General features: G+C 64.1%; 111 protein-coding genes, 1 tRNA gene and 1 rRNA gene (1 of these 113 cut by a window edge). 43 read left to right on the top strand and 70 right to left on the bottom strand.

Annotated elements, in window-relative coordinates:
- Positions 1-679: the 5' end (the start) of a phosphoglycerate dehydrogenase gene (gene serA / locus EKH81_RS00550; protein WP_132059291.1), read on the bottom strand. It extends 908 nt beyond the left edge of the window; 679 of the gene's 1587 nt are visible here — the first part of the coding sequence; it begins with the start codon at positions 677-679; its stop codon lies beyond the left edge, outside the window.
- Positions 680-852: 173 nt separating this feature from the next.
- On the opposite strand from serA, the gene EKH81_RS00545 reads away from it, so the two are divergent.
- The 5 genes from EKH81_RS00545 (at position 853) to EKH81_RS00525 (ending at position 4653) form a co-directional block, all read left to right on the top strand.
- Positions 853-1230 (top strand): hypothetical protein, encoded by a 378-nt coding sequence (locus EKH81_RS00545; protein WP_132059290.1) that lies wholly within the window; start codon positions 853-855, stop codon positions 1228-1230.
- A gap of 140 nt (positions 1231-1370) precedes the next feature.
- Entirely contained in the window at positions 1371-1748 is a 378-nt protein-coding gene (locus EKH81_RS00540) for an HVO_A0114 family putative DNA-binding protein (RefSeq protein ID WP_202935025.1), read from the top strand.
- 75 nt (positions 1749-1823) lie between these two features.
- Positions 1824-2960: an inorganic phosphate transporter gene (locus EKH81_RS00535; RefSeq protein WP_132059289.1), complete on the top strand. Its 1137-nt coding sequence runs from the start codon at positions 1824-1826 to the stop codon at positions 2958-2960.
- A 138-nt stretch (positions 2961-3098) separates the two neighbouring features.
- Positions 3099-3488 carry a ferredoxin Fer gene (gene fer / locus EKH81_RS00530; RefSeq protein ID WP_132059288.1) on the top strand — a complete coding sequence of 130 codons (390 nt, stop codon included), beginning with the start codon at positions 3099-3101 and terminating at the stop codon, positions 3486-3488.
- A 124-nt stretch (positions 3489-3612) separates the two neighbouring features.
- Entirely contained in the window at positions 3613-4653 is a 1041-nt protein-coding gene (locus tag EKH81_RS00525; RefSeq protein WP_132059287.1) for an A24 family peptidase, read from the top strand.
- Here the strand turns inward: EKH81_RS00525 and EKH81_RS00520 are convergent, their stop codons facing one another.
- The 3 genes from EKH81_RS00520 to EKH81_RS00510 are packed head-to-tail and all read right to left on the bottom strand — an operon-like array spanning position 4654 to position 8999.
- Positions 4654-7374, bottom strand: coding sequence for a TRAP transporter permease (locus tag EKH81_RS00520; RefSeq protein ID WP_132059286.1), 2721 nt, complete (start codon positions 7372-7374; stop codon positions 4654-4656).
- A gap of 1 nt (position 7375) precedes the next feature.
- Positions 7376-7891, bottom strand: coding sequence for a DUF1850 domain-containing protein (locus tag EKH81_RS00515; protein ID WP_202935050.1), 516 nt, complete (start codon positions 7889-7891; stop codon positions 7376-7378).
- A 34-nt stretch (positions 7892-7925) separates the two neighbouring features.
- Positions 7926-8999: a TAXI family TRAP transporter solute-binding subunit gene (locus tag EKH81_RS00510; RefSeq protein WP_132059285.1), complete on the bottom strand. Its 1074-nt coding sequence runs from the start codon at positions 8997-8999 to the stop codon at positions 7926-7928.
- A 278-nt stretch (positions 9000-9277) separates the two neighbouring features.
- Here EKH81_RS00510 and EKH81_RS00505 point away from each other — a divergent pair, with 278 nt between their 5' ends.
- A complete protein-coding gene (locus EKH81_RS00505; RefSeq protein WP_132059284.1) occupies positions 9278-11365 on the top strand; it encodes a S9 family peptidase in 2088 nt (695 codons plus the stop codon).
- A gap of 515 nt (positions 11366-11880) precedes the next feature.
- On the opposite strand, the gene EKH81_RS00500 is transcribed toward EKH81_RS00505, so the two are convergent.
- Positions 11881-12102, bottom strand: a complete 222-nt coding sequence (locus EKH81_RS00500; protein WP_132059283.1) for a DUF7569 family protein — start codon at positions 12100-12102, stop codon at positions 11881-11883.
- Between the two features lie 240 nt (positions 12103-12342).
- Between EKH81_RS00500 and EKH81_RS00495 the strand changes: the two genes are divergently transcribed.
- The 4 genes from EKH81_RS00495 to EKH81_RS00480 all read left to right on the top strand — a co-directional run bounded on the left by EKH81_RS00495 (position 12343) and on the right by EKH81_RS00480 (position 16564).
- Positions 12343-13779, top strand: a complete 1437-nt coding sequence (locus tag EKH81_RS00495; protein WP_132059282.1) for a RecJ family nuclease — start codon at positions 12343-12345, stop codon at positions 13777-13779.
- Between the two features lie 227 nt (positions 13780-14006).
- Entirely contained in the window at positions 14007-14327 is a 321-nt protein-coding gene (locus tag EKH81_RS00490) for a DUF5783 family protein (RefSeq protein ID WP_132059281.1), read from the top strand.
- Positions 14328-14609: 282 nt separating this feature from the next.
- Positions 14610-14969 (top strand): NifU family protein, encoded by a 360-nt coding sequence (locus tag EKH81_RS00485; RefSeq protein WP_132059280.1) that lies wholly within the window; start codon positions 14610-14612, stop codon positions 14967-14969.
- 107 nt (positions 14970-15076) lie between these two features.
- Positions 15077-16564 carry a sulfatase gene (locus tag EKH81_RS00480; protein ID WP_132059279.1) on the top strand — a complete coding sequence of 496 codons (1488 nt, stop codon included), beginning with the start codon at positions 15077-15079 and terminating at the stop codon, positions 16562-16564.
- A gap of 31 nt (positions 16565-16595) precedes the next feature.
- Here EKH81_RS00480 and EKH81_RS00475 read toward each other — a convergent pair whose 3' ends face one another.
- The 6 genes from EKH81_RS00475 to hemB all read right to left on the bottom strand — a co-directional run bounded on the left by EKH81_RS00475 (position 16596) and on the right by hemB (position 22935).
- On the bottom strand, positions 16596-17621 hold the full coding sequence (locus EKH81_RS00475; RefSeq protein WP_132059278.1) for a lysylphosphatidylglycerol synthase transmembrane domain-containing protein: 1026 nt from the start codon (positions 17619-17621) through the stop codon (positions 16596-16598).
- A gap of 109 nt (positions 17622-17730) precedes the next feature.
- Entirely contained in the window at positions 17731-18633 is a 903-nt protein-coding gene (locus EKH81_RS00470) for a ketopantoate reductase family protein (RefSeq protein ID WP_132059277.1), read from the bottom strand.
- A gap of 381 nt (positions 18634-19014) precedes the next feature.
- The gene (locus EKH81_RS00465) at positions 19015-19353 is read right to left on the bottom strand and encodes a DUF7130 family rubredoxin-like protein (RefSeq protein WP_132059276.1); all 339 of its coding nucleotides are present in this window, start codon (positions 19351-19353) and stop codon (positions 19015-19017) included.
- A 585-nt stretch (positions 19354-19938) separates the two neighbouring features.
- The gene (locus EKH81_RS00460) at positions 19939-21585 is read right to left on the bottom strand and encodes an ammonium transporter (RefSeq protein WP_132059275.1); all 1647 of its coding nucleotides are present in this window, start codon (positions 21583-21585) and stop codon (positions 19939-19941) included.
- On the bottom strand, positions 21585-21728 hold the full coding sequence (locus EKH81_RS00455) for a hypothetical protein (protein WP_162224332.1): 144 nt from the start codon (positions 21726-21728) through the stop codon (positions 21585-21587). Before EKH81_RS00455 ends, EKH81_RS00460 begins: the two co-directional genes overlap by 1 nt.
- A gap of 226 nt (positions 21729-21954) precedes the next feature.
- Positions 21955-22935: a porphobilinogen synthase gene (gene hemB, locus EKH81_RS00450; RefSeq protein ID WP_132059274.1), complete on the bottom strand. Its 981-nt coding sequence runs from the start codon at positions 22933-22935 to the stop codon at positions 21955-21957.
- Positions 22936-23219: 284 nt separating this feature from the next.
- Here hemB and EKH81_RS00445 point away from each other — a divergent pair, with 284 nt between their 5' ends.
- From EKH81_RS00445 to EKH81_RS19945, 3 genes are all read left to right on the top strand, one after another.
- Positions 23220-23750 (top strand): DedA family protein, encoded by a 531-nt coding sequence (locus EKH81_RS00445; protein WP_238392110.1) that lies wholly within the window; start codon positions 23220-23222, stop codon positions 23748-23750.
- 197 nt (positions 23751-23947) lie between these two features.
- Positions 23948-24247 (top strand): hypothetical protein, encoded by a 300-nt coding sequence (locus EKH81_RS00440; RefSeq protein ID WP_132059272.1) that lies wholly within the window; start codon positions 23948-23950, stop codon positions 24245-24247.
- Positions 24244-24684 (top strand): type II toxin-antitoxin system VapC family toxin, encoded by a 441-nt coding sequence (locus EKH81_RS19945; protein WP_132059271.1) that lies wholly within the window; start codon positions 24244-24246, stop codon positions 24682-24684. Before EKH81_RS00440 ends, EKH81_RS19945 begins: the two co-directional genes overlap by 4 nt.
- Here EKH81_RS19945 and EKH81_RS00430 read toward each other — a convergent pair.
- The 4 genes from EKH81_RS00430 to EKH81_RS00415 all read right to left on the bottom strand — a co-directional run bounded on the left by EKH81_RS00430 (position 24681) and on the right by EKH81_RS00415 (position 28903).
- Positions 24681-26807: a (Fe-S)-binding protein gene (locus tag EKH81_RS00430; protein WP_132059270.1), complete on the bottom strand. Its 2127-nt coding sequence runs from the start codon at positions 26805-26807 to the stop codon at positions 24681-24683. The two genes, EKH81_RS19945 and EKH81_RS00430, sit on opposite strands and share 4 nt — an antisense overlap.
- A gap of 83 nt (positions 26808-26890) precedes the next feature.
- Entirely contained in the window at positions 26891-27598 is a 708-nt protein-coding gene (locus EKH81_RS00425; RefSeq protein WP_132059269.1) for an energy-coupling factor transporter transmembrane component T family protein, read from the bottom strand.
- Positions 27595-28293, bottom strand: a complete 699-nt coding sequence (locus EKH81_RS00420; protein ID WP_132059268.1) for an energy-coupling factor ABC transporter ATP-binding protein — start codon at positions 28291-28293, stop codon at positions 27595-27597. Before EKH81_RS00420 ends, EKH81_RS00425 begins: the two co-directional genes overlap by 4 nt.
- A 28-nt stretch (positions 28294-28321) precedes the next feature.
- Positions 28322-28903 carry a biotin transporter BioY gene (locus tag EKH81_RS00415; RefSeq protein WP_132059267.1) on the bottom strand — a complete coding sequence of 194 codons (582 nt, stop codon included), beginning with the start codon at positions 28901-28903 and terminating at the stop codon, positions 28322-28324.
- 117 nt (positions 28904-29020) lie between these two features.
- Between EKH81_RS00415 and EKH81_RS00410 the strand changes: the two genes are divergently transcribed.
- Both EKH81_RS00410 and EKH81_RS00405 read left to right on the top strand, forming a co-directional pair.
- Positions 29021-29623, top strand: coding sequence for a helix-turn-helix domain-containing protein (locus EKH81_RS00410; protein ID WP_132059266.1), 603 nt, complete (start codon positions 29021-29023; stop codon positions 29621-29623).
- A 288-nt stretch (positions 29624-29911) separates the two neighbouring features.
- A complete protein-coding gene (locus EKH81_RS00405) occupies positions 29912-30577 on the top strand; it encodes a CRISPR-associated protein Cas4 (protein WP_132059265.1) in 666 nt (221 codons plus the stop codon).
- On the opposite strand, the gene EKH81_RS00400 is transcribed toward EKH81_RS00405, so the two are convergent.
- The 4 genes from EKH81_RS00400 to EKH81_RS00385 form a co-directional block, all read right to left on the bottom strand.
- Positions 30578-31168 (bottom strand): L-threonylcarbamoyladenylate synthase, encoded by a 591-nt coding sequence (locus EKH81_RS00400; RefSeq protein WP_132059264.1) that lies wholly within the window; start codon positions 31166-31168, stop codon positions 30578-30580.
- Positions 31169-31216: 48 nt separating this feature from the next.
- The gene (locus tag EKH81_RS00395) at positions 31217-31966 is read right to left on the bottom strand and encodes a M23 family metallopeptidase (protein WP_132059263.1); all 750 of its coding nucleotides are present in this window, start codon (positions 31964-31966) and stop codon (positions 31217-31219) included.
- Between the two features lie 237 nt (positions 31967-32203).
- The gene (locus tag EKH81_RS00390) at positions 32204-32716 is read right to left on the bottom strand and encodes a redoxin domain-containing protein (RefSeq protein WP_132059262.1); all 513 of its coding nucleotides are present in this window, start codon (positions 32714-32716) and stop codon (positions 32204-32206) included.
- On the bottom strand, positions 32716-33003 hold the full coding sequence (locus EKH81_RS00385) for a glutathione S-transferase N-terminal domain-containing protein (protein ID WP_132059261.1): 288 nt from the start codon (positions 33001-33003) through the stop codon (positions 32716-32718). Before EKH81_RS00385 ends, EKH81_RS00390 begins: the two co-directional genes overlap by 1 nt.
- Positions 33004-33139: 136 nt before the next feature.
- On the opposite strand from EKH81_RS00385, the gene EKH81_RS00380 reads away from it, so the two are divergent.
- A complete protein-coding gene (locus EKH81_RS00380) occupies positions 33140-34543 on the top strand; it encodes a hemolysin family protein (RefSeq protein ID WP_202935024.1) in 1404 nt (467 codons plus the stop codon).
- A 156-nt stretch (positions 34544-34699) separates the two neighbouring features.
- On the opposite strand, the gene EKH81_RS19515 is transcribed toward EKH81_RS00380, so the two are convergent.
- From EKH81_RS19515 to EKH81_RS00365, 4 genes are all read right to left on the bottom strand, one after another.
- Positions 34700-35077, bottom strand: a complete 378-nt coding sequence (locus EKH81_RS19515; RefSeq protein ID WP_238392084.1) for a hypothetical protein — start codon at positions 35075-35077, stop codon at positions 34700-34702.
- Positions 35078-35271: 194 nt separating this feature from the next.
- Positions 35272-36459 carry an inorganic phosphate transporter gene (locus EKH81_RS00375; protein ID WP_132059260.1) on the bottom strand — a complete coding sequence of 396 codons (1188 nt, stop codon included), beginning with the start codon at positions 36457-36459 and terminating at the stop codon, positions 35272-35274.
- 62 nt (positions 36460-36521) lie between these two features.
- Positions 36522-37208 carry a DUF5828 family protein gene (locus EKH81_RS00370; RefSeq protein WP_132059259.1) on the bottom strand — a complete coding sequence of 229 codons (687 nt, stop codon included), beginning with the start codon at positions 37206-37208 and terminating at the stop codon, positions 36522-36524.
- A gap of 58 nt (positions 37209-37266) precedes the next feature.
- Complete coding sequence (locus tag EKH81_RS00365; RefSeq protein ID WP_132059258.1) at positions 37267-37497, bottom strand: DUF8007 family protein; 231 nt, start codon at positions 37495-37497, stop codon at positions 37267-37269.
- A gap of 168 nt (positions 37498-37665) precedes the next feature.
- On the opposite strand from EKH81_RS00365, the gene EKH81_RS00360 reads away from it, so the two are divergent.
- Both EKH81_RS00360 and EKH81_RS00355 read left to right on the top strand, forming a co-directional pair.
- A complete protein-coding gene (locus tag EKH81_RS00360) occupies positions 37666-38040 on the top strand; it encodes a cupin domain-containing protein (RefSeq protein ID WP_132059257.1) in 375 nt (124 codons plus the stop codon).
- Positions 38037-38720 carry a DUF8052 family protein gene (locus EKH81_RS00355; protein ID WP_238392083.1) on the top strand — a complete coding sequence of 228 codons (684 nt, stop codon included), beginning with the start codon at positions 38037-38039 and terminating at the stop codon, positions 38718-38720. The genes EKH81_RS00360 and EKH81_RS00355 overlap by 4 nt, the downstream gene beginning before the upstream one ends.
- Before the next feature lie 20 nt (positions 38721-38740).
- Here EKH81_RS00355 and EKH81_RS00350 read toward each other — a convergent pair whose 3' ends face one another.
- The 5 genes from EKH81_RS00350 to EKH81_RS00330 all read right to left on the bottom strand — a co-directional run bounded on the left by EKH81_RS00350 (position 38741) and on the right by EKH81_RS00330 (position 42860).
- Positions 38741-40483, bottom strand: coding sequence for a carbon starvation CstA family protein (locus EKH81_RS00350; protein ID WP_132059255.1), 1743 nt, complete (start codon positions 40481-40483; stop codon positions 38741-38743).
- A 198-nt stretch (positions 40484-40681) separates the two neighbouring features.
- The gene (locus tag EKH81_RS00345; protein ID WP_132059254.1) at positions 40682-41653 is read right to left on the bottom strand and encodes an ArsA family ATPase; all 972 of its coding nucleotides are present in this window, start codon (positions 41651-41653) and stop codon (positions 40682-40684) included.
- A gap of 1 nt (position 41654) precedes the next feature.
- On the bottom strand, positions 41655-41951 hold the full coding sequence (locus EKH81_RS00340; protein ID WP_132059253.1) for a DUF7990 family protein: 297 nt from the start codon (positions 41949-41951) through the stop codon (positions 41655-41657).
- A gap of 120 nt (positions 41952-42071) precedes the next feature.
- The gene (locus EKH81_RS00335; protein WP_132059252.1) at positions 42072-42479 is read right to left on the bottom strand and encodes an SRPBCC family protein; all 408 of its coding nucleotides are present in this window, start codon (positions 42477-42479) and stop codon (positions 42072-42074) included.
- A 60-nt stretch (positions 42480-42539) separates the two neighbouring features.
- Entirely contained in the window at positions 42540-42860 is a 321-nt protein-coding gene (locus EKH81_RS00330; protein ID WP_132059251.1) for a hypothetical protein, read from the bottom strand.
- Between the two features lie 82 nt (positions 42861-42942).
- On the opposite strand from EKH81_RS00330, the gene EKH81_RS00325 reads away from it, so the two are divergent.
- The 3 genes from EKH81_RS00325 (at position 42943) to upp (ending at position 44437) form a co-directional block, all read left to right on the top strand.
- Positions 42943-43122, top strand: coding sequence for a DUF8107 family protein (locus tag EKH81_RS00325; protein ID WP_132059250.1), 180 nt, complete (start codon positions 42943-42945; stop codon positions 43120-43122).
- A gap of 65 nt (positions 43123-43187) precedes the next feature.
- Positions 43188-43730 (top strand): hypothetical protein, encoded by a 543-nt coding sequence (locus EKH81_RS00320; protein WP_132059249.1) that lies wholly within the window; start codon positions 43188-43190, stop codon positions 43728-43730.
- Between the two features lie 29 nt (positions 43731-43759).
- Positions 43760-44437 carry a uracil phosphoribosyltransferase gene (upp, locus tag EKH81_RS00315; protein WP_132059248.1) on the top strand — a complete coding sequence of 226 codons (678 nt, stop codon included), beginning with the start codon at positions 43760-43762 and terminating at the stop codon, positions 44435-44437.
- A gap of 104 nt (positions 44438-44541) precedes the next feature.
- Here upp and EKH81_RS00310 read toward each other — a convergent pair whose 3' ends face one another.
- Entirely contained in the window at positions 44542-44739 is a 198-nt protein-coding gene (locus EKH81_RS00310; protein WP_132059247.1) for a hypothetical protein, read from the bottom strand.
- Positions 44740-44899: 160 nt separating this feature from the next.
- On the opposite strand from EKH81_RS00310, the gene EKH81_RS00305 reads away from it, so the two are divergent.
- Positions 44900-45541: a hypothetical protein gene (locus EKH81_RS00305; protein ID WP_132059246.1), complete on the top strand. Its 642-nt coding sequence runs from the start codon at positions 44900-44902 to the stop codon at positions 45539-45541.
- 46 nt (positions 45542-45587) lie between these two features.
- Here EKH81_RS00305 and EKH81_RS00300 read toward each other — a convergent pair whose 3' ends face one another.
- From EKH81_RS00300 to EKH81_RS00285, 4 genes are all read right to left on the bottom strand, one after another.
- A complete protein-coding gene (locus EKH81_RS00300) occupies positions 45588-46454 on the bottom strand; it encodes a universal stress protein (RefSeq protein ID WP_132059245.1) in 867 nt (288 codons plus the stop codon).
- A gap of 110 nt (positions 46455-46564) precedes the next feature.
- Entirely contained in the window at positions 46565-47308 is a 744-nt protein-coding gene (locus EKH81_RS00295; RefSeq protein ID WP_132059244.1) for a uroporphyrinogen-III synthase, read from the bottom strand.
- Positions 47305-48441: a hydroxymethylbilane synthase gene (gene hemC, locus EKH81_RS00290; RefSeq protein ID WP_132059243.1), complete on the bottom strand. Its 1137-nt coding sequence runs from the start codon at positions 48439-48441 to the stop codon at positions 47305-47307. The genes EKH81_RS00295 and hemC overlap by 4 nt, the downstream gene beginning before the upstream one ends.
- Positions 48442-48524: 83 nt before the next feature.
- On the bottom strand, positions 48525-49091 hold the full coding sequence (locus EKH81_RS00285) for a hypothetical protein (RefSeq protein ID WP_132059242.1): 567 nt from the start codon (positions 49089-49091) through the stop codon (positions 48525-48527).
- A gap of 141 nt (positions 49092-49232) precedes the next feature.
- Between EKH81_RS00285 and EKH81_RS00280 the strand changes: the two genes are divergently transcribed.
- Positions 49233-50405, top strand: coding sequence for an MFS transporter (locus EKH81_RS00280; protein ID WP_132059241.1), 1173 nt, complete (start codon positions 49233-49235; stop codon positions 50403-50405).
- A gap of 22 nt (positions 50406-50427) precedes the next feature.
- Here EKH81_RS00280 and EKH81_RS00275 read toward each other — a convergent pair whose 3' ends face one another.
- Entirely contained in the window at positions 50428-50898 is a 471-nt protein-coding gene (locus EKH81_RS00275; RefSeq protein WP_132059240.1) for a hypothetical protein, read from the bottom strand.
- A 201-nt stretch (positions 50899-51099) separates the two neighbouring features.
- Here EKH81_RS00275 and EKH81_RS00270 point away from each other — a divergent pair, with 201 nt between their 5' ends.
- Positions 51100-51831 carry a competence/damage-inducible protein A gene (locus EKH81_RS00270; protein ID WP_132059239.1) on the top strand — a complete coding sequence of 244 codons (732 nt, stop codon included), beginning with the start codon at positions 51100-51102 and terminating at the stop codon, positions 51829-51831.
- Positions 51832-51849: 18 nt separating this feature from the next.
- On the opposite strand, the gene EKH81_RS00265 is transcribed toward EKH81_RS00270, so the two are convergent.
- Both EKH81_RS00265 and hemL read right to left on the bottom strand, forming a co-directional pair.
- Positions 51850-52485 carry a hypothetical protein gene (locus EKH81_RS00265; RefSeq protein WP_132059238.1) on the bottom strand — a complete coding sequence of 212 codons (636 nt, stop codon included), beginning with the start codon at positions 52483-52485 and terminating at the stop codon, positions 51850-51852.
- A 126-nt stretch (positions 52486-52611) separates the two neighbouring features.
- Positions 52612-53952 (bottom strand): glutamate-1-semialdehyde 2,1-aminomutase, encoded by a 1341-nt coding sequence (hemL, locus tag EKH81_RS00260; protein WP_132059237.1) that lies wholly within the window; start codon positions 53950-53952, stop codon positions 52612-52614.
- A gap of 106 nt (positions 53953-54058) precedes the next feature.
- Between hemL and EKH81_RS00255 the strand changes: the two genes are divergently transcribed.
- Positions 54059-54499, top strand: a complete 441-nt coding sequence (locus EKH81_RS00255) for a DUF7522 family protein (RefSeq protein WP_132059236.1) — start codon at positions 54059-54061, stop codon at positions 54497-54499.
- 46 nt (positions 54500-54545) lie between these two features.
- Here the strand turns inward: EKH81_RS00255 and EKH81_RS00250 are convergent, their stop codons facing one another.
- The 3 genes from EKH81_RS00250 to mdh form a co-directional block, all read right to left on the bottom strand.
- Positions 54546-55193, bottom strand: a complete 648-nt coding sequence (locus EKH81_RS00250; RefSeq protein ID WP_132059235.1) for a DUF7504 family protein — start codon at positions 55191-55193, stop codon at positions 54546-54548.
- 69 nt (positions 55194-55262) lie between these two features.
- Positions 55263-55667: a DUF5518 domain-containing protein gene (locus tag EKH81_RS00245; protein WP_132059234.1), complete on the bottom strand. Its 405-nt coding sequence runs from the start codon at positions 55665-55667 to the stop codon at positions 55263-55265.
- A gap of 81 nt (positions 55668-55748) precedes the next feature.
- A complete protein-coding gene (gene mdh, locus EKH81_RS00240) occupies positions 55749-56663 on the bottom strand; it encodes a malate dehydrogenase (protein ID WP_132059233.1) in 915 nt (304 codons plus the stop codon).
- Between the two features lie 141 nt (positions 56664-56804).
- Between mdh and EKH81_RS00235 the strand changes: the two genes are divergently transcribed.
- The gene (locus EKH81_RS00235; protein ID WP_132059232.1) at positions 56805-57461 is read left to right on the top strand and encodes an Sjogren's syndrome/scleroderma autoantigen 1 family protein; all 657 of its coding nucleotides are present in this window, start codon (positions 56805-56807) and stop codon (positions 57459-57461) included.
- Between the two features lie 46 nt (positions 57462-57507).
- Here EKH81_RS00235 and EKH81_RS00230 read toward each other — a convergent pair whose 3' ends face one another.
- The 12 genes from EKH81_RS00230 to EKH81_RS00175 form a co-directional block, all read right to left on the bottom strand.
- Entirely contained in the window at positions 57508-57807 is a 300-nt protein-coding gene (locus tag EKH81_RS00230; protein ID WP_132059231.1) for a hypothetical protein, read from the bottom strand.
- Positions 57808-58009: 202 nt separating this feature from the next.
- Positions 58010-60436 (bottom strand): DEAD/DEAH box helicase, encoded by a 2427-nt coding sequence (locus EKH81_RS00225; protein WP_162224331.1) that lies wholly within the window; start codon positions 60434-60436, stop codon positions 58010-58012.
- 109 nt (positions 60437-60545) lie between these two features.
- Positions 60546-61124 carry a dolichol kinase gene (locus tag EKH81_RS00220; RefSeq protein WP_132059229.1) on the bottom strand — a complete coding sequence of 193 codons (579 nt, stop codon included), beginning with the start codon at positions 61122-61124 and terminating at the stop codon, positions 60546-60548.
- A gap of 2 nt (positions 61125-61126) precedes the next feature.
- Positions 61127-62875 carry a glycine--tRNA ligase gene (gene glyS, locus EKH81_RS00215; protein WP_132059228.1) on the bottom strand — a complete coding sequence of 583 codons (1749 nt, stop codon included), beginning with the start codon at positions 62873-62875 and terminating at the stop codon, positions 61127-61129.
- Positions 62872-63720, bottom strand: a complete 849-nt coding sequence (locus EKH81_RS00210) for a CBS domain-containing protein (RefSeq protein WP_132059227.1) — start codon at positions 63718-63720, stop codon at positions 62872-62874. Before EKH81_RS00210 ends, glyS begins: the two co-directional genes overlap by 4 nt.
- 867 nt (positions 63721-64587) lie before the next feature.
- Positions 64588-65166, bottom strand: coding sequence for a DUF7529 family protein (locus EKH81_RS00205; protein ID WP_132059226.1), 579 nt, complete (start codon positions 65164-65166; stop codon positions 64588-64590).
- A 63-nt stretch (positions 65167-65229) separates the two neighbouring features.
- Positions 65230-65676, bottom strand: a complete 447-nt coding sequence (locus tag EKH81_RS00200; RefSeq protein WP_132059225.1) for a DUF7555 family protein — start codon at positions 65674-65676, stop codon at positions 65230-65232.
- Positions 65676-67004 carry an ABC transporter ATP-binding protein gene (locus EKH81_RS00195; RefSeq protein ID WP_132059224.1) on the bottom strand — a complete coding sequence of 443 codons (1329 nt, stop codon included), beginning with the start codon at positions 67002-67004 and terminating at the stop codon, positions 65676-65678. The genes EKH81_RS00200 and EKH81_RS00195 overlap by 1 nt, the downstream gene beginning before the upstream one ends.
- On the bottom strand, positions 67001-68083 hold the full coding sequence (locus EKH81_RS00190; protein ID WP_132059223.1) for an ABC transporter ATP-binding protein: 1083 nt from the start codon (positions 68081-68083) through the stop codon (positions 67001-67003). The genes EKH81_RS00195 and EKH81_RS00190 overlap by 4 nt, the downstream gene beginning before the upstream one ends.
- Positions 68083-69474, bottom strand: coding sequence for an ABC transporter permease (locus EKH81_RS00185; RefSeq protein ID WP_132059222.1), 1392 nt, complete (start codon positions 69472-69474; stop codon positions 68083-68085). Before EKH81_RS00185 ends, EKH81_RS00190 begins: the two co-directional genes overlap by 1 nt.
- A 1-nt stretch (position 69475) precedes the next feature.
- Positions 69476-70507: an ABC transporter permease gene (locus EKH81_RS00180; RefSeq protein ID WP_132059221.1), complete on the bottom strand. Its 1032-nt coding sequence runs from the start codon at positions 70505-70507 to the stop codon at positions 69476-69478.
- Between the two features lie 227 nt (positions 70508-70734).
- Complete coding sequence (locus tag EKH81_RS00175; RefSeq protein WP_132059220.1) at positions 70735-72576, bottom strand: ABC transporter substrate-binding protein; 1842 nt, start codon at positions 72574-72576, stop codon at positions 70735-70737.
- Between the two features lie 300 nt (positions 72577-72876).
- Between EKH81_RS00175 and EKH81_RS19220 the strand changes: the two genes are divergently transcribed.
- The 3 genes from EKH81_RS19220 to EKH81_RS00165 all read left to right on the top strand — a co-directional run bounded on the left by EKH81_RS19220 (position 72877) and on the right by EKH81_RS00165 (position 78610).
- Positions 72877-73047, top strand: coding sequence for a DUF7556 family protein (locus tag EKH81_RS19220; protein ID WP_202935023.1), 171 nt, complete (start codon positions 72877-72879; stop codon positions 73045-73047).
- 97 nt (positions 73048-73144) lie between these two features.
- Complete coding sequence (locus EKH81_RS00170; protein WP_132059219.1) at positions 73145-73564, top strand: PPC domain-containing DNA-binding protein; 420 nt, start codon at positions 73145-73147, stop codon at positions 73562-73564.
- On the top strand, positions 73565-78610 hold the full coding sequence (locus EKH81_RS00165) for a DNA polymerase II large subunit (RefSeq protein ID WP_132059218.1): 5046 nt from the start codon (positions 73565-73567) through the stop codon (positions 78608-78610).
- A 278-nt stretch (positions 78611-78888) separates the two neighbouring features.
- Here EKH81_RS00165 and EKH81_RS00160 read toward each other — a convergent pair whose 3' ends face one another.
- Together EKH81_RS00160 and EKH81_RS00155 are read right to left on the bottom strand one after the other, a co-directional pair.
- Complete coding sequence (locus tag EKH81_RS00160) at positions 78889-79548, bottom strand: metallophosphoesterase family protein (RefSeq protein ID WP_132059217.1); 660 nt, start codon at positions 79546-79548, stop codon at positions 78889-78891.
- Positions 79549-79573: 25 nt separating this feature from the next.
- Complete coding sequence (locus EKH81_RS00155; RefSeq protein WP_132059216.1) at positions 79574-80149, bottom strand: IMP cyclohydrolase; 576 nt, start codon at positions 80147-80149, stop codon at positions 79574-79576.
- Between the two features lie 142 nt (positions 80150-80291).
- On the opposite strand from EKH81_RS00155, the gene EKH81_RS00150 reads away from it, so the two are divergent.
- Positions 80292-80364 (top strand) — tRNA-Gln (locus EKH81_RS00150).
- Between the two features lie 18 nt (positions 80365-80382).
- On the opposite strand, the gene EKH81_RS00145 is transcribed toward EKH81_RS00150, so the two are convergent.
- The 3 genes from EKH81_RS00145 to EKH81_RS00135 form a co-directional block, all read right to left on the bottom strand.
- The gene (locus EKH81_RS00145; RefSeq protein ID WP_132059215.1) at positions 80383-81027 is read right to left on the bottom strand and encodes a helix-turn-helix domain-containing protein; all 645 of its coding nucleotides are present in this window, start codon (positions 81025-81027) and stop codon (positions 80383-80385) included.
- 69 nt (positions 81028-81096) lie between these two features.
- Positions 81097-82290: an FAD-dependent oxidoreductase gene (locus tag EKH81_RS00140; RefSeq protein WP_202935022.1), complete on the bottom strand. Its 1194-nt coding sequence runs from the start codon at positions 82288-82290 to the stop codon at positions 81097-81099.
- A complete protein-coding gene (locus tag EKH81_RS00135) occupies positions 82287-82694 on the bottom strand; it encodes a hypothetical protein (RefSeq protein WP_132059214.1) in 408 nt (135 codons plus the stop codon). Before EKH81_RS00135 ends, EKH81_RS00140 begins: the two co-directional genes overlap by 4 nt.
- Positions 82695-82841: 147 nt before the next feature.
- Between EKH81_RS00135 and EKH81_RS00130 the strand changes: the two genes are divergently transcribed.
- Together EKH81_RS00130 and EKH81_RS00125 are read left to right on the top strand one after the other, a co-directional pair.
- Positions 82842-83294 (top strand): DUF6220 domain-containing protein, encoded by a 453-nt coding sequence (locus EKH81_RS00130; protein WP_132059213.1) that lies wholly within the window; start codon positions 82842-82844, stop codon positions 83292-83294.
- Positions 83291-83782 carry a halocyanin domain-containing protein gene (locus EKH81_RS00125; protein ID WP_132059212.1) on the top strand — a complete coding sequence of 164 codons (492 nt, stop codon included), beginning with the start codon at positions 83291-83293 and terminating at the stop codon, positions 83780-83782. Before EKH81_RS00130 ends, EKH81_RS00125 begins: the two co-directional genes overlap by 4 nt.
- A gap of 35 nt (positions 83783-83817) precedes the next feature.
- Here the strand turns inward: EKH81_RS00125 and EKH81_RS00120 are convergent, their stop codons facing one another.
- The 4 genes from EKH81_RS00120 to EKH81_RS00105 all read right to left on the bottom strand — a co-directional run bounded on the left by EKH81_RS00120 (position 83818) and on the right by EKH81_RS00105 (position 87889).
- Complete coding sequence (locus tag EKH81_RS00120) at positions 83818-84318, bottom strand: MOSC domain-containing protein (RefSeq protein ID WP_132059211.1); 501 nt, start codon at positions 84316-84318, stop codon at positions 83818-83820.
- 246 nt (positions 84319-84564) lie between these two features.
- Entirely contained in the window at positions 84565-84945 is a 381-nt protein-coding gene (locus tag EKH81_RS00115) for a DUF5789 family protein (RefSeq protein ID WP_132059210.1), read from the bottom strand.
- A gap of 57 nt (positions 84946-85002) precedes the next feature.
- On the bottom strand, positions 85003-85545 hold the full coding sequence (cgi121, locus tag EKH81_RS00110) for a KEOPS complex subunit Cgi121 (RefSeq protein WP_132059209.1): 543 nt from the start codon (positions 85543-85545) through the stop codon (positions 85003-85005).
- Between the two features lie 22 nt (positions 85546-85567).
- Positions 85568-87889 carry an ATP-dependent DNA helicase gene (locus EKH81_RS00105; protein ID WP_132059208.1) on the bottom strand — a complete coding sequence of 774 codons (2322 nt, stop codon included), beginning with the start codon at positions 87887-87889 and terminating at the stop codon, positions 85568-85570.
- A 628-nt stretch (positions 87890-88517) separates the two neighbouring features.
- Between EKH81_RS00105 and EKH81_RS00100 the strand changes: the two genes are divergently transcribed.
- From EKH81_RS00100 to EKH81_RS00090, 3 genes are all read left to right on the top strand, one after another.
- Positions 88518-89456, top strand: a complete 939-nt coding sequence (locus EKH81_RS00100; RefSeq protein WP_162224330.1) for an ATP-grasp domain-containing protein — start codon at positions 88518-88520, stop codon at positions 89454-89456.
- Entirely contained in the window at positions 89453-90340 is an 888-nt protein-coding gene (locus tag EKH81_RS00095) for a zinc metalloprotease (protein WP_132059206.1), read from the top strand. The genes EKH81_RS00100 and EKH81_RS00095 overlap by 4 nt, the downstream gene beginning before the upstream one ends.
- Positions 90341-90425: 85 nt before the next feature.
- On the top strand, positions 90426-90671 hold the full coding sequence (locus EKH81_RS00090) for a ferredoxin (RefSeq protein ID WP_132059205.1): 246 nt from the start codon (positions 90426-90428) through the stop codon (positions 90669-90671).
- A gap of 407 nt (positions 90672-91078) precedes the next feature.
- Here the strand turns inward: EKH81_RS00090 and EKH81_RS00085 are convergent, their stop codons facing one another.
- The 5 genes from EKH81_RS00085 to EKH81_RS00070 form a co-directional block, all read right to left on the bottom strand.
- On the bottom strand, positions 91079-91849 hold the full coding sequence (locus EKH81_RS00085) for a DUF7089 family protein (RefSeq protein WP_132059204.1): 771 nt from the start codon (positions 91847-91849) through the stop codon (positions 91079-91081).
- Positions 91849-91941, bottom strand: a complete 93-nt coding sequence (locus EKH81_RS19980) for a hypothetical protein (RefSeq protein WP_449405098.1) — start codon at positions 91939-91941, stop codon at positions 91849-91851. Before EKH81_RS19980 ends, EKH81_RS00085 begins: the two co-directional genes overlap by 1 nt.
- A gap of 151 nt (positions 91942-92092) precedes the next feature.
- Entirely contained in the window at positions 92093-92959 is an 867-nt protein-coding gene (locus EKH81_RS00080; RefSeq protein WP_132059203.1) for a Zn-ribbon domain-containing protein, read from the bottom strand.
- A gap of 12 nt (positions 92960-92971) precedes the next feature.
- Positions 92972-93370 (bottom strand): DUF2073 domain-containing protein, encoded by a 399-nt coding sequence (locus tag EKH81_RS00075; protein ID WP_132059202.1) that lies wholly within the window; start codon positions 93368-93370, stop codon positions 92972-92974.
- A gap of 4 nt (positions 93371-93374) precedes the next feature.
- Complete coding sequence (locus tag EKH81_RS00070; RefSeq protein WP_132059201.1) at positions 93375-94016, bottom strand: Era-like GTP-binding protein; 642 nt, start codon at positions 94014-94016, stop codon at positions 93375-93377.
- A gap of 1322 nt (positions 94017-95338) precedes the next feature.
- Between EKH81_RS00070 and EKH81_RS00065 the strand changes: the two genes are divergently transcribed.
- Entirely contained in the window at positions 95339-96859 is a 1521-nt protein-coding gene (locus EKH81_RS00065) for a Cdc6/Cdc18 family protein (protein WP_132059200.1), read from the top strand.
- A gap of 109 nt (positions 96860-96968) precedes the next feature.
- On the opposite strand, the gene EKH81_RS00060 is transcribed toward EKH81_RS00065, so the two are convergent.
- The gene (locus tag EKH81_RS00060; protein WP_368407688.1) at positions 96969-97757 is read right to left on the bottom strand and encodes a S24/S26 family peptidase; all 789 of its coding nucleotides are present in this window, start codon (positions 97755-97757) and stop codon (positions 96969-96971) included.
- Between the two features lie 209 nt (positions 97758-97966).
- On the opposite strand from EKH81_RS00060, the gene EKH81_RS00055 reads away from it, so the two are divergent.
- Positions 97967-99568, top strand: a complete 1602-nt coding sequence (locus EKH81_RS00055; protein ID WP_132059199.1) for a DNA-directed DNA polymerase II small subunit — start codon at positions 97967-97969, stop codon at positions 99566-99568.
- 18 nt (positions 99569-99586) lie between these two features.
- Here the strand turns inward: EKH81_RS00055 and EKH81_RS00050 are convergent, their stop codons facing one another.
- Together EKH81_RS00050 and EKH81_RS00045 are read right to left on the bottom strand one after the other, a co-directional pair.
- Positions 99587-100570, bottom strand: coding sequence for an asparaginase (locus tag EKH81_RS00050; RefSeq protein ID WP_132059198.1), 984 nt, complete (start codon positions 100568-100570; stop codon positions 99587-99589).
- A gap of 170 nt (positions 100571-100740) precedes the next feature.
- Entirely contained in the window at positions 100741-101142 is a 402-nt protein-coding gene (locus EKH81_RS00045) for a hypothetical protein (RefSeq protein ID WP_132059197.1), read from the bottom strand.
- Between the two features lie 194 nt (positions 101143-101336).
- Here EKH81_RS00045 and EKH81_RS00040 point away from each other — a divergent pair, with 194 nt between their 5' ends.
- From EKH81_RS00040 to pheT, 4 genes are all read left to right on the top strand, one after another.
- Positions 101337-102491 (top strand): RAD55 family ATPase, encoded by a 1155-nt coding sequence (locus EKH81_RS00040; protein WP_132059196.1) that lies wholly within the window; start codon positions 101337-101339, stop codon positions 102489-102491.
- A 169-nt stretch (positions 102492-102660) separates the two neighbouring features.
- Positions 102661-103839, top strand: a complete 1179-nt coding sequence (locus EKH81_RS00035; RefSeq protein ID WP_132059195.1) for an aspartate kinase — start codon at positions 102661-102663, stop codon at positions 103837-103839.
- A 526-nt stretch (positions 103840-104365) separates the two neighbouring features.
- A complete protein-coding gene (gene pheS, locus EKH81_RS00030; protein WP_132059194.1) occupies positions 104366-105874 on the top strand; it encodes a phenylalanine--tRNA ligase subunit alpha in 1509 nt (502 codons plus the stop codon).
- Positions 105874-107604 carry a phenylalanine--tRNA ligase subunit beta gene (gene pheT / locus EKH81_RS00025; RefSeq protein ID WP_132059193.1) on the top strand — a complete coding sequence of 577 codons (1731 nt, stop codon included), beginning with the start codon at positions 105874-105876 and terminating at the stop codon, positions 107602-107604. The genes pheS and pheT overlap by 1 nt, the downstream gene beginning before the upstream one ends.
- A gap of 228 nt (positions 107605-107832) precedes the next feature.
- Here the strand turns inward: pheT and EKH81_RS00020 are convergent, their stop codons facing one another.
- Together EKH81_RS00020 and EKH81_RS00015 are read right to left on the bottom strand one after the other, a co-directional pair.
- Positions 107833-108888, bottom strand: a complete 1056-nt coding sequence (locus EKH81_RS00020) for a quinone-dependent dihydroorotate dehydrogenase (RefSeq protein ID WP_132059192.1) — start codon at positions 108886-108888, stop codon at positions 107833-107835.
- Between the two features lie 45 nt (positions 108889-108933).
- The gene (locus EKH81_RS00015; protein WP_115798291.1) at positions 108934-109131 is read right to left on the bottom strand and encodes a hypothetical protein; all 198 of its coding nucleotides are present in this window, start codon (positions 109129-109131) and stop codon (positions 108934-108936) included.
- A 252-nt stretch (positions 109132-109383) separates the two neighbouring features.
- On the opposite strand from EKH81_RS00015, the gene EKH81_RS00010 reads away from it, so the two are divergent.
- Positions 109384-109692, top strand: a complete 309-nt coding sequence (locus tag EKH81_RS00010; protein ID WP_132059349.1) for a non-histone chromosomal MC1 family protein — start codon at positions 109384-109386, stop codon at positions 109690-109692.
- A 938-nt stretch (positions 109693-110630) separates the two neighbouring features.
- Positions 110631-110956: ribosomal RNA gene (locus EKH81_RS00005) — 16S ribosomal RNA — on the top strand; the annotation flags it as partial.

Genomic DNA, 110956 nt, shown 5'->3' with positions numbered 1-110956 from the left:
AGTTGACGAGGTAGCCGCCCTCTAGCTGGGCGAGTTCCTCCCCGCTGATGAGGTTCTCCGTCTCGGGCGTGAGCGGGGTGTGAACCGTGAGGAAGTCCGCGCGGTCGAGACACTCGTCTAAGTCCACCAGTTCCGCGCCGAGTTGGGCGGCGCGGTCCTCGCTGATGTACGGGTCGTACGCCACGAGGTCCATCCCGAGCGAGTCGAGCTTTTTCGCGACCTCTTGGCCGACGCGGCCGAGGCCGACGACGCCGAGCGTCTTGCCGTTGACCTCGGTGCCGAGGTAGTCGCCCTTCGCCCACTCGCCGTTCCGGAGGCGGGCGTGAGCCTGCGGAATCGAGCGCGCGGAGGCGAACGCCATCGCGACCGTGTGCTCGGCCGCGGCCCGGACGTTGCCCTCGGGCGCGTTGGCGACGATGACGCCGTGGTCGGTCGCGGCGTCGATGTCGATGTTATCGACGCCGATGCCCGCGCGCCCGACGATGACGAGGTTCGGCGCAGCTTCGAACACCTCCTCGGTGACTTCGGTTCCCGAGCGGACGACCAGTCCGTTGGCGTCCGAGACGGCCGAGAGGAGCGCATCGCCCTCTACGTCGTAGGCGGTTTCGACTTCGTGACCCGCTTCTCGAAAGCGGTCCAACCCTGCGTCTGCGATGGGGTCCGTGACGAGGACTTTCATAAATATCAGCACTGTGGCTGTCCGGATAACCCTTTCCACGCCTGTACGTTTTGCCGGGCTTTCGGTTCGAAATTCGACAGTAGTGGCGAATGTGTCTGTTTCGAAATGTGCTACTTCGTTTTGGGTAGTCCGTGATTGCTTTTATATATCTCCGTCCAGTGTTCCGCGTTTCGTTGGGCGATAATTTCGGCCTCTCGAAGCGAAATAGTTCCGTCGAACCAGACGAGTTTGTTTCCCCGAGGAATCGAATCGCGGGGGAGAAATTGGTAATCAATGTGGCCGCCTTGGCCCTCGGTATTATCTATCGTCACGATTTCGGCGTTCTCTTCGTTGATACGGTTTCCGGGAACTTGGAGAACGACTACCCAACGGTCGGCATCGTCGTGGCGATTGAAAGTCTCGCTCCCCTCGGGAACGGGGTCAGCAAACACGAGACGTTTGATGGGCCGCCTCCCGTCTCGAATATCGACGTGACCGACGACAGTCGTCTGTACCCTCTCCATCTCGAAACACCGATTCACTTGAAGAGTCATTCGAGACGATATAAATAAAATACGTTTTTTAGTCGCGATAGTCGGGCGACCGGCCACTATTTCGAGAATCCGGTCGAAGTAACCGGCTTACGCGAGGTAGCAGTCCAGCACATCACAAGACACTTATCTTTGTGAATAGTAACAAAGGTAAGGGAGCGATGTCCGAGAGCAAAGACCATCCGGAGTGGACCGTTGCCGAGCGTCCGAGCGAACGCGACGTTCCCCCCGAAATCCAGCGCCGAGAATCGTTAGCTGAGGCCCTCACCGAAGCCGGACACCGAGATGTCTACGTTCTCGCTCGCGAGGACGCTCGCGAAGTACTCGATGAACACCGGGAAACGATTCTCGACTATCTTCGGGACCACGATGTCGATTCAGTGACCGAACTCGCGGACGCGGTCGGGCGCGACACGGGAAACGTTTCGCGCGATTTGGGCCTCTTGGCAGACTACGGTCTCGTCAACATGACTACGGATGGGCGGACGAAAGTTCCCGAACTCGTCCACGACCTCGTCGTCGTCGAACCGCTCTACTAGCTTCGAGCCGAGAGCAAAACCGATTTCGCGCAGCCAATCAACACCGTTTAATCCGTCTCCTTCGATGTACGAACCGTGATTAGCGGAGTCCTCCTCGTCGGTATCGCTGTCGCCATCTTCGTGGGCTTCAACATCGGCGGGTCGAACACGGGCGTCGCGTTCGGCCCCGCAGTCGGGAGCGGAGCGGTCTCGAAACTCGCGGCGGCCGGACTGATGAGCGTCTTCTTCCTCCTCGGCGGGTGGACGCTCGGACGCCGCGTGGTGGACACCCTCGGGAGCGGCCTCGTCACGGGCGACCCGTTCACGATGCAGGTCAGCATCGTCGTCCTCCTGTTCATCGGTCTCGCGCTGTTCGCCGGAAACGTCTTCGGCGTGCCCGCCTCAACGTCGATGACCGCGGTCGGGGCTATCGTCGGACTCGGACTCGCTATCGGCCAACTCAGAGTGGACGCCGTCCTCGAAATCGTCGGCTGGTGGCTTGTCGCGCCCGTCATCGGCTTCTGGGTCAGCGCGGTCGTCGGCCGGTACTGGTACGATAGACTCGTCGAGCGAATGGCGATAAACCGAACCGAGGGGGCGCTGGTGACGTTCGACACCTCCGGCGGGATTCCGAAGCCCGAACTCGGGCCGAACACCACCCCGCGCGAACTCGGCGGCACGCTCCTCGTCGTCGCTATCGGGTGTTACATGGCGTTCTCGGCGGGCGCGAGCAACGTCGCCAACGCGGTCGCGCCGCTCGTCGGCAACGGCGCGATTACGATGAATCAGGGCATCTTTCTCGCGGCCGGAGCGACCGCGCTCGGCGCGTTCACCATCGCGCGGCGCACGCTCGACACCGTGGGCAACGACCTCACCGACCTCCCGCTGGTCGCCGCGCTCGTCGTGGCGACCGTGAGCGCGTCCATCGTGACGGTCCTCTCGGCGCTCGGCGTGCCCGCGAGTTTCGTCGTCATCGCCACGATGAGCGTCGTGGGTCTCGGATGGGGCCGGGCGACCGTCGCCGACGCGGTGCCGGACACGCCGCGCGTGCCCGCGTCGAGCATGGGCGTGCCGGTCGAGAGCGCAGACGCGCCCGCGACCGACGACTCGCCTTCGGCCGCCGAACTGTATCAGCCAGCGACGACCGCGCGGGTCGTCGTGCTTCAGAACGTCGTGCCCGCAATCGCGACGGTCGTGGCGTACGTCGTGTTTCGGTACGTCCCCATCGTGTAGACGGAGAGGCGGAACGAAGTGAGAATTGTCCGAGTCTCTGCGACGACCTGTTTCTCGCGTCCGAATCCATCCCGATTTATCGGGAGCGTCACGGCCAAACAATAAGTACTAACCATGTCGCCGCCGAAACTTCGGGTGATGCCAACCGTAGAATACCTCAATTACGAAGTGCTGGACGACCAGGGCTGGGACATGGACGACGACGACCTCTTCGATGAGGCCGCCGACGCGGGCCTCGACGGCGAGGATTACGGCTCGCTCGAAGTCGCCGAAGGCGAGTACATCCTCGAAGCCGCGGAAGCGCAGGGCTACGACTGGCCCTTCTCGTGCCGCGCCGGTGCGTGTGCGAACTGCGCCGCCATCGTCAAAGAGGGCGAAATCGACATGGACATGCAGCAGATTCTCTCCGACGAGGAGGTCGAGGAGAAGAACGTCCGCCTGACCTGCATCGGCAGCGCGGCGACCGACGAGGTCAAAATCGTCTACAACGCGAAGCACCTCGACTACCTCCAGAACCGCGTCATATAGACGACTTCGGGCTTCGATTTTTCCGCCAGCAGTTCCGAGTAGTCATAGCAATTCCGCTCGTCTCCTCCTCGTACATTTATATACCAAGCCGGAACTAACCTCGCACACGGAGAACCAAACCCCGATGGCCACCCCAATCGACGCCTCGATTCCCGACCTCCTCAGACTGCTCGTGGTCCCCGTCTTCGGGTGGGCCGCGTTCCGCGACGTGAAGACTCGCCGGATTCCGAACTGGACGTGGTACCCGCTCGCGGCGCTCGCGGTCGTCCTGCTCGCGTGGGACACCTGGCAGGCGTGGACCGGCGCGCCCGGTGCCCCCGAGTTCTTCTGGATTCGGGCCGCCGTCAGCCTCGGCTTCGTCGCGCCCCTCGTCGTCGCATTCTGGTGGTTTCGGGCGTTCGGCGGTGCGGACGCGAAGGCGTTTCTGGTCGTCGCCGCGCTGTTCCCGACGTTCCCGACGTACGAGGTTCTGAGCTGGCATCTGCCACACCAGCAGACCGCGCTCGGCGTGTTCTCGCTCACCATCCTGACGAACACGGTACTCCTCGGCGCGCTCTACCCGCTCTCAGTCCTCGTCCGAAACGCCGCGACGGGACGGTTCTCGTCGGTAATGTTCGTGGGCAAGCCGGTCCGGTGGGACGCGATTCCGACCGAACACGGCCGCCTGCTGGAGACGCCCGACGGCACGACTCGAAACGGCGTGGACTTAGACGCGATTCGGATGTACCTCCGGTGGCGCGGAGTCGCGCTCGCGGACCTGCGCGAGCGCACCGACCGCCTGCGCGACCCCGCGACCCTGCCCGCGGAACCGAACCCTCCGACCGACGGCGCGGTCGAGGTTCGCGCCGACGGTGGGGAGGTCGCGGCGGACGCGGCGACTTCCTCTGAAGTCGCCGCGTCCGAAGCCGACTCTCGGGGAACGTCCGAGAGCGCCCCCGAAGACGACCCGTGGGGCGCGGCGGCGTTCCTCGAAGACATCGACCACGGAGCCTACGGGACGACGCCCGAGAAACTCCGCGACGGTCTCGACGTGCTCGCGACCGAAGACGAGGTGTGGGTCTCGCCCGGCATCCCGTTCGTCGTCCCGCTGTTCGTGGGCACCGCGGTGGCGCTGACCTACGGCGACCTGCTGTTCGGCGCGATGGAACTCGCAGGGTTAGTGTAATCAGGCCGCCTCGGTCGTCTCTCCCCGCTCGGCCGCCCGCTCGGTGTTCGCCCGGCGTCGGTTTCGGAACACGAGCGCGCCGAACAGCACCGCGCCGACCGCCCGGAGTACGAGGTCGAACGCGCCGGGTTCGAGACCGGGGGCGACCCCGAGCACCGAGAGCAGTCCCGTGGTGGCACCGAACAGCAGGAGCGGAGCCATTAGCAAGAGCGCGGCCACCGCGAACAGCACGCGACCGACTCGATTTACATCGGTGTAGAGGTACGCGATGATGGTCGCGCCGAGCGCGACGACGCCGACGAACACGCCGATGACCGGAATCAGCACCTCGGGGACGAAGTAGCCGAGGTCCGCCACGTCCGAGAAGCCGATGACGCTGACCTCCTGTCCGGTGCCCACACCCCGGAGCAGGAGGATTCCGGGGGTCAGCACGAACGCGAACGGGACGATGGCCTTGTTGAGCGAGAGAGAGAATGCCTTCACTCCGGTCTCGAACTGGTCGGATTGGGCGATGCCCGACGCGGCGTAGGCCGCGACCGCGACCGGCGGCGTGATGTCGGCGATGACGCCGAAGTAGAGGATGAACAGGTGAGCCGCGAGAATCGGGATGCCGAACTCGCTGATGGCCGGGCCGAGCATCGAGACGAGGATGATGTAGGTCACGGTGGTCGGCATCCCCATCCCGAGGATGATAGAGGAGACGGCGGTCAGTACGAGCAGGATGACGATGGAGCCACCGGCGATGGTCCGGATGAGCGAGGTCAGATTCGGGCCGAGACCGCTCACGCTGATGACGCCCGGAATCACGCCTGCGGCCGCGACAGCGATGACGACCGCGGTCGCGGTCCGCGCGCCCGAATCCATCGACTTGAGGATGAAATTGCCGAACTGGAACGGTCGATTTTCGGCGAGACTCGGCCGTCGAAGCGCGTTCGCCGCGGCCGACACCGCGGTATCGACCTGCGGGTCGAAGTCCAACAGCGGTGCGTCGCCGTGGGGTCGAACGAGCATCGTGACGAGGCTGACCGCGAGCGTCAGCCAACCGAGCTTTCCGGCCGCGGCCGCGAGCGCCGCGGCCGGAGCGAGTCCGGTACCGGGTGCCGCGCCCGTGACCGTCGCCACGAGTCCCGCGCCGGTCGCCGTGAACGCCGCGGTTTCCAGCAGAAAGATACCGACGATGGTTCCGAGCAGCGGCGCACGCGTCTCGTCGCTGTACGCCGCGACGAGCGCGATGAGCGCCGCGATAGCGACCAGCGTGAACCACGCCGACCGCGCCACCGACAGGCGCTCGACGATGAGGTAGTAGAGCAGGAGGACGAGCGGAACGAGGTAGAACCACCCGCGGGCGAGGTGGGGTCGCCACGAGACTATGTCTTCGGTCGTGAGACCGCCGATGTTTCGCTTCGAGGCTTCGAGGTGGACCATCACCCAGACGCCGAAGAAGAACACGATTGCCGGAATCGCGGCCGCCATAATCACGTCGGCGAACGGCGTGAGCGTGTATTCCACGATGAGGAACGCGGCCGCGCCCATCACGGGCGGGAGAATCTGGCCGCCCGACGACGCCGACGCTTCGACCGCGCCGGAGAACTCCGGTGAGTAGCCCGACCGCTTCATCAGCGGAATCGTGAACGCGCCCGTGGTCACGGTGTTCGCGATGGACGACCCGCTGATGGTGCCCATAAAGCCGCTGGCGATAATGCTCGCCTTCGCGGGACCGCCCTTTCGTTGGCCGGTCACCGAGTACGCGAGGTCGATGAACCACTTGCCCGCGCCGCTCATTTCGAGGAACGCGCCGAACAGGATGAAGATGTAGATGAATCTGACGCTCACCGTGACCGGAATCCCGAACACGCCGTTTTCCGTGTTGTACCAGAGATTTTGGATGATGCTGTCCCACCCGAGCGGCGGAATCGAGAGCACGCCGACGTACGGCGCGCCGAACGGGATGAGGTAGCCCCACCGCGCGTAGACGATGAACGACGCGACGATGACCATGAGGTAGACGCCGAGCGCGCGCCGGGTCGCTTCCAGCACGAGCAGGACGCCGATAGCCCCGAGGGCGAACGCGTAGGAGGTGTCGCCGATGCCGATTCCGACTGCCGCCAGTACGTCGAACACCGGCGAGAGGAACGGAACCACCTCGCGGACGCTCCGACCGACGCCGAGGCCGAGCGCCCGCATCTGTCGGATTTCGTCGAACCCGGTTATCATGTACGACGCCGACAGGAGCACGAACACCACGAACAGCCAGTCTATCGGCGTCACGCGCCGACGGTTCGGGTCCATGAACAGCCACCGGACTGCGCTGCGGCCGCGCTCGCCGACTCGCGCGGCCGCGCTGTCGTCGCCGAATCGGTCGCGGAGCGCGGGCACCACGCGAGCGAGTCGGCGCGAGACGAAGCCGTCTCCGGTCGAGGGCGGAAAGAGCAGGAACGACAGCACGAGCGCGAACGAGACGTGGATGGCGTTCACTTGGAGGAGTTGGAGCGATACGAGTTCGACCGCCCCCACGACCGGCAGGGTCGCTGCGAACTCGAAACCGCGAGCGGCCAGCCACATCTGGAACGCCGAAAACGAGATTGCGACTATCGAGACCGCGACCGCGAGGAGGCCCCGCGGCGACCGCCTGCGCTCTAACTGCTCGATGAGTTCCTGCTGGTCGGCGTCGGATACTGCGCCGTCCGTCGTTCCCCCGTCGGTGGCTGGCTTCTCGCTCATGTCACTGAAGTCGCGTGGTCGTCGGATGGACAGTCGTCGCGGACGACCGGTTCGCGACGTGGATATCGACCGAGTGCCCGTCGGACAGCGCGACGAGGTCGTACCGCCGGTCGGCCACGACGAGTTCGTGGCCCGCGACGTCCCCCGGCGCGACGTAGAGGTGGTCGTAGCTCCCCTCGGGGTCGAATACGAACGTTCCGTTCTCGGTGACGTTCACGTCGGCCCGCGAGGGAAGGCCCGCGCCGAACGACTCGAACTCCATTCGAACCATCTCCAGTTCGGTGTCGTTGACCTCGTACACGTCGCGTACCGGCGTCTTCTCGACGCTGTGAGTGTAATCGAGCGCGACCGTGGTTCCCCCCGAGACGGGGACCGCGAGGAGGCGGTCTCCGGTCTCGGCGTCCGCGACGACGAGGAGGCGGTCGCGCTCGCTATCCGAGTCCACGTCGCCGACGCCCTCGATAGCGCCGACCCCCGTATCGACGGCGCTAGCGCCCGCTACCGACACGACCAGCAGGCACGCGCCGAGCGCGAGGGGGAGTCGAATCACGTCAGCTTTCGGTCGTCGTCTCGGCCATCTCGGTGTCCGTTTCGTCGCCCGTCTCGGTTTCCGGCACTCCCGTGGTCGTGCCCGCGTCGGTCTCGTTGCCCTCGCCTTCCGCGGTCGTCGCGGGGCCGAAGACGGCTCTCGCACCCGGATGGAGCGGGATGGACATGCCGTCGAGCGCCGAGTCTTCGCTGATGAAGTCGGTCTTGATGGTGAGTTGGTCCGCGTTGTCGAAGATGGCGCGCGTGACCGTCTCGACCGTTTCGGCGTCGAGGTCCTCGCGGGTCGCTATCATCGCCTGAACCGCGACGGTCGGCACGTCGTCTTCGACGCCGTTGTACGTCCCGCCCGGAATCGTGTCCTCGGCGAACCACTCGGACGCGCTGAGGATTTGCTCGCGGGAGTCGCCCGAAATCTCCACGATGGAGATGTCGGAAGTGGTCGCCAGTTCCTCGATAGCGCCGAGCGGCCACCCGCCGACGACGAACGCGGCGTCGATGTCGCCGTCCCGGAGCTGGTCGGCCGCCTGCGAGAACCCGGTGTTCTGCTCGTTGAAGTCGCCGCTCTCGATGCCCACGGATTCGAGAATCTGGAGCGCGTTGACCTGGGTCCCGCTCCCGAGGTCGCCGGTGTTGATGGTCGCACCTTCCAGGTCAGAAATCGATTCGATGTCCGAATCGGGCTGTGTCACGACGTGAATCGTCTCCGGATACAGCGTGGCGACCCCGCGAAGGCCCTCGATTGCGTTCCCCTCGAAGTCCTCGATACCGGTGCCGTTGTACGCGAAGAAGGCCACGTCGTTCTGGATGAGCGCGAAGTCGGCGTCCCCCTGCGCGAGGCTCCCGACGTTCTCGACGCTCGCGCCGGTCGATTGGACCTGTATCGTGAAGTCCGTGTTCTCTTCGATGACCGTCTTGAACTCGTTCGACAGCGGGAAGTACGTCCCGCCGGTCCCGCCGGCGTGCCACGAGAGGCGCTGGTCCTGCCCGAGACTCGTGCCGGAGAATCCGATGAGTCCGGCGAGGCCGACGGCTCCTGTCGTCTTCAGTACGTCTCGTCTGTTGGTGTCCCCCACCATGACAGATTACGTACTCGCCACGCGGCATATACCTATTGACGCTTCGAGACCGAAATCGGACGTTTCCACTGTCGAAACCCCGGAATTCCTCGGAATCCGTCGTGGGAATCGCGTGCTTTCGACGCGAATCGAGGGAAATCTCGCATTTCTCGACGGCGTCGTCCTGCCTCTGTGCCCGAAACGGGAGGTACATCCGAAATTTCGTCGAGTACGCGCGAATACCGACCGAGAGGGTCCGAATCGAAATCCTGTTATCGGCTCGCTGGCATTTGAAGGGTATGAGAACGATTCGTGCGAACGAGTATCACGAAATCGCACAGGTGAGCGACCCGCGAATCTCGCCCGACGGCGAGCGGGTCGCGTTCGTTCGGAAGGTCCCGAAAGCCGACGACGAGTACGAGGCGACGGTGTACGCCGTTCCGGTCGGTGGCGACGAACCCCGACAGTTCACCGTCTCGGAGGGCGTCGATAGCCAACCGCGATGGAGTCCGAGCGGCGACCGCCTCGCGTTCGTCAGCACTCGCGGCGCGGACGACGACAGGCCCCAACTGTGGGTACTCCCGACCGACGGCGGTGAGGCCCGACAGGTCACCGACGTAGTGGGCGGGGTCTCCCAAATCGCGTGGTCGCCCGACGGACGCCGAATCGCGTTCGTCCAGCAGACCACCGAAGAGGACCGCGAAGAGGGTCGGGATACGAGTCTCGACGGCGAGGAGTACGAACCCGAGGAACCGGACCCGCGCGTCATCGACCGGATGGTGTACCGGGCGGGCGAGCGGTACTTCGACGGGCGGCGCGCGCACGTGTACGTAGTGGACTTGAGCGACGACTCCGTGAGCCGACTCACCGACGGCGACTACGACTACTCCGGTCCGGAGTGGGCCGACGAGACGACGCTCTACTACGGCGTCAAGCGAACCGGCGACCCCGACGACAACATCGAGGTGGACATCGCGGAGTACGACCTCGACGCCGGCGAGGAGACCGAAACTGTCGTCGAGACGACCGGGTGGGGCGCGAGCCTCGCGGCCACGAGCGATGGCAGACTCGCGTACGCCTACACACCCGCGGAGAACGCGACGCTCCGCCAATCCGAAATTGAGGTGCTGGACCGCGAGACGGGCGACGTGACGAGACCGACCGAGACGCTCGACCGCACGGTCTCGGCGGACATGGCGTTCCAGTGGGGTCCCGACGAGGAGGACCTCTACTTCACGACGCCCGACGAGGGCGACGTGACCGTCTGGCGCGCGCCGGGGGACGGGAGCGCCGACCCCGAGAAAGTGGTCGGCGACGGCCACGTCTCGGGCGCGACAGTCGGCGAGAGCGCGGTGGCGTTCGTCGAGTCCGAGTGGGACCACCCCGGCGACGTGTTCGTCTCGACGCTCGGCGGCGCGGAGACCCGACGGCTGACGCGGGTCAACAGCGAGTATCTGGACGACCGCGCCGTCTGCCAGCCCGAAGAAATTCGATTCGAGGGCGGGGACGGCGACGAGATTCAAGGATGGGTGCTGACGCCGCCCGACTTTGAAAGCGCGGAACCCCGTTCCGCGGACAGTCGAGCGGCAACGCCGCGAGATTCGGACGAGCAGTACCCTCTCGCGGTCGAAATCCACGGCGGCCCCCACTCGATGTGGTCCACCAGCGGGACGATGTGGCAGGAGTTCCAACTCCTCGCGGCGCGGGGGTACGTCGTTTTCTGGTGCAACCCTCGTGGTTCGACGGGGTACGGCGAGGAGTTCATGGCCGCGGTCGGCGAGGGTGGTTGGGGGCCGGTCGCCGCCGACGATATTCTGGCGGGCGTGGACGAGGTGGCGAGTCGGGAGTACGTGGACGAGGACAATCTGTTCGTCACGGGCGGAAGCTACGGCGGCTACATGACGACGTGGCTGGTCGGCCACACCGACCGCTTCGCTGGCGCGGTCAGCCAGCGCGGCGTCTACGAGCTCAACAGTTTCTACGGTTCGACTGACGCTTTCAAGCTCGTGGAGTGGGACTTCGACACGACGCCACTGGACGACCCGGAGTTCCTTTGGGAGTTCTCGCCCGCGGCCCACGCCAGCGAAGTCGAGACGCCGACCCTGCTCGTCCACAGCGACAACGACTTTCGCGTGCCGGTGAACAACGCCGAGATGCTCTACCTGCTCTACAAGAAACAGGGCGTCGAGACCCGACTCGTGCGCTACCCGCGCGAGGGCCACGAACTCTCCCGGAGCGGCGAACCCGGCCACGTCGTGGACCGCCTCGAACGCATCGTCCGGTGGTTCGACGGCTACTCCGACCACCACGACGTGCCCAAGGCGCTGGAGCGCGGCGACGAAGGACTGTCGGCGGGCGAGGACGAGGATGGGGAGAACGACGAATAGGGAATTTCTGTAATTCCAACACGAGAGGTCGGCCCTTTCATCTCGGCGCGCGCTGGCGCAACGCCGCCGTTTGGCGTTGCGCCCAAAACGCGCGAGGGATGAGGACCGCAGGGAAGAAGCGACCGAAGGGAGCGGCTGACCGAGGACCGCAGTCGGTTGGGGAGGCGTGTGGTCTGCGGTGGCGGTGCGGAACTCATTGGCTCAAGTGATAGCTAGCTTCGTTCGTTGAATTAGTAATCCGCGAATCTCCAGAGCTCTCAAGTCCAGTGTAGATCAAACTCCCTTGAAAATGATTCCCACACAGGGGTCGGTTTCGTAAGAGACGCAACTCCGGTCGAACCCATCGCAGTCTTGCGGTCGTACACCCGAAACCAAGGGGTTCGACGACCGTCGATACGGAGGAGTACGGACTTCTACACAGACATATTTTACACTATATTTATAGTCCTATTAAGGCAGTTTTGCTCAAAAATTCCACGCAGAACCACGGTTTCCACCTGAAATGGAGGGGTTCGTTAATCCACGATGATGTCGGTGTCGCCGTCCTCGATGACCGCGTGGTCGGGGTCGGGTTGCATCTCGTCTTCGTAGCGGTCTATCCAGTCGGCGAAGCACTCGGGACAGAGTCGCTGGCTGTCTATCTGCGAGCGGTCCACGGTGAGCCGAACGGTGCGCGCCAGCGCGTCGGATACGGGGTCGCCACAGTCGTTGCACGGGTCGGCGTCCTCGTCGCTCATGCCGAGGGATGGGGAGGGACGCCATATAGTTGTTAGCGTCCGTGCGTCTCGTGGTCGGGTGGTCAGTTCAGGAATTCAGACGATGGAGTCCGCGCGAAACGCCGATTCGGAGCGACACGACCGACAGGAACGCAAACGGCCCGATGGTAGCTACTCCGGACGCGTACGAGAATCACGAGCCACACACCTCCCCGACCGATAGCCGAACTTTATAAGTGATACCGACTTACCCACTCCCGAATGGCTTCCGCTGGTCCAGTTCCCGCCCTCGCGGAGCGCGCCACGGCGTGCGCCGACCGCCTCCGCGAGGCCGACGACGTGTTGCTCGCGTCCCACATCGACGCCGACGGCCTGACGAGCGCCGCGGTCGCGGCCTCGGCGCTCGAACGTGCGGGTATCCCGTTCGAGACCGTCTTCAGCAAGCAGTTGGACGCCGAGGAGGTCGCGGCCATCGCGGCGACCGACTACGACACCGTGCTGTTCACCGACTTCGGGAGCGGCCAGTTGGACATCATCGCAGACCACGAGGTGGCGGGCGACTTCACGCCGGTCATCGCCGACCATCACCAGCCAGCCGACGCGGACACCGAATTTCATCTGAATCCCTTGCTGTTCGACATCGACGGCTCCTCGGAGCTGTCGGGCGCGGGCGCGAGCTACGTGCTCGCACGCGCGCTCGAACCTCCGGACGGCGACTCCCGCGACCTCGCGGCGCTCGCGGTAGTCGGGGCAGTCGGTGACATGCAGACCACCGGCGGCGAACTCGTCGGCGCGAATCAAAACATCGTCGCGGAGGGCGTCGAGGCGGGCGTCCTCGACACCGGCACCGACCTCGCGCTCTACGGCAAGCAGACCCGGCCGCTCCCGAAACTGCTGGAGTACGCGAGCGACGTGTACATCCCCGGCATCTCGAACAATCAGAACGGCGCGATTCGGTTCCTCGACGGTCTCGACATCGACCTCCAAGCCGACGGGGGCGACTGGCGACGATGGGTGGACCTGACCGCCGACGAGCGCCAAACGGTCGCCAGCGCGCTCGTCCAGCGCGCGGTCTCGAAGGGCGTCAGCGCGAACCGAATCGACGGTCTCATCGGGACGACCTACACCCTGACCGCCGAACCCGAGGGAACCGAACTCCGGGACGTAAGCGAGTTCTCGACCCTGCTGAACGCGACCGCCCGGTACGAACGCGCCGACGTGGGGCTGGCGGTCTGTCTCGGCGACCGCGGGGAGGCGCTCGACCGCGCGCGAAAACTCCTCACGAATCACCGGCGAAATCTCTCGGAGGGACTCCGATGGGTCAAGTCCGAGGGCGTCACGAAGGAGGACCACCTCCAATGGTTCCACGCCGAGGACCGCATCCGCGAGACCATCGTCGGCATCATCGCCGGAATGGCGGTCGGTGCGGACGGCGTCGAGCGCGGAACGCCGATACTCGCATTCGCCCACAAGCCCAACGACGACAGCGACGTGTCGGAGGTGAAGGTCTCCTCGCGCGGAACGCCCTCGCTGACCCGCCGTGGTCTCGACCTCTCGGTCGTAATGCGCGAAGCATCGCAGGCGGTCGGGGGCGACGGCGGCGGTCATAACGTCGCGGCGGGCGCGACGATTCCCAAGGGAGCGGAGTCGGAGTTCGTCGAGCGCGCCGACGAACTCGTGGGCGAACAGCTCGGATAGCGGTCGGTTTTCGGCAACGTCGCGAGAACTGTGAGTTGAAGCTGTTGACCGGTATTCTGTATCGTATTATAGGGTTTATTCTTGCATCTCGGTTGGTCTCCGTGACTCTGTTCCGTCAGGAGCGACCGTGAGGCCAAATAACGTAACAGTACTCCGGGCTGTCGAGAATGGAGACGGTCGTGGTTCGCATCGCCCGACTTTTATTCGCGCTCGACCAACTCCGGGGTATGACCGACATCGACCCCGAGAAGTTCGAGGACAAGTACGTCCACTACTTCAACGAACTCCAGAAGGCGTACAAGAACGCGTTCAACCGACTCAACGACCAGTACGATTCGGAGCTCATCCACGCTATCGACCAGCAGGTGCTCAACGAGAGCGAGCCGTTCTACGAAGGCGACGGGGAGTTTCGGGTCGAGCTGCCCGAGAATCCGACTGACCGCGTGCAGGGAATTCTCGTCGACGACGAGAAGCTGTCGGAGACCCTCGACATCTACGTCGAGGAAATCGAGACGGAACTGCGCCGGGTTTTCGGGTTCGAGGAGTAGATTTTTCGCGCCGCGGTGCGCGCGCTTCGGTTTCGGCCCGGTCTTTCGGGCCGAGAGCGGTGTTTCGCGGGGTGAGTTCGGTTCGTACCTGGTCGCGAGCGTGCTCGCTGCCGGAGGCAAGATAAATTATATATCGCGATATCAAAACGGTTTCGACGCCGACCACGTCCGCAGAACGGGACGGAGTCGTTCCCTCGGTCGAAGCGGCTGATTTCACACAATTCGAAGTCTCGGAACCGATTGAACCAAAAGCCTAAGGCCGCAGACCACCAACTCGGATTCATGAGCACCGACACTCAAAGCGACGGGGACGACCTCGAAGAGCGGGTCACGAACTTCCTGCGTCGGAACTTCCCGCAGATTCAGATGCACGGCGGCAGCGCGGCCATCCAGAACATCGACCGCGAGACCGGCGAAGTCAGCATCCAACTCGGCGGGGCGTGCAGCGGCTGTGGCATCTCGCCGATGACGATTCAGGCCATCAAGAGCCGGATGGTCAAAGAGATTCCCGAAATCAACAAGGTCCACGCGGACACCGGAATGGGCGGCGGTCACGGTGGCGGCGGAATGAGCCCCTCGTTCCCCGGCGAAACCAGCGACGACGACTCGGACAGCGACGAAGGCCCGCAGGCTCCCTTCTGAGCCAGCCTCGGATTTCCGACCGCGGGTGACGCAAGCGATTCGAATTCTCGGCTCACACACCGGCTAACATCAGGATATTTATCCCGTCGGGGATTGGACGGATGGGTATGACCAACGACGCTACCGCGGGGAACGTCGTGTTCGTGGTCATGGACACGGTTCGAAAGAGTCATCTTTCGGTCTATGGTTACGACCGCCCGACGACGCCGAATCTCGAACGGTTCGCCGACGAGGCGACCGTCTTCGAGCACGCCGTCGCCCCCGCACCGTGGACGCTTCCGGTCCACGCCTCGCTGTTTACTGGGATGTACCCGAGCCAACACGGCGCGAGCCAAGAGAACCCCTACCTCGAAGGCGCGACCACGCTCGCCGAATCGCTCTCCGCAGCAGGCTACGACACCGCGTGCTACTCCTCGAACGCGTGGATAACGCCGTACACCCACCTGACCGACGGTTTCGACGACCAGGACAACTTCTTCGAGGTGATGCCCGGCGACTTCCTCTCGGGGCCGCTGGCGAAGGTGTGGAAGGCGATGAACGACAACGACTCGCTCCGGAAAGTCGCCGACTACCTCGTGAGCGTCGGCAACAAGATTCACGAGTACACCGCTTCGGGCGAGGGTGCCGACTCGAAGACCCCGCAAGTCATCGACCGGACCATCGAGTTCATCGACGACGCGGACGACGACTACTTCGCGTTCATCAATCTGATGGACGCCCACCTTCCGTACCACCCGCCCAAGGAGTACAGAGACGAGTTCGCGCCGGGCGTCGATTCTACCGAAGTCTGCCAGAACTCCAAGGAGTACAACTGCGGCGCGCGCGACATCGACGACGACGAGTGGGAAGCAATCGAAGGCCTGTACGACGCCGAAATTCGACACATCGACGCCCAACTCCAGCGCCTGTTCTCGTGGCTGCAGGACAACGACGAGTGGGACGACACGATGGTCGTCGTCTGCGCCGACCACGGCGAACTCCACGGCGAACACGACCTCTACGGCCACGAGTTCTGCATCTACGACCCGCTCGTCAACGTCCCGCTAATGGTCAAGCATCCCGAGATGGAGGGTGGCGTGCGCGAGGACCAGCAGGTCGAACTGCTCGACCTCTATCACACCGTCCTCGACCACACGGGCGTCGAAGCCAGCGACTCGACCGTGCCGCGCGATTCGACGCGGTCGCTCCTCTCGGCGGACTACCGCGACTTCGCCGACGGCGACTTCGCGTTCGTGGAGTACTACCGGCCCGTGGTCGAACTCAAACAGTTGGAACAGAAGGCCAGCGACGCGGGCATCACGCTCGACGAGGACTCGCGGTTCTACTCGCGGATGCGGTCGGCCCGGCGTCCCGACGCCAAGTACATCCGCAACGAGCGCATCACCGACGAGTTCTACCACCTCGGTTCGGACCCCGGCGAGCGCGACGACGCGTGGGGCGAGGGGAGCGACGAGGAGGTCGAACTCGAAGCCGCGCTCTCAAAGTTCGAGGAAAGCGTCGGCGGCGAGTGGAACGAGGTCGAGGACGACGACGTGCTCGGCGAGATGAGCGACGACGCGAAAGACCGGCTACAGGACCTCGGCTACATCGACTGAGCCGACTCGCGGCGTGCGGAACCGCCTGTTTTTACACCGAATCGACGCCGACGATGCTGACGACGCCGCCGCCGATGACGACCGGAACCCAGTAGATTGCGGCCCGGAAGAGGACGACGGCGGTAAACGCGGTCTGCCACTCCACGCCCGCCGCCGGGAGACTCGACAGCAGGCCGACGAGGACCGCCTCGATGCCGCCCGCACCGCCCGGAAGCGGCGTCACGCCCGCGATAGCGCCTACCGGGACCACGAACAGGAGCACCGAGAACGGCACCGCCGACCCGATTGCGGCGAACGCGAGCCACAGCGCCACCATCTGGAACACCCACCCCGCAGTCGAGGCGCCGAGCGTGAGCGCGAGTCCCTTCCGGTTCGTCGCCACGCGCTCTATCGAGTCGAAGAACTCGCGGATGCGCGCGTCGATTTTCTGGCGACTCAGTGCGATGTCCGCGGGGACGAATCGCGTGACGCGCTTGAGTATCGGCGCGAGTATCTTCGCGACGGTTCGCCGAACCCTGGCGCGATTTCGCCACCCGAAGAATCCGAGAATCGGAACCGCGATGGAGAGCGCGACGATGGCTCCGGTCGCGATTCGAAGCTGGCGGCTGAACGGGGTCTGAGTCGCGTAGAACCCCGCGCCCGCGAGCGACAGCACGATGGAGGGCACGAAGTTGAGCGAATCGACGCTCGCGATGGCCGCCAGTCCGCGCTCGTACTCGGTGTCGGCCACCTTCGAGATGAGCAGCGCCGTGACCGGCTCGCCGCCCGCCTGTCCGAACGGGGTGACGTTGTTCGAGAACATCGCGCCGTTCAACACGAGAAACGACTTGGCGAACGAGAGTTCCGCGCCGAGGACGTGAAGGACGGTTCGGAGGCCGAACCCCCACGCCGCGAGCCACCCGAGCGCGGCGACCACGATGAAGACCGCGATTCGAGGGTCGGCCTTCCGGAGTTCCCGGACGACCTCCTCGACGCCGACGAAGTATAGCAGTAGCCCGAGAATTGCGAACGTCCCGAGAAATCCGAGGGCGGTCGTTCGCAACTGCGCGCCGTTCATGACTCAAGCTTGCCGCCTGCACTAATCAGTATGTCGAAGTCTCAGAATTGTGGCGGGAAGCCGAACGGTCGCGATTCTCCGGGGTTCGGCCACACGCGACCGGTCGTTATCACCGGTCACCGTCGCGACCGTCTTCCCACGCCCGAACGAGGTTCGCGAGCGTTCGATTCGTCGGGACCGCCACGCCGTGCCGGTCGGCGCGGGCCGCGACGTGGCCGTTGATGGCCTCGATTTCGGTTCGCCCGCCTGCAAGCACGTCCTGATGCATCGATGAGACGTTCTCGGCGGTGTCGCTAGCGACTCGCTCGACGGCTTCGACGGCCGCCTCCGCACCGAGTTCGACGCCTTCGGCGCGAGCGACCCGGGCCGTCTCGCGGGCCGCCGCCATCGCAATCTCTCTCGCGGCCCCGTCGAGGACTGCGCCGTTCTCGACGCGTGCCAACGCCGTGGTGGCGTTGATGCCCGCGTTGACTGCGAGCTTTCGCCAGAGTCTGCGGGGCATGTCGTCGGCCACGGTCGTCTCGATTCCGGCCGCGCGGAAGGCCCGGCCCACGTCGTCGGCGACCGCCGAAGTGCCTCCCTCGCGCGGGCCGACGACGACCTCGCCCTCGCCCGTGCAGTCCACGACGCCCGGTTCGCGCAGGACCGCACCGTAGGACGCGGTTCCGGCGAGAACAGGCCAATCGAGGCGCTCGGCGAGAATCGCCTCGTTGCCCATCCCGTTCTGGAGCGAGAGGACGGCGCGGTAGTCGCCCGTCGAGAGGGCGTCGGCGGCGGTCTCGGTGTCGAAGGCCTTGACGGTCACGACCGCGAGGTCGGCGGTGAGTCCGGTCGCGTCGGTGGTCGCGTCGGGCGACACCTCGAAGTCGAATCGCCCGCCGACCCGGAGGCCCGATTCGCGGACCGCCGCGACGTGTGGGTCGCGCCCGACGAGCGTGACCGCGTGCTCGCGGGCGAGCAGGCCGCCGACGAGGCTTCCGAGGCTTCCCGCGCCGAACACGACGACGTTCATGCCGAGGGGTTGGGACGCAGGGTAGAAAAGTCGTGTACTGTTGGTCGTGCTATAGTCGTCGCTCGGTGAACGTTCCACCCCGGCGCGCGCTGGCGCGGCGCGGCCGTGTTGCGCCGCGCTATCATTCGCGCGAGGTCTCCGGGAGCGAAGCGACCGGAGGATCGGAAGACGCGGTTTGTCTTCCGGTGGATGACCGAACGAGCGACTGAAAGGAGCGAGTGAGGGAATCGGCTGGGGAGGCGCGTGGCCCGCGGTCGCGGTGCTGTGCGGTCTTCTAGGTACCGGGAGTAGCTAGCTTCGCGCCGGACGCCACTCTACTAACTCGAAGCAGAACGCGGAACCGAACGACACCACCTGTGTCCCGATTAAAGAGAGAAACACCTAGTCCTCGGTCCAGTACATCAGCGCCTCTTTGGGTTCGCCGCAGTTCGGGCACTCGTCCGGAAGTCCCTCGTCTATCTCGCCCATCTCGCCGCACTCGGTGCACCGCCACATGAGTTCGGCCTCGCCGAAGTCGTGGCCCGCGCGGGCGTGTTCGACGCTCAGACGCTCGACGCCCTCGCGGGTCGTGACGAAGAAGCCGCCCTCCTCGAACCCCCGAATCGTGCCGATTTCGGTGCCGTCATCGTCGTAGACGGTCTGCCCGAGGTCGAGTTGCATGAGTCGCTCCTCGGCCTGCTCGTCGCCCTCCGCCGCGGGCGTCTCGCCGTTTCCGGTCATGCGACGGGATACGTCGGCATTCGTGATAAACTTCCTCGCCCGTCTGAGTCAGCTTCGAGCTGCGATATCCGTCGTAGAATGGTCCTCTCCAGTTCATTCCAAATTGCCGTCCGAACTCAGACGAAGGAGACGCAGAAAGCCCCCGCCCGGTCGCCACCGGAAGACGTTCCTGCTCGCTTCGCTGTCTCCGAAAATCTCTGATTTCGGGATGACGAGAGAGCAGAGCTCTCTCGAACCACGCGGGCTGCGACTTCCGAGGTGTTGCGAATCGGAGATTCGCCACAGCCCACAAATCTTCGATTTGTGAGGATCTCGTTCGCTTCGCTCACGAGACGGTCGCTCAGGCGACATATTCGGCGCTCTCCGCGCCGGAAGACAAACCGCGTCTTCCGAGGTCACCCTCGCGTGACCACCGCCCGCGCCGAATAGGGGTCGCTGAGGCGACTGAACTGCACGCGACCGGGCGGCCCCTTTCAGTCCACCCGGACGGGGTTTCTGTCACCGGCAGTTTCCGGTGGAATGTGTCACCGAGCGTTTTCCGCCGTTCGTCGCGCTCGCCGCGGTTAAAAGAGGGACGCGAGTCGATTACACCGCTTCCGTACCGCGAACGCCGGTCCGGACCTGACAGGCGTCCTCGACCGGGATCACGAAGATTTTGCCGTCGCCCGGCTCTCCGGTGTCGGCGGCCTCGCGGATGGCCTCCACGACCTCGTCGGCCGGAACGTCGGCGACCGCGCACTCGATTTTCACCTTCTGGTGGAGGTCCACGGTGTACTCCTCGCCGCGCCACTGGCCCGTCTTCGCGGGCTGGCTTCCGCGACCCGAGACGTTCGTGACCGTTATCGAGGGTGCACCCACCTGCGCGAGCGAGGTCTTGACCTCCCGGAGGCGGTCGGGCCGGATGATGGCGGTCACGAGCTTGATTTTGCCGTCATTCGGCAGGCCCCCGCCGTCGGTCCGGAGCGCACCGCTTTCGATTTCGGGACCACCGAACTCGGGGTAGGTGTCCACGCCGTGTTCGGAGCTGTCGAGACCGTCGCGCTCGTGGTCGGCGCTCACGCGCGCCTGGCCGATTGCCTTGAGCGCGCCGAACACCGCGCCGGTCGCCGCGACGGTCCAGAGCGTGATGACGCCGACGCCGATGAACTGCGTAATCAGTTGATTGACTGTGAACCCCTCGACCGCGAAGAACGGCAGGACGAGTGCGCCGAGAATCCCGGCCGACCCGTGGACGGGGAACACCGCGCACACGTCGTCGATTTTGAGCCGCTTCTCCACGAACTCGAAGACGATTGGGAGCTGTGCGCCAGCCAGCAGCCCCGAGACGATGCCGCCGTACCACGTGACGAGGTCGGCGCTCGTGGTCACGCCGACGAGGCCGGCGAGCAGGCCGTTGGCGACGTAGAGCGTATCGACCTTCTTGGTCTTGTACAGCGACACCGCGGCCGCGCCGATGGCACCGGCGGCCATGCCGAGCGTGGTGTTGAGCGCGACCCGGCCGACGTACGCGAAGTCGCCGAGCGCGAGCGACCCGTCATCGACCGAGAACACGGTCGCGGCGGTGCCGACGTTGAAGCCGTACCAGCCGAACGCGAGGACGAGTGTGCCGAGCACCGCGAACGTCAGCGAGTGGCCGGGGATGACGTTCGGCGAGCCGTCGTCGTCGTACCGGTCGAGGCGCGGCCCGATGACGTACGCCGCGGTGAGTCCTGCGATGCCGCCCATGCCGTGAACTATCATCCCGCCCGCGAAGTCCGCGAAACCGAGGTCGAAGAGGAAGCCTTCGCCCCACGTGAACCCGGTCACGACCGGGTAGATGACCGCGGCGAGCAGTATCGTGTACGCGACGTACGCCCGGAGCTTCGCCCGACCAGCGACCGCACCCGAGACGATTGTCGCAGCGGTCATCGCGAACACCGCGCCGAACAGCCAGCCGACCCACGCGTTCGGGTCGGAGCCGTCGAGGGTAGCGAACATCGCGGCTTCGCCCGACCCGGTGACTGCACCGACGACCGACGAGAGTCCGGCACCCACGAAGAAGAACGCCACGACGCCGACGCTCCACGTCAGGAGGTTCTTCGTGAGCTGATTCGCGACGTTCTTCGAGCGCACCTGCCCGGCTTCGAGCATGGCGAACCCGGCGTGCATGAAGAAGATGAGGAACGTCACGAGCAGTACCCACATCAGATTGATTCCCTGCACGAGCACCGCGAGGTCTTCGGGCGACTGCATCACTCCGCGTCACCTCCGGACATCTCGATTTCTTCGGACATCTCGACGCCTTCGGAAGTTCCGCTCGTCGGGACTTCGACCAGATCATCTGGACGACTGTTCAGGAAAACCGCGAACTCCTGTTGCTTCGTGTTCTGAGTCACGGTTCGTCGTGACGGCGACGCACCATATAAGGATAACCGTTGAAAATATCCAAAATAGCCGGTGTACGGTAGACGGTCGTCGAGTTTAAAATCGGATAATACGGATATAAGGTTGTATTCCGTCCAGAAAGCGGGCGTTCGGTCGGTCGAGTTCGGACGTTCGTCCAGAGCGTCTGAGTGGGGTTCGTGACGTTCGTCGTCCGCGATGCGCGCGCGAACGCCCTCGTTAGAACCGCTCCGCCACGTCCTCCGCGAAGTACGTCAGAATCAAATCGGCTCCCGCCCGCTTAATAGACACCAGCGACTCCATCGCGGTCTCCTCCAAATCGAGCCATCCCTTCTCCGCGGCGGCGTGGAGCATCGCGTACTCCCCCGAGACGTTGTACGCCGCGACGGGGTGGTCGAACGCCTCGCGGATGTCGCGGACAATGTCGAGGTACGGGAGCGCGGGCTTGACCATCAGCACGTCCGCGCCCTGTTCCACGTCGAGTCGGACCTCACGCACGGCCTCGCGCGCGTTCGCGGGGTCCATCTGGTAGTGTCGCCGGTCGCCGAACGCGGGCGCGCCGTCGGCGGCGTCCCGGAACGGGCCGTAGAACGCCGACTCGTACTTCGCGGCGTAGCTCATGATGGGCACGTCGGCGAATCCCTCGGCGTCGAGCGCCTCCCGAATCGCACCGACCATCCCGTCCATCATCCCGGACGGAGCCACCATGTCGGCCCCTGCTTCGGCGTGGGAGGTGGCGATTTTCCCGAGCAGGTCGAGCGTCTCGTCGTTTCGGACGGTAAGACGGGCGTCCTCGCTCGCGCGCTCCTCCAGAATCCCGCAGTGCCCGTGGTCGGTGTACTCACAGAGACACACGTCGGTAATCACGTAGGCGTCGGTCTCGTTCTTGATTCGCCGGGTCGCCCCCTGCACCACGCCGTCGTCGGCCCACGCGCGGGTCCCGCGTTCGTCCTTCGACGCCGGGATTCCGAACACCATCACGGACTCGACGCCGGTTTCGAGCACCTCCTCGACGCGGGCGACCGACTCTTCGACCGGCACGCGCTCGTGGCCGGGCATCGATTCGATGGGAACGCGCTCGTCGGTCGTCGCGTCCACGAAGACGGGCGCGATGAGGTCTTCGGGCCGCACGACGGTCTCGCTGACCATCTCGCGGATGCCGTCGCGTCGGAGTCGTCGGGGGCGGTCGATGGGGTTCATGTCCGATTCTTACCGGTCGGGTCCCAAAACCGCGTCGTTCCCGGTCGTCGCGTCGTTTCGGGTCAAAACGCATTTATCGGCCCGTGCTGATTGGCTATTCGATGGACGTGTCTCCGCTCACCTCGCTCCCGGACGTGACGCTCGCTCTCGGAACCGCGCTGTTTTTCGCGGGGGTGTTGCTCTCGAACGCGACCGGGACGAGTCGGGTTCGGGAGTTCCTCGCGGACAAGGGCGTCCTCCTGCTCACGGTCGGTATCGTCGCGCTCGCGGTCGTCGGCGTCGGTCTGTTCTTCGTCGGCAACGAGCAACTCGCTCGGCAGTGGCTCGACCAGTACGGCCTGCTCGCGCTGTTCTGCATCCTGATTCTGGAGGGCGCGATGCTGCTGTACTTCGCGCCGAGCGAAAGTCTCGTCCCGATTGGCGTGGCCGTCCTCGCCGAGTCCGCGACCGACTACGCCACCATCGCGGCGGTCATCCTCGTCGCGGTCGTCGGCGCGACCATCGGCCAGTACGCGCTCTTCCTGCTCGCCAAGCGCGGCGGCCGGGAGTACCTCCTCGAAAAGCAGTGGTTCCGGGTCAAAGAGAGCCAACTCGACCGCTTCGACGGGTGGTTCCAGCGGTGGGGTCGCATCGTGGTTCCGGTCAGCAACGCGCTCCTCTTCACGCGGGGGATGCTCACGGTTCCGGCCGGGTTCGCGGAGATGCGCGACTGGGAGTTCGTCGTCCTCTCGGCGCTCGGTACTCTCATCTTCCAGTCGTGGCTCGCGGCCGCCGCGCTGTACGCGGTCGAGCTCGGCTTCCTCGGATTTCTCTAATTTCACTCCGGATTTTCTAGGCCCAAGGCGTCAGACATAACATCGCTCGTATCGTACCACCGAACGCGCTCGCGTGCCGACTTCATCGCGTGCCATGCAATGAACTTCACGCGAGCGCACTTTCGTACTGAATCGACCGCAGAGCGACGCATTTCGACCGAAGCATCAAATACGAAAACGGACAATCGACTGATAGCATGAGTTCCTCAGTGGACATCTCCGACCGGACGAAGTCTCGTCTGGAGGCGCTGCAGGCCGATATTCGGTCCGAAACGGGCCGCGAAGTGAGTCAGGACGAACTCCTCGACCGAATCGTCGAGCACGGGTACGACTCGAAAGAGGCGTTAGTCGAGTCGTTCCGAGACGATGCCAATGTGAACTCGGACGACTGGGACGGCCTCTCGGAAGACGAAATCGATGCGTTCCTCTCGGGGACGAGCGATTGGGGCTTTGAAACCTCGGAAGAAGATATTGACGAGGTTCTCTACGGGAAATGAGTGTGGTCATCGATACGGGGCTGTTCTATGCGGTTCAGAACGAACGAGCTACGAACCACGACACTGCGAAGAGGGCACTTTCGCACGTCTTTTCGGGTGAATTCGGTCAACCGTACGCGACGGACTTCGTTTACGACGAGACGGTCACTCTTGTCCGGAGTCGGACGAACAGTTTTCGAGAAGCGACTCACGCTGGAAATCGGATTCTCGGGCGAGCCGACTATCCAGATGTGGTTGAGTTCGTCACAGTCTCCAAAACGCTGTTCAAAGAATCAATCGAGATTTTCGAACGCTACCGCGACCACGCGCTCAGTTTCACCGACGCCTCCACCATCGCGCTCGTGAAGAATCGAGACATCGACTTCGTCCTCGCGTTCGACGACGACGACTTCGACGGGGTCGTCTCGCGTCTCGCTCCGGCGGAAATTGCGGCTTAGTCGGCCGCGACTTCGACGCGCTCTTTCGCACCGATGGCCTCGACCAGCAGTTCGGACACGTCCACGACTTCGATGTCGTCCTCGTAGCCGCCGGTCTTCCGGCCGTCCTCGTACATCGTCATGCACATCGGGCACGCGACGACGAACTTCTCGATGGCCTCGCCCGCGTCGGTGTCCTGCAAGGCCTCGCGCAGGCGCTCCTCGCTCGGCTTGGGGTCCTCCTCGAAGTCCATCCAGAGGCCGCCACCGCCGCCGCCACAGCAGAACGAGTCTTCACGGTTTCGGGGCATCTCGGCGAGTTCGCACCCGGTTCCCGCCACGATTTCGCGCGGGGCCTCGAACTCGCCGTTGTACCGGCCGAGGTGACACGGGTCGTGGTAGGTCACGGTGTAGTCGAGTTCGGTTCCCGAGAGTCCGAGCGCGCCATCTCGGAACAGGTCCTCCACGATTTGGGTGTAGTGGAACACGTCGTCCTCGCCCCACTCGCACGCCTCGAACTCGGGGTACTCGTTCTGGAAGGTGTTGTAGCTGTGGGGGTCGGTGCAGACGATTTTGTCGTACTCGCAGTCCCCAATCGCCTCGGCGTTGTCCTCCACGAGCATCTCGTAGAGACCTTCCTCGCCGACTCGGCGCACGTCGTTGCCCGCGGTCTGCTCGTCGTCGTAGAGGATGCCGTAGCTGACGCCCGATTCCTCGAAGATGGTCGCCAGCGACCGGGCGACTTTCCGGTTGCGCTCGTCGAAACTCGGGTAGTCGCCGACGTACCAGAGGTACTCGACGGGTTCGTCGCGGGCGTCGGGAATCTCGAAGTCCAAGTCGTCGGCCCAGTCGGGGCGCTTGCGGTCGGGTTCGCCGAACGTGTTGCCGTTCTGGAACACGTTCATCATCGCGTCCTGCACGTTGGGGTCCATCTGGCCCGATTCGGTGAGTCGGCGGTTCATCTCGGTGAACTGCGGGACGTGTTCGATTTCGACCGGGCAGGCGTCCATGCACGCCATGCAGGACATACACGACTCCATCGTCTCCGCGGCGATGACCGAATCGCCGCCGTCGGCGATGATGGGCTTTTCCTCGGTTCGCCCTGCTTCGAGGTCCTCGCGGTACTGTTTCAGGTCGAGAATCACGTCGCGGGGGTCGAGCGGCCGGTCGGACGCCTTTGCGGGGCAGGCCGACGAACACCGGCCGCACTTAGTGCAAGCGTCGTGGTCGAGCAGTTCCTTCCACGAGAAGTCCTCGATGGAGCCGTGACCGATTTCGTCGGGGCTGGCGTCGTCGGGGACGCCCGGCAGTCGCTTGCCCGCCTTCTCGTCGCGGGTCACGACGTTCGCGAAGGACGAAATCATGTGGAACGGCTTGGCGTACGGAACCGCGGCGACGAACGCGAGCGCGAGCAGGGCGTGGGACCACCAGATTGCGGGGTACGCCGCGCCAGCCATCTCGGGCGTGACGCCAGCGACTTGGAGCACGTCGTAGACGAACCACCCGACGAAACTCACCGTCTCGAACGACACGTCGCGGGTCGCGCTCGTGCCGAGGATGCGGACGCCCTCGGTGAGGTAGCCCCCGACCCCGAGCAGGAACAGCGACCAGATGAACAGGTCGTCCTCGGTGGAGGTGTGCTTGCCCCAGAGGCGCGCGTTTCGGACCCAGTAGCGCCGGTAGATTGCCATTCCGACGCCGACCACGAACAGGAGACCCATCGCGTCCATCACGAACGAGTACGAGAGGTAGAAGTCGCCGACGAAAAAGGAGTCCTGACCGAGCCCCTTCGTCCAGATGTCCATGTCGATGGCGAGGATGGTCGTCCCGATGAGGAGGGTCAGAAAGCCCCAGAGGATGAACGCGTGCATCACGCCCGCGTAGCGGTCGCGGTCGAACTGCTTCTCGTTCGTGAACACGATTTTCGCGGCCGAGAGCACTCGACTCGGCAGGTCGTCGAGTCGTTCGAACCACGACTCGGTGCCCCGAGAGTAGGTCGAGAATCGGTCGTAGACCCCGAACAGGAAGATGGCTATCGCCACCGCCGAGAGGTAGTAGAAGATGGCCTCGCCGAGGTAGCCAATCTTCCAGAACGTCGGGCGGGTCACGTCGCTTCCCGCCTGCGCCAACACGAAGGTGTCCATGTCTTACACCGTGAAGACGATTCGCTTAAGTTTTACCGACTCGCGCGCCTCCATCTCTGGAAAACGAACTAAAAGTTTATAGTTTAGAGAGTCGCCCATATCACGAGTCCGACACTCCCCGCCAGTACCGGAACGTCCACCCGCGAGAACGAGAGGTGGGGAAGCGTCGGATTCCACGCGAAACATCGCGCCCGGAGCGCAACTGCGAATCGGTCAGCGCGCGAGAGCGCCCGCGCGATGCCCGCGACTCCGACCAACTGCATCCGGGCGACGAGCGGTCGCTCGTCGCCCAACCGCGCCGCCGAAGCGTCCCGAATCCGGCGCAGGTCCGCGCGCAGGACGGGCAGAAATCGGAAGACGAAGCCGACGCCAGCGCCCAGCATCCGTCCGGTGCGACCCGGCACGAGACGCTGTATCGCGGCCCGCGACTCCCGGACGGGGGTCGTCCGGAGGTACGCCGCGCTCACGAGCAGGACTAGCACCACCCGATAGCTCGCGAGCAGGGTGTCGAACCCCTTCGCGGGCCGAACCCACGGCGGGCCGATGGTCGCCGCGGCGACCACCGGACCGGCGAGTAGAAACGGCGCGACGAACCGGTACTCCCACAGCGTTCGTCGGGCCGACACCCCCGACGCGTGGAGCGCGCCGAGTGCCACGAGCGTCAGCGCCGCCAGTCCGCGCGGCGTGGTGTGAGCGAACGCCGCGAACGCGAACGCGACCTGAAACCCGAGTTTGGTTCGCGGGTCGAGCCGGTGAGCGAACGAGTCACCCGGCCGGTACGTGAGGGTCACGGCGCGCGAACCCCGAGGTCGGCGAGTCGGTCGCGCGCGCTCACGGGCGGCGAATCGACCGCAATTTGGCCCTCCCGAAGCGCCACCACGCGGTCGGCGAGGTCCCACACGTCCCGGAGGTCGTGGGTCACGACGACGACGCCCGTTCCCGCCTCGCGGAGCGCACGGAGTCGCTCGACCACCGACTCGCGCGCCGGGGCGTCCAGACCCGTGAAGGGTTCGTCCAGCACGAGGTGGGTCGGTTCCATCGCCAGCGCCCCCGCGATGGCCACGCGCTCGCGCTCGCCGCCCGAGAGCGAGTCGATGCGGTCGTCTCCCCGACTCGCCATGTTGACCGCCGCGAGCGCGTCGGCGACTCGGCGGTCGATTTCTTCGTGGGGCAACCCCAAATTCTCGGGGCCGAACGCCACGTCCGCGCCGACCGTCGCCGCGACGAAGCCGTCGCGCGGGTTCTGGAACACCATCCCCACGCGCGTCCGTGCGGCCACGAGGTCGTCGGCGACCGGCGTTCCATCCACCAGCACCTCGCCCGAATCAGGGTCGAGCAGGCCGTTGAAGTGGCGGACTAAGGTGGTTTTCCCCGAGCCATTCGCGCCAGCCACCACGACGAACTCGCCGTCGGAAATCGACAGCGAAACGCCGTCTACCGCGGCGACCTCCCCGTACCGGTGGACCAGTTCGCGCGTCTCTATCATTTACTGTAGGTCTCTGATTCGGTCGGGGTCACTCCGCGGCTATCTGGTCGCTCCGGACGATGCCGACCGCGGCCGCGATTTTGAGCGCCTCGGCCGGGATGAACGCGAGCGCGCCGGTCACGAACGCCTCTTGGAGGCTCAGTCCGAGGACGACCGAGAGACCGACGACCCCGGAGGCGTAGATGACGACCGTTCCGACCGCCATCGCGCCGACGAGTCGAGCGACGTGCCGTTCGGCGTGGTCTCGAATCTGGACTCCGCCGTGGACGACTGCGCCAACAGCGAACGCGGCGACCGGGTACGACCAGAGGTAGCCCGCGGTCTCGCGGAACAGTTCGGCGACTCCGGCCCCGCCCCCGGCGAACACGGGCGCGCCGATCGCGCCCGCCACGAGGTACAGGCCCATCGAGACGCCGCCCCAGACCGGGCCGAGCAGAATGCCCGCGAGGAAGACGCCCAGCACCTGCAGCGTGACCGGTGCGGGCGAGACGGGGTTCGGAAACGACACGTACGCGAACGCGCCCGTCAGCGCGGCGAACAGCGCCGCACGCGCGACGTTCTGGACCGTCTCCTCGCCGACCAACTCGACCGATGCGGTGTCCGTGCTCATACGCTCGGTGTCTCGTCAACCGATTTGAAACCTACGGTTGACGGTTTTCGCGCCGAGCGCCTCCCTCCCGCCGACAGTTTTTTAAGTAGGGGGCGCGTCCCCGAAAAACCATAGGACATGGACGAGAAGACTGAGGAACTCCGGGACATCTTCATCGATGTCACCGACGAATCCACCGTCACCGAACAACAGGAAGAGACCCACGGGTCGCTGAGTTCGGAGGCGGAGGTCGAAGAGCGTCTCGTAGCCGTCGTCGGCGAGATGCGCGAGCGATACGACTTCGGGACCACCCTCTCGGACGACGAACTCGTCTTCGTGGTCCGGGGCTACTACGCTGGCGACTCCGACGCCGAAATCGCCCGCGAACTCGGCGACACCTCGCTCGGAAAGACGGTCTCGCGCGCGCGAATCGACCTCCACCTCCTCCGAGACAGCGACACGGACGCCCCTTTCGACCTCGACGCCCTGCGCGAACGCCTCGACTCCGGGGCGTCGGCCGCCGAGTGCGCCGACCACCTCGACGTGAGCGCCTCCACGGTCCGCCGCTATCGCCGCGTCATCGAGACCCAGCGCGAGAAGCGAACGGTCAACGACCGCTTCACCGACGAGTTCGAGAACGTGCTCCGGGACCGCGAACTCTCCGACCGGATGACCGAGGACATCCAGAACGACGGTCTCGACGACGCGACCGAGGGGATGGAGACGAACGTTTCCTTCTAAACCACGGCTTCCACCTTTTTTCTCGTCGGGTGCGCGCAGACCGGGCCGCGGGGCGGCCCGGTCTGCTGACGCACCACTCCTCAAAAAATGTGGATCAAAAAAAGGATGCTCATCGGGCGCAGGCCGCGGTGCGGCCTGCGCCTCGTTCGCATCTACGTTCTCTCGTGCGCGGGCCTACGGCGCGCTGTCGTGGATGACTGGTCGGACTGGTGGTTTTTGTTTGGTCGGACGTCGCTGTGTCTCCTTTCGCGCGTAGATTCAAGTAGGAAGCCGGGACCAACTCTCCGCGTGTCCAAACTCGCGTTCAGCGAACTCTCGACCGCGGCGTACTGTCCGCGAAAGCTCTACTACCAGCGCCGCGACGAGTTCGATATTCCCGACGAGGTCGCCGAACGTCGAAGTCTCGCGTTCGAGTACGACGACCTGCTCGCGTGTTCGGACGCCGGCCTGCGCGACCGACCGATTTCGATTGGGCCGACCGAATTTCGCGCGAATCTCGAACGCGCGCGCTCCCGGTTTCCCGATGCGTGGCCCGAGATTTGCGCTCCGACCGACCGCGAGCGACTCACCGAAGGGCGGGAGTGTCGCGGCATCGTCCACAAGGTTCTCGACCTCGACGTTCTCACGCCGTCGATGGTCTTCACCGGAACACCGCCCGAACAGGGCGTCTGGAAGCCACAGACCGTCAGGGCCGTCGCGGCCGCGAAGGCGCTCTCGTGGGAACACGAGCGGCCGGTCGAGCGCGCCTTCGTGGAGTACGCCGCTCACGGCGTCGTCCGCGAAATCGACCTCACGACTCGCCGGAAAGCCGCCTACCGAACCGCAGTCGGGGCCGTTCGGTCACTCGACGGTCCGCCGCCGCGTCTCAGCAACGACGCCAAGTGCAAGTCCTGCGAGTACCGCGAGGAGTGTGGCGTGAAAACGCGGTCGCTCCGGTCGCTACTCGGACTGTGACTACTCCGGATTCGCGGCCAGCCACGCCTCCACCTCCTCAGCGTTCGCGCCCCGTCGAAGAATCTCACCGGTCTCGACGTTCACGACCGTACTCCCCGTCCCGCCGGTCTCACCTCCGTCGAGGACGACCGCCGCGGCGTCCCGAATCTCGGGGTCGAGGTCGTCCGTACGGGTCGCGCTCGGCCGACCGCTCACGTTCGCGCTCGTGGCCGTAATCGGCGCGACTTCGCGGAGGAGCGCCAGCGCCACCTCGTGGTCGGGCACGCGCACTCCCACGCGCTCACGCCCGCCAGTCAGCGCGTCGGGGACGACCGGGCGCTTCTCGCAGACCACCGTCACCGGACCGGGGAGGAACTCGCGCATGAATCTGACTTCGCGGTCGGTCGCTCGGACGTAGTCGAGCGCGGCGTCCACATTGGGCACCGCCAGCGAAATCGGTTTGTCGCGGTCGCGGCGTTTCGCCGCGAACGCGCGCTCGATTGCGGGCTCGCTCAGAGCGTCCGCGCCGAGACCGTACACCGTCTCGGTCGGATAGACAACGAGGTCGCCGTCGCGGACGGCGGCCGCTGCGCGCGCTACGTCGTCGGTCATGGCGACCACTCGGCGGTCCGAGGAAAAAAGCGTGGCGTCTGTCGGCGGTCAGTAGAAGGTGTTCGGGACGCCGGTGCCCTGCACGGCTTGGTCGTTCACGTCGTAGTAGCACCGCTTTTTCTCCCAGTTCGGGTCCCAAACCTGGAAGTCGAGGTGGGGACCGGTTCCGGCCCCGGTGTCGCCCTCGTAGGCGATAACGTCGCCGCGCTCGACCGTCGCGCCGTCCGCGGCCTCGAACGACTGCAGGTGGCCGTAGCCGGTCTTCCACCCGTTGCCGTGGTAGATGACGAGCCAGTTCCCGTACCCGCCCTCGTCGTACCGGTGTTCGACGGTTCCGCTCTCGGCCGCGTGGATGGGCGTGCCGCCGCCGTCGGCGAAGTCCACCGCGCGGTGGTAGCGACTCCCGCCGTCGCGAGTGTCCCAGTACGTCGATGTGACCGGCCCGGTCATGGGACACGCGAACGTCGCGGCGCTCAGGTAGTCCTCGGCGACCCAGCCCGTGACCGGGCCGTTGTCGTTGTCGCCGGAGAACTGGACTTTCCACCAGTTGTAGCCGTCGCTCGCCTCGGGACCTTCGAACACGCGCCCGCCGGTTCGCTCGGCGGCGGTCGCTTTGATGCCAGCACTCGTGGTGTGGTCGTCTCGAACGTTGAGGTCCGAGGTGGTGTACACCGGCGTCTCGTACTCGAAGTCTTTCGCGGCGCTCGCCGACCCAGAAGCCGCGGTGACTCCGACGCCGCCGACGACTGCCGCGCTCGATGCTTTGAGGAACGTCCGCCTCCCTATTTCTTTCGACATTTTTTGAGCCTCAAAGATAACACATGCCCCATGGAAATTAAAATCAACGCCTAGTATACTAGAGTTTATGTTGGAATTTGAGAAATCATGCTACGGTTCGTAGGTGGTGTCTCCGTCTCCCACTGGTGAGAACTGCTGGGATTCCGCCGTATCGAGAACGACGACGGCATTTGCCGTCGTCGCTCTCGATACGGCATTTATTCCGTCATATAGTCATTTTTGGCAACGCAGTCGCGTCTACAGCGATTCGATGGCCGCCCGAATCTCGTCGTAGTCGGGGAAGTCGGGCCACTCCGAGGCGACCCACGCGTACTCGACCGTCCGGTCGTCGTCGAGCAGGAACACCGCGGGTCGGGGTTCGCTCACGCCAGCCATGCCGTCGAGGTCGTGGACGATTCCGTACTCCTCGGCGACCCCGTTCTGCGGGTCCGAAAACAGTCGGTAGTCCATCTCGCGCTCCTCGATGAGTCGCTTGTGGGCGTAGGGGTCCGAGATGGAGAGGCCGACGATACGCACGTCGTAGTCGTCGTCCCACGCCCTGTCGCGGAGTTCGTTCCAGACGTACGTCGCGGGAAAGGCTCCGTCCATCGGGAAGAACACGAGCAGGACGGGCCCCTCGTCGGTGAGGTCCGAGAGCGAAGCGTCCTCCCAGTACTCGTCGTTGACCAGCGGCCGGGTGAAGTCGGGCGCGGTGTCGCCCGCCGCGAGGTGGTCGGTCTCGGGGAGTTCCACCACATCGAACTCCACCATCAGTTCGCACCCCCTCGCGCGCGCTCGTTCCCGTACGTCCGGTCGAGGTACTCCACGATGTTCCCGCTCTCGCTCATCGTGACGCCCGTGTTCTCGTCCACGATGGCGGGTACGCTCCGCTTGCCGCTGATGCGCTTGACGACGTTTCTATCGCTGTGCATCGGTTCCACGAACCGCGACTGATAGTCGAGGTCGTACTCGTGAAGTTTGCGCACGACGCGCTCGCAGAACGGGCACGCCTGTAGTCGGTAGAATGTGATTGTCGAGTCGTCGGCTCGCTGGCTCATGTCTTGGTGTTGGGGCGAAACAAGTGTAAGGTCTTCGCTCTCGGCAGTTCCACGTCAGTTCGGGAAAACAGTTCCACGTCAGTTCGAGGAAAAGAATAAAGAGTTAATCCCGCCGACTCTCAAGATGAGTTGTTGAATGGTGTCACTCTCGATGTTCGCGGTCGCACTCGCGCAGGCAACGCCTGTAGCTGAAGTGCTCGGTGTCGAACTCACGAAAGGCGTCATCACGTGGCTCGGAGTCCTGGCTATCATCGTTCTTATCGGTCTCTCGGCGTTCTTCTCGTCGTCGGAGATAGCGATGTTCTCGCTCGCGAAACACCGTGTGGACGCACTCGTCGAGGACGGCTTACCGGGCGCGGAGGCGGTTGCCGCGCTCAAATCCGACCCGCACCGGCTTCTCGTCACGATTCTCGTCGGCAACAACATCGTGAACATCGCGATGTCGTCCATCGCCACGGGCGTCCTCGCACTTCACCTCACGCAGGGACAGGCCGTGGCGGTCGCCACTTTCGGCATCACCGCGCTCGTTCTGCTGTTCGGCGAGAGCGCACCCAAGTCCTACGCCGTCGAGAACACCGAGTCGTGGGCGCTCCGAATCGCCAAGCCGCTGAAGTTCTCGGAATACGCCCTCCTCCCACTCGTCGTCACGTTCGACTACCTGACCCGCGTGGTCAACAAAGTCACGGGCGGCCGGTCGGCCATCGAGTCGTCGTACGTCACCCGCGACGAGATTCAGAACATGATAGAGACCGGCGAGCGCGAGGGCGTCCTCGAAGAAGAGGAGCGCGAGATGCTCCAGCGCATCTTCCGGTTCAACAACACCATCGCCAAGGAGGTCATGACCCCGCGCCTCGACATGACCGCGGTGGCGAGTACCGCCGACATCGAGGAGGCAATCGAGACGCTGGTCCAGAGCGGCCACGAGCGCGTCCCCATCTACGAGGGAAGCCTCGACAACATCATCGGCATCGTCCACATCCGCGACCTCGTCCGCGAGAACAGTTACGGCGAGAGCGACGACCTCGACCTGGACGACGTGATTCAGCCGACCCTTCACGTCCCCGAGAGCAAGAACGTGGACGAACTCCTGACCGAGATGCGCGAAAACCGGATGCAGATGGTCATCGTCATCGACGAGTTCGGCACCACCGAGGGACTGGTGACGATGGAGGACATGGTCGAGGAAATCGTCGGCGATATCCTCGAAGGCGAGGAAGAAGAGCCGATAGAGTACGTGGACGACGACACCGCCATCGTGCAGGGCGAACTCAACATCGACGAGGTCAACGAGGCTCTCGACATCGACCTCCCCGAGGGCGAGGAGTTCGAGACCATCGCGGGGTTCATCTTCAACCGCGCGGGCCGCCTCGTCGAGGAGGGCGAGGACATCACCTACGACGGAATCAGCCTCCACGTCGAACAGGTCGAGAACACCCGAATCATGGCGGTCCGCGTGACGAAGTTGGACGAGACCGAACGCGCCGAAATCGAGGGCGACGAGGAGAGCGAGATGCAGGAAGGCGTCGAGACCGAGGGTTAAGAGTCGTTCTCGTCGGGTTTCTTTGCGACGTATTTTCGAACGAACCGAGCGAGCCACTGTGGACCCGTGTATCCTTTTTGACTTTCTAGTTCGCGTCCGGTTTTCGGCGATTCGACCATGCTCAGTGTTTGCTCGACAACACATAAAAACTCTAGCTTAGAGTACTTCAACGAGTACCCCAAATGCGGTCAGTGTGATACCGCCACCGAGGAAACTCTGTGTGTACGTCAACAGACGGGCGTTCCCGTCGTTCAGTTCCTCCATCTCCCGAATCCAATTTTCGTATCCGTGGACCAATACTGCGAACCACTCGGCTTCGTCGTAGCTTCCTCTTCGTACGTCGAGTAGATAGTTCGGTCCTGCTCCGAAATCGGGGTCCGATGCGCTGTAGGTGAGTAGACCCAGCAAAATTGTAAGTAGAAGTGCAACGACACCCGCGATAGTGAACACATTGATAAATTGTCGTGCCCGCGGGAGCGTCGAAGACGAGACGAGTAGCCCGAAGACGAGAAACGTGATACGCATCGTCTGCATCGCTTTGGTGTCATATCACCGAGCATCTGAAGCTGATGGTCGAGGACGATCCGTGCTTCCTCCCGTCCCGACCGAAGCGCCGCTACGTCTGATATCTCTCCCTCTTGGCTTAGTTCGTCGTGTTCGCCCTTCTCTCGACCTTCCATCACGAAGGAGTCGCCCCGCCTTCGTACAAAAATCTACGCGACCGACGGTTACACCATCTCGATACCGGCAAACACGCCGTACGAGACGACGATAGCCAGTACGAGCGACCCGAGCCACGCCAGCACGGTGTAGCCCATCTTCCGGCCGCTGACGCCGCCGCCCTCGGCGGCGTAGCCGCTTCCGACGATGGCGCTCACGATGATTTCGTTGAACGACACCGGAATCCCGTAGAGGACCGCGACCTGCGCGATGGCGAACGAGGGAATGAGCGCGGCGATTGACCGCCGGGGGCCGAGCGCGGAGTAGTCCTGCGCGATGGCCTTTATCATTCGGGGCGCGCCGGTCCACGACCCCACGAGCAGGCCGAGACCGCCGCCCACGAGGACCGGAACGAGCGGGATGCCGAACGGGTCGAGCAGGGGAACGAGCGGACCGATGGCGAGACCGACCTGCGACCCACCGGCCGAGAACGCGACGAGACTCCCGAGCGCGAGGAGGAAGTGACGCTGGCCCGCGGCCTTGTCGCGCCCGATGTCCCAGAAGAGGAGCGCCGCGACCGCCGTCGAGAACGCGAGCGACACCGCGATTCGCCCGGCATCGATGCCCGCCACGTTCGGGAGCGAAAGGCCGCTCGCGGCGGTCGCCGCGAGCGACTGGCTCGACCCGGACGGACCGAGGACCGCGAACTCGATGTTCGCGACGATGAGACCGACCACGCCAGCGAGCAGCGAAATCGTGAGCCTGTCGCGGGTCCGCTTGGACCGAAGCAGTCTGGCAGTGCCGTACGCGATGGAGCTACCGATGAAGGGCGTGAGTATCCAGAGCGCGGCAATCTGGCGGTACTTCGCCCACGCCGGGTCGCCGCCCATCGCCAGGCCGACGCCGACGATGGCTCCCGTGACGGTGAACGCCGTCGCTATCGGATACCCGGTGAACACGCCGATGGCGACGAGCGCCGCCGCCACGAGCAGTCCGGTCGTGGCGGCGATTGCGGTCAGTTGCACGCCGCCGATGAGTTCGGTGCCGACCGCCTCCGAGACGTTCGCTCCCTGTAAAACCGCCCCGGCGAATCCGAGCAGACCGACCAGAAACCCCGCGCGCATCACCGAGATTGCGTTCGCACCGACCGCCGGGGCGAACGGCGTCGACCCCGACGACCCCGCGCCGATGGCCCACGCCATGAAGAGGCTCGCAATGGCAGCGATTACCAACGTCACGACGCCAGTCCCAACCATATCCGAACGTGTTGCCGACGGTAGAATAGTGTACCGGCCTGCCTCCGGTGTGTCGGCCCGTCTCAGGTGGTCTTCGACGTGGGCTCCTCGGGTTCTTTCGGCGGTTCGACACCTTCGGCGGCCTCGACCGTGTCGGTCCGCTTTTCGGTATCGACGTGCCACCGGTCGATTTCGCTCTCGTACGTCGCCAACTTCTCGCTGACCTTCGATTTGAGGTCGTCGTCGTTGACGTTGACCTCCAACACGAACTCGGGGTCGCCGTTGCCCCGGCCGACTCGCTGGACGTTGGCGCTCACGAGGTCGTTGTCGAAGTAGTAGGGCGCGAGCTGGGTCATCACCTTCTGGTAGACGGTGTCCTCGACCTTTCGAATCGCCTTTCGACTCGCGGAGTCGGCCGCACGGGCGACGTAGCTCACCGAATCCTGCCACTTACCCACGGCCTCGTCGGTCTTTTCCTCTTCGAGTTTCTCGTAGGATTCGGTTATCTTCTCGCCCGCCGTCTTGAGGTCGTCGTCGGGCGCTTTCCCCGCCTTCTCACCTTTCCCCTCGTTGACCGACGCCTGCTCTGCGGTCTTCTCGGAGACGTCCTCGCCGAGTCGCTCGTGGGACTTGGGCCGCCACTCATCCCACTCCTCGTAGGCGGTACCCGATACGTCTGCCTCACGGAGTGCTTCGGTGATGCGCTCACCGTGCTCGACGATGTCGCCCCAATCGCCGCGGAGTTTGAATCCCGAAACGCTCTCTTCCATTGGTACGCCTCCTAGCTTCGGTCTGTTAAACAGTTGTCGCCCGATGCGCGGTGTGTGATTAGCGACCGTACGTCAGTCGAGTCGCGGCGTCGTCGAGTCGGCGCTTGACCCGGCCGAGCCACACGACCGGCGCGTTGACCTTGCGGAGTTCCGAGTCGGACACCTCGATTCGCGGGCCGTCGAAGGGGTTGCGCCCGCCGCCCTCCTCGTCGCGGTCGCCGTCGGTCGTCATCGAGACGACGCTGGTCATCGAGCACCGGCCGCACGCTTCGGTTCGTTTGTCGTCCATGCTACCTTCCTGCGCGGAAATTAGGTGTCTTCGTTATTAAGGTTTCGGCGCTCGGAAACCGAGGTCCGAACGGAGCGACCCGCCCGCCACGCTGTTCCCGAGTCCAGACCCGACCGCCCTCTCGCGTCTGACCGAGAGTATTTACAGTCCCGTGTTCTGTGGTCCCACATGGGATACCACGTCATCGACCCGGCGTCGGTCGAACCGACGCCCGACCGGCCGTGCGTCCAGCGTGCGGTCGGCGAGGAGGCGGGGCTGGGGAACGTCGCGCTCAATCTCTACGAGGTCGAACCCGGCGAGCAGATTCCGCTCGCGTATCACTACCACGACGACCAAGAGGAGGTGTTCTACGTTCTCGACGGCGAGCTTCGAGTCGAGACCCCTGACGAGGAGTATGCGGTCCCCGAAAACCACCTGCTCGTCGTGGACCCCGACAGTCCGCAGCGAGCGTTCAATCCCGAGGATGCGAGCGCGAGCGTCCGGACGCTCGCGCTCGGCGCACCGCCCGTTGACGACGTTCACGCCTACGACCCCGATTCATGAGCGATTCGTCGTTCGACGCCGGTTCCGACGAGTCCGCGTCCAGCTCTACCCGCGCCGAATCAGCCGATTCGTCCGAGAGCGCCGACTCGCCCGCGTCCGCGGGCGAGTCGGCGCTCTCGGACGTGCCCGACTGGGACGACGAGTATCTCGACAGAGTGAGCGACCGCCTGATGTACCACTTCGACTTGGAGAAGGATTACCGGGTCCGAGGCGAGCGCTTCGACCTGTACGGCGAGGTACGCATCGAGAACCGAAAGCAGCTGTTTCATCCCGCGATTAACTACGCGAATCACGAGGCGCACGAACACCTGTTCGCCCGCCGGACCGGCCGCGCGACGGTCGAGAGCCTCGAACGCCTCGCGGAGTTAGGTCACGACCTCGCCGACGAGTGGATTGTCGCCGACGAGGAACACTTCGGGACGGAGTTCACGTTCGTTCTCGTCACCGATTCGATTTCCGAACCGGTCCGGGAGTTCGTCGAGGGATTCCGCGACCGCACGCTCCTTAAACTCGGCTTCTACGGCAAGTACGAAGTGAACCTCGTGGTCGTGGCTCCCGAAGCAGAACGGCTCGTGGCGAGCCGAAACGCCGACGCGGCGACCGCGTTCCGTCTCTGGGACGACGTTCCCCAAGCGGAGCCGGGTCTCCTCGAACGGTTCGTTCGCGCGCTCTGGAAATAGAAAGTCCGCGGTCGATTCGCTCAGTCGTCCTGTGGGGGCTGTCCGCCGTCGGCCGCCGGAGCGCCCTTGGGACCGCTTCTCGCCTTCTGAATGTTGCCGTAGCCCAGCCGGAGCAACGACAGCGCCAGCAGGATGAGCACCGTTCCGATGACAATCTGTAGGCCGAGCGACCATACCGCCTCGGACGACTCACCGAGGATGATGCCCTGATACAGATTCTGATAGTACTGGAGATACACCAGCGCGAGGATGGTGATTGTGGACATAATCGCCATCGGCACGCCGGTGCTGATGAGTTGTTTGTTCGCACTCCAGTTGGCGAGCCAGACCGTCGCGGCGAGGAGCGCCAGCGCCGCGAGTAGCTGATTCGCGCTCCCGAACAGTTGCCAGAGCGGCGTCCACGTCCCGGAGGCGATGAGACCGTACGCGATGACCGACTGGAAGCCAGCGTTCGCGTAGCGGTTGGTGGCGACCTCTTGGACCTGCGATTCGGGCGTCCCGATAATCTCTTCGAGCATGTACCGGCCCAGTCGGAGCGCGGTGTCGGTGGACGTGAGCAGGAAGCTCACCATCACGAGCGCCATGAACGGCGCGCCGTAGTCGACCGGGATGCCGAAGCTTGTCAGGATGATGCCGCCGCCGTCGGCGAAGTTCGGTAGCGCGAGACCGACGCCGCCGGTCGCGCCTTCCGGAGTGATGCCGACGATAGCGACTGCCGAGAGCGCGACCACGGCGAGCAGTCCCTCGCCGAGCATTCCGCCGTAGCCGATGAGTCGGGCGTCGGTCTCCTTGTTGAGTTGCTTCGCGGTCGTGCCCGACGAGACCAGCGAGTGGAATCCGCTTATCGTCCCGCACGCGATGGTGACGAACAGCATCGGGAACAGCGGACTCACGACGCCGAACGAGTCGCTCCCCCAGAAGCCGTTGTACGCGGGGATGTTGGTCTGGAGCGGTTCGGCGGGCGTCGTGATGAGCGTCCCGACGACGATGGCGATGAGTGCACCCCCGACGCCAGCGTACAGCAGGAACGACGAGAGATAGTCACGGGGTTGTAGCAGCACCCACACCGGTAGGACGCTCGCGATGAACGCGTATCCCAGGATGATGGGAATCCACATCTCCTGAGTGAGCGCGAAGGGGTACTGAATCCCGACCCAGACGCTCGCGAACACGCCGATGACGAACAGTATCGTGCCGGGGATGAACGGCCCGTTGAGTTGGTAGAGGTACACCCCGAACAGGAGCGCGAGCGTGATGTACAGGAAGCTCGCGGTCGCCGCGCTGGGGTACACCTCGAAGACCAGCGCGGTGACGTACGCGAACACGGCCACGACGAGGATGATGGTCAGGAACGCGAACCACAGCAGCATGTTCTTGCCCTCGTCGCCGACGTACTCGCCGATGATGTACCCGATTGACTTCCCTTCGTGTCGGAGACTGCTCGACAGCGACACGAAGTCGTGGACCGCGCCCATCAACGGATTGCCGATGGCAATCCACAGTATCGCCGGAACCCATCCCCAGATGAGTCCCGCCGTTATCGGGCCGACGATGGGTGCGCCGCCCGCGATACTCGAATAGTGATGCCCGAGTAGCACCGGCTTTTTCGCCGGAACGTACTCTTGACCGTCTTCGTATTTGTGCGCTGGCGTGGTCTCGGTTTCGTCGAGTTCGACGAACCGAGCGAGGTATCGCGAGTAACCGAGATACCCCACACTGAACAGTATCAGTACCAGCGCGACGAGTGTTATAATTTGAACCATGTCACGGTTCCTCAAAGCCTATGTGTGTGAGAGGCCCCTTAAAGGTTCATCATTATTTTTATGTCTTTCCGACACGTCATGCCCTTCTTCCCTAATTTAGGTTGTTAAAATATTCAATACGTCGGGACTGCATTACTCAGATAAAACGATACGCTTCGCGAACTTTCGCCCAATTGTCTCCCCGCCTGCGCCGGTCGGCTACGCGCGCTCGGGTTCGACGACCGTCTCGATGTCGAGTTCTTCCGCAACGTCGCTCAGTAACGACCCCTTGACCTCCTCGACGCGGTTCTCGATGGTCGCCACGATAGGCTGGTCGAACTCCTCGCGCACGGTGGCGATGCGCTCGCGCTCGGTCTCACACCGGTCGCGGAGGAACTGTGCGCCCCGGCCGGTCTCGTCGTCGTCGGGTTCGGGCGTGACCTTGTTGAGTACCAGACCTCGAACCCCCAGTCCGGACTCGGTGAGTTCGCCGACCGAGCGCTCGGTCTCCCGAATAGATAGCTCGTCTGGGTTGAGGACGAGGTAAAAGTCGGCGTCGTTCTGCAGGGTCTCTCCGGCGAACTCGAACATCTCCTTGCGCTCGGTGAGTCTGGCGATAATCGGGTCCTCCTGGGCCTTTCGCCGCGCCTCCCGGTCGCCGATGGCGGCCATCTCGTACAGGTCGATGCTCTGGGTGCGCTTCTCGACGAGTCGGTCTATCCACCCCTCCAGGAAGTCGGGAAGCGCGAGCAGGCGCAGGGTTCCGCCGGTCGGCGCGGTGTCGAACACCACGCGGTCGTACGCCTCGGAGTTCTCCATCACGTCGATGAAGCGGTCGAACAGCGCGGCCTCGTACGCGCCGGGCGTCCGGTGAGCCAACTCGACTTGGCGGTCGATTTCGTTGACGATGCCCGGACTCACCTGGTCAGTCATCGTCCGCTTGATGTCCATCATGTGGCGTTCGACCTCCTCCTCGGGGTCGATTTCCATCGCCCAGAGGTTCTCGTACCCCGAGACAGCCTCGGGGTCGTCGCCGAACTGCTGGTCGAACACGTCGGAGGTGCTGTGTGCCGGGTCGGTCGAGACGACCAGCGTCTTCAGTCCCGCCTCCGCGCACTTCAGGCCGTAGGCGCACGAGACAGTCGTCTTGCCGACGCCGCCTTTTCCGCCGAAGAAAACGAATTTGTGCATGTTAGAAGTGGTACTGCTGTCCCTTGCGTTCGACGAGCGATTCGCGGTCCCACATCCGGCGCTCCCACTGCTCGAACTCGTCGCCGAGGTACGGGAGGAGTTCGGCGGTGTAGTACGAGACCGGACTCGGGATGCCGAAGGCGTCGGCGAAGCACGCGAACATGAAGGCGTCGTCGCTGTCCTCGGCCTCCTTCTCGATGAGTTCGTAGGCCGGGTGTTCTATCATCCCGTGGTAGAGACCGTGGAGCCACTCAGTCACGGTTTCGCGATACGCCGCGATTCGCTCGGCGAGTGTCATCACGTCTCATACAGTTCCGCGGCGATAAAAGGGTGCCGCCACTCGCTCGGGGTCGCCGGTCGCGACCGGCGACCCCGAGCGAGGACTGTCGACGAACCGAACCGTGAACCGGCCGCCGACCTACACGTCCTCGGCCAGCGCGTCGAGCGCGCGCCGGAGTTCCCCGCGGCGCTTCCACGCCGCCACGCGGTCGGTCAGCCCCGAAATCGGGAGGCCGAGGCTCACCGACGACCGCCCGGTGACGCGACACCCCTCGTCTCTCGGCGCGACCGTAATCTCGGTCTCCATCGCGTCGAACGGTCCCGATTCGCCTCGCTGGCGGTAAAATAATCCGTCCTCGCGCTCCTCGAAGTCGAGTCGGATAGTGAGTCCGCGTGCGCCCGCGGTCACGGTGTGACCCACCTCGGTTTCCTCGACGTCGCGCACCTCGAAGCTTCCCTCGTACTCGACCACGGACGCGGGCGTGAGCGCGCGCTCGACGACTGCAGGCGGCGCGGACACGAATCGCGTGACTTCGACTTCGCGCATCGCTCTACTCTACGAAGGCCGTCTCGAAAGTGTTGGGGTGCCGGCGTCGCTCTCGGGCGACTACCCTCGAAACAGCGGGAGCAACAGCAGCGCGAACACGCCGACGACCGCGAGGCCCCCGAGCATCAGTCGCCGGAGGCGAACGTCCGCGGGAATCTCGCACCGGAGGTCGGGGCGGGCGGTCCAGACGAACCGATGGTAGGCCACGGCCGTCGTGAGGACGAACGCGGCCGTCGTGACCGCGAGCGCGCTCGACAGCGCGACGCCGAACTCCAAGAGGTACGGCGGGCCGAAGCTGTAGCACCCGAGAAATCCGCCGGATGCGACCACCAGAAACGGAACCGGGTCCACCGACTCCCCGAGGCTGTTCTCAGGGCGCATACGACTGCTTGGGCGTCCGTCGCCTTCGGTCTGCTGGCCCGACGCGGAAAGAGATAAGTCGGTGTGTCGGCGATACGTCGGCATGGCGAACTCGAAGGGCGACCCCCGCGTACTCTTCGCGATGAACCTCGTACTCTCGGCCGTGTTCGCGTCCACGGTCGTCTGGGGACTCGCGTTCATCGACGTGCTGGAGTACGAGTGGCGAACCGTCGCGGTCGCCACGGGGATTCTGATGGTCCTGACGCACGTCGTGGTTCGATAAGCGTCGAGACTTCGCGACCGAATCGGTACCGAAAGTTTATATTTGTTGGTGGAAAGAGGGCTTCAATGGCGAAATCGACGGTCAGCGCCGCGACCTGCCCGCACTGCGATGCGCGTCTCGACTACCTTCGGCGCGGGTGCGAAAGTTGCGAACAGCGCGTGTCGTGGACGTGGACCGAACCCTGCCTCGCCTGCGGCGCGGACGCCGACTACACTCGCTCGGCGTGTCCCGATTGCGAGGCGGACCTCTCGGCGTGGGACGGCATCGCCGAGCGCGTGCGCCGACTCCCGGCCCACGTAGACCTCCGAATCGCGAAAGACGCGGTCTCTCACCCGCGAACCGAGGGGTTCGTTGGGCACACGGGCGACCCGCGGGGCCAGTACGCCGACCTCCGGCGACCGCTCCCCGACGGCGCGGGTCTCCACGTCAAGGAGTACGCCGACCGCTTCGACGTTCACTGGGACAAGGTGGACCCCACGCGGAACTTCCTCGGCCACCTCGCCGCCGACGCGCCCCACTGGTTCCTGTTCGGGGGCTTCGCGGCGTTCAAGTTCGGGCGAATCCCGGCGAGTCTCGCGCTCGGTCTCGCCGGCTATATCAAGAGATAAGCCCCTACGCACCCCGCGTACGCACAGGCATGACCATCGAAGACCGCGGAGACGCCAAACTCATCACGCACGCGCTGGCACAGGACACGCTCTCGAAGATTCGAGACGTGGAGACCGAGCAGGTCGGCTTCCGGAAGGGCCTCGTGAAACTCGGCCGCATCTCGGGCTACGAAATCATCGACGGCGCGATGGAGACCGAGTACGTCGAACTCGAAACCCCGCTGACTACCACGACCGGCGAGCGCGTCAAGGGACTCGACGACGTGGTCATCATCAACGTCCTCCGCGCCGCGACTCCGTTCGTGGAAGGCCTGCTCAAGGCGTTCCCGCGAGCCAAGCAGGGAGTCATCTCCGCCGGGAGAAACGAGGAGGCGGGCATGAACGACGAGGGCGAGTTCCCCATCACCATCGACTACGTCAAACTGCCCGAAATCACCGAAGACGACACCGTCATCGTCGCCGACCCGATGCTCGCCACCGGTTCGACGATGTGCGCCGTGATGGACCGCATCACCGACGAACAGTCGGACCCCGAACACCTGTTCGTCCTCTCGGCGGTCAGCGCGCCCGACGGCCTGCTCCGAGTCGGCGAGGAGTTCCCCGAGGCCGACCTGCTCACGGTCTCCATCGACGACCACCTCGACGACGACGGCTTCATCGTTCCCGGATTGGGCGACGCTGGCGACCGCGCGTTCCGGACGACGTAAGGCGATTCAATCGAGCAGGTCCGTGGGGTCGGTCGCACCTGCGTCGAGTCCTTGTTTCGTGACCGCGGCAACCGAGACGTTAGTGTCGAGAAAAACCCGCTTACTCATGTGTCTTGGCGTAGCTCTCGAACTGCTTCGACTGAGTCGGCGTCTACTTCGTCGAACGCACCCGTGAGCATGTCACCGAGTTTCGGTTCTCTGTCTATGCCGTCGAGTGCGTCCCCAAGCTTTTCTCGTTCGTCTTCTTCGTCACAGGGGTCGCCGATTCTAAGAGACGAGACCCTTCTCCCAGTGTTTCCCATTGAGATTTAACACGAACGGGTAACTAAAATGATTTTCTCCGGACAAAGTATCGTGCGTAACGACCAAACACTAATCGAAGCGAATGACCGCCGCCACGACGCGTGATTCCGCCTCCCATCGACACAAGAAATACTTCGCTGGCGAACGGATTGTCGTCCGATGCCCTCCACGCGCCGAACGTTCGTCGTCGCAGGAGTCGCGGTTCTGGCCGGATGCACGACGAGCGAATCGCAGAGTCCGCAGACGACCGACAGCACCACGACGGAATCGAGCACTACGACCGAATCGACTGCGGAAACCGAGGAAACGACCGACCGCCCGAATCCGGACCGGACGCTCCAGTTCGGCGAGTCGCACGTGGACACCGGTCTCGAAATCACTGTCGAGACACCCTCAGTCGAGACGAACTTTCGCCACGACGGAGAGACGTACGTGATGCCCGACGACGAGGCGCTCGCGCTCGTACCGGTCGAATTTTACAACGCCGAGTCGGACGGACCACTGCCCATCGACGGCCCGCTGTTCACCCTTCTCGGCGACGGCACAGAAACGCTGGAAACCCACAGCGTCGAACACCCGGCGTTCGACCCGTCGGTTCGGGTCGAGGAGTTCGAGAACGTCTCGACTACGTCCCGCTGGTCCGCACAGGGTGGGTCCGTCAAATCCGGCGAGCGACGCTCGGGAATCGCCGTCTTTCGAGTTCCGGCGTCGGCCGACTCGTCCTCGCTCGCCGTCGTCTACGACTCCGACCGAATCAGAGACGACCGATTCGGCGGCGAAGTCGCCGCGTGGAAGTCATGACGCTCGGTCGGCGACGGCGAAGCTACGTCCGCCGAGCGTCCTCGCGCTACCATCTCGACAGCCGACCCACCAACGACCCTCGCCCCTTCTTCGCGATGATGACCGTCCCCTTCGCGCGCCGTCCGACCTCTTGGGGCGTCGAACCGACGATTTGCCGCCGGAGTCGCCCGGTTCGGGTCGCGCCCAGCACGGTCACGTCGCGCTCTTTCGACTCGGCGACGATGGCGTCGGCGACGCCATCGTCGCTGACCCGAACCGCGGTTTCGACTCGAACGTCCGCCAGTCGCTCGGTCCACGATGCGAGCAGTTCGCTGGCCGCGTCCTCCTCCTCGCGCCCGGACTCGACGACTCGCAGGAGGTCTATCCGGGCGTCGTTCGCGACCGCGATGGCCCGTGCGACCGACGCCGCGAAGTCGGCGTTCGGACTCTCGGCGACCGGCAGGAGGACCGCATCGACGCCGTTCGCGACCGCGCCGATTTTCTCGACCAGCACGTCGGCGTCGGACCGGCGCACGATTCTATCGACGTTGGTGCCGAGAATCGCGTTCTCCCGCGTTCGGTCCTGCCAGCCGACGACGAGGCAGTCGCAGTCGAGTTCAGAGACGGCGTGGAGGACGCCCCTCGCGACTGACGTCGCGACGAACAACTGTCCCGTGACGGGGACACCCGTGTCGGAGGCGACCGCGACCGCGCGGTCGAGGACCGCCCGGCGCTCGCCGCCGAACTCGCGGGTGATGACCTCGTCGGTGAACAGGCCGAACGGTGATTCCTGCGGCGTGACTACGACGCCGACGACCACGACCTCGCCGCCCTTCTCGCGGGCCACGTCCACCGCGGTCCGGGTCAACTGCTCGGCGTGGTCGGGATGGCCGACCGCGACGGCTATCCGGTAGTCGCTACTCTCTCCGCCCATCGTGACGTACTCACCGGCCGCGAACAAAAGCGTTCGCGTGATTCGGGCCGGTCAACGAGCGATTGCGCCGCGAGACGGACCGCTCGACGCTCACGAATCGAGCGAGCGTCTCACTCGCGATACGTCGGCGCGGCCGCCTCGACCGCTTCGCACGCCAGTCTCTCGAAGTCCGCGACCTCCGGAACCACATCGACCTCGATACCCTCGGATTCGGCAGTCTCGCGCGTCGGCGGACCAATCGCGCCCACCACGGCGTCGTTCAGGCCCGCGATTGCTTCCTCCCGAACCCCGCGTTCGTCGGCGGCGTCGAGGAAGTGCGCGACGGTGAGCGACGACGTGAACAGTACCGCGTCGAGGTCGCCGTCGGCCGCGAGCGCGGCCGACTCGCCCGACCCCTCGGGACGCACGAGTCGATACAGAATCGTCTCGTGTACGTCCGCGCCCGCGTCCGCGAGGCCGTCGGTCAGGACCGGACTTCCGTGGTCGCTTCGGGCGACTTCGACTCGCACGCCTTCGACTTCTGCTTCGAGCGCCTCGACCAGTCCTGCCGAGGTGTACTCCTCGGGCACCATATCGACCTCGTAGCCGTGTTCGCGGAGGGCGTCGGCCGTGCTCGAACCGATAGCGCAGACGGTCGCGTCGCCGGGGTCCCACCCGGCTTCTGCGGCCAACTCCACGCCGGTCTTGCTCGTCAGAATCACGTACTCGCCGTCCTTCGGCGCGTTTCCGGTCGGTCGGACTTCGAGCATCGGGTCCGGGACGGGGTCGGCACCGAGCGAGTCGAGGAGTTCGACCCCCTCGGCGAGTCGCTCGTCGTCCGGGCGGAACAGCGCGACCCGAACATCCCTGTTCATTCTCGCTTGCCCTCCGTCTCGGGGTCGTCGCGCTGGGCGGCCTCGATGAGTTCGGCCGCACCCTTCTCGCGGAGTTCCGCGGCGACTTCCTTGGCGGCCGCGACGTGGTTCTCGACGGGCACGTCACGGGTCGCTTCTATCTTCTCGGTGCCGTCCTGGGAGAACACCTGCACGTCCACGTGGACGTGTTCGCCCTGAATCAGGCCGTGGACGCCCATTGGCGCGACACACCCACCGCCGAGTTCCGCGAGGATGGTGCGCTCGGTGGTCGTCTCGACCCGCGTCCGGGGGTGGTCGAGGACGGTGTGGAGGTCCCGTGCGAGTTCGCTGTCGAGCGACGTGACCGCGAGCGCGCCCTGTCCGGGCGCGGGAACGAACTTCCCCGCCGGGAGTTCGACGTATTCGAGGTGGTGGGCCAGCCCGCTCCGTTCGAGTCCGGCCTGCGCGAGCACGATTGCGTCGTACTCGGTTTCGACCTCTCGCTCCATCGCTCGACGCTCGACCTCCGCGAGGTCGTTGAACCACTCCTCGACGGTCCGGTCGAACTCGGGTTCGTAGTCGCGCTTGTGACCTTTCCGGGCCTCGTTGGTCTTCGCCTTGCGCTCCTTCTCGGCCTCGGTTCGGGCCTCGTGTTCGGCCTGAAGCGCGGGGGCGAGGAGCTTCTCGGCGCGCGTATCGACGTTCCCCCGGAGCGGTTCGACATTAAGGTCGGGCCGGGCGTTCAAGAGTTGGGCCTTCCGGCGGAGGCTCGACGTGCCGACCACCGCGCCCTCGGGCAGGTCGTCGAGCGATTTCCCGTCGGGCGTGACGAGCACGTCGTTCGCGCTCGCGCGCTCGGGAATCGCGGCCACGATGAGTTCGTCGGGGTGTTCGGTCGGCATGTCCTTCATCGAGTGAATCGCGCCGTCGAGGTCGCCCGACAGCACCTTCTCGTCGAGGCTCCGGACGAACGCGCCGGTCTTGCCGAGTCGGTGGATGAGTTCGTCCTGAATCTCGTCGCCGGTGGTCTCGACCTCTACCAACTCCACTTCGAGCCGCCGGTCCTCCAATGCGGCCTTCACTTCGGACGCCTGCCGGAGCGCGAGGTCCGACCCTCGCGTGGCGAGGCGCACCTTCGTCCCTCGTGTAGTCATACCCGGGAGTCGGCGGCCGAGGTTGAAACACTTGTCCGTTTTTGTGGCTGGCGTCTCCGTCGCCGAACCGATTTACCGAGTTCTCACGCAGAGGCCGACTGAGCGTCCGCACTGTCGGTCGTAGACTCTCGCGTCACCGAGGACTCCTCCGTATCGGCGTCGGTCGGCCGAGCGGGCATCTTCTCGTTCGTCCGGAAGTGAGACAGCGCCGCTCCGGCGAAGACACCGACGACAACGAGCGAAACCTCGGCAATCATCCGCACGAGGACAAGGAGAGCCAGCAAGACGCTGTTTGCATTCGGCGACATGGACTGACCGACGTACAGCCAAACCGCCCAGATACTCCCGACACTGACCAGACTGCCGACGACGACCGCCGCACCAAATCGACGGTACTCGCGAGCCACGTCGAGGTGGCGGGCGGCGTAGTATCCGAATCCGATTGCCAACAGGAGCGCCGAGAGCGGTCCCGCACTCTCGACGATGAGAGTGTAGATAGCGACAGATTGACCTGTGGTACCGATTACCGGAACTGCCCCTTCCAGCCCGTTGTTGACCCATCTGGTGACGATGGCCGAGGGGGCGAACTGGGCGACGAGTCCGAGCGCGCTGATAACGCCTGCTAACACACCGATGCGTCGAGGTTTCATTGTCAGATAGTGTTTTCGCTCCCACATAAATATTGGCGCGTGAACACTTTCGGCTCGCATCACTCCCGTCGAGCGGTAGACACCGCCACCGAGATTGCCGGACCCCAAAGCCACTTCGTTCGACTCCGCCAACGCTCGGTAGTGAAGTGGCGATACAGACACACGGTTCTCGCGCTCGCCACGGTCGCCTTCTTCGCCACGATGGCCGCGCGAATCGCCATTAGCCCGGTCGTGCCCCGAATCACCGAGTCGTTCGAGGTCACGACCGGAACCGTGGGAATCGCACTCACCGGAATGTGGGCGGCCTACGCGCTCGCGCAGTTCCCGAGCGGCGTCCTCGGCGACCGATTCGGCGAGCGCCGGGTCATCCTGACCGCGGTCGGACTCACCGCAGTCGCGAGCCTCCTGCTCGCGGTGTCGCCGTCGTACCCGACGTTCGCACTCTTCGCCGTCGCGCTCGGCGCGGGGGCGGGCCTCCACTACAGCGTGGCGACCACGTTTATCTCGAAGCACTTCGACGACATCGGCCGGGTCATCGGCGTCCACGTCGCGGGCGGTCCGCTCGCAGGGTTGCTCGTTCCGGTCGCCGCCGCCGCGGTCGCGACCCGGTACGGCTGGCGGCCCGCACTCCTGCTCGGCGCGGTGGTGGCCGCACCCACGTTCGTCGCGTTCTCCCTGCGAGTGCGGCCCACCGAACCCGAGCGACCGGACCAGCGGATGCGCGAGCGATTCGCGCTCGGCCCGCTGGTCCGACTCCTCTCCCGGCCGGAAATCGTCTACACCACGGTTCTCGCGGTGGCCGGTGCGTTCACGTGGCAGGCGACCGCGTCGTTCCTGCCGACGTTTCTGGCCGAGCATCACGGGCTGAGGGCCACGACCGCGAGCGGCCTGTTCTCGCTCTACTTCGTCGTCCACGGCTCGACTCAGCCCGTGATGGGGTGGCTCTCGGACCGCTTCGACAGAGACGCCGCCGCCTCGCTGTCGATGGGACTCGGCGTACTCGGGTACGGCGCGCTCGCGTGGGGGTCGGGTCTCTCGACGTTCGTCGCCGGGGTGTGTCTCGCAGGCGTAGCGATGAGCTGGGGCGCGCCGCTTCAGTCCCGGTTCATCGACAAGCTCTCGGCCGAAGAACGCGGCGCTGGCTTCGGACTGGTCCGGACCGTCTACATGCTGCTCGGCGCGACGGGGAGCGTCGTGGTCGGCGTGCTGGCCGACACCGCGGGGTGGACGGTCGGGTTCGGTCTCCTCGCGGGCGTGATGGCCGTCGGGTTCGCGGTTCTGACGGCGAATCGCGCGCTCAGACTCGGTTTGTGAGTGCGTTCACGACACACTCGAACTACGTCCACGGCGCGCTCGGGACGCCGACGTACCGCCCGCGCTTTCGGAGGTAGTACACCGCGAACGGGACGCTCGCGACGAAGCCCGCGATAATCGGCACGACGGGACTGACCGGAAATCGGAGGACCAACAGGACCGCTCCGACCGCGACCAGCACGACGAGACCGGCGAGCGCGACGAGCGCCTGGCGCATCGGCTCGGGTGCCCACTTCCCGCTCGTCCGGTTCACGTAGTTAGCGTCCCGATACACCGCGACCGGGAAGTACGCGGTGAGGAACGCGAACGGAATGCCGAGCGCGACCATCGAGAGTTCGACCACTCTCGCACCGAACGAGAACGCCTCGAACGACGCCGCGAGCGCGAGCCACGCGAGGGTCGCCACCCAGAGGACGAACGCGCCGGGGATGGCCGCCACCCAGTACCAGTGGTGTGAGCCGTCGGTTCCGCGTGCGTAGCCGGAACTGCTCATAGTCGGCGTTGGGAGCGCACCGATAAACGAGTGTCGCACGCGGGCGAGCGTACGGACGAACGCGGGCGAGCGCGGTGGCGGACGAGCGTTCGCGTGCGAACGCTCGTCCGCCGTGTGACGCCCTCGACGGTCCGCCGTGTGGCACCCTCGACGCCTCGCCGACCGGACGGCTTTTATTTGGGAATCGCATTCCTTCCGTCGATGGAAGTCGCCATTCTCACCGTCGGCGACGAGGTGCTCGCGGGCGACACCGAGAACACGAACGCGTCGTGGCTCGCCCGACGACTCACCGACAGCGGCGCGACCGTCGCGCGCATCCTTACGGTGCCCGACGACCGCGAACTCATCGCCGAGACCGTCAGCGAGTGGGCCGACGCCTTCGATGCGGTGGTCGTCACGGGCGGACTCGGCGGCACGCACGACGACGTGACCGGGGACGCAATCGCCGACGCGTTCGGCCGCGACCTCGTGGTGGACGGCGCGGTCCACGACGACGTGCTCGCAACCGTGGCGGCGTACCGCGACGAGAACCCCGAGACGGTCGAGGCCCACGACGTAAGCTTGGATGTGGACGCGTGGGCCGCGCTCCCGGCGGGAAGTCGAGCCTTGATAAATCCCGAGGGGCTGTGCCCCGGGTGCGTCCTCGACAACGTCTACGCCTTTCCGGGCGTCCCGGCCGAGATGCGCGCGCTGTTCGAGCAGGTCGCCGGGGAGTTCGGCGGCGACACCGTCTCGACCACGCTCTACACGCCCCAACCAGAGGCGTCGGTCGTCGAACCGCTCGCGGGCGTCCGCGAGCGGTTCGACGTGACGGTCGGGAGCTACCCCGCCACGGAGGCCCGGAATCGGCTGAAAGTGAGCGGGACGACTGCCCAGGAGGTGGCGGATGCGGTCGCGTGGCTCCGCGAGCGAGTCGAGGTCGCCGAGGAGTAGAGCGCGCCGAAAGCGCTCTCAGGGAGCACCGACGTGTCGGTGGCGCTTGAACAGGTAGTAACCGCTCACGGCCGCCGGGACGACGACGGTGACGGCGCAAACGAGGATGACGAAGAAGTAATTAATCGGATTGGGAACCCAGTCGCTGTCGGTCGCTCGGACGCTGACCGCGTCCTTGTAAATCGCGATTGGGAGCACGCCCCCACCGACGAAGAGGACACCGAACATTCCGACGGTGAACGGAAGCGCGAGAACCGACGCCACACCAGACACGACGACGACCGCGAAACAGGCGACGACGCCGTACCACCAACCGTTCCAGTCGTTCGACGGCGTGGTGGTGTACCGATACCGATTGTAGAGGTAGTGAGCACCGACGAGTCCGGAGAGGAAAAATCCGCCGAGTCCGTACAGTATCGGTGAGGGGTTCCACTCTCCGTCCGCGCTCGCGACCGCCTTCGCATCGCCGTACACGCTCACGGCGATGAGAATCGCGAGTACGAATCCTCCGAGCGTGCTCGCAACGAGGACCACCCCCAACCCTGCAAGCAGTGGCTCTCCCAAGGTAGGTGCCCGAAACGAGTATAGCAGGAACAGACCGACGAGCCCCACCATCGCGGGGAAACCGAACATCGAGTATTCGAGGACCGTCATCCATTTCGATTCGACAGCCGGACCAGATTCTCCGAACGACATGTATGTACGAAATCCAGTTCAAACGATGATTTAAAATAGGTGTCGGAGATTATATGTGTTGATAACTGGGAGCGTTCTCGCTCGCTACAACGCTTCCTTGTACGCTTCCAGCGTCTCCTCCACGTCTTCCTCAGTATGCGCGTAGCTCAGGAACTGCGATTCGAACTGATTCGCGGTGAGGAACACCCCCTGCTCGCGCATCGCGGGCCAGAACAGGCGTTCCCACCGCTCGGTCTCGGCGGCCGCCACGTCGGCCCGGTTCTTCGGGCAGTAGCCGAATCGCGGGCAGTCGGGGTTCTGGCGGCATCCGGCCTCGCACTGGCCCTCGGTGTCGCGCGGCCCCTCGCGGGTGAACACGACCTTGAACATGCTGTCGTGGCCGAGGACGGTGTACTCCGGCGCGCGGTCTTCGAGGATGTCCGTGAGGCCCGACCGCATTTTGTCGCCCAAATCGCTGAGGTGGTCGTACACGTCGTTCTCGGCCGCGAACCGGAGCATCTCCAGTCCGGCCGTGAGCGACAGCGGGTGGCCCGAGTACGTTCCGGCCTGGAACACGTCGCCGGTGGGCGCGAACTGCTCCAGAATCTCGGCGGGACCGCCGACCGCACCGACCGGGAAGCCGCCGCCGATGACCTTCGCGAAGGTGGTCAGGTCTGGCGCGACGCCGAACTTTCCTTGGGCGCACTGAAGTCCGCCGATTCGGAACCCGGTCATCACCTCGTCGAAAATCAGGAGCGCGCCGTGGTCGTCGGTGACCTCCCGGAGCGTTTCGAGGTAGCCCTCGACCGGCCCCACCGAAGCGCAGTTGCCGAGAATGGGTTCGGCGAGGACCGCGGCAATCTCGTCGCCGCGCTCCTCGAACACGTTGCGAACCGCCTCCTCGTCATTGAACGGGACGGTGATGGTCTCGGCCGCGAAGGCGTCGGGGATGCCGTTCGAACTCGGGGACGCGACCGCGCCGGTCTCGCCCTGAACGAGGGTCGATTCCTGCGCGCCGTGGTAGCCGCCCTGCATGACGACGATTTTGTCGCGGCCGGTGTGCCCGCGCGCGAGTCGAACAGCCGAGGTGGTCGCCTCGGTGCCCGAATTGACGAACCGCACCATCTCGACGCTCTGGACGTGGCGGGCGATGAACTCCGCGAGTTCGACCTCGACCTCGGCGGGCGCGCCGTACATCGGGCCGTCGGCGAGTCGCGACTGGACGGCCGATTCGACCTGCTGGGGCAGGTCATGGCCGAGCAGGAGCGGGCCGTACCCCATCACGTAATCGACGTACTTGTTGCCGTCGGCGTCGACGACGTGCGCGCCGTCCCCGCGCTCGACGAAGAACGGGTAGGGTCGGGTCGCTCGGACGGGGGAGTTGACGCCGCCGGGGAGAACCGAGAGCGCCCGGTCGTACAGTTCGCGGGAGCGTTCGTCGTGCATGCTCGGCGATTCGGACTCCTCCGTGAAGTCGATTTCTGTCTGGGTAACGCAGACGCCGATTTCACTAACTGTTATACATCGACCGCACTTCGGTCCGTTCGAGAACATGGTCGATACGCCACAGGAACCGCGGGAGAATCTCGACGAGGAACTCGACGAGATATCCGACGAACTGCGCGACGTGAACGACGACATTCGAGACCTCATCAGCCAGCTCCGCGAGCAGACGGACGCACCGCTCCGTCTCGCGGTCCGATTCACTGCCGACGACTCAAAGGTGCTGTTCATCAGAGAGGACGTTCGCGAGCAGTACACCGACGACGAACTCGAAGAGCGCATCGAGACCATCGTGATGAAGGGGCTGGGAGACCCGCCGCGAGAGCGACCGCTATTCGATTTCGGGACGCTCGACGCGACGATTCGGTGGTACGAGAACGTGCAGGTCGCCCACTTCCCGTACCGCGAGTGGTCGGGTCTCGCGTTCGTGTTCGACCGGCGCGAATCCCCCGTGGTCGATTTGGCGAAGCGGTATCTCCAAGACGAGTGACGGTCTCCTGCGCGAGCGAGGGATTTCGAGGCGAGCGAAGGACTGCTCAGAACGCCGTCCACGTCCGTGGGCCGAAATCGCCGCCGCGGACGCGTAGTTCGGTGGCGTCGTCTGTTTCTCTGACCTCCACGAGCGCGTCGAACAACTGCGTCAGTTGCCCGGAGATTTGGCGGTCGCCGCCGACCGTATCGAGGGTGAAGACGCCCGTGAACCCCGAACTCGCGATTCGCCCGGTGACGACGTGGAGGAACTGATAGACCCGTCGGAGGTCGGCGTACATGAGGACGGGCGACAGCGAATCGAATCCGAGACGCGCGTGTTCGATGTCCTCGTCGTGATAGAACTCCCGCATGAACCCCGAAAGCTCGATGCCGATTCCGGTGAGGTCGCCCGAGTCGGTGACGTAGCGCACCGTGTCGGTGTCTCGAACGCCGTCGAGAGACTGGCCCTTGCTCACACAGTCTACCAAGCGGAGGTCCCACGCGTCGAGGTCGTATCGCTGGTCGAAGATTCGGCGCAACCGTGTCCCATCTTGTTTGGTCGTCGCGAGGATGGCTCCACGGTCCGGCGTGTCCAACAGCTCCAGCATCACGGCTCGCTTTCCCGTCAGCGGCTCCCCGGTGACGAGGACGCTCGTTCCGCTGTCGAGCGATTCTGGCGAGAGAGGCAGTTCTATCCCGGCTTCGTGGGACACTGTTCTTGAGAGAGTTTCAGTACCAGTTGATAAAAGTGGTACGTTCGCACCGCACAAACGCAAAATAACTTATATTTCCTGACGCAGGTACGCGCCGAGCGCGCCCCCGAGCGCACCAGCGCCGACGAGATAGCCCGCGACGACGAGCAACAACAGACCAGCGAAGACGATGGAGAGTCCGAAGAGCGGGTCGAGGCCCAAGCCGAGACCGAAGAAGCCGACCACGAGCCACGCGACCAGCGCGGCCGGAATGCTGGCGACGGCTCCCGCGAACGCGCCGACCTTCGCGCCCTCAGCGAGGTCGCCGCGCTGGAGGAAGCCCGCGACGCCGCCGCCGATGATGGCGGCGAATGGGAGGAGCGGCGCAGTGACGACGGTGACGACGGCACCGACCAGCGCGTTCACGAAGGTGTTGGGCTGGTCTCGGGTGGACGAGCGGGTTCGCTCGCGGGAGAGAGTCTGCTCACGGGACATGCGCGGGTCTTGTACCTCCGTACCGATATACTTTGGCGACGGTCGTCGAAAAGAGTCGAAAAGTCGTTCGGAGAGAAGTCCTCAGGCGATTTTCTCGTACTGCTCTGCGAGCTTGTCGGCGGCCTCACCGAGTTGTTCGCGCTCGAACTCGGTCAGGTCCCACTCCACGACTTCCTCGACGCCGTCCGAGCCGAGTTTGAGGGGGACGCCGAGCGCCACGTCGTCGTGGCCGTACTCGCCGTCGAGCGCGATGGAGCCGGGCAGGACCTCGCCGGTGTCCCGGACCACAGCTTCGACCATGTGGCCGACGCCCGTGGCGGGACCCCACTCGGTCGCGCCCTTCTTCTCGATGACGTTCATCGCGCTGGTCTTGAGTTCGTCGAGAATCTCGTCCTTCTCGTCGTCGCCGAACTCGGGGTCGTTGCCGTTCACGCGGACCTTCGAGAAGACGGGGACCTGCGCGTCGCCGTGCTCGCCGAGAATCGTCGCCTCGACGTTCTGAACGGGGGCGTCGAATCGCTGGCCGAGGACGTACCGGAACCGCGCGGAGTCGAGTCGGCCGCCGAAGCCGATGACCTGCTCGCGCGACCGGTCGCCGGTCTCGTAGAGGTGGCGGTTCAGGAGATCCACCGGGTTCGAGGTCGTAATCGTGACGTAGTCGTCGTTGTACTCCGCGAGCGACGACCCGATGTCCGCCATGATGGGCGCGTTGTCGCCCGCGAGGTCGATTCGGGTCTGGCCGGGCTGGCGCGGGATTCCGGCGGTGATGACCACCACGTCCGACCCCTCGGTCGCCTCGTAGCCGCCCTGTCGGACGGTCGTGTTGGCGTCGTACGCCGCGCCGTGGTTCACGTCGGCGGCCTGCCCGACGGTGTCTTCCTCCTTGTCCGGGATGTCTACGAGAACGAGTTCGTCCGCGATGTCCCGAAGCGCGATGTTGTACGCCGCCGCGGCCCCGACGGTTCCGGCCGCGCCGACCACGCTGATTTTCGTCATACCACGTGAATCCCCGCCCGCAAATCTGTTAAGCCCTTCGGAAATCCCGAAAAACAGAGGGAGAGACGGCAGGGGACGCTTCCGGCGCGTCGAACGCCCGAGAACACGACCTTTTTCGGCAATCGGCACCATCTACCCGACATGAGCAGCGACGATTCGGGCTTCGACAAGGAGGCCGAGCGAGAGAAGCTCCGCGAGAAGTACGAGCAGGACAAGAAGGACCGCGAGAACACCCAGCGGATGAGCGAACTCCTCTTGCAGGGCGCGACGATGACCGGCAAGCACTGCAACGAGTGTGGCGACCCCATCTTCCGGTACGACGGTCAGGAGTTCTGTCCGACCTGCCAGCGCGAAGTCGATGGGGGACGGGGCGAAGCTGCAGACGCCGGGAAAAACGAGACCGAGTCGGCCGACGACGACCGAGGCGAGCCGACCGACCCGACCACCCAAACCGAAGCCGCGAACCGAACGACCGACGAACCCGAGGGAGCAAGCACCGACGAGCCCCGCGTCGAAATCGACGGCGTTCGGGTCGCGGACCGACACGCCGACCGCTCGAATCTGCGCGACCCGCCCTCACAGCGGGGCCGAAATCACGACCACTCCGGGCGGTCGGCTTCCGGTAGCAAAGCGGGGACGGCCGACCTCTCCCCGGCCCGCGAATCGCTGGTCCGGACGCTGACCGACCTCGCGCGCCGCGCCGAGGAGACCGACGACGTGGCTCGGGCGCGCGACCTGCTCGCAGCCACGCGCGAGGCCGCCGAGGCGCTTGCGGCGCTCGACCGGGCGAATCGGTAGGGTCCGGCCCCTGTCGGCCGGGCCGTCGCTGTCGGCCGGTCTCTCGCTATCGTTCGGTCGTCTCGACCGCCGAGGGCGTCCGCGGTCCGAGCGTTCGCGGTCGGATGACCGGCGCGGCCTGCATCCGCGCGAACAGCACTTCGATGTCGCGGGAGTCGTCGTTCTCGTCGCGGGGTTCGTGCTGCGGGTCGCCGTAGAGCGCCTGCTCGTCGTACTCGGTTCGAGGTTCGTGGTGCGGCTCACCGTACAACCGCCGCTCGTCCGCGGCGTGGGGTCCGTCGCTCGACCCGTCGTATCGCGAATCGTCGAATTCCGAGGTTCGGGCGGAGGGGAAGTCGTACGTCATGTTACTCAGTACCTACCTGACGATAGCCGGGAGTTTAATTGGTAACAGCCGTTTCGCCGAGTTTCACCCGACAACGCGAGCGTAAAACCGTGTTACCACGTTCCAAGGTAGCATTACGCATGTGCGGGGGTGGCAGTATCCTACCGAGTAATCGGAGCATTCCCGGGCATCGTTCAGAACCGTTTACGGCGGTCAGCCGCGATTACTCGTCGTAATCGCTCCCGACGACTTCCCGAATTCGCTCGGCGGTGACTTGCCCGACGCCCTGAACCTCCAGCAGGTCGTCCTCGCGCGCGGTCATCACCGATTCGACCGTTCTGAACTCCTCCAGCAGGGCGCGAGCCGTGACGGGGCCGATGTCGGCGATGGACCCGACCACGTACTCCTGCTGTTCGGCGAGCGTCTTGCTCGCCTTCTCACCGTGGACCGACACCTCGCGGTCGTCTTTCTCCTGTTCGCGAGTCGCTACGACCTCCAGCAGGTCGGCGGTGTCGGCCTCGTCTCGGGTCCGGAGGACGCTCGCGCCGAAATCGACCGCGAGCGATGCCAAGGCTCCGCGAACCGCGTTCGGGTGGACGTTGCGCTCCTCGTAGAGGTCGCCGCCCTCCAGAATCAGAATCGGCCGGGCGTAGTGGCGGGTCGCGTCCCGAATCTGGTCGAACAGGGACCTGTCTCCGCCGGTCAGGGTGTCGAGGAAGTCCGAGACCGACTTGCGCTCGACCACCACGCGGTCGCTCAGCACGTAGTCGCCGACCGCGAGGGTTTCGAGTCGTGTCTCGATTCCCTCGCGGGTCGAGAGGTCGCGGGCGATGGTCGAGTCGAGTTCGCGCTGGTCGGCCACGATTTCGACCGTCTCGCCCGACTCGGAGGTCTCGGTTTCGCCATCGGTGGTTTCGTCAGTATCTTCGCTCTCGCTGGACGCCGACGCCGAGGCGTCCTCGGCGTCGGCGTCCCCGGTGTTAGCTTCCCCGGTATCGAATTCCTGCAAGCCGTGTTCGACCTCGCTCGTGGACGCTTCGGCGGTCGCTTTCGGGTCGCTCCCGAAGTCGCCCAACTGTCGTTGCGAGTCGTCGAGTTCGTCCTCCATCTCGCTGGCGACCCCCTTGAGTTTCCGGAGTTCGTCCTCCATCTCGTCCTCGCGTCGCTTCGAAATCCAGAAGTACGCCTCGTCGCGGGTGTCCTCGGCGAGCAGGACCGCGACCTTCCCCTCGGCCTGTCGGCCGGTCCGACCCTTGCGCTGGATTGACCGGATGGCGGTCGGGACGGGTTCGTAGAACAGCACGAGGTCCACCTCGGGCACGTCGAGGCCCTCCTCGGCGACCGAAGTCGAGACAAGCACCTCGAACTCCCCGGCCCGGAAGCGGTCGAGCGTCTCCTGCTGTTGTTTCTGGGTCATGCCGTCGCTCCCGTCCTTGTCGCCCTGTCCGACGAACCGCTGGGTGTCGAAGTGCGCGCCGAGGAAGTCGGTGAGCGCCTCGGCGGTGTCGCGGGACTCGGTGAACACGATGACGCGCTCGCCGTTCTCGATGCCGAGCGTCTCGGCGATGCGGATGCGAGCGCGCGAGTACTTCGGGTGGAGGCCGTCGTACTCCTCGCACCGACGCATCGCCTCCTTGACCTTGGGTTCGCTCACGAACCGCTGGCTCGCCTTCGACGCGCCGGAACTCCGGGCGGCGTTGCGCTGGCGCTCGAAGTACCGTCCGAGCGCCTCGACGCTCTGGGTCTCGACGTAGGTCACCGCGGTCCGGAGCTTCCGAATTTCCGCGAGCGCCGACATGCCTTTGAACCCCTCCGACTGGTCGTTGTCGATGAGCTGTTGAAGTTCCGCCCGCATCTTCTTGAGGTCGGTCTCCGAGAGGTCGGCGCTGGTCTTGCGCGTGATGCCGAGGGTCTTGAGTTTCTCCAGTCGGTCCTCGATGACCTCGTTCAAAGCGTCTCGAATCTCCAGAATCTCGTCGGGTAACTCCACGCGCTCCCACTCGACTTCGGTGTCGTGGGTGAACTCGTCCACGTCGCTGTCCTCCTCGGTCATCACCTCGACGTTCCGGATGCCGAGGTTCTCGCACACGTCGAGAATCTCCTCCTCGTCGCCGCCCGGCGAGGCGCTCATCCCGGTTATCAGGGGGTCGGCCGCGTCCTGATGGTATCGCTCGGCGATGTAGTTGTAGGCGTAGTCGCCGGTCGCACGGTGGCACTCGTCGAAGGTAAGGTGGGTTACGTCGCCCAAATCGACCCGACTCCCGACGAGGTCGTTCTCGACCACCTGCGGCGTGGCGATGACGACTCGCGCGCTCTGCCAGAGTTCGGCCCGGTCGTCGGGACTCACCTCGCCGGTGAACATCACGATGTCGTCGTCGGGTACGTCGAGCGCCTCGCGGTAGAAGTCGGTGTGTTGCTGGACCAGCGGTTTCGTCGGCGCGAGAAATAGCACCTTTCCCCCCACGTCGGCGAGTCGCTCGGCGGTCACGAGCAGGCTGACCGTGGTCTTGCCGAGACCGGTCGGCAGACAGACCAGCGTGTGGGTGTCCTTGGCCGACCCCGCCAGCTGTAGCTGGTAGAGTCGGCGCTCGATGAACTCCGGGACGAGGAGTTCGTGTTCGACGTACTGCTGCTCGCCGGTCGTCGCCATTCGTGGAGAGGTTCGTCGGCAAGCGATTAAAGGGTTCGCGTTGCGGGGTGAAAGTGAAACGAAGGCGAAAAAGCCAGTTTCGGCCCGGCCGCGGTGAACTCGCGCGTTCTCAGAATGTCACCGTCGGCAGGTACTGCAGCGACAGATAAATCGCGACCGCCGCGCCCACCGGAATCGTGAGATTGTCGTCGACGACGTAGCCCGAGATGACCGGCTTCGCGCCGTCAGCCAACGTCGCCGCGAGCGCGCCGAGGATGGCCGCAATCACGGGAAGCCCGGAGAGACTGGCGATGAGGACGCAGACGCCGAACGTGAGCAGGAGGGTGTGGGCGGCTTTCACGCCGAGTTCGCCCGACCCGACGAGGCCGCTGATGGGGTCGGCGATGGTGAGCATCAACATCGCGGGAATCGCAACGCGGGGTTCGAACGCGAGCGCGGCCACGGTCATCCCGAACATGTAGAGCGCGTAGCCCGCGACGTTGTCCTGCTCGTACTCGCGGGTGAGTTCGTCGAAGATTCGCCAGTCGAGACCGACGAGTAAACGCACCGCTTCGAGCGCGAGCGCGGCGACCGAACTCGCGACGAGCAGGAGGCGGAGTTGGTCGTAGCTCGCGAGACCGAGCAGGAACAGCGCCGGGTAGCCGGTGCCGCTGACGTGGACGAGTCGGCGCTTGAGTTCCCCTGCCACGGTCACTGCTCGGGCGCTGGCGCGTCGAGTTCCGCGAAGGTCGTTTCGCCCGCCTGCAGGTCGGCGAGGAGGTCGTCGAGGTCCGAAATCGGCACCCGGACCTGTTCGGTCGAGTCGCGCTCGCGGAGCGTGACTGCGTCGTCTTCCAGACTCTCGTAATCCACCGTGACGCAGAACGGGGTGCCGACCTCGTCCTGTCGGCGGTAGCGCCGACCGATGTTACCCGAGTCGTCGTAGGTCACGTCGAGACCCGCCGCGCGCAGGTCGTCGGTGATTTCGCGGGCGACCTCGCCCATGCCGTCCTTGTCCATCAGCGGGAACACGCCGACGAAGGTGGGCGCGACCGCGGGTTCGAGCGCGAGACGCGTTCGCGTCTCGCCCTCGATTTCGTCAGTTTCGTAGGCGTGGTCGAGGACGGTGTAGACGACGCGGTCGATACCGATGGACGGTTCGACCACGTGGGGGAGGACGTGTTCGCCCGTCTCCTTGACCTCCTCGACGGAGAAGCCGGTCTTCTCGGTCGGGATGGCGTACTCCTCACCGCCAACTTCGACGGCGACTTCCTCGCCGTCGAAGGCTTTGCGGTCGCGTTCGGCGAGCGTTTCGAGCGCGTCAGCGATGTCGCCCGCCGCGCCGCCGAACTCCGGACCGAGGTAGCTCATGTCGGGGTCCACGGTGGCGCGCTCGACCACTTTCGGCTCGTCGTACTGCTTGAACACGGTGAAGTCGTCGTCGGAGTACTCGTCGTGCTTGCCGAGGTCGTAGTCGCTCCGGTAGGAGTAGCCCGTAATCTCTATCCAGTCGCCGTCCACCTCGCTCTCGGCGTCCCAGCAGTCCGCCGAGTAGTGGGCGCGCTCGCCCGGGAGGTGCTGGCGGTAGCGGAACCGGTCCATGTCCACGCCGATGGACTCGTACCACTGCTTGCCGACGCCGAGGTAGTAGGCTATCCACTCGTGGACGATGCCCTCATCGACGGCTTCTCGGACGGTCTTCGTGACGTACTCGCCGTCGTCTTTCTCCTGTTCCTCGGCGGAATAGAGCGTGAGTTCCACGTCGGCCACGCGGTCGAGCGGGGGTTCGTCCTCGGTGGGGTCGATGAAGTGTTCCAACTCGGCCTGCGTGAACTCCCGGACCCGGATGATGGACTTCCGGGGGCTGATTTCGTTCCGGTAGGCCTTGCCGATTTGCGTGATACCGAACGGGAGCTGATTCCGGGCGTACTCCGCGAGCTGGGGGAACTCCACGAAGATGCCCTGCGCGGTCTCGGGCCGGAGGTAGCCCGGCGAGGAGTCGCCCGGACCGATGTTGGTCTCGAACATGAGGTTGAAGTCCTCGACCGGTACCCCGGCGAGTTCGGCGTCGCAGTTCGGACACCGGAGGTCGTGGTCCGCGATGAGGTCCTCGACCTCGGAAATCGGGATGCTCTCGGCCTCCTCGATGTCGGTGTTGTCCTCGATGAGGTGGTCGGCGCGGTGGCTCTCGCCGCACTCGGGGCACTCAACGAGCATGTCGTCGAAGGTGTCGAGGTGACCCGACGCCTCGAAGACGGGTTCGGGCATCACGGTCGGGGCGTCGATTTCGCGGTGACCCTCCCGAACTTGGAACCGCTCGCGCCACGCGTCCTCGACGTTGTCCTTCAGGGTCGCGCCCTCCGGGCCGTAGGTGTAGAAGCCCGAGACGCCGCCGTACGCACTCGCCGACTGGAAGAAGTAACCCCGGCGCTTGGCGAGTTCCACGAGGTCGCGGCTCATCGGAGCGCCTCCAGGAGATTGATGTCGCGGACGATGCCCGTGAGTTCGTCGCCGTTGACCAGCGGAATCTGTTCGATGTCGTGGCGGAGCATCATCTGGGCGACCTCCTTCGCGGTCTTGGTCCCCGAGACCGTCACCACGTCGTGGGTCATGAACTCCCGGACGGGCGCGGCCGGAATCTCGACGTTCCGGGTCGGCAGGTAGCGCTTGCCGACGGCCTTGATGGACTCCCACTTCCAGTCGTCGTCGTCGTCGGCGATGGAGTCGCCGGTGTCGGCTTCGCCTTCGACCACGCGCGCCACGTCGATGATGTCCACCTCGGTCAGCACGCCGTCCATCTCGCCGTCGGCGTCCAGCACGACCGCGTAGGGGAGGTTGGCGTAGTAGAGTTCGCGCTCGGCGACCGTGAGCGGCACCTCGTCGTAGGTGGTGTTCACGTCGCGGGCCGCCAACTCGGCGACCTGCGTCTCGCCGTCGGCGTCCCCGTCGGCGATGGCCCGGACCACGTCGGTCACGGTGACGATGCCCTCTAGCGTGCCGTCCACGACCGGCACGCGCCGGGTTCCCTCGGTGACCATCAGCGCCGCGACCTCCTCGATGGTCGTGTCCTGAGTCGTGGTCGGGACCTCGCGCATCAGAATGGCGAGTTGGTCTTCGTCGGGGTTCTCGATGAGGTCGTCTCGGGAGACGAGTCCCTGAAACTCCTCGCCGTCGTCGGTCTCCTTGACTACGGGGACCGAGGAGAACGAGCGTTCCTGTAGGTATTCGAGCACGTCGTCACGGGTGCCCGGAATGGTCGCGGTGACGACTTCCGAGCGTGGCGTCATGGCTTCGCCGACGTTCATGTTCGGCGCGTACGTGTTGGGCCTTCTTGTAGTCTACGAAGCGAACACTCGTAGCGGTGGGAAATTTGGACCGGGAGTACGCGGTGGTCGTCGGTCGTTGAAATCGGTCTAGAGCGAACCAAACCACGACGCGCTCGGTGGGACACCAATCCCGGCGCGCGCTGGCGCGGCCCGTCAGTGGCCGCGCCGAACCGCGCGAGGGCCGAGTAGCACAGCGAAGCGAGCAACGCAGGCGGTTGGGGAGGGCGAGGTGCGGTCGCGGTGCTGTGCGGTTTCTCATTGGTGGAAGCAACAGCTAGCTTTGTGTCGTCCTCCAGTGGACGCGGCCACTACTACGAAGCTAGCTAGCTACCGTTGACGGTACTCGTCGTCAGGGCGCTCTGCTGACAGTTCGGCCTTGATAAACTCGCCCAACTCCATTGTCAGGCTAAAGCAGGACCAATCTTTTGATGCAATAATTACCATCACGGCTATCAGACCAATCAGTCCAATTAGGCCGATAAAAAATGCAGAACCCACAGTCATTCTGTGCTCACCTGTTTGTTGAGACCGTACCAGACATTCTGATCTGCGGGGCTGAGTTTTTCACCATCTAAGCTTCTCTTTCTCATGGTTCCGTAAAAACGGCCCCTGGTAATATATGCGGACGCAAAAATAGGGTGGAACAATCAACGAATCCACTGCGATTTCTAACACCGTCAATACCTCCGTTCAAACCCTCGACAGGCCAAAATTCCGCGGTCTTATGTATAGAGGTATTTATATCCACCCGCCAAATACCGGTGGAACACTCGACTTGGAAAAGTACCTAAAGCGAGCGAAGACCCTGCCCGAAACGTCCCTGGAACAATAGCTTTCGCGAAGTGATTACTCCGAGTCGTCCCCGTCCGAATCGACCTCGAACTCCACGCCGTAGCCCGTGTACTTCTCCGGATTCGGGAAGAACTTCTCCACGTCGTCGTGGCGGAACGACCCCAAGTGCGTCTTGTCGAGTTTCTGGACGTGAGTGTACATCACGTCCTCTTCGAGCGCGTTCTTGACCAGACCGGCCGCGTGGCGGACCTCGAAGTTGCCCGCGATGAGGATGGCCTGCTCGGTATCGGGGTCGAGCAGTTGGGTCACCAGAAAGACTCGGCCCTGCATCTCGTTGCGGAACACCTGATACTTCGGGAATTTCCCGGTCTCCACCGCGTCGGCGAACGCCTCGGCCTTGTTGCCCGGCACGACGTGGACGAGTCCGAAGCGGTCGGTCTCGCCCGCGTCGGGGTTGGTGGGTGCGGTGTGGCCCGCGCCGATGGGCAGAACATCCCACCCCTCGGCTTCGAGGTCGTCGGCCATCGTCTGCATGTCCTCGATGGTGCGCTGCCACGCGTTCTTGTGAACGTCGGCGCTGGCCGCAATCTGCTCGGCGTAGTCGGTGTCGTCCCCGGCCCCGGTCTCTGGCATACGTGTGTCTGTCTACCTGCTGGCGGTAAAATTTGTTGCTTGGCGGTCGTCACGGCGGCCGAGTCACACCCCGACACCGAAGACGGTCTCCATGACGAACGACCACGCGAGCACCGCGAGGCTGGCGAGGAACAACTTCGCGCCGTCCGAGAGCCTATCGTCGGGCGCGAGCGGGTAGCGCGACACCGGCGGAATCTGCTGGACCGCCGCCTGAAATCGGGTCTCGTCGCGCGACCCGACCACCCTCCCGTTCGAGGTGTTTCGCGTCACCTTCAGTTCGCCGTCTTCGGTCGATTCGGTCCCCCACGGCGGACTCGGACGCAACTGAAACGTCCCGTATCCGAACAGCAACAACCCCACGACGAACATCACGAACTTCGCGGTCACCAGACCGCCTCCCGCCGCAAACCCGACGACAGCGCCGCCAGCGAACACGACTGCCGCAACCGCGAGGGCGTACGCGAGCGCGTCGAGCGCCTGCCGAGCGCGGCGCGAGGCGGTCGAAGACATCACCGTTCGGTGTAGGGTGTGAACTCGTCGGGTTCGTCGTACTCAGCGAGGTGACGGTGGCACGTACTCGCCCGGCCGGTGTCGCTCACCACGTGGTGGGCGGGCGTCTCCGAGTCACAGATGCTTCCGAACTCCTCGCCGAGATACTCGCGCGCCTTCGCCTCCTCGTTGTTCGCGACGTACGTCGCCGCAGTGTCGATGTGCTCGCGCACTTCGCTCGGCACGTCCAACTCCGCGAACAGTTCGGTCCGAATCTCGCCGATGCTCGAAAACCGAGTGTCCATCCCGAGTTTCTCCTTTGCGATTTCGGTCAGCGTCTTCTCGGCGCGCGCACGCTCGCGCAGGACTTCGCGGAACACCTCGATGGCGACCCAGAGGTCGGCGTCCATGTTCTGATACTTCTCGGGCCGAATCTTCATCGGACACCGAGTCGTGAACGGACACCCCTTCGGCGGGTCGCGCGGACTCGGCGGCGTCCCGCGCAGGGTGATGCGCTCTTTGTTCGCGGTCGGGTCGGGTTCGGGAATCGCCGACAGCAGCGAGTGCGTGTACGGATTCTTCGGATTGTCGAACAACTCCTCGCTGTCGCCGAGTTCCATCACGTGGCCGAGATACATCACCGCAACTCGGTCACAGATGTGCCGGACGACCGAGAGGTCGTGGGCGATGAACAGGTACGTCAGTCCGAACTCGTCTTGGAGGTCCTCCAAGAGATTCAGAATCTGGGCTTGGACGCTCACGTCGAGCGCCGACACCGGTTCGTCGAGCACGACGAACTCGGGTTCGAGCGCGAGTGCGCGCGCGATGCCGATGCGCTGGCGCTGGCCGCCCGAGAACTGGTGGGGGTACCGGTAGTAGTGTTCCGGGCGAAGCCCCACTACGTCAAGGAGTTCCCGGACTCGTTCGCGGCGCTCTTGGGGCGTGTTCCAGGCGTGAACGTCGAGCGGTTCGCGGATGATTTCGCCGACGGTCATCCGGTCGTTCAGACTCGATTCGGGGTCCTGGAACACCATCTGGCTGTTGCGCCGCCAGTTCTTGAGTTCGGTGCCCGACAGTTCGGTCACGTCCGTCCCATCGAACAACACCTCGCCATCGGTGGCGTCCTCTAACTGGATGAGGGTGCGTCCGAGCGTGGTCTTGCCACAGCCGGACTCGCCGACCAGTCCCAGCGTCTCGCCGCGCTTGATGTCGAAGTTGACGCCATCGACGGCTTTGACCGGGTTCGAATCGAGAATCGCGCCGTCGTCGTAGTACGTCTTGAGGTCGTTGATTTCGACGAGCGTCTCGCCCGTCGCGACACTCACCGACTCCTGTATCTGTTCGCTCATTCGTTGGTCACCTCCTCGTCGTTGCCGCGTCGGTCGTGGACTGCGACCGCCTCCTCCCGAGACTCGTCTTCGGGATACAGCAGGCAGGCGGCGGTGTGGTCGTCGGCGTCGGCGTTGACTTCGACCCCTTCGGGGTGGACCCGAGTGCAGTCGTCGAACGCCTTGGGACATCGGGGTTCGAACCGGCAGTACGTCGCGGGTTCGTTCGGTGTCGGCACGTCGCCCTCGATGGTTTCGAGGCGGTCGGCGTCGGGCTGATTGCCCGGAATTGACTTGAGGAGTCCCTGGGTGTAGGGGTGGCGTGGATTCGCGAACAGTTCCTCGACGGGCGCGCTCTCGACGACTTCGCCCGCGTACATCACGTTGACTCGGTCGGACGTCTCGGCGATGACGCCCATGTCGTGGGTGATGAACATGATAGCGAGGTCGCGCTTCTCCTGCAGGTCGTCGAGCAGTTCGAGAATCTGGGCCTGAATCGTGACGTCGAGCGCGGTCGTTGGCTCGTCGCAGATGAGGAGTTCGGGGTCACACGCCAGCGCCATCGCGATGACCGCGCGCTGGCGCATCCCGCCCGAGAACTCGTGGGGGTACTCTTTGACCCGCCGCGAGGCGTCCGGGATGCCCACCGCCTCCAAGAGGTCGATGGCTTCCTCCGTGGCTTGCGCGCCCTTCATCCCCTGATGAAGTCGGAGGGCTTCCTTGATTTGGTTGCCCACCGAGTAGACGGGGTTCAGACTGGTGAGCGGGTCCTGGAACACCATCGCGATGTCGCCGCCCCGAATGTTGCGGTACTCCTTTTCGGTTTTGTCGGTGAGTTCCTCGCCGTCGAACCGGATGCTGCTACCGTCGAGGATTCGACCGGGCGTATCGACCAGTCCCATGATGGACCGGGCGGTGACGCTCTTTCCGGACCCGGACTCGCCGACGATGCCGACGGTCTCGCCCCGCCGGATGTCGAAGCTGATGCCGTCTACCGCCCGAATCACCTCCTTATCCGTGAAGAACGCCGTCTGCAGGTTCTCCACCGAGAGCAGCGGCTCCTGCTCGCTGCGAGTCTCGGTGCGTTCGGTCTGTGCCATCAGGCACCACCTCCGGTGCCCGCGGTGGCCTCAGTACTCGTGTCGCCGCCCTCGCTCTGCGGGTCAACGGCGTCACGGATACCGTCGCCCAGCGCGTTGAACGCGGTTACGACCAGCACAATCATCACGCCCGGGATGAACGAGATGTGCCACGAGGAAGTGGTGACGTACGCCTGCCCCATGTCGATGGCGCGGCCCCACTCGGGCGTCGGCGGGCTGATTCCGAGTCCGAGGAACGAGAGGCCCGCGACCGCGACGATGATGCCGCCGAGGCTCATCGAGGCGTACACCAACAGATAGCCGAGGATGTACGGTGCCATGTGCTTTTGCATCGTCACCCGCGGTTTCTGACCGAAGCTCTTGGCGGCGTCTATCCACTCCTGTTCGGCCACCTGAAACGCCGGACCGCGGACCGACCGCCAGAGGAACGGCCAACCCGTCCCGGCGAAGATGAGCGCCAACAGGAAGCCGCCGTTGTAGATGCTCGATATCCACGACCCGCCGAGCACCACCGACAACAGCATCACGAACAGCAGTCTCGGGAGCGACATTATCGAGTCGCCGGTGATGACGACCACGAGGTCGACCAGTCCCTTGTAGTAGGCGGTCAGCAACGCGAAGGCCGCGGCGATGAACCCGCTGATGCCGATTGACACCAGACCGATGAACAGCGACACCCGCGCCCCCGCGGCCATGAACGTGAACATGTCCTTCCCGCTCGGTATCGTTCCGAACGGATGGAACCGACCGAAGTCGTCGTACTGCATCGGACCGACGTTTCGGTCGGGGTTGCCCTGCGACCGCGAACCGAGGTTCGCCTGTCCGACCGTGGTGTTCTGGAGTTCGCCGTCCTCGTAGTACTCGACGTGATACGAGTACGGGTCGGAGATGGTCCGTTCGACCGTCGTCGGGCCGAGCGCAGGCGCGAACAGCGCCATCACGACGAACATGAACACAATAATCGCGCCGAACTGCCCCCATCGGTGGCCCCGAAGTCGGTCCACCATGTCGTCGCGGGGCGTCCAGTCGGCGTGACGGTAGTGTTTTCGGAAGACGAGATAGCCCCGCCAGACCCACCACGCCACGATGAACGCGTACAGGTAGATGAGGACGACGCGGAACGCCCACGCCTGTCCGGCCGAGAGACCGAGGAACGTCTCCTCCCAGACACCCGCTGGCGTCTGATAGCCGTTGTTCGGGATGACGTCCCGCGAGAGCAGCGTCGGGATATCGACCGGAGAGCCGAACAGTCCGGTGACCGCATTGACGACCGCACCGGCTTCGAGGACGAACAGCGCCAGCGCGCCCGCGAGCCACCGCATCGCTGGCTGGGGCGTTTCTCGAATGCGTTCGACGAGCGATGCGTCGGCGTCGTCGTTGACTCCGCTCATATTAGTTACCTCCGTCGTAGCCGACTCGCGGGTCGATTATCGTGTACAGCAGGTCCTGAACGATGTTTATCACCACGACCAGCAGGATGAAGATGAACATCAGCGACCCGACGAGGGGCATGTCACCGTTCGTGATGCCCTGGAAGAACAGGAATCCGATGCCGCTGATGTCGAACACCGTCTCGACGAGGACCGACCCGCCGATGAGGAGGAACGCCTCGCCGGTGATGATTGGCACCAGCGGGATGAGCGCGTTCCGGAAGATGTGTTTCCACACGAGCGACCGCGGCGGGACGCCCTTCGCCTTCGCGGTCTCGATGTAGTTGGAGTTGATGGTTTCGAGGACCGCGGTTCGGCCGATACGCATCTCGTTACCCATCGACGCCGAGCCGAGAACGATTGCGGCCGGGGCGATTTTCTTCAGTGCCCGAAGGAACTGGTCGGGGTTGGTGAACAGCCCCCAGATGGGGTCCGGAAGCGGCGGCGGTCCCGTCACGATGGTCGGGACGAGCCACGCCTCCCAGTCGAATCCGAACAGTATCTTCTCGGACTGTGAGAGGACGCTCATCAGGATGACCGCGAGCCAGAAGTTCGGCATCGCACGCCACACGATACCACCGAACGACGCGACGTAGTCGCTGAACGTGTTCGGATTGAGTCCCGCGTAGAAGCCGAGCGGGATGCCGATGAAGATGGCGATGAGCACCGACCAGAAGCCCAGCCAGATGGTTCTGGGCGCGTAGCTGAGCACGAGTTCGTACACGCTGGTGTTGGGCTGGACCACCCATGACTGACCGAGGTCGAAGGTGAACAGCCGAACCATGTAGTCGATGTACTGTTGCCAGAGCGGTTGGTTCAATCCCAGTCGCCGTTCGATGGCCTCGTACGCCTGCGGGTCACCCTGCGGGCCGAGAATCGCCGAGACCGGGTCGAGTGGTCCGGCTCTGATGACCAGAAACGTAATCGAAGCCCCGAACACCAAGACCGGGATGGACAATAACACACGCTTCGCGAAGTACCGCCACCTGCTCACGGCGAACCACCGCCGTGGATGCGGCTACGCGCGTCGAATTGTATGTTCCCAAACTGGACCGCGCACATGCGTGATGAATTTGCGGGACGTATCATTATGTCTTGCGCTTCGTTGACCGGTTTCTCATTGTGTCTTGCGTTTTGTCGGGTGACGGTTCGCGAACGGACGCCGTATCCGCCGCTATCGGTGTGCCGCCGAGCGTGTCAATAAAGGAAATCGGTGAGTCGTTAGTTGTCGCGTTCGCTGAGTTCGACGTTGTTGTACATCTGACGGCTGTATCCGCCACCACCGAACTGGGGCACATCGACCCAGTCGTAGCTGAACCGCTCTTCGAGCAGGTGGTAAGTGGGGAGGAGAGCCACGTCTTCCCAGTTGGCCTCTTCCATCTGGACGTAGGCCTCGTTACGCGCCTGTTCGGCCTCGTCGGTCGGCGCGAGGTTGTCCTGAACCGTCGCCCACGCTTCCTCGGCGGTGTCGGCCGCGTCGGTGTCCATCCAGTTGAGGTACGAGATGGGCGCGTCGAGGTCGGTGTCGGTTTGGGGCGGGTTCAGCAACTGCAGGAAGTTGTCCGGTGCGGGCCAGTCCATCACCCAGCCGAGCGAGTAGGCTTCGAGGTTTCCGTTTCGACCGCGTTCGAGCAGGGTCGAGAACGGCGCGCTGTCGACTTCCATGTCGATGTACGCGCTCGCGAGCTGGTCGCGCAGGAGAACGGCGACGTCCTCCCACGTGTCCGAGGACTCGTACACCGTCATCGTGAACTCGTAGCGTTCGTTGTCGCTGTAGCCAGCCTCTTCCATGACCTGTCGAGCCTGGTCGAGCTGGGACTCGTTGTAGCCGTAGGGGTAGCTTTCCTCGGCGTGGGCGTCGTACTCGGGCGCTCCGCCGGGGTAGGCGTTCGGCGGGGTGAAGTGGTACGCGGGCGTGCCGCGGTCCTTGAAGATTTGTGCGACGACTTCCTCTTGGTTCATCGCGTACGCGGCGGCCTGACGCGCGGGCTTCTCGACCGCATCGGTGTTGAAGCCGACGTAGTAGGCGTTGATGGTCGAGACAGCCTCGTAGTTGAGCGTGGCGTCGCTCGTCGTGGGACCGTACGTTCCGGTCTCGCGGCCGAGGTCGTCGGTGTTCTCGACGCTGACCTTGTCGGGGTCGTACTGCGACGTCTGGAAGTCGCTGAACAGGTCGGCGTTCTGGTTGACCACGGCGTAGGTGTACTTGGCGTTCGCGTCGGAGGAGATGTTCCAGTGAACGCCGTCGATGCTGGCGGCGTCGCCGTGGTAGTCGCCGTACGCGGTGACGATACACTCGGTGTCGGACTCCCAGGTGTCGAACTCGAACGGGCCGGCACCGACCGGGGACTCGGTCGCGAACTCCTCGTGTTCCATCTCGCCGTCGTAGCCGTCGATATCGCCGAGGATGCCCTCGGGAATCGCGGCGAACGAGGTGTACGCCAGCATCGGGAGCGTGGCGTGGAACGGTCCGTCGAGCTCCATCTCGATGGTGTAGTCGTCGGTCGCGTCGACCGCCATCGACTCGGGCTGGTAGGCATCCTCGTCGTCGGTCTCGTGAACGACGCCGATAGAGTCGAGGATGAAGTACGCCCGACTCGAATTCTCGGAGGCCGCGAGGCGCTCCCACGCGTAGACGAAGTCCTGTGCGGTCACTTCGTCGCCGTTGTGGTACGTCGCACCCTCTTTGAGCGTGAACGTGTACGTCGTGAAGTCGTCGGAAACCTCGTAGTCGGAAGCAATCTGCGTCTCAGGCTCGACTTCCGCGTTCGGATAGTTCATCAGCCCGTCGAAGAGCTGCTGGATGACCTCCCCGGAGGCGGTGTCGGTCGCCTCTATCGGGTCGAGCGTGGTCATCGTCGAGTTCATTCGGCGGAGATAGTTATCGCCCACCTCGGTCGTTTCGTCTTCCGCGGTCGTCTCCTCGGTGTCAGCACCGGACTCGGTGGTCTCGTTCCCACCGTCGTCGCTGTCCCCCGTACACCCGGCGAGGGCGACGGCCGATGCGGCACCGCCAGTCGCCTGCAGGAAGCGACGGCGGCTCAGGTTGTCAGTATCTGTCATCCAACGGGTCATTGTGAATCAGTGCGGATAAAATTACCGTTTATTAACGGGGGACTATCTGTTTCAGATACATAATTACATTTAGAATTCGTGTACGTGTTTTTAGCTGAGAGCGAATAACTACCGTGGTGCGTCAGAACTAGACCCACGGTACCTCGTCACGAAAAGCAGCACTCGGGCGGAGCGGTTGAACAGATTCGCGTCCGGTGAAGACGTCAGCTCCTCGCCAGTAACGGCCGATTCCCCGGCGAGTTCGCCCAGTTTCGGAGCGTTTATAATCCGTGATACCAATTACCACATATGGTCCCGAACACGGCCACAGCGACCAATTCGGTCGGAGAGTGTGAGGTCATGGCCTCGCTGGACGATGATGGGCAGACCGAGCGACTCATCATCGCGGATATGACCGACGACGGCGCGTGGCTCTCGGTCGCGGTATCCGGAAGCGTTTCCCTCCCCGAGTGGCAGTAGCGGCCGTTCCGCTTTTCGACAGTCGAGTGTCGGCTATCGCCCGACGATAACGAGCCAATACTCAACCTTTTTGCCGGAGGTGTACGTTCCCGTGGGTATGAACTACAGGGAGGTCTCAGGGGACCGCGAGTTCGTCGCCCGACTCGGACACGGCGAGGACTGGCGGAGCGAAATCGAATCGCTCGCCGACGACGAAGGGGTCGATTCGGCGTGGTTCGTCGCGATGGGCGCGGTACAGGACGCCACGGTCTGGTACTACGACCAGTCCGAACTGGAGTACCGCGAGGTGACGTTCGACGAACCGCTCGAAGTCGCGTCGTGTGTCGGCAACGTCTCGTGGCTCGACGGGGAGCGGTTCGCCCACACCCACGCGGTCCTGTCGCGTCGGAGCGGCCAGACGCTCGCGGGACACCTCGACGCCGCGACGGTGTTCGCGGGCGAACTCTACATGCGGACCTTCGAAACCGAACTGGCCCGCGAGCGCGACGAACCGACCGACCTCGACCTCTGGCTATAGATGCGCGAGCAAGACGAGCAGTACTTCGAACGCCTCGAATCCGACCTCGACGACGCGTTCGAGGTCGCACAGGCCGCCCGCGCCGACAGCGGCGACCCGAAGCCCGAGGTCGAGATTCCGGTCGCCAAGGACATGGCCGACCGGGTCGAGAACATCCTCGGCATCGACGGCGTGGCAGAGCGCGTCCGCGAGCTGGAGGGCGAGATGAGCCGCGAAGAGGCCGCGCTCGCGCTCGCGGAGGACTTCGCGGAGGGACGGGTCGGCGATTACGAGAGCAAGGCTGGCAAGGTCGAGGGCGCGGTCAGAACTGCGGTCGCGCTCCTGACCGAGGGTGTCGTCGCCGCACCCATCGAGGGCATCGACCGGGTGGAGATTCTCGAAAACAGCGACGGCACGGAGTTCGTCAACGTCTACTACGCCGGGCCGATTCGGTCGGCGGGCGGGACCGCCCAGGCTCTCTCGGTCCTCGTGGCCGACTACACTCGCGCGCTCATCGGCCTGTCGGAGTACGACGCCCGCGACGAGGAAATCGAGCGCTACGCCGAGGAAATCGGACTCTACGACAAGGAGACCGGTCTCCAGTACACGCCGAAGGACAAGGAATCGAAGTTCATCGCCGAGCACATCCCCATCATGCTCGACGGCGAGGCCACGGGCGACGAGGAAGTGTCGGGCTTTCGGGACCTCGAACGCGTCGATACCAACAACGCTCGGGGCGGCATGTGTCTCGTCCTCGCGGAGGGTATCGCGCTCAAAGCGCCGAAGATTCAGCGCTACACTCGGAATCTGGACGAAGTCGATTGGCCGTGGCTCCAGGACCTCATCGACGGTACCATCGGCAAGGACGACGGCGAGAGCGAGGGCGATACGGACAGCGAGGATGGAGACGGTGAGGACGCCAACGAAGACGGTGACGACGCCGACGAACCTGTCGAAACCGGACCGCCCCGCGTCGAACCCGCGACGAAATTCCTCCGGGACCTCATCGCGGGCCGCCCGGTCTTCGGCCACCCGAGCGAAGCGGGCGGCTTCCGCCTGCGCTACGGCCGGGCGCGCAACCACGGCTTCGCGACCGCGGGGGTCCATCCCGCGACGATGCACCTCGTGGACGACTTCCTCGCCACCGGGACGCAGATAAAGACCGAGCGCCCCGGCAAGGCCGCGGGCGTCGTCCCCGTTGACTCCATCGAAGGGCCGACCGTCAAACTCGCGAACGGCGACGTTCGGCGCATCGACGACCCCGAGACCGCCCTCGAACTCCGGAACGGGGTCGAAGCGATTCTCGACCTCGGAGAGTATCTGGTCAACTACGGCGAGTTCGTGGAGAACAATCACCCGCTCGCGCCCGCCTCCTACACGGTCGAGTGGTGGGTGCAGGACTTCGAAGCCGCGGGAGGGGACGTGCAGGCCCTGCGAGACTCGCCGCACGTGGACCTCGAAGACCCGACCGCCGAGGAGGCCGTCGAGTGGGCGACCGACTACGACTGTCCGCTCCACCCGAAGTACACCTACCTCTGGCACGACATCACGGTAGCGCAGTTCGAGGCGCTGGCCGAGGCGGTCGTCGCGGGAGAAGTCGAAGACGGCGACCTCGTAATCGAGAAGACCGAGTCGGTTCGGCTGGCGCTCGAAAAGCTCCTCGTCCGCCACTCGCAGGGCGACGACCGAATCCGGATTCCCGACTGGCGACCCCTCGCGCGCTCGCTCGGGGTCGCCGAAGACGGCGATTCGACCGACAGCGATTCCGGAGGCCTCGAAACGACGTGGGACGACCTCTCGACCGACGCCCGCGAGTGGGGCGAAGACGAACCCGGAGACAACGCGATGAAGGCGGTCAACGAGGTCGCACCGTTCGAGATTCGCGAGCGCGCGCCGACCCGCATCGGGAACCGGATGGGCCGCCCCGAGAAGTCAGAATCGCGCGAACTCTCGCCTGCAGTTCACACCCTATTCCCCATCGGCGAGGCGGGCGGTAATCAGCGCGACGTGGTCGCGGCCGCCTCTCACACCGAAGGAATGTCTGGCGTCCGCGGCGAAATCGAAGCCCAAGTCGGCCGCCGCGAGTGCGAGGACTGCGGCGAACACACCTACAAGACGAAGTGCCCGGAATGCGGGGGCAACACCTTCCCCCACTTCGAGTGTCCGAGCTGTGATTCGGTGGTCGAACTCGACGAATCCGGGCGCGCCGTCTGCTCGCGCTGCGAGGTCGAAGCCACGCCGGTCGAGCACCGAACCATCGACCTGAACGACGAACTCCGGTCGGCGCTCGAATCGGTCGGCGAGCGCGAGAACGCCTTCGACACGCTCAAAGGCGTCAAGGGGCTGTCGTCGTCGTACAAGACGCCCGAGCCAATCGAGAAGGGCATCCTCCGGGCCAAACACGGCGTCTCGACGTTCAAGGACGGGACGGTGCGCTACGACATGACGGACCTGCCCGTGACCGCAGTTCGGCCCGAGGAGCTCGACGTGACCGTCGGACAGTTTCACGCACTCGGCTACGAGGAGGACGTGCGCGGCGACCCCCTCCGCCACGACGACCAACTGGTCGAACTCAAAGTGCAGGACATCGTCCTCTCGGACGGGTCTGCGGAACACCTCCTCAAGACCGCCGATTTCGTGGACGACCTGCTGGAGAGCTACTACGGACTCGAACCGTTCTACGAGATGGACGAGCGCGAGGAATTGGTCGGCGAACTCGTCTTCGGGATGGCTCCGCACACCTCCGCGGCCGTGGTGGGGCGAGTGGTGGGGTTCACCTCAGCGGCTGTCGGATACGCTCATCCGTACTTTCACGCCGCGAAACGCCGGAATTGCTTCCACCCCGAGACGAAGGTGTGGTTCGAAAATGAGGATGGGGAGTGGCGCTACGATGAAATTCGGACGCTGGTCGAGGAGCGACTGAAAGACCCGCGAGAAGACGACTTCGGCGCGTTAGTCGAGGAGCTCGATGATGACGTTTGGGTGCCATCGATTGACGATGACGGTAACGTCGTTCAGAAGCCGGTCGAAGCGGTCTCGAAACACCCCTCGCCGGACCACCTCGTCGAAATCGAGACGCGGAGCGGGCGAGAGATTACGGTTACTCCGGATCATTCGATGCGTCGATGGACACCAAACGGTGTGGAAAAAGTCGAAGCACGCAATTTAGCTACTGGTGACGAGATTCCGTCCGCAAAAGAGATTGGGTTCAAGGGCGAATGTGCTTCAATCGATCTTCTCGAAGAATTCTTGAACCTCAACTCCATTCCGAACGAGGACTTGATGATACGAGGACTTGGCGAGGAGAGAATCAAGAATCTTTTCGACTCTGCGACTGATGATAGCGGGTATCTCAAGCCAGTTGCAGAAAAGCTTGGTAAGAGCGATTCGTCGGTCTACAACTGGGTTAACCGAGATAGTGTCCCAGCCTCCGTGTTCGTTGAACTATTCGAAATTGAAGAAGTCATCGAAGAACTCCCTCACGCCCTTGAACTTGGGATTCGCCGTGATACCGCTTCGGTAAGTAGGACCCTTACTGTCGGGCCCGAGATGGCGAAAGTTCTCGGCTACTACACTGCTGAAGGTTTCACCCGCTCTGAAGAAGGCGGGTTCTATCAGATGACCATCTGCACGCCGGATGACGAACCACGGAAACATATTATCGAAACTCTAGAAGACGAACTCTCAGTGACGCCGTACGAAGAAAGCGAGTGGAAAGTCACGACTTCGAGTCGTCTTGTCGCCTCGCTCTTCACCGAAGTCTTTGACGCTGGGAGTTCTGCCGGAGAGAAGCGAATTCCGGAATGTATCGTAAACTCTCCAAAGTGTATTGTCAAAGAGTTCCTTCGGTCTTACTTCAGTGGCGATGGGAGTGTAGCAAGTGATAGAATTGATATTCGGGCACACACCGTCAGTGACGAGCTGAAGAACGACCTCGTCGCAATGCTCAAGCGATTCGGCATTGCTAGCAAGGTCTACACTGAGACTCGTTGTCCTTCGACTGGAGCAATTGCCGAGTTCTACGATGAAGAGCCGACTCCCGAATTCGAATCTTGGGTTCTCAAGATCACCTCGGAGAATGGTGCTCTCTTCAATGACCGAATCGGCTTCGACCTTGATAGAAAGGCTGAGACGTTAGAGGATTCACTGGACTCTATCCCGATTCGGTCTCAGCGTATCTTCGGTGATGGCGGCGACCTCTGGTTAGATGAGGTAGAGTCAGTCGAAGTGGTCCAATCCGACATTGACTACACTTACTCACTCACTGTCGAAGACACCCACACGCTCGTCGCGAACGACCTCTTTACCGGCCAGTGCGACGGCGACGAGGACTGCGTGATGCTCCTCATGGACGGTCTCCTGAACTTCAGCAAGGAGTTCCTCCCCGACCAGCGCGGCGGGCAGATGGACGCACCCCTTGTGATGTCCTCGCGCATCGACCCCTCGGAAATCGACGACGAGGCGCACAACATGGACATCGTCCGGCAGTACCCCCGGGAGTTCTACGAGGCGACCCGCGAGATGGCAGACCCCGGCGAAGTAGAGGACGTGATGACCATCGCCGAGGAGAACCTCGGCACCGACCGCGAGTACACCGACTTCCACCACAGCCACGACACCTCGAACATCGCGCTCGGACCCGACCTCTCGGCGTACAAGACGCTCGGGTCGATGATGGACAAGATGGATGCCCAGCTCGAACTCGCTCGAAAGCTATACGCGGTGGACGAAACCGACGTGGCCGAGCGCGTCATCGAGTACCACTTCCTGCCCGACCTCATCGGGAATCTCCGCGCCTTTTCGCGTCAAGAGACCCGGTGTCTCGACTGCGGCGAGAAGTACCGGCGGATGCCGCTTACGGGCGACTGCCGGGTGTGTGGCGGTCGGGTGAACCTCACGGTTCACCAAGGCTCGGTCAACAAGTACATGGAGACTGCGATTCAGGTGGCCGAGACGTACGACTGCCGAGACTACACGAAGCAGCGACTGGAAATCATGGACCGCAGGCTGACGAGCATCTTCGAGAACGATAAGAATCGACCATCGAGTCTCGGGGACTTCATGTAGAACCTTTTGCTGCGGGCGCGCCCCGAGAGGCGCGCCCTTGCAAAACGTTCATGAAAAACACTTCGTCACCCCCTCCTTCGGAGATGTGGCTGCAAAGCCGCCACATCTCTTCAGTCGGGGGTTCCTCGGTCCGCTCGCTCACTGCGTTCGCTCGCGGTAGAACTCCTGAGGTCTCCGCTCGGCTACCGCACCGCGACCGCACCGCCACTGTACCACTACCGCACCGCCACCGCAGAGCAACCGTACCGCCACAGCACAACGACCGCACTACGCGCTCGCTACCGTCCCTCAGAAAGCCGCGCTCCGACTTTTGCCGGAAGTCCGACCTCATCGATTGCACGCTGGACCGTCTCGATGTCGTACTCGACGCGGCGTTCTTCCACCGTGAGGGCGTCGAGGTCGAGGACCGCGTAGGCCGCGCGCGGGTCGCGGTCGCGCGGTTGGCCCACGCTTCCGGGATTCATCACGACGCCCTCGTCGTACACCTCGTGGTGCTGGACGTGCGTGTGACCCATCACGAGCACGTCCTCGTCGCCGAGGAGGTCAGGGGCGAACTCGTCGGGCGTCGTGTAGTGGTCGGGGTCGTTCGGGTGGCCGTGGACGATTTTCACCCGGTCGTCGAACTCCCGGCGCTCGTCGGGGAGGTCGGCCAGCCACGCGAGGTGTTCGTCAGAAAGTCGCTCGCGGGCGTGTTCGACCCCGGCCTGCGCCATCGAATTGAATCTGAACGAGGTTCCCGACGCGACCGCGCGGTCGTGGTTTCCCATCACCGAAGCAATCTCGCGGTCGCGGACTACCTTGACGCACTCGGCGGGCCACGGATTGTACCCCACCACGTCGCCCGCACAGACGAGCGCGTCCACGTCGCTCGCGTCCGAGAGAACCGCGTCCAGTGCGACCTCGTTCGAGTGAATGTCCGAGAGAACACCGACCTTCATGACCCAGTCTTGGGTCGCTATTGACTTAATTCCCGTTCTCGATTGCGAGCGAAAATCCATCGTCGGTGCGAGCGACACCGGCCGCACAGACCGCGTGTTCGAAGTCGAGGTCGTAGGCTTCTCTCGCGGCCTCGGCCGCGGTCTCGGCCCCGAACGCGAACGACTCTGGCGTATCCTTCTCGTAGGTCGCCACGAGCGTCGGTTCCTCGACTTCGCGGACGAGGAGAGCATCCCGGCGCACGATGCCGATGGAGGCTGAATCGCTCGTGAGGACCCCCGCGATTCGGGGCGTGTCGTAATCGTCCTTCTCGTAGTCGAGCGCGAGCAGACTCTCGGCGAGCGCGTCTCGCGCGGGGTAGCCGAGTTCGAGTTTCTCGGTTATCGGGTCCACCTGCGAGCCGTTTCCGACGACCGCCGAATCGTCGGTCGTCCGAACGCAGTTGTACGAGATGTAGGGGTTGTCGGTCTCGGGAGCGTCCGGAGTCGGCGAAACAGTCAACGCGCCGTCGCGCTCGATTACCTGCCGGTTCGGGAACGACCGCGACGAGACGCGGTAGGCCGCCACGTCCGGGGCGACGACCAGAAATCGTCCGACGTACATACACGAACGTGCGTAGTTCGGAGCTAAGAAGGTGTTGGTTTATGCACGCTCGTCGAACCCGTTGTGGGAGAATGCGAAATGTTCGCACAGCGGGCCGAACGCGCAACGCTTACAAGCACTGGGAAAGTACGCAGGAGTGCAGAGTCCCATGGGGTAGTGGCCAATCCTGAAGCCTTCTGGGGGCTTCGACCCAGGTTCGAATCCTGGTGGGACTATATCCGTTTTTCGACGAACTACGACTCCGTAGTCGCGCGCTCGTCTCTCGGGTCGCCGACGGCGTCTTTGATAATCTCGCCTTCGGCGCGGTGGAGGACGCCGCTCACCACCGACTTGTTCACGTCGAGATGGTCCGCGATATCGGTGAGCGAACAGCCTCGCGGACTGTCGTAGTAGCCGCGTTCGACTGCGGTCGCGAGAATCTCGCGCTGACGGGAGGTGAGGGTATCGACCACGTCGTAGCCGTCCGTAATCGACAGCACTTCGTACTCGACATCGCGCTCGTCGAGAGCGTCCCACATCGCGGCCATCTTCGATTCGGGCATCACGAACTCGATGAAGAGGTACCCCTCGCGCGCGACGACCGGCGTCGTCGGATGATACTCGATGTCCTCGGAGACGAAGTAGCCGTCGGGCGGTCGGCCCTCTATCATGATGACTACGGTGTCGTCGTCGCTGTGCAGGACGCTCGACGAACCCGAGAACCACTGCTCGGTTTCCGTCACGAAGCGGCCGGGGTCGTCGGTTCGGACTTCCAACACGCTCGTGACGCCGTCCTCAGAGGGGTAGTTCGCGACGAATCGGATGACCGTGTCCGGAAATTCGTCGGCTATCGCGACCATGTCGGGCATCGGACCGACTTTGAGACGCACGCGGGGCATACCACCGATTCGGAGCCGAGGGCATTAGAGATGGAGGTGAACATGTTTACCCCCACCGCTGGACGCCTATCAGCTTCGAACGCTCACCGGTTCGTCCCAGTCCACCCGATAGGAGTAAATTTGGTCGAACTCCTCGACGCCGCGTTTGAGAAAGAACGGAAGCACGAGGTCCCGAACCTTCCGAGTAACCGCGTTCGAGGGCGCTTTCTGATTGCCCGTCCGTCGCGACATCTCCACGATGTCCTCGACGCGCTTCTTGCGAAGTTGTTCGAAGGCCTCGAACGCGGCCGGAACGTCTCCAACGTCGCGCAAACACTTCGTCAGCACGATTGCGTCCTCCATCGCGAGCGACGCACCCTGCCCGACGTGCGGCGAGGTCGCGTGCGCGGCGTCACCGACGAGACACGCCGACTTCCGGTGCCACGCCGGGAGCGATGGGAGGTCGTAAATCGGCCACCGACCGATTTCGCCGTCGGTCGAACGGATGATTTCGGCGACGGAATCGTGGTCGTCGCGGTGGCGTTCGAGCAGTTCGGCCCGCCACTCGTCGGTCGAAATCGCGTCGAGTGCCGCCCGGTCGGGTTCGGGCGAGCGCTCGTGGTTCTCGAACCAGTAGATTTCGCCGGCCGGGACCTTCTGATAGCCGAAGAAGCCGTCCACGCCGAACGTCATCCGCATGACGCCGTCGGAGTCTGGAATCGAGTCGTTCCGCGCGAACGCACCCGAGTCCACGATGCCCGTGTACTCGGGGTCGGGCGCGCTCGGCAGAATCGAGCGTCGGGTCCGGGAGTGGATGCCGTCACAACCGATGAGGAAATCGCCGTGGGCTTCGGTTCCGTCGTCGAAGTACGCGATAGCTACGTCGTCGTTGGGCGTTTCGACATCGGTGAGTCGCTTGCCGAACTCGACGGTCACGCCCCGGTCGATTGCGGCCTCGCGGAGCGTCTTGGTGAGGAGACCCCGCTTGACGAGCGTCGTCGGCGTCGGATTCTCGCCGAGTCGCTTCTCGTCGTGGTTCTGGAAGACGAGGCTGTCGGTTCTGTGGCCGAGTTCGAGGATATCGTCTTCGAGACCCAGCGTAGCGAGCACGTCCGTCCCGTTGGCCGCGAGGTTGAGGAAGAATCCAGCCTCGTCGCGAGGTTCGGGGCGGCCCTCGTAGATTACGGGGGTGATTCCCACCCGTTGCAAGAACATGGCGAGGACGGGTCCGGCGACGCCACATCCGACGATGAGTGCCTTTCGTCCGGACTGCGTTTCGGTCACGGTCGAATCACCGTCCCCAGTTTGGCACCGACGAGTCCGGCCGCGACCGTGCCGACGAATCGAAGCGCCATGGCGGAGTCGGCCGCGCCGAACGCGAGTCCGATTCCGGCGGCCAGAAGGCCGACTGCGAAACCGTGAGCGAGCGCAGCCTGTGGCTCGACACTCCGAACGACCCACGCCGCGGCCGCGGCCGTCAGGAGAATCGTCAGCGCGGGAAAGACCCACGTGGCGAGGACCGCGTTCCACTGTCCGAACGCGGCTTGGTCGGGTTCGCCGAGCGCCACGAACGACGCGACGACGGTGTAGCCGACGATGGCAACGACGAGTACTCCGACCGAAATCGCGTGCGGCGCGACGCCGCCCGCGACGATTCGCTTCCACTGCCAGTGTGATGCTGTCGTCATCGCTACCGAGTAGCAGTTACCGGAGAATCAGGGTTGAGGACCACATGTTCACTTCGTAATCATAATGTCGTTCAGTGTCCGCGACCCCACGGTCAGGCCAACATGTTCACGCCAACGTTCTCCCCCGCTCCGGGCCACCGAACGACCGTGAATTTCGCTACTGCGACAGCCGAATCCGACCGGACGAGCGAGCGTTCGACCCTCGTCGCGTGGAGTCAAAGCGGCTACCTCCTCGCGTCGGTGCTGTTCACCGTCGGCGTGCTCGTACAGGTGTACATCGCGGGAATGGCAGTGTTCGTGGACTCCGCGCGGTGGAGTTCCCACGTCTCGTTCGGGACCACGCTCCCGATTTTCCTCGCGGCGATGTTCGCACTCGCGCTGGTCGGGAAGCTCCCGCGAGCGCTCAAACTCCTCCCGGTCGGGATATTCGCGCTGTTCTTCGTCCAGTTCAGCACGGCGCACCGATTCGGGTCGCTGGTCGGCGCGATTCACCCGGTCAACGCACTGGTGATTTTCTGGCTGGCGACGGTCGCCGTGCGGCGCGCGTGGCCACTGGCCGTCGGGAGACCGCCGTCGCCCGAGACGGAGACGAAGACATGACTCGAAAATCCACGACTCGACCTCGGAGAACCGTGCTTCGAACGATTGGCGCACTCGCGCTCGGCACCAGTCTCGCTGGATGTGCGACCGATGGGGCTGAAGAAAGCGAGCGTCCCAACAGCGCGTACGTCGATACCGAACCCGATTACGACGGGTGGTTCGACGGCGTCGGAAACTACGAAGGGACGGTGGACTGGCGGGACCGCGAGGAAGTGACCGTCAACGTCGGGGCGGGGAGTCGAGGGATGAGCTTCGACCCGCCCGCAGTTGCGGTGACGACCGGAACGACCGTCGTCTGGAAGTGGACCGGCGACGGCGGAGGTCACAACGTCGTCGCCGAAGACGGCGCGTTCGAATCCGAAACCACCTCCTCGGAGGGCCACACCTTCGAGCAGACGTTCGACGGGGAGGCGACCCACAGATACGTCTGCGAACCACACGAATCGACCGGGATGAAAGGCGCCGTCGTGGTCGAAGACTCCGCGTGAGCGTCTCGGCGCTCGACCGTCGTCGAATTCTCCGCTCACCAAACGATGTCGTCGCCGACGCTGACGCTCCCCGATTCGACGATTCGAGCGTCGAGTCCGCCCCGGTGTTTGAGCGCCTCCGCGGCGTCGGGCTGGTGGGCGAGCGACTGCATGTACTCACAGGGTTCACAGAGCGCCGTACCCTCGATAACCGCCTCGCCGACTCGGAACCGTTCGCCGACGAGGTGATTGAGCGCGACCCCTCGCGTCGTGATGTTCCGGCGGTGGGCACCGGGGTCGAGGTCCACGTCGTAATCTTCCGCGACGGCTTCGAGCGCTTCGGCTTCGATGAGCGTCACGTCGCTCGGTTCGAGGTCATCCTGCTCGTTGTAGATGCCTTCGCCCTTGTAGTATCGGTCCTCCTCGATACCGCGGTCGGCGACCGCTTCGACGAAATCCCGCGGTTCGAGGTCGCCGCCCGTGCCCGGTGCGATGTGAATCCGCTCGACCGCGCCGACACGACTCCCGAGGACGGAATCCTCGTCTGTGTGACTCATGGCTACACGCAAGCCGTCGCGGAATCATAAATACACAGGAGAGCCACAGCGCGAACGCGAGGAGGCGAGCGACGGTTCCGAGTCGCCGCAGCGACGGAGAACCAAAATAATTAAATCGGTCTCTTTCGAAGCCGAGAAGGCGCAATTGTCCGAGCGAGATGGGGTCTTAAACCCACTCGATAGCCCCTGCCCTGTCTCTCGATTCAACCCCTTCGTTTCGACTGGAACCCGACGCGAGCGCGGGCCTCAGTGTGAGTTCACGTCCGATTCGCTGTCGGATTCCGAGTCGGCGAGTTCGCCGAGGTCGCGCTCTTTGTTGTACTCCTCGGGTCCCGCGGCGTCGCCGGTAATCTCGCCGTAGACCGCTTCCCGAGCCTCTTCAGCGGATTCGAATCGCTCGTCCACGAGGCGGTCGAACACGCTACCGAGCGATTCGGTCTCGTTCGTCAGGTCGAGGGGCTGGTCGCCGTACTCCGCGGCGAGTTCCTCGCTCGTCGCTGGGTACTTGTGTTCGCCGAGCATCCGGCCCGCCTCGCCGAGCGTCTCCTCGACGCTCTCGGCGCGTTCGCGCTGTCGTTCTCGGGCGTGCTGTTGCTCCGTTTCGGGGTCAGGGTCGTAGTCGGTCATGCGCACGAAGTAGGAGCGAAAATCACGTAATCCTGCTGGCTATCGAAGTGGAGTGGGTTACTTCTCCACGTCGAGCAAGGCGACCCGTTCTCTGACGAGGTCGGCGAGGCTGGCGTCGGTCGCGGCGAGTTCGGCGTCGGTCACCTCGAAAAAGTCCCGGACTGCACCGCGGTCGATGCGGTCGGCCGAAGCGGCGTCTGTCTCGGTCGGTGCGAGCAGGTCCCGGACCGCGTCGGCCGCGGCGGCTTCGTTGTCGTCGCCGTTGTCGCCGTTATCGCCGTCGTTATCGTCGCCGAAATGGTGGACCGCGACCGCAACCGCCGATTCCCCTTCGCCGACGCCCATCCGGAGCGCGCGATTAATCTGGCGGCGGCCCGCGGCGTACAGCAGAATCTCGACCGCGGGGTCCCGGGCGACGTTCTCCCCGCGGTCGAGCGCGCGACTCGCGCGCTCGACCGCGACCCGGAGGTGGTCCCGGCCGACCACGAGGTTGGCGTCGAACGCCTGTATCGCGCAGTCGAACTCCTCGCCGACCTCGCCGAGGTCGGCGAGGAAGCTATCGAGGTCGTCGATGTCGGCTCGGCCTTCGACGACCTTCATGGTCGGGTTCCCTCCTCCGCAATCACTCGAAATCACCCAGACTCTGCTGGCCGCTGTCGTCCGAGTCGGCGGTCGCGGCGGCGCGCGTCTCGCCGTCGGCTTCCACGCCCGTCAGGTCGGGGTCCTTCCGGCCGACGTTTTCGAGGATGGTCTCGGTGGTCTTCCGGCGGCCCCGGAGCGCGCCGAGGACGACCGACTTGTCGGCCTCCCGGAGGTCGGCCCGCGATTCGATGCCAGCCTCGTAGAGTCGGCGGGCGCGCTTGCGGCCGACGTTCCGAACTCCGGCGAGGTCGAGCAGTTCCTCGTCGACGCCGTACTCGACGCGCTTTCTGGCCTCGCGGATGGCCGGACCCCACTCCAAGTCGAGTTCGCCAGCGAGTCGCTCGGCCGCGTTGAGGAGCCACTCGCCGGTCTCGACCTTCCCGCGGATGTCGCCCGGTCCGACGCCGTACCGCTCGGTGATGTCGTCCTCGTCCAGTTCCGAAGCCCAGTCTTCGAGCAGGCGAGCGGTTTTGAGCGCGGAGAGCCAGTCCTCGAAGACGTTGTCCTCGAACTCCGAGGGCATCGACCCGAGGAACTCGGATTCGCGCTCGTAGGCGAGTTCGGTGTACTCCTCGCGGTCGCCCGACCGGAGGTAGAGTTCGTACATGTCCGGCGTGCGCGCGACGAGGTGGTAGAGACCGAGCGGGGTCGGGCGGTCCCCGGCAGCGCGCAGGCCGTGGATGATTTCGGCCGCGCTCATCGGGTCCACGTAGAGTTGCGAAACGCGGTGGCCGAGACCGGTCGCTCGCAATCCGCCGTCGGACAAGTCCGACGAGCCTCCGCTCGCTTCGCTCGCGGAGACCCCGTCCCCGCGTTCGAGGAACTCGTTCCGTTCGAGATATTCGAGGACGTTGTCCGTCACGGTTTCGAGTCGGCCCGTCTCGTCGGTCTGAGTCGCGTAGAGGGTGCGTTCGAGGAACGAGACAAGTTCGTCCTCGGTGTCGGCGAATCCGGAGGCCACGGTCGCGAGGATGTGGGTGCGCAGGGCTGGCTCGGCCGCGAGCTTCGACCGGACGGCTTCGGGTTCGGCCCAGACGTAGCGCTCGAACAGTTCGTCGAGTTCGTCGTGGCTGTTCGCGATGAGGACCGCCTCGCCGTAGGGGTCGAGTCCCGGGCGACCCGCCCGGCCAAACATCTGGTGGACCTCCAGCACGTCGAGCGGAGCCATTCCGCCCACGTCGCCGTCGTAGCGCCGCCAGTCGCGGACGATGACCCGGCGGGAAGGGGTGTTGACGCCCGCCGCGAGCGTCGGCGTCGCGGAGATGACCTTCACGAGTCGGTCGCGAAAGGCGTCCTCCACGAGCGCGCGACTCTCGCTGGAGAGTCCGGCGTGGTGGAACGCCGCGCCCTTCTCGACGGCGTCCGCGAGGTCGTCGCTGGTCTGGGTGTCGCTCGCGTCCCGGATTTGAGCCGCGATGTCTCGGAGTTCGTCGCGTTCGTCGGATGCGAGGTAGTCGCGGGTCACGTCGCCGAGTCGCCGCGCGGCGGCCTCGGCGTTCCGCCGGGAGTTCACGAACACCAGCGAGGAGCCTTCGTCGGTCAAGGTGTCCTCGACGAGCGCGGCGGTCGCCTTCTCGTTGCCCCTCGAAATCTGGGTCTTCGAGCCGTCGTCGAAGTGGAGGGCTTGGCCGTAGAGGACGCCCTTCCGGAGGTCGATTGGTCGCCACGTCGAGTCCACGAGCGTCGCGTCGAGCCAGTCGGCAATTTCGTCGGCGTTGCCGACCGTCGCAGAGAGCGCGACGGTCTGAAGATTCTCGTTCAGTTTCCGGAGTTTTGCGAGGGTGACTTCGAGGGTCGGACCGCGGTTCGAGTCGTCCACGAGGTGGACCTCGTCGGCGACCACGCAGGTCAGGTCGCCGACCCACTGCGCGCCGTTCCGGACGAGCGAGTCCACCTTCTCGCTGGTGGCGACGATGATGTCCTTCTGCGCGAGCCAGTCGCCGTCGCTGTCGTAGTTGCCGGTCGAGACGCCGACCGAGATTCCGTACTCCTCGAACTCCTCGAACTCGGCCCGTTTCTCGCTCGCGAGCGCGCGCAGGGGAACGATGTAGAGCGCCTTGCCGCCGCGGGCGACGCTGGTGAGCATGGCGAGTTCGGCGATGAGCGTCTTGCCGCTCGCGGTGGGAACGCTGGCGACCACGCTCTCGCCGTCGGCGATTCCGGCCTCGACCGCCTCGCCCTGCGGGGGGTAGAGTTCCTCGATACCCTGCTCGCGGAAGTGTTCGGCGACGCCCTCGGGGAGGTCGGGGATGTCAGATATTTCGACGGTCACGCCGACCACCGCCGCCGAGGGGCGGTCCATCGGAGGGCGGCCCACCGGGAGGCGGCCCGTCGGGAGACGAACGTACTCATTACCCCGAGGTTGGCGCGTCTTCTGGTTTAAACTGTCGGGTCGAGGCGTAGCGTTGGTAGGTAACGGAGTCGTCCACTCGGTTTTAATCGTCCACTCGACACGTCGGTTCGACGACGCAGTTTGGACACCGTCGGTCGTGCGAGTATCTATCGGAAAACGACACGAATGGGCCGGAAAGAGTGACACGAGTGCGCGAGGGAAAAATCGCGCACTTCACTTCTCGAAAGCGGGATGCCCGAGCGGACCGGGGTGCGCCCGAGCGTGGCTCACACTATCGACTGTGTGAAGTCGGAGTCAGCAGTACGCGATGCAGCCGCCGGTGTAGTAGGTGTTTTCGCGCTCTTCGACTTCCGCGAAGTCTTCCTCGTTGATGTTCTCGATGAAGTGTTCCATTGGTCTCGTCCCCTGTGATGGGGTACCATGACGGACGTATTATTCATATAAATATTTATCTATATCTATCTAAATATTTCAATAAAATTATTCTATTTCAGAGTGTATCCCGATACCACGCGATTTATTTTTGATGGTGTGAGAAGTGGTTTCTATGAGCGTCCTACTGTGTGGTCCTTCTTGGATGAACGAACTGGAACTGCTTGCCGACGAAATCGACAGCCGAGGCGGTGAGTTCGTCGCGTGTCACATCGACGAGTGGCCGGGCGAAGCCCTCATTCGATTCCGACCCGGCGCGGACGAAACCGTTCTCGGTGAGTCGCTCGCCCACGACGAAATTACGGGTGCTTACTTCCAATCGAACGTCCTCTTTCACCCGATTCCCGAGTTACAGAAAGACGCCTTCGAAGGACGAGACGATTTCGAGCGGATGCTAGCCCAGATTCGAGACCACCGGAGCGTCTTCGAGAGTCTCGCCAGACGACTCGAATCCGACGGAACGCGGGTGGTACCCAGAGTCCGAAATCACTACCTCCAAGCCCAGAAACCCTGGCAGTTGAGCCAGTTCGAACGCGAAGGCGTGCCGACACCGCCGAGTCTCTTCACCAACGACCCGGAAACCGTCGTCGATTTTCACCGTTCTCACGAGCGAGTGATATACAAGCCGACGACGAACGGCGCTCCGCCGTCGGAACTCACCGCGGACGACCTACGTGAGGAGCGACTCGAAGCGCTCGCGAGTGCGCCGGTCCAATTCCAAGCGTTCGTTCCGGGCGAGGACCTCCGGGTGTACGTGTTAGACGGGAAAGTCGTCGGCGCGATTCGGTACGAGAGCGAGACGTTCTCGTTCAAAATCGACCAAGAGGAAGGGAAGGACGTCGGCATCGAAGGCGCGTCGGTGTCCGAAGCCGTCGAAGCGAGCGCGGTCCGAGCGGTGGACGCCGTCGAACTGAGATTCGGTGCCGTAGACGTGCGGCGACGACCCGACGGCCGGCACGTCGTCTTCGAAGTCAACGAGACGCCGGTCTTCACCGGAGCCGATAGGCTCTGCGGGCAGAACGTTGCCGGAGCGCTCGCCGACTACCTGTTGGACGGTGGGGCCCAACGACCGTGGCCGAAATGAAGCGAGACGTCGAAGTCGCCGACCCCCCGGTCGGATTCACTTGGGGGAAGTCGGACGGCGAGCACTACCTGAAGAGTACGGACGGCGAACTCAGGCGACTTTCGGACGACGGCTGGCGGCTTCTTCGAGCGCTCGCCGACGGAGAGGTCTCGAAAGGAGACCTCGACGGAACGGCTCGGGAGGTCGTCGAGAATCTCGAATCCGAGGGGTATCTCCATTCGAACGAACCGGTCGTCGAACTTCGCCAGCCGGACCCGATTCGACTGTGGCCGAGGCTACTCTTATTCGTGGGTCTCGTGGCTATCGGCCTGTCGGTGGCGTGGGCCGAGTTTCCGACGATGCTCGCCCCGAACGAACTGGCGAGACCCTCCCGGCTCGTCCCGTTCGCGGGTCTCGTCGTCGCGACAATCGCAATCCACGAGGGCGGGCACTATCTGGCGAGCAAACCGTACTTCGACCCGTCCGTTCGGGTGGGTCTCGTGAACGGCACGCTTCCGTCCGTGATAACCGAGACGACACAGGCATGGATTCTCCCGCGAAACCATCGGCTCTGGATAACGTTGGCGGGTCCGTTCGCACAGATACTCTGGACGCTGTCGGTCGCCACGGTTTACTATCTCGTCTTCCCCGAAAGCGCCCTCCTGAGTACGTTCGTCGTCGCCATGGTGGTCGGGACGATATTCGTGCTCAATCCGTTGATTCACGGCGACGGCTACCTGCTGCTGGTAGATGCGTTCGAGATGACCGACGTGCGCACGACCGGTATCGAACACCTCAGACAGCGGACGGTGTCGCTTCCGGCCGTCTACGTCGTTCTCTCGTACGGCTTTGGAATCGGAATGACGCTCCTGATAGCCGCATCCGTGATTTCGTTCGTGTGGTAGGCCTCGCGTGCAGAACCGCGGAGATATCGACTCACCAAGCACCGACTCCGGCAGGGATTAGGTACTCCCGGACCAATCGACAGTCATGCGAATCGAATTCGACCGCGATGTCTGCACCGGAATGTTTCAGTGTACCGCCGAGTGGGACGCTTTCGAGGAGAACCGCGACGAGGGGAAAGCCGACCTCCGAGATTCAGAGGAGGAAGACGAGAGCGTGTTCGTCCGCGAAATCCCCGACGACGCCGAGTTCGACGCCAAGATGGCGGCCCGCGTCTGCCCCGTGGACGCCATCGCGGTGTACGACGACGACGGCGAGCAGATAATCCCCTAAATCGCCCCGTCAGTCGGTGAGACATTCTGCAAGTGAAACGAGGGGGTCGTAGAGCGAAGGCGCGGCTGGTGGTGCTGGCGCTAGAGAAGATAGCTTCATTAGGGATTCGAAATACGCGTCGAAGCCACGACGAAGTAAGAGTCGAAACTGCGGCGGCGCGTCCGCACGGGTCGCGGTCGATTCGCTCGAACTGCAGCGTTTCACTCTGTCGTTCGTACCTCGACGCCGTCGTCCGAGTCGTCGGCGTCGGGGTAGAGCTGTTCCTCCCAACCGTCTGCGTCCCCTCGGACATCCCAGAAGTCGCTCATGATTCCTGATTAGAAACTCGACGCGGAGGCTCAAAATGGTTACGTAACGCTTCGAGACCTGTTCGAGATGGGATACGACTCCTCATAGGATACGACTCCTCACTCGAACGTCTTCTCGGCCCATTTGACCGCATATGCCGCGCCGTGGTCGCGGTAGGCCAACGTGTCGAGCGCGGCGAACGGCGCGGGGAGGTCGAGACCGTGTTTGACCGCGCTGCAGGCGAACTCCGCGACGTCGGCGAAGTCGGTCTCGTCGCGGGCCATCGCTCCCGGAAGCCCCTCCAGTCGGGGTTCGATTCGCTCGCCCGCGTCGCGCCACGCCTCGAACAGTCGCGGGCGCTCGTCCTCCCAGTCGGCGAACGCCTCGCGGGTGTAGAGGCCGAGATACGCGTCGTACAGCGCCGCGGCGATTTGGTAGACGCTCCCCGAGTCGAACGGGAGTGCGGCGTCGAGTTCGAGATAGCGCTGGCCGAAGAATTCGAGGAAGTGTTCCGGGTCGCCCGACCCGACTTCGACCAGCGCCTCCGCAATCAGGAAGTCCACGAAGTCGTCGGGCGACCCCTGCACACGAGCTTTGACCAACACCGTCGGCGGGACGGTCTGACGAGTCCACGCCACGCTCCCGTCGCCCGGCATCCCGACGACGAAGTCCGACGAGGCGAACCGCCGGAGAAGTTCGGGCGCGTCGTCGGGAAGCCACTCTGCGGGGTACGAGAGCGGGTCGAGCGACTCGGCGAGCAGGCCGAGGTCCTCGGCCTGCGCGGGCGCGAGCGACTCGAAATCGCTCGCGCAGTCGAGCACGAGCGCGTCGGGTGCGTTGCGCTCGCGCACCGCGTCCACGTCCTCGGGGAGTGTGCGTTCCTCGAACATCACGCGAGGAGCCAGAGATTGACGAGTACCGCGACCGCCAGCACCGTCGTGATTCCGACCGTTCCGACCACAATTTTGGTTTCTTTGCTCATGGTCCGTGGTTCGAGCGCGAGCGTTTAAAACCCTCCAGTTCTCGATTCGAGACTCTCCGGATAGCTGATTCGAAACCCTCCCGATAGCCGATTCGAGGTCGCAATGTGCGACCTCGAATCGGCTATCTGAAATTATCTGTCGAATCCGGAACTATCTGTCCGGCGTCTCCCAGCCGTCCGGCACTTCGATGACGTACTTGCCGTCCTCCTGGAGCGCAATGATGTACTCCTCGCGCTCGAACAGTTCCATCAGATTGAGTTCGTACTGGCCGGGCTCCGCGATTCGGATGCTCTCGAACTGGCTGTTGAGTTCCTCGCGGAGTTCCTTCAGCCCGGGTGCGTTCTCGTCGGGCGTGTCGATGACCTCAGCGTCTTCTGGGGGGTCTGCGGCCGCGGGAGTTTCGGCGGTCTCGGAAGTTCCGGCAGCCGTCGAACTCTCGGTCTCCGCGGTCGAGGCCCGCGAGGCGTCGTCCGGAAGTTCGGCTTCGGTGACGATGTCACTTCGCGCGCTCGCCTGCGCGGTGTCCTCGGGTGCCGGTTCGGACGTTCCGTTTTCGGACGCGTTCGGTCTCTCGGTCGTCTTTCGGCCGTTTTCGGTTGCCTTCCGGCCGTTTTCGGTCTCCTCGCTTCCAGTGCGAACCCAGTCGCGGACGGTCTTGGCCGCGCGGTTCATCGCGCCCGGTCGGTCCTCCTCCTCGGTTTTGGATGCGGACGACCCCGTTTTGGATGCGGACGACTCGGCTCCGGTCGAGGCCGACGCGTCGGCGCTCGGGTTCGCGCCCGATTGTGCGCCTGCGGAGTCCTCGGGAGCTTTCTTCGGGGCGGTTCCGCCGGTCGTCGCTCCGACTCCGGCGGACGCACTCGTCGCTCCGGCACCTCCGTTCGCGGGTTCGGCCCCGTCCATCGCGCTCGCGGGCAGAAACTGGAACTTGTTTCCGCCGCAGTCGGGACACCCCGAGAGCATCTCCTTCGACCCGTCCTCGAACGCCCGTCCGCAGTTGGTACACTGGTGAGGCATCGGTGCTGTGGATTATTTCCGGGAGACGAGCGCGCTGATGAGGTTCTCGTCCTTGTGGAGGGTTTCTATCTGATTCGCTGGGCCGATGACGGTGAGCTTCGCCGACGACTCCTTGCCCATCAATCGGTCGAGGAAACTCTGGTCTGAGGTCTCCGACCGGGGATACGTCTCGATTTCGATGCCGTTGAACTCGTCGGGGCTGATTTCGGTCATCGTGACCTCGATGAGCTTGCTCTCCTCGTCGGGCGACAGCCCCTTTTCGAGGATGACGATGTTGCCGTCGCGGACGCCGTCGAGAATCATCCGTATCTTCTCCATCCCCGCCATGTTCGCCATCCGGTCCGCGCCGATGAGGTCTATCTGGACGCCGCCACCACCGTCGTTCGGTCCGTCCTCTTTCACTTCCGGCATGATATCACCCGAAGTACTCCGCGATTTTCGCGTACACTTCGTCCATGTTGTCGCCTTCGAGCGCGGAGAGCGGGATGGTCTCGTGCTGGGGGAAGGCGTTCCGAATGCGCTGGACGCTCGACTCTTCGAGGTCGGTCTTGTTGGCGAGAATCAGGACCGGGAGGTCTTGGCTCTCGATGATGCCGATGAGCATGGTGTTTACCTGCGTGAACGGGTCGGTACTGCTATCGAGCACGTAGATGACCCCGTCCACGTCCTCGCGGAGCCAGTGCATCGCCTCCGCGACGCCTTCGGTCGCCTCGCGGGAGCGCCGGACCGCGTCCTCCTTTTCCATGTCGTGGTCGAGAAACTCCTCGTAATCGACTTTCGTCGTCACGCCGGGCGTGTCCACGATGTCGATAGTGACCTTCTTTCCGTTGCGCTCGATTTCGACGTTCTCCTTTCGGCGGGCCCGGCGAGTTTCGTGTGGAATGTGACTCTCGGGACCGACCGCATCGCCGGTCCAATCGCGAGCGATGCGGTTCGCTAACGTCGTTTTTCCGGCATTTGGCGGTCCATAAATGCCGATACGCTTCGGTTCCTGTGCCGAGAATAGCTTGTCAGTGACGCGGGATATGCTGTCTTTGAGTTCCGTGAACAGTCCCATCCTTTCCTCCCAGTCCCTCACACCGGGAGATAGTACCGGTATGTGGGCTGTTGCGCGTACAACATTATCCCACCCACTTAAACCTACGTCAGACAACGCTCGGGAAAAGTGACGTTTCCGATATCGTGGAAAGAACGTGGTGGAGTGGAGACTGTGCGAGGCGATTGTCGTCTCCGTGCGGGGTACTTGTCGTCTCCATCCAGGTGATTGCCGTCTGGAGTACTATTAACTGGACCGTTTCATCGCTTTGTCGGGACACCGTTGTTTCACCTCGAACCGTACGCGCCATTGGCGGAGTATCGACCGAACTCGACCAGTGGAGAAATTTGAAGTTGTTTTGTGAGGCCACCAATACCTTGAAACGAACCGGTCTATGTGGGAATATCGGTGAAATATGGACATTCGACTCGGGGGAGCAGCAGTTGCAGTCGAAACAGGGGGGGGTCCAGTGCAAAGCAGGGTCGTGGGATGGGTCGTCGAGTGTAAGAGAGTGTAGGAGAGTGTGAGAAAAGAAAAACCGGAGAGAAAGCTAGCGAATGTTCAGGAGGGTTTGGAGTCGCCGACAAATGAACGACAACTGGGGGAGTGAAGATGTCGAGCAAGTCGGCAGTCGAAGGCAAAATTCGGCGTCGAGTCACCACCCCCACCCCTTCGTTTCGGGTGGAACGGAGGAGAAGACGGGTGGTGGGGAGAGACGAGCGTCTAATTCCACGGATACATCTAACCAAATTAACAATGGAGAATGGTTTGCAGATACTGTTTCTGTAGCAGAGTATTAAGTATTCCGCTACATAATAGACCCTCCCCCCGCCCCACCGTTTTCCCGTTCCACCCGAAACGAAGGGGTGGGGGGCATCACTGTTGCGTGGTACCACTTGTCTCGGTTCTCCTTCTTTTTCTTCGCCGCTTGAGTTCAGTTTCGTGTTCGATCCGAAATTAACACATCGAACGTTCTCATTCGACGTTCTCATCCGACGTTCACATCTGGTTTGAAAATATAGCCAAGCGCGAATTACCGTAATCACGTGCTGGTCGCACCCAAAAGCACGAACTGGTCGCACCCGAAACGAGGGCGGTAAATCGGCAGCGTACGACATATCCCCGGTGTGTACGACACATCCCCGGTGCCCTCGGGCTTTTGTCCATGTGTGAGCCAAAGAAGAAAGATTTTAATAGCCTGCTGGACCTTTGGTTCTCCTGCATCAACTGGACGTGTCTGCGACTTCTTACCTCCGACTCACCGCCGCTTTCGGTCGGTTTCGTCGGAATTTGGTCGTGCGCCGCACGTCTTCCACCCGAAACGGAGGGGTCGTAACGAACGCATGTCTGACGAAAACACGCAACCGACGGACGACGGGGTCGAGACCGGTCCCGACCGGAGCTTCGAGAACGTCGATTTGGACGACGTGGTTCTCGACGACGAGGGCGACGACCAGGGACTGTTCGACGACCTGCTGTCGGGAGAGCCTATCTTCGAGAACAAGGAGGTGCTCCGTCCGTCGTACACGCCGCACGAACTCCCGCATCGAAAGGACCAGATAAACAACATGGCGACGATTCTGGTCGCGGCGCTCCGGGGAGAGACGCCGTCGAACATCCTCATCTACGGGAAGACCGGGACCGGGAAGACCGCGAGCGCGAAGTTCGTGAGCAAGGAACTCGAAAGCACTTCTCAGAAGTACGACGTCCCCTGCAACGTCGAGTACATCAACTGCGAGGTGACCGACACCCAGTATCGCGTCCTCGCCCAACTCGCCAACAAATTCATCGAGAGCAACCGCGAGTTCGTCTCCGACCGCATCGACGAGCTATCGGCGCTCCGTGAGGAGGCGACCGCTAATTCCACGACCGCCGAATTCGACGCCATCACGGAGTCCTCGCTCGCGGACACCGAGTTCGACGCGCCCGAGGAAATCGACGCGCGAATCGAAGCCCTCGAAGACGACCGCGAGGAGATGGAACCGGTCCCGATGACCGGGTGGCCGACCGACCGCGTCTACAGCACGTTCTTCGACGCGGTGGACTACGAGGAACGGGTGGTCGTCATCATGCTCGACGAAATCGACAAGCTGGTCGAGAAATCGGGCGACGACACTCTCTACAATCTCTCGCGGATGAACTCGGAACTCGAAAACTCCCGCGTCTCCATCATCGGCATCTCGAACGACCTGAAGTTCACCGACTTCCTCGACCCGCGAGTCAAATCCTCGCTCGGCGAGGAGGAAATCGTCTTCCCGCCGTACGACGCCAACCAACTCCGGGACATCCTCCAGCATCGCGCCGACGTGGCGTTCAAAACCGACGCGCTCAGCGACGACGTGATTCCGCTCTGTGCGGCGTTCGCCGCTCAGGAACACGGCGACGCCCGGCGCGCGCTCGACCTACTCCGGACCGCGGGCGAACTCGCCGAGCGCGACCAGTCCGAGGGCGTGACCGAGACGCACGTTCGGAAGGCACAGGAGAAAATCGAACTCGACCGCGTGGTCGAGGTGGTCCGCACCCTCCCCACGCAGTCGAAACTCGTCCTGTTCTCCATCATCTCGCTCGAAAAGAACGGCGTCCACAACATCAACACCGGCGAGGTGTTCAACATCTACAAGCGCCTCTGCGAGGAAATCGACGCCGACGTGCTGACCCAGCGCCGCGTGACCGACCTCATCAGCGAACTCGACATGCTCGGTATCGTCAACGCTGTGGTCGTGAGCAAGGGCCGATACGGCCGGACAAAAGAAATCAGCCTCTCGGTTCCCATCGACGAGACCGAGGCGGTGCTGATGTCCGACTCCCGACTCGGCGACATCGAGAACGTCCAACCGTTCGTGCAGGCTCGATTCGACAACTGACTCGCCCTCGACCTGACTATCTTCGGCCTGACCCGCTCCGCACGCGAAACGAGGGGACGAAAAGCGAAACCGAAAAGGACGAAAAGCGAAACCGAAAACGCCGGAAATTCTACGCCGCGCCCGAGAAGTAGAGCCGAACCCAGCCGAGCCACGGGACGCGGATTTCGGCGGTGCCGCGGACCCACTCCGGCCTGACGGGGTCGCTGATTCCCATCCGGTCCGACTGGTCGTAGTACTGATTGTTATCTCCCTTCGTGATGAACCCCGAGTTAGGAGCGGGGCACTTGCTCAACTCCGAACAGTTATCTGCTCGGAGGTGGTCCTGGTCGGCCTCGTCGTACCAGTTTTCGCCCTCTTCGACCCAGAACATCGCGCGATGGATTATCGGAACTCGGCGGTCGTCGCCGTAGGGCTCGTAGATTATCACGTCACCCGGATTGTTGAACTTCGAGTAGCCCGCGCTCGCTCCGGCGGTGTGGGTCACGATGCCCGTGTCGCCCTGCGCGGCGTCGGGGACGAGTCGGTTCTCGTCCATCACGAACACCAGGTCGCCCTTGTACATCTGGGGTTCCATGCTCCCGCTCTCGATGGCGACCATCGGGGGCCAGACGCCGCTGATGGCGAACAGCAGCAGGCCGATGGCGAGGACGATGGCCGCGCTACTCAACATCTCGCGGACGAACACGACCGCCTCGTGGTCGCTCCGACGGAATCGGCGAATCAGCGCGACCGGGCCGGTGCCCGGCTCGCGCCCGCCGCCGTCCGAGCGAGGGTCCGATGCGGCCTGCGGCGTGTCCGCAGGCTCGTCGCGCGAACCCCCCGCCGAATCGGCGGGGGGTTCGCGCTCGGCGTCGGAGTCGGCGTCGTCCGACGAGGTTTCGTCTCGGGGAGCACTCATCGACACCACGTTGCCGTTCCGCGGTTGTCAATTTTCCGGGTCAGTCGCGCGAAACTGGTCGGCTCGGACGCTCCACGTAAGGCTGTCGCGCCGCGGTTCGGTAGCTGTCACGCCGTGGTTCGTAGCTGTTGTGCCGCGGTTCGCAGCGCGCCTTCGCATTGCCGAGTCGGTTCGGCATACTTTTGATTCGCGCCCGAAATGTGACACACGTGCCGATGGAGACCCCGGCTCGTATCGCTCGCGAACTCACAAGCCGCGGCTATAACGCCGACCCGGAGGCGGTGACGCTCCTCGCGGGCGCGAGCGACCCCGCGGGCGCGCTCGCGGCCGCAGTCGAGCGCGCGCCCGCGGACGCGTTGAAAATATCTGCGGACCACGTGCGAGGCATCCTCGACGAGTCGGGTCGTCACGGAAACGGAGCCGCTTCGAGAAGCGGCTCCGTTTCGGATGGAGCGGTCAATCGTGAAGACGAACCGACTGAATCGGGTTCTCCAGTTGAAACAAAGGGGGTGGGCTCGGCGGATTCCGACGATGCGGTTCACTCCGACGACTCGACTCGCCCGGACGAGTCGGTCAGGGACCACGACCTCGACGCCCGTTCGCTCGATGTCTCGGGTGACGTGACCGGCGAGAGCACGGGGACCGGCGAGTACAAGGACTTCGTCACGGTGTTTCAGGACCGGTTCGAACGCCTCTCGAAACAGCTCCGGGGTCGGGTCAACGCCCGCCCCACTTCGGCCGTTCAGGCGATGCCCGGCGGGGGCGACACCGCCATCATCGGGATGGTCAGCGACATTCGCTCGACCGCGAGCGGTCACTGGCTGATAGAGTTGGAGGACACCAGCGGCGTCTACCCCTGCCTCGTGATGAAGGACCGCGAGTTCGCCGACGCGGTGGACGAACTCCTCCACGACGAGGTCATCGCGGTCGAGGGAACCCTCTCGAACGATAACGACGACGGCGACGGTATCCTGTTCGTGGACTCGCTGTACTTCCCCGACGTGCCTCGGACGTACAAGCCATCGACCGCCGACCGCCACGTCCAAGCCGCGCTCATCAGCGACGTCCACGTCGGGAGCCAGGAGTTCATGGCCGACGCGTGGTCGCGGTTCGCCGACTGGCTTCACACTCCCGAGGCCGAACGCGTCGAGTACCTGCTCCTCGCGGGCGACATGGTCGAGGGGGTCGGCGTCTACCCGAATCAGGACGACGAACTCGACATCATCGACATCTACGACCAGTACGAGCAGTTCTCGGAGTACCTGAAGGAGGTGCCGGGAGACCTCGACATCGTGATGATTCCGGGCAACCACGACGCGGTCCGACTGGCCGAACCTCAGCCAGCCTTCGACGAGGAACTCCGGGACATCATGTCGGCCCACGACGCCGAAATCACGGGCAACCCCTCGACGGTCACCGTCGAGGGCGTGGACGTGCTGATGTACCACGGCATCTCGCTCGACGAGGTCATCGCCGAACTCCCCGAGGAGAAAGCCAGCTACGAGGAGCCTCACAAGGCGATGTATCAGCTCCTCAAGAAGCGCCACGTCGCACCCCAGTTCGGCGGGAAGACCCGCCTCGCGCCCGAGGACCGCGATTACCTCGTGATGGACTCGGTGCCCGACGTGTTCCACACCGGCCACGTCCACAAACTCGGCTGGGGGAAGTACCACAACGTCCTCGCGGTCAACTCCGGGTGCTGGCAGTCCCAGACCGAGTTCCAGAAGTCGGTCAACATCGACCCCGACGCCGGGTACGCGCCGATTCTCGACCTCGACACGCTCGACATGACGGTTCGAAAGTTCAGCTAATCCGCCCGGCTCTGCTTCTCAGCGCTCGTCGTCCTCGAAGTACGCGCGCACGCCGTCGAGGTCGTCGGTGTGCGTGATGGCGAGTGCGAGCTTCACGCGCGCCTTCCACGCCGGGAGGTCGCCGCCCTGTATCACGCCAGCGTCTTCGAGGGTTCGGCCGCCGCCGTCGCCGCCGTAGAGTCCGGCGACCCGCCCGGCGTAGCACCGCGAGGTGTCCACGACCGGCACGCCGTCGTCGAGCGCTTCGACCATCGCTCGACCGATTCCGCCGGTCACGTTTCCGAGTCCGGTCCCGGCCACCACGATACCGTCGGCCCCGTCTTCGAGCGCGCGCTCGACCGCTCGCTCGGTCACGCCCGCCGCGCTCGTCACGAGCGCGACGTCCGCATCGACCTCCGTGCCGGGCATCGAGACCGCGCGCGAACCGGGGTCGCCGAGCAGTCGCAGGCCGGAAGGCGTGAACTCGCCGACCGGTCCGGTTTCGGGCGACGCGAACGTTTCGAGTTTGCTGGTGTGGCTCTTCGTCACCTCGCGGGCGGCGTGAACCGCGTCGTTGAAGGTCAGATACACGCCGTCGGAGAAGCGGTCGTCCGTGACGGTTCGGACCGACGCGAGCAGGTTCGGCGGGCCGTCGGTCCCGACTTGGTCGAACGGTCGCTGCGCGCCGGTCAGCGTAATCGGCACGTCGAGGTCGGTCACGAGGTCGAGGTAGTAGGCGGTCTCCTCCATCGTGTCGGTGCCGTGGGTCACGACGAGTCCGTCCACGCCCTCGGCGGCGGCCGCCTCGGCGGCCCTCGCGGTCGCCGCCATCTTCTCGAAGTCCATGTCGAACCCCGACACCTGCGCGATTTCTTCGACTTCGATGTCGGCGTGGTCGGCGAGTTCGGGCACGGCGGCCACGAGGTCGTCGCCCGACTTCGACGGCGACTTCGCGTCGTCGTCGCCGTCGGAGGTGCTGGCGATGGTGCCGCCGGTACTCAGTATCCGGACTGTCGGTGTCATGCTATTTGGTCGCACGCCTATCCGCATAAGTCCACGCTCACGGGACGGGGTTGCCGGATTCGAATCGGAACGTGTCTCCGTGCGGATTGGTCCCGAATGTTCCACCTGAAACGGAGGGGTTCTGCGGCGAGGGGGAACGGAGTGGCGACCGTTCGCGTTCACTCACTCACTCACTCGCTCGGCGGTGCGAGTCGGTACTTCAGCGTCCTGCTCCCGTCGAATCGCGGGCCGTCGCCCGTCCGCTCGAACCCCGCGCCTTCGACCACCGTCCTCGTCTCGGTTTCGCGCTCGGGGACCAGCGCCTCGACCGCCATCTCCTCTTTCCGCGCGAACCGGACCGGTTCGTCAAGCAGGCGTTCGCACGCGCTCGGCGACCCCCGGAGATAGGTCACGCGGACCGTCCCCGGCGTGGCGTCGAACCCCACGAAGCCGACGATTTCGGCGTCGTCCCCGCCGTCTTCGGCGATTCGCACGGTCCGGTCGTGGACCACGTTCCGCATCACCTCCGCCGGGGCGTCGGCGAGCGTACCGAGCGCCTCGCCGTCCTCCTCGACAGCGTCTCGTACGCGCATTGTTCACATTTCGATGACGGATTAGTTAAACCCCTCGGGCGCTCCGACCGGAGCGGGGGTCGAGCGAACGGGTGGCCGAGAGAGCGGGTGGTCAAGCGACGGGGCCGGTCGAGCGACTGAATGGCCGAACGGTTGGGTGACCGACTCGTGAGGCCGGGATAGATTCTTTTCCGCTCGCTCCCTACGCGATGGGTATGACTGGCACGGACGCTCCCGACGACGCGCGCCGACTCTGTGACTTCTGTCGCCTCCCGCTGTCGAAGGGGGCGGTCACGCTGGACTGCGAGGGGACCGCCTACGAATTCTGTTCGGAGTCGTGTCGGACGGCGATGGTCGAGAGCGACAGCGTGTTCACCGAGTACCACGGCTTTCGCCGGATTTCGACGGGCGTCTCGGGACTCGACAGATTTCTCCCGCAGGGGTTCCCGCGAAACTCGTTCGTCCTCGTGTCGAGCGACGAGGGTGCGCGTGACGACGCGCTCCTCGCCGAACTCGTCTGGCGGACGCTCCGGCGCGACGAACCCGCGGTGGTCGTCACGTTCACCGAACCCCCGGTGTCGGTGGTCGAGGGGTTCCTCTCGCTCGACTGGAACGTCCTGCCGTACCTCGAATCCGGCCAGCTACACATCGTGGACTGTTTCACCTACCGGGTCAGCGACCGCGCGCGCATGTTCGAGCGGATGAACCACTGGAACCGCCACATCCGCGCCATCACCCACGAGGTGACCGAGACGGTCCGGGACCCGAGCGACGTGACCGAACTCCAGAACAAACTCGACGGCTGTCTCGAAGCGCTCGGGATGAGCGACCGCGGGATGGTCGCCATCGACTCGCTGACCGAGTTCGGGTCGCTCGTCCAGCCGATTCGGGCCTACGACTGCGTGAAGGACGTCCGCGCCGACGTGTGCAAGGGACGGTTCGTCCCGGTGTTCGCGGGCGCGACAATCGCCCGCGAGGAACGGACCTTCCCCCACGACCTCGGTTACGCGGTAGACGGCATCGTGGACATGCAGATGAACGGCGAACTCGTGAAGGACACGCTCATCAAACGCATCCGAATCCGGAAGATGAGCGGCGTGCTGGCGATTCCCGAGTGGACCGCCTACGAGTTCACCGCCGGAAAGGGACTGGTCGCGTTCGACCCCATCGAGGAGATGCAGAACTCGGCCGAGTCGGACGGTCCCGACGCGCGCGACGCTCCCGAGGAGCGGACCACCTACGAGGGCGGCGGTCGCGAACGACCGCCGGACGCCGGGCGTCCGCAACGTTCCGACGGCGCGGCTTCCGGTGGGCCTTCCGAATCTGAACCGCAGCCCGGAACGCCGCCGCGGACCGGTGACGACGAGTGAGGAGATTCGAAAGAACGGTTCCGGATTCGAACGTTCCCGAATATTCGTCCAGTTCTCTCGTCGCGGCGGCAAGCTTTCCGGACATGAAAGCAGTTATCTACGCGCCAGAGCTACCACCCTCTATGTTCACTAGTCGCACGCGGGGGACTGACAGCTTGCAGGTGATAGTATGCGCGTCGTAGCGAAGTTCGGCGGTACGAGTCTCGGGAGCGGCGACCGAATCAATCGCGCGGCCGACTCCATCGCGGACGCGGTCGCCCAAGGCAACGAAATCACGGTCGTCGCGAGCGCGATGGGCAACACGACCGACGAACTCTTAGAGGAGATTCAGTTCGAAGCCGACGAACCCGACCGCGCCGAAATCGTCAGCATGGGCGAGCGCACCAGCGTTCGGATGCTCAAGGCCGCGCTCAGCGCCCGCGGCGTCGATGCGGTGTTCGTCGAACCCGGAAGCGACCGGTGGCCCATCCACACCGACGAACACGGCGAAGTGGACGCCGAGCGCACCAGAGCCGCCGCGGCCGAACTCGCGGCCGAACTCGGCGACGTGGTTCCGGTCGTGACCGGCTTCCTCGCCGAGGACGCCGAGGGCAACGTGACCACCCTCGGTCGAGGCGGGTCCGACACGACCGCAGTGATGCTCGGCAACTACATGGACGCCGACGAGGTTGTCATCGTGACCGACGTGGAGGGCGTGATGACCGGTGACCCCCACGTCGTGGAGGGCGCGCGCAACGTCGGGAAGATATCCGTGGACGAACTCCGAAACCTCTCGTTCCGCGGGGCGGAGGTCGTCGCACCGAGCGCGCTCTCGTACAAGGGCGAAGGTCTCGACGTTCGGGTCGTTCACTACCAGCACGGCGACCTGCTCGCGGGCGGCACCGACATCATCGGCGAGTTCGAGAACCTCATCGACATGCGAGAGACGTCGCTGGCGTGTCTCACGGTCGCAGGGCGGGCCATCCGAAACCGACCCGGAATCCTCGCTGACCTCTCGATGGCGCTCGCCGACAGCGACATCAACATCGACGCCGCCGCGAGCGGGATGGACTCCATCACCTTCTACGTCGACGAGGACGTCGCGGAGCGCGCCGAGAACATCCTCCACCGCGAGGTCATCGAGGAGGAGTCGCTGTCGAGTGTCACCGTGGACGACGAGGTGGCGGTCGTCCGCGTGACCGGCGGCGAACTCCCGAATCAGCCGGGTGTTATTCGCGGCCTCGTGGACCCGATTTCCGACGCCCACATCAACATCCACGACCTCATCACCAGTGCGACCAGCGTCGCCATCTTCGTGGACTGGGACGACCGCGAAGAGACGCTCGAAATCGTGCAGAATCAATTCTAACCACCTTTTTTCTCGTCGGGTGCGCGCAGACCGGGCCGCGAGGCGGCCCGGTCTGCTGACGCACCCTCCTCAAAAAATGTGGATCAAAAAAGGATGCTTATCGGGCGCAGGCCGCAGTGCGGCCTGCGCCTCGTTCGCATCTACTTTTCTCTCGTACGCGCGCCTGCGGCGCGCTGTCTCGTGGATTGGTCGGTCGGCAGTAACACTGTGGTTCGATGTGTTTCGCCTTCACTTCGGAGATTTTGCCTCGTGACCCCGAACGTTTTTCAACGATTGCGGACAACTCCCGAGTATGCCAGCCGAATCCCACGAAGGTGGTCTCGCTCGCCAGCCACGGCACCGTCGCGCGGGGTTCGGCTTTTTCTTCGCGGCCTGAGCGAGTCGGTGGACTTCCGGCAGGGGGCGACTCCGACCGGGACGAAACCGCTCGGGCGCGGCGGCGTCCGCGACCGCGGACGCCGCCACGCTTCAGAAGGGATAAACGGCCGCACAGGGATGTAGCCATCAAGAGAGTACTACGCGCACGATGAAACTACCCGAATCACACGCCGCGGTGCTGAACGCCGCGAGCGCCGACGACGCACGGACGATAGACCAACTGGCCGACGACACCGGATTCAAGCCCGAGACGGTCACGGGCGCGGTGTTCGAACTCGAATCCGAGGGCCTCCTCGCGGTCGAGGAGTCGGTCGAGGAGACGGTGACGCTGACCGACGAGGCCCGCGAGTATCTCGCCGACGGCCTCCCGGAAGTTCGCCTCTACGAAACCGCACTCGACGCGGGGGCCGACGCCGACCCGGTCTCGATGGGACAGGTCATCGGTCAATCCGGACTGGAAGGGCCGGAGGTCGATATCGCGCTCTCGAACTACGCCCGGAAGGGGTACGGAGCCATCGAGAGCGGCGAAATCACCACCGACGCCGACGCCGACCCCGAGCGAGACGCCGAGGCCGACGCGCTTGCGGACCTCGACGCGGGCGAGGCAGTTGGCGACGAGGACACCCTCGACCAACTGGAGCGCCGAGGACTCGTCACGCGCGCCGAATCGACGGTCCGGGCGGTGACGCTCACCGACGAGGGCGTCACCGCGCTGATGGAGGGCGTCGAGGTTTCCGAGACGGTGGGCCAGCTCACGCCCGAGATGCTGACCTCCGGCGAGTGGAAGGAAGTTGAGTTCGCGGAGTACAACGTCGAGGCCGACGCCGAGCGAATCGAGGGCGGCAAGACCCACATCCTCCGCCAGACCGCGAATCGAGTCAAGGACACGCTGGTCGGAATGGGCTTCGAGGAGATGGAAGGCCCGCACGCCGACGCCGACTTCTGGATTAACGACTGTCTGTTCATGCCCCAAGACCACCCGGCGCGGACTCACTGGGACCGGTTCGCGCTGGAGGAACCGACGAAGATTCGGGACCTCCCCGAGGATTTGGTCGAGCGCGTGCGCGACGCTCACATGAACGGCGTCGGGGACGACGGCGACGGGTATCACTCGCCGTGGTCCGAGGAGTTCGCGCGCTCCATCGCGCTCCGGGGCCACACCACCTCGCTGTCGATGCGGTACCTCTCGGGCCACGAAGTCGGTGACCTCGAACCGCCCCAGCGGTTCTTCAGCGTCGAGAAGGTGTACCGAAACGACACGCTCGACCCGACGCACCTGCTGGAGTTCTACCAAATCGAGGGCTGGGTGATGGCCGAGGACCTCTCGGTCCGGGACCTGATGGGTACCTTCGAGGAGTTCTACGCTCAGTTCGGAATCACCGACATCGAGTTCAAGCCCCACTACAACCCCTACACCGAGCCGAGTTTCGAACTGTTTGGCACCCACCCGACCACGGGCGAGATGGTCGAAATCGGGAACTCGGGGATGTTCCGCGAGGAGGTTCTGTCTCCGTTGGGAGTCGAGTGCGACGTGATGGCGTGGGGTCTCGCGCTGGAGCGACTACTGATGTTAATGTACGGCTTCGAGGATATCCGCGACGTTCACGGGACGCTGTGTGACCTCGAACTGCTGCGGGAGACGGAGGTGCTTCACTGATGCCAGTCGTAGACGTAAATCCCGACGAACTTCGGGACTTGACCGGCCACGACGAGAAGAGCGACGACGAACTCATCGACGACATGTTCGCGCTCGGCCTCGAATACGAGGGCGAAACCGAGGACGGCGACCTCCAACTGGAGTTCGCGCCCGACCGCCTCGACCGCCTCTCGGTCGAGGGCGTGGCGCGCTCGCTCCGCTATCAGTACGGCGACGACAGGGGCGTGTACGTCCCCGGAACCAACGACCCCGACTGGACCATCGAAGTGGACGAGTCGGTGCCCGACGAGCGACCGTACGTCACGGGCGCGGTGATTCGCGGCGTGGACCTCGACGACCACGCGCTCGACTCGCTGATTCAGTTGCAGGAGAAGCTCCACGCCACGATGGGTCGAAAGCGCGCGAAAGGTGCCATCGGGATTCACGACCTCACGATGCTGAAAGGTCGGGCCGCGACGGGGGACGGCGAGGGCGGCGAAGTCGGCAACTCCATCACCTACCGGGGTATCGACCCCGACGGCGACCGGTTCGTTCCGCTCGACTCGGACGCCGAGATGACGCCCGCCGAAGTCCTGCGCGTCCACCCCACCGGCGAGACGTACGCGCCGCTGGTCTCCGAATACGACCGTTACCCGGCCATCTACGACGACATCGGCTTGTTCTCGTTCCCGCCGGTCATCAACGGCCGCCGGACCGAGGTTTCGACCGACTCGCGCGACCTGTTCGTGGAGATGACGGGCACCGACCAGTGGACCATCGACCACATGTGCAACATCGTGTGTTACGCGCTCGCCGCCCGCGGCGCGAAAATCGAGGCGGTCGAGGTCGAATACTCGGACCGAACGCTCCGACGGCCAGATTTCGGGGTGCAGACGAAGACCGTGACACACGAGCGAATCGAGCGCACGCTCGGCATCGACCTGAGCGCCGAGCGCGTCCTCGACCTGCTCGAACGGTCGGGTCTCGACGCCGAGACGAACGAAGTTGGCGACGAGGAGTTGGCCTACGAGGTCGAGATTCCGCCGTATCGCGTGGACGTACTCCACCCGCTCGACATCGTGGACGACGTGGGCCGGGCGTACGGCTTCAACGACCTCGAACCCCGGTACCCCGACGTGGGGACGGTCGGGGGTCGCCACGACCGGTCGAAACTCGAAGACGCCGCGCGCGAGGTGCTGGTGGGACTCGGATTCGAGGATCTGCTGAACTTCCACATGATAAGCGAGGAAGAGAACTTCGAGCGGATGCGAATCGCTCCGGGCGACGACGCAGTCGGCGGCGGCGACCCCGCCAGCATCCTCGAACCGTACAGCGAGGACTACACCATGCTCCGGACGTGGGCGCTCCCGTCGCTCATGATGGTCCTCGAAAACAACACCCATCGGGCGTACCCCCAGGACCTCGCGGAAATCGGTCTCGCCGCTGAAGTGGACGAGAGCGAGAACACCGGGGTCGCCGAGCACCGGACCGTGGCTGGCGTCCTCGCGCGCCACGACGCGTCCTACGAGGACGCGAAGGCCCGCCTCCAGACCGTTGCACGCAACTTCGACGTGGAACTGGAGACGCCCGCGACCGACCATCCGACGTTCATCGACGGGCGCACCGCAGCGGTCGTGATGGACGGCGAGCGCGTCGGTGTTCTCGGCGAGGTGCATCCCGAGGTGCTGGTCGAACACGACTTGGAGTTGCCCGTCGCGGCCTTCGAGTTCCGTCTGGACGCGTTGGAATAAGATTGGGTTCGCTCTTCGACCGCGGGGATTTTCACCCGCTCTGGCTTTCGGGGTGCGACAGTAGAGTTGCTAGCTACTCCTTGAGCCAATGAAGACTGCACCTCGAACCTCCCCAGCCTCCTCACTCGGTCGCTGACGCTCCCTCGTTCGTCCCTCGCGCGGTTGTCGGCTCACAGGGAGCCGACAGCGCGCGCCAGTAGGCGGGGAGATGACCGAAGCATCTGTTTTTCAGTCCAAGTCGGCACCGATTGCGTCCTCGACGGAGTCGAAGCCGTCGCGCTCGATGCGGTCGAGCAGTCCCGCGTTGATGTCGCGGGCGATGGAGGGGCCGCGGTAGACCAGTCCGGTGTAGAGTTGGACGACGTGCGCGCCCGCGCGGATTTTCCGGTAGGCGTCCTCGGCCGTGGAGACGCCACCGACGCCGACGACCGGCACGTCCACGCGCTCGGCGACGAACCGGACCATCTCGGTCGCGCGCGCTTCGATGGGCCTGCCAGAGAGGCCGCCGTCCTCCGCACGGTTGTGGCTTTCTAGGCTCTCGGGCCGGTCGGTCGTGGTGTTCGCGGCGATGACGCCGTCGAGGCCCAGTTCGTTCACGAGGTCGAGCGCGTCCTCGACTGCCGGGTCGGGGAGGTCGGGCGAGAGTTTGACGAGCAGGGGACTCGCGCCCGCGTCGAGGAGTTCGGTGAGGATGGCCTCCATCGAGTCGCGGTTCTGAAGGTCCCGAAAGCCCTCGGAGTTGGGACACGAGACGTTGACGACGAAGAAGTCGCCGCCCTCGGCGACTCGTTCGTACGTGTAGCGGTAGTCCTCGGGCGCATCTTCGGCCGAGACGCGTTCGGTCTTGGCGAGATTGATTCCTACCGGGACCGGAGCGTCCGTACGCGCGAGTCGGTCGCCGACCGCGTCTGCACCGTGGTTGTTCAGCCCCATTCGGTTGATGATGGCTTCGTCTTCGCGCAGGCGGAACATCCGCGGTCGGGCGTTACCCGACTGTGGTTCGGCGGTGACGCCGCCGACTTCGACCGCGCCGAAGCCGAGGTCTGCGAGCACTGCCGGGACCTGCGCGTTCTTATCGAACCCCGCGGCCACCCCGACCGGATTGGGGAACTCCTGACCGAACGCTTCGACCTGAAGCCTGTCGTCCTCGACCCGGTATCGCTCGGCGAGCGCGTCGGCTATCGGGGTTTCCTGTGCAAGCCGCAATCCGCCGTGGACGGCGTTGTGGGCCGTTTCGGGCGGGAGAGAGAACAGCAGCGGCTTCGACAACTCGTAGGCGTTCATCGTACGTTTACCCCTTCGGAGGCGATAAAAATCTCTCGCTCCGGTTTAGAACTCGTGTTCGACCTCGTCCTTGTCAGCCTTTTGTATGATGATTTTGTCCTCGCGGACGCGAACGAACACCTCGTCACCGATGTCCATCCCGGCAACGGCCAGTTCGTCCTCGTGCAGATTGATGTGGACGTTGTGGTACTCGCCGTCTTCGCCTTTCGCGCCACTGGGGCTGAGCTTCTTTTTCCGTACCATCGCGGTATCCTATCCGTAGGTTCGCCACAGAATATACTTAAGTGTTTTCTACCGTCCGACGCACAACCGCTCGATAGGCCGTACGAACTCCGATAACTTACGCTTCGCGGTCGAAACCGCGCAGACTGCGCGGAAACGTCGCAAATCACCCGACGGCGGAAACTTAATATATAAATGTTCCGACGGAGACGACTCATATCGGCGATATATTTATAATGGGTCCTGTGCTGGGTTGGCATGGAGGAGAAAATCATGGTACGTGAAGACGGTAAGCGAAATTTCGCGCTGCGAGAATCGAGCGGTGACGAGTCGAGTGTCTTCTCCGGGAACACTCCTCGACAAGCCGCACTCAAGGCGGCGCGTCGGCTCGACCCTGCATCTTCGGAGGAGTCCGCCGACAAAACCGAGCTCCGACTCCGAGAGAAGGGAACCGACAAAGTCCACATCTACGAGGGCTGGGCGTGGCACGAGCAGGCTCCCGACGACAAGCCCGACTGGATGCCTGGAGAGATTACCGAGGCCAACGTGTCGAAGCAAGGCATCGAGCACCTCGATGAGTAGGCCGGCCGACACCCAATCAGCATTCGTTTTTCTCACACTCGATAGAGTATCTTGACTCGCGTACGCGCTCGCGAGGGCGAACCACCAGTAACGGATAGCAGGGATTAATGTGGTCGTGTGGCCGTACACGTACTTGCGCGGGCTACACACACCGTGACGTTGCGTACGAGCGTCGGATGAACGGATGGCTCTCCTCCCGCGCGATATCTTCACTAGCAATTCGAGCGTGTCGCAAACTCCCCACCGAGTATCGCGTGTCGTTTCGAACTCTCCGACGCGACTGGCACGTCATCCCACCCCGAAGCGCTCCCAGTCCGACGGCCTTAAATGTACCCCGGCCATTCGAGTGAATGTGAACGAGGTCCGGCGGTTCGGGCCTCCGGGAGACGGCGAGAATCGACGCCTTTTTAAGGTGTCTCTGCTCTCTCCCGTGGCACTCCTAATCCAACGCCCTTAAGTGTATAGGGGCACTCGGATTGGATGTGAGCGGCGTCCTGCGATTGGGGCGTCCGAAACACGTCCAATCCGACGCCTTTAAGTGCAATAGGGTGCTTGGGTTGGACGTGAACGAGCCTTCGGGGGTCTTCCCGCCGAAGGTCGTCTTGGTTCGACGCCCTTAAGTAACCGGGGTGCTTTGAACCTAATTGCGAAGAAAGACTCGACGCGATTCGCGGAGCGTTCAAATCGTTCCGCGGTCTCGGACTTCGAACGAGCTTCGATGGGTTTATGACTCATCGAAACCTACGCTCAAGTCCGAAGGAAATGAGGATTCCACCCCTGCGGTCCGCCGTACACGATGGGATCTGATGTTAGCCCTGGCAGTTCGGTGACACCCGACCAACGATTCGGCTCGGGGTCGTCGAACTGACGGACCTAGAAGATAGACACGATATATGTGTCTCCGCCAGAAACCCACCGAGCCATTGTGCTCGGCAACCATTCCGGTTGATCCTGCCGGAGGCCATTGCTATCGGAGTTCGATTTAGCCATGCTAGTCGCACGAGTTCAGACTCGTGGCGGAAAGCTCAGTAACACGTGGCCAAACTATCCTATGGATCGAGACAACCTCGGGAAACTGAGGCTAATCTCGAATAAGGCTTCCACTCTGGAATGAAAGAAGCTGGAAACGCTCAGGCGCCATAGGGTGTGGCTGCGGCCGATTAGGTAGACGGTGGGGTAACGGCCCACCGTGCCAATAATCGGTACGGGTTGTGAGAGCAAGAGCCCGGAGACGGATTCTGAGACAAGAATCCGGGCCCTACGG

It is taken from the genome of Halorussus amylolyticus (assembly GCF_004143485.2).
In the GTDB taxonomy this organism is placed as follows: Archaea; Halobacteriota; Halobacteria; order Halobacteriales; family Haladaptataceae; genus Halorussus; species Halorussus amylolyticus.
The sequence above is the reverse complement of the archived record's forward strand: the minus strand, read 5'-3'. Positions and strand labels throughout refer to the sequence as shown.

What these genes read in the sequence shown, in the direction of transcription:
- EKH81_RS00225 (WP_162224331.1), bottom strand. Translation starts at nt 60,436, where the DNA reads ATGGCGACGACCGGCGAGCAGCAGTACGTCGAACACGAACTCCTCGTC.
- EKH81_RS00400 (WP_132059264.1), bottom strand. Translation starts at nt 31,168, where the DNA reads ATGACCGACGACGTAGCGCGCGCAGCGGCCGCCGTCCGCGACGGCGAC.
- EKH81_RS00075 (WP_132059202.1), bottom strand. Translation starts at nt 93,370, where the DNA reads ATGCCGGAAGTGAAAGAGGACGGACCGAACGACGGTGGTGGCGGCGTC.
- EKH81_RS00440 (WP_132059272.1), top strand. Translation starts at nt 23,948, where the DNA reads ATGAGTTCCTCAGTGGACATCTCCGACCGGACGAAGTCTCGTCTGGAG.
- EKH81_RS00090 (WP_132059205.1), top strand. Translation starts at nt 90,426, where the DNA reads ATGCGAATCGAATTCGACCGCGATGTCTGCACCGGAATGTTTCAGTGT.
- EKH81_RS00410 (WP_132059266.1), top strand. Translation starts at nt 29,021, where the DNA reads ATGGACGAGAAGACTGAGGAACTCCGGGACATCTTCATCGATGTCACC.
- EKH81_RS00475 (WP_132059278.1), bottom strand. Translation starts at nt 17,621, where the DNA reads ATGAACGGCGCGCAGTTGCGAACGACCGCCCTCGGATTTCTCGGGACG.
- EKH81_RS00060 (WP_368407688.1), bottom strand. Translation starts at nt 97,757, where the DNA reads ATGAGTGCTCCCCGAGACGAAACCTCGTCGGACGACGCCGACTCCGAC.
- EKH81_RS00040 (WP_132059196.1), top strand. Translation starts at nt 101,337, where the DNA reads ATGACTGGCACGGACGCTCCCGACGACGCGCGCCGACTCTGTGACTTC.
- EKH81_RS00035 (WP_132059195.1), top strand. Translation starts at nt 102,661, where the DNA reads ATGCGCGTCGTAGCGAAGTTCGGCGGTACGAGTCTCGGGAGCGGCGAC.
- EKH81_RS00205 (WP_132059226.1), bottom strand. Translation starts at nt 65,166, where the DNA reads ATGCCAGAGACCGGGGCCGGGGACGACACCGACTACGCCGAGCAGATT.
- EKH81_RS00350 (WP_132059255.1), bottom strand. Translation starts at nt 40,483, where the DNA reads ATGGTTCAAATTATAACACTCGTCGCGCTGGTACTGATACTGTTCAGT.
- fer (WP_132059288.1), top strand. Translation starts at nt 3,099, where the DNA reads ATGCCAACCGTAGAATACCTCAATTACGAAGTGCTGGACGACCAGGGC.
- EKH81_RS00145 (WP_132059215.1), bottom strand. Translation starts at nt 81,027, where the DNA reads ATGCCCCGCGTGCGTCTCAAAGTCGGTCCGATGCCCGACATGGTCGCG.
- EKH81_RS00160 (WP_132059217.1), bottom strand. Translation starts at nt 79,548, where the DNA reads ATGAAGGTCGGTGTTCTCTCGGACATTCACTCGAACGAGGTCGCACTG.
- EKH81_RS00375 (WP_132059260.1), bottom strand. Translation starts at nt 36,459, where the DNA reads ATGGTTGGGACTGGCGTCGTGACGTTGGTAATCGCTGCCATTGCGAGC.
- EKH81_RS00095 (WP_132059206.1), top strand. Translation starts at nt 89,453, where the DNA reads ATGAAGCGAGACGTCGAAGTCGCCGACCCCCCGGTCGGATTCACTTGG.
- EKH81_RS00200 (WP_132059225.1), bottom strand. Translation starts at nt 65,676, where the DNA reads ATGTCTTCGACCGCCTCGCGCCGCGCTCGGCAGGCGCTCGACGCGCTC.
- cgi121 (WP_132059209.1), bottom strand. Translation starts at nt 85,545, where the DNA reads ATGAAGGTCGTCGAAGGCCGAGCCGACATCGACGACCTCGATAGCTTC.
- EKH81_RS00085 (WP_132059204.1), bottom strand. Translation starts at nt 91,849, where the DNA reads ATGTTCGAGGAACGCACACTCCCCGAGGACGTGGACGCGGTGCGCGAG.
- hemL (WP_132059237.1), bottom strand. Translation starts at nt 53,952, where the DNA reads ATGCACGACGAACGCTCCCGCGAACTGTACGACCGGGCGCTCTCGGTT.
- EKH81_RS00465 (WP_132059276.1), bottom strand. Translation starts at nt 19,353, where the DNA reads ATGACCGGAAACGGCGAGACGCCCGCGGCGGAGGGCGACGAGCAGGCC.
- EKH81_RS00135 (WP_132059214.1), bottom strand. Translation starts at nt 82,694, where the DNA reads ATGACGACAGCATCACACTGGCAGTGGAAGCGAATCGTCGCGGGCGGC.
- EKH81_RS00310 (WP_132059247.1), bottom strand. Translation starts at nt 44,739, where the DNA reads ATGGGAAACACTGGGAGAAGGGTCTCGTCTCTTAGAATCGGCGACCCC.
- EKH81_RS00275 (WP_132059240.1), bottom strand. Translation starts at nt 50,898, where the DNA reads ATGAGCAGTTCCGGCTACGCACGCGGAACCGACGGCTCACACCACTGG.
- EKH81_RS00245 (WP_132059234.1), bottom strand. Translation starts at nt 55,667, where the DNA reads ATGTCCCGTGAGCAGACTCTCTCCCGCGAGCGAACCCGCTCGTCCACC.
- EKH81_RS19980 (WP_449405098.1), bottom strand. Translation starts at nt 91,941, where the DNA reads ATGAGCAAAGAAACCAAAATTGTGGTCGGAACGGTCGGAATCACGACG.
- EKH81_RS00460 (WP_132059275.1), bottom strand. Translation starts at nt 21,585, where the DNA reads ATGCAGTCGCCCGAAGACCTCGCGGTGCTCGTGCAGGGAATCAATCTG.
- EKH81_RS00155 (WP_132059216.1), bottom strand. Translation starts at nt 80,149, where the DNA reads ATGTACGTCGGACGATTTCTGGTCGTCGCCCCGGACGTGGCGGCCTAC.
- EKH81_RS00235 (WP_132059232.1), top strand. Translation starts at nt 56,805, where the DNA reads ATGAGCAGCGACGATTCGGGCTTCGACAAGGAGGCCGAGCGAGAGAAG.
- EKH81_RS00125 (WP_132059212.1), top strand. Translation starts at nt 83,291, where the DNA reads ATGACTCGAAAATCCACGACTCGACCTCGGAGAACCGTGCTTCGAACG.
- EKH81_RS00340 (WP_132059253.1), bottom strand. Translation starts at nt 41,951, where the DNA reads ATGACACTCGCCGAGCGAATCGCGGCGTATCGCGAAACCGTGACTGAG.
- EKH81_RS00335 (WP_132059252.1), bottom strand. Translation starts at nt 42,479, where the DNA reads ATGCGCGAAGTCGAAGTCACGCGATTCGTGTCCGCGCCGCCTGCAGTC.
- EKH81_RS00360 (WP_132059257.1), top strand. Translation starts at nt 37,666, where the DNA reads ATGGGATACCACGTCATCGACCCGGCGTCGGTCGAACCGACGCCCGAC.
- EKH81_RS00065 (WP_132059200.1), top strand. Translation starts at nt 95,339, where the DNA reads ATGTCTGACGAAAACACGCAACCGACGGACGACGGGGTCGAGACCGGT.
- EKH81_RS00265 (WP_132059238.1), bottom strand. Translation starts at nt 52,485, where the DNA reads ATGACGGTCCTCGAATACTCGATGTTCGGTTTCCCCGCGATGGTGGGG.
- EKH81_RS00230 (WP_132059231.1), bottom strand. Translation starts at nt 57,807, where the DNA reads ATGACGTACGACTTCCCCTCCGCCCGAACCTCGGAATTCGACGATTCG.
- EKH81_RS00390 (WP_132059262.1), bottom strand. Translation starts at nt 32,716, where the DNA reads ATGGTGGAGTTCGATGTGGTGGAACTCCCCGAGACCGACCACCTCGCG.
- EKH81_RS00385 (WP_132059261.1), bottom strand. Translation starts at nt 33,003, where the DNA reads ATGAGCCAGCGAGCCGACGACTCGACAATCACATTCTACCGACTACAG.
- hemB (WP_132059274.1), bottom strand. Translation starts at nt 22,935, where the DNA reads ATGAACCCCATCGACCGCCCCCGACGACTCCGACGCGACGGCATCCGC.
- EKH81_RS00525 (WP_132059287.1), top strand. Translation starts at nt 3,613, where the DNA reads ATGGCCACCCCAATCGACGCCTCGATTCCCGACCTCCTCAGACTGCTC.
- EKH81_RS00300 (WP_132059245.1), bottom strand. Translation starts at nt 46,454, where the DNA reads ATGGGCGGAGAGAGTAGCGACTACCGGATAGCCGTCGCGGTCGGCCAT.
- EKH81_RS00115 (WP_132059210.1), bottom strand. Translation starts at nt 84,945, where the DNA reads ATGACCGACTACGACCCTGACCCCGAAACGGAGCAACAGCACGCCCGA.
- pheT (WP_132059193.1), top strand. Translation starts at nt 105,874, where the DNA reads ATGCCAGTCGTAGACGTAAATCCCGACGAACTTCGGGACTTGACCGGC.
- mdh (WP_132059233.1), bottom strand. Translation starts at nt 56,663, where the DNA reads ATGACGAAAATCAGCGTGGTCGGCGCGGCCGGAACCGTCGGGGCCGCG.
- EKH81_RS00415 (WP_132059267.1), bottom strand. Translation starts at nt 28,903, where the DNA reads ATGAGCACGGACACCGCATCGGTCGAGTTGGTCGGCGAGGAGACGGTC.
- EKH81_RS19515 (WP_238392084.1), bottom strand. Translation starts at nt 35,077, where the DNA reads ATGCAGACGATGCGTATCACGTTTCTCGTCTTCGGGCTACTCGTCTCG.
- EKH81_RS00420 (WP_132059268.1), bottom strand. Translation starts at nt 28,293, where the DNA reads ATGATAGAGACGCGCGAACTGGTCCACCGGTACGGGGAGGTCGCCGCG.
- EKH81_RS00080 (WP_132059203.1), bottom strand. Translation starts at nt 92,959, where the DNA reads ATGCCTCACCAGTGTACCAACTGCGGACGGGCGTTCGAGGACGGGTCG.
- pheS (WP_132059194.1), top strand. Translation starts at nt 104,366, where the DNA reads ATGAAACTACCCGAATCACACGCCGCGGTGCTGAACGCCGCGAGCGCC.
- EKH81_RS00185 (WP_132059222.1), bottom strand. Translation starts at nt 69,474, where the DNA reads ATGAGCGGAGTCAACGACGACGCCGACGCATCGCTCGTCGAACGCATT.
- EKH81_RS00510 (WP_132059285.1), bottom strand. Translation starts at nt 8,999, where the DNA reads ATGGTGGGGGACACCAACAGACGAGACGTACTGAAGACGACAGGAGCC.
- EKH81_RS00520 (WP_132059286.1), bottom strand. Translation starts at nt 7,374, where the DNA reads ATGAGCGAGAAGCCAGCCACCGACGGGGGAACGACGGACGGCGCAGTA.
- EKH81_RS00120 (WP_132059211.1), bottom strand. Translation starts at nt 84,318, where the DNA reads ATGAGTCACACAGACGAGGATTCCGTCCTCGGGAGTCGTGTCGGCGCG.
- EKH81_RS00170 (WP_132059219.1), top strand. Translation starts at nt 73,145, where the DNA reads ATGAACTACAGGGAGGTCTCAGGGGACCGCGAGTTCGTCGCCCGACTC.
- EKH81_RS00395 (WP_132059263.1), bottom strand. Translation starts at nt 31,966, where the DNA reads ATGTCGAAAGAAATAGGGAGGCGGACGTTCCTCAAAGCATCGAGCGCG.
- EKH81_RS00285 (WP_132059242.1), bottom strand. Translation starts at nt 49,091, where the DNA reads ATGAAACCTCGACGCATCGGTGTGTTAGCAGGCGTTATCAGCGCGCTC.
- EKH81_RS00255 (WP_132059236.1), top strand. Translation starts at nt 54,059, where the DNA reads ATGGTCGATACGCCACAGGAACCGCGGGAGAATCTCGACGAGGAACTC.
- EKH81_RS00495 (WP_132059282.1), top strand. Translation starts at nt 12,343, where the DNA reads ATGGCTTCCGCTGGTCCAGTTCCCGCCCTCGCGGAGCGCGCCACGGCG.
- EKH81_RS00370 (WP_132059259.1), bottom strand. Translation starts at nt 37,208, where the DNA reads ATGGAAGAGAGCGTTTCGGGATTCAAACTCCGCGGCGATTGGGGCGAC.
- EKH81_RS00505 (WP_132059284.1), top strand. Translation starts at nt 9,278, where the DNA reads ATGAGAACGATTCGTGCGAACGAGTATCACGAAATCGCACAGGTGAGC.
- EKH81_RS00355 (WP_238392083.1), top strand. Translation starts at nt 38,037, where the DNA reads ATGAGCGATTCGTCGTTCGACGCCGGTTCCGACGAGTCCGCGTCCAGC.
- EKH81_RS00330 (WP_132059251.1), bottom strand. Translation starts at nt 42,860, where the DNA reads ATGCGCCCTGAGAACAGCCTCGGGGAGTCGGTGGACCCGGTTCCGTTT.
- EKH81_RS00305 (WP_132059246.1), top strand. Translation starts at nt 44,900, where the DNA reads ATGCCCTCCACGCGCCGAACGTTCGTCGTCGCAGGAGTCGCGGTTCTG.
- EKH81_RS00365 (WP_132059258.1), bottom strand. Translation starts at nt 37,497, where the DNA reads ATGGACGACAAACGAACCGAAGCGTGCGGCCGGTGCTCGATGACCAGC.
- hemC (WP_132059243.1), bottom strand. Translation starts at nt 48,441, where the DNA reads ATGACTACACGAGGGACGAAGGTGCGCCTCGCCACGCGAGGGTCGGAC.
- EKH81_RS00070 (WP_132059201.1), bottom strand. Translation starts at nt 94,016, where the DNA reads ATGGGACTGTTCACGGAACTCAAAGACAGCATATCCCGCGTCACTGAC.
- EKH81_RS00490 (WP_132059281.1), top strand. Translation starts at nt 14,007, where the DNA reads ATGACCGACATCGACCCCGAGAAGTTCGAGGACAAGTACGTCCACTAC.
- EKH81_RS00380 (WP_202935024.1), top strand. Translation starts at nt 33,140, where the DNA reads ATGGTGTCACTCTCGATGTTCGCGGTCGCACTCGCGCAGGCAACGCCT.
- EKH81_RS19220 (WP_202935023.1), top strand. Translation starts at nt 72,877, where the DNA reads ATGGTCCCGAACACGGCCACAGCGACCAATTCGGTCGGAGAGTGTGAG.
- EKH81_RS00165 (WP_132059218.1), top strand. Translation starts at nt 73,565, where the DNA reads ATGCGCGAGCAAGACGAGCAGTACTTCGAACGCCTCGAATCCGACCTC.
- EKH81_RS00325 (WP_132059250.1), top strand. Translation starts at nt 42,943, where the DNA reads ATGGCGAACTCGAAGGGCGACCCCCGCGTACTCTTCGCGATGAACCTC.
- EKH81_RS19945 (WP_132059271.1), top strand. Translation starts at nt 24,244, where the DNA reads ATGAGTGTGGTCATCGATACGGGGCTGTTCTATGCGGTTCAGAACGAA.
- EKH81_RS00470 (WP_132059277.1), bottom strand. Translation starts at nt 18,633, where the DNA reads ATGAACGTCGTCGTGTTCGGCGCGGGAAGCCTCGGAAGCCTCGTCGGC.
- EKH81_RS00010 (WP_132059349.1), top strand. Translation starts at nt 109,384, where the DNA reads ATGGTACGTGAAGACGGTAAGCGAAATTTCGCGCTGCGAGAATCGAGC.
- EKH81_RS00050 (WP_132059198.1), bottom strand. Translation starts at nt 100,570, where the DNA reads ATGACACCGACAGTCCGGATACTGAGTACCGGCGGCACCATCGCCAGC.
- EKH81_RS00540 (WP_202935025.1), top strand. Translation starts at nt 1,371, where the DNA reads ATGTCCGAGAGCAAAGACCATCCGGAGTGGACCGTTGCCGAGCGTCCG.
- EKH81_RS00015 (WP_115798291.1), bottom strand. Translation starts at nt 109,131, where the DNA reads ATGGTACGGAAAAAGAAGCTCAGCCCCAGTGGCGCGAAAGGCGAAGAC.
- EKH81_RS00345 (WP_132059254.1), bottom strand. Translation starts at nt 41,653, where the DNA reads ATGCACAAATTCGTTTTCTTCGGCGGAAAAGGCGGCGTCGGCAAGACG.
- EKH81_RS00500 (WP_132059283.1), bottom strand. Translation starts at nt 12,102, where the DNA reads ATGAGCGACGAGGACGCCGACCCGTGCAACGACTGTGGCGACCCCGTA.
- EKH81_RS00175 (WP_132059220.1), bottom strand. Translation starts at nt 72,576, where the DNA reads ATGACAGATACTGACAACCTGAGCCGCCGTCGCTTCCTGCAGGCGACT.
- EKH81_RS00295 (WP_132059244.1), bottom strand. Translation starts at nt 47,308, where the DNA reads ATGAACAGGGATGTTCGGGTCGCGCTGTTCCGCCCGGACGACGAGCGA.
- EKH81_RS00195 (WP_132059224.1), bottom strand. Translation starts at nt 67,004, where the DNA reads ATGAGCGAACAGATACAGGAGTCGGTGAGTGTCGCGACGGGCGAGACG.
- EKH81_RS00270 (WP_132059239.1), top strand. Translation starts at nt 51,100, where the DNA reads ATGGAAGTCGCCATTCTCACCGTCGGCGACGAGGTGCTCGCGGGCGAC.
- EKH81_RS00190 (WP_132059223.1), bottom strand. Translation starts at nt 68,083, where the DNA reads ATGGCACAGACCGAACGCACCGAGACTCGCAGCGAGCAGGAGCCGCTG.
- EKH81_RS00020 (WP_132059192.1), bottom strand. Translation starts at nt 108,888, where the DNA reads ATGAACGCCTACGAGTTGTCGAAGCCGCTGCTGTTCTCTCTCCCGCCC.
- EKH81_RS00105 (WP_132059208.1), bottom strand. Translation starts at nt 87,889, where the DNA reads ATGGACCGCCCCTCGGCGGCGGTGGTCGGCGTGACCGTCGAAATATCT.
- EKH81_RS00320 (WP_132059249.1), top strand. Translation starts at nt 43,188, where the DNA reads ATGGCGAAATCGACGGTCAGCGCCGCGACCTGCCCGCACTGCGATGCG.
- EKH81_RS00430 (WP_132059270.1), bottom strand. Translation starts at nt 26,807, where the DNA reads ATGGACACCTTCGTGTTGGCGCAGGCGGGAAGCGACGTGACCCGCCCG.
- EKH81_RS00045 (WP_132059197.1), bottom strand. Translation starts at nt 101,142, where the DNA reads ATGCGCGTACGAGACGCTGTCGAGGAGGACGGCGAGGCGCTCGGTACG.
- glyS (WP_132059228.1), bottom strand. Translation starts at nt 62,875, where the DNA reads ATGAGCCGCGACCTCGTGGAACTCGCCAAGCGCCGGGGTTACTTCTTC.
- upp (WP_132059248.1), top strand. Translation starts at nt 43,760, where the DNA reads ATGACCATCGAAGACCGCGGAGACGCCAAACTCATCACGCACGCGCTG.
- EKH81_RS00210 (WP_132059227.1), bottom strand. Translation starts at nt 63,720, where the DNA reads ATGAACGTCGGCGAAGCCATGACGCCACGCTCGGAAGTCGTCACCGCG.
- EKH81_RS00480 (WP_132059279.1), top strand. Translation starts at nt 15,077, where the DNA reads ATGACCAACGACGCTACCGCGGGGAACGTCGTGTTCGTGGTCATGGAC.
- EKH81_RS00485 (WP_132059280.1), top strand. Translation starts at nt 14,610, where the DNA reads ATGAGCACCGACACTCAAAGCGACGGGGACGACCTCGAAGAGCGGGTC.
- EKH81_RS00100 (WP_162224330.1), top strand. Translation starts at nt 88,518, where the DNA reads ATGAACGAACTGGAACTGCTTGCCGACGAAATCGACAGCCGAGGCGGT.